91 protein-coding genes (2 of these 91 cut by a window edge) are annotated in these 115,343 nt (G+C 45.6%); 41 read left to right on the top strand and 50 right to left on the bottom strand.

Features of this window, described 5'->3' with window-relative positions; translation table 11 throughout:
• A protein-coding gene (locus tag B9N89_RS07115) for a c-type cytochrome (RefSeq protein WP_132316678.1) crosses the window boundary here: on the top strand, positions 1 to 279 show its 3' end. Its footprint begins 450 nt before the window's first position; only the last 279 of its 729 coding nucleotides appear in the window; its start codon lies beyond the left edge, outside the window; its stop codon occupies positions 277 to 279.
• Positions 280 to 586: 307 nt separating this feature from the next.
• Positions 587 to 1,588, top strand: a complete 1,002-nt coding sequence (locus B9N89_RS07110; RefSeq protein WP_132316680.1) for a poly(ethylene terephthalate) hydrolase family protein — start codon at positions 587 to 589, stop codon at positions 1,586 to 1,588.
• A 43-nt stretch (positions 1,589 to 1,631) separates the two neighbouring features.
• On the opposite strand, the gene B9N89_RS07105 is transcribed toward B9N89_RS07110, so the two are convergent.
• From B9N89_RS07105 to B9N89_RS07095, 3 genes are all read right to left on the bottom strand, one after another.
• On the bottom strand, positions 1,632 to 2,036 hold the full coding sequence (locus tag B9N89_RS07105; protein ID WP_132316682.1) for a hypothetical protein: 405 nt from the start codon (positions 2,034 to 2,036) through the stop codon (positions 1,632 to 1,634).
• A gap of 5 nt (positions 2,037 to 2,041) precedes the next feature.
• Positions 2,042 to 3,238: a hypothetical protein gene (locus B9N89_RS07100; protein WP_132316684.1), complete on the bottom strand. Its 1,197-nt coding sequence runs from the start codon at positions 3,236 to 3,238 to the stop codon at positions 2,042 to 2,044.
• 185 nt (positions 3,239 to 3,423) lie between these two features.
• The gene (locus B9N89_RS07095) at positions 3,424 to 4,092 is read right to left on the bottom strand and encodes a c-type cytochrome (protein ID WP_132316686.1); all 669 of its coding nucleotides are present in this window, start codon (positions 4,090 to 4,092) and stop codon (positions 3,424 to 3,426) included.
• A gap of 77 nt (positions 4,093 to 4,169) precedes the next feature.
• On the opposite strand from B9N89_RS07095, the gene B9N89_RS07090 reads away from it, so the two are divergent.
• On the top strand, positions 4,170 to 5,171 hold the full coding sequence (locus tag B9N89_RS07090) for a hypothetical protein (protein ID WP_132316688.1): 1,002 nt from the start codon (positions 4,170 to 4,172) through the stop codon (positions 5,169 to 5,171).
• 2 nt (positions 5,172 to 5,173) lie between these two features.
• Here the strand turns inward: B9N89_RS07090 and B9N89_RS07085 are convergent, their stop codons facing one another.
• From B9N89_RS07085 to B9N89_RS07050, 8 genes are all read right to left on the bottom strand, one after another.
• Positions 5,174 to 5,740 (bottom strand): hypothetical protein, encoded by a 567-nt coding sequence (locus B9N89_RS07085; protein ID WP_132316690.1) that lies wholly within the window; start codon positions 5,738 to 5,740, stop codon positions 5,174 to 5,176.
• Between the two features lie 310 nt (positions 5,741 to 6,050).
• A complete protein-coding gene (locus B9N89_RS07080) occupies positions 6,051 to 6,470 on the bottom strand; it encodes an Hsp20/alpha crystallin family protein (protein WP_132316692.1) in 420 nt (139 codons plus the stop codon).
• 175 nt (positions 6,471 to 6,645) lie between these two features.
• Positions 6,646 to 7,758: a tRNA dihydrouridine synthase gene (locus B9N89_RS07075; RefSeq protein ID WP_132316694.1), complete on the bottom strand. Its 1,113-nt coding sequence runs from the start codon at positions 7,756 to 7,758 to the stop codon at positions 6,646 to 6,648.
• Positions 7,759 to 7,810: 52 nt separating this feature from the next.
• Positions 7,811 to 8,302, bottom strand: a complete 492-nt coding sequence (gene rraA / locus B9N89_RS07070) for a ribonuclease E activity regulator RraA (RefSeq protein ID WP_132316696.1) — start codon at positions 8,300 to 8,302, stop codon at positions 7,811 to 7,813.
• Positions 8,303 to 8,387: 85 nt separating this feature from the next.
• Positions 8,388 to 9,083 (bottom strand): pseudouridine synthase, encoded by a 696-nt coding sequence (locus B9N89_RS07065; protein WP_132316698.1) that lies wholly within the window; start codon positions 9,081 to 9,083, stop codon positions 8,388 to 8,390.
• 69 nt (positions 9,084 to 9,152) lie between these two features.
• Positions 9,153 to 13,109 carry a zinc-dependent metalloprotease gene (locus tag B9N89_RS07060; RefSeq protein ID WP_159455210.1) on the bottom strand — a complete coding sequence of 1,319 codons (3,957 nt, stop codon included), beginning with the start codon at positions 13,107 to 13,109 and terminating at the stop codon, positions 9,153 to 9,155.
• 39 nt (positions 13,110 to 13,148) lie between these two features.
• Positions 13,149 to 13,985: a hypothetical protein gene (locus tag B9N89_RS07055; protein WP_132316702.1), complete on the bottom strand. Its 837-nt coding sequence runs from the start codon at positions 13,983 to 13,985 to the stop codon at positions 13,149 to 13,151.
• Positions 13,986 to 14,260: 275 nt separating this feature from the next.
• On the bottom strand, positions 14,261 to 16,582 hold the full coding sequence (locus B9N89_RS07050; protein WP_132316704.1) for a leucine-rich repeat domain-containing protein: 2,322 nt from the start codon (positions 16,580 to 16,582) through the stop codon (positions 14,261 to 14,263).
• Between the two features lie 399 nt (positions 16,583 to 16,981).
• Between B9N89_RS07050 and B9N89_RS07045 the strand changes: the two genes are divergently transcribed.
• The 3 genes from B9N89_RS07045 (at position 16,982) to thrS (ending at position 22,137) form a co-directional block, all read left to right on the top strand.
• Positions 16,982 to 19,078 (top strand): PAS domain-containing hybrid sensor histidine kinase/response regulator, encoded by a 2,097-nt coding sequence (locus B9N89_RS07045; RefSeq protein ID WP_159455209.1) that lies wholly within the window; start codon positions 16,982 to 16,984, stop codon positions 19,076 to 19,078.
• A 104-nt stretch (positions 19,079 to 19,182) separates the two neighbouring features.
• Positions 19,183 to 20,022: a sulfurtransferase gene (locus B9N89_RS07040; RefSeq protein WP_132316708.1), complete on the top strand. Its 840-nt coding sequence runs from the start codon at positions 19,183 to 19,185 to the stop codon at positions 20,020 to 20,022.
• A 201-nt stretch (positions 20,023 to 20,223) separates the two neighbouring features.
• Positions 20,224 to 22,137: a threonine--tRNA ligase gene (gene thrS / locus B9N89_RS07035; RefSeq protein ID WP_132316710.1), complete on the top strand. Its 1,914-nt coding sequence runs from the start codon at positions 20,224 to 20,226 to the stop codon at positions 22,135 to 22,137.
• Positions 22,138 to 22,210: 73 nt separating this feature from the next.
• Here thrS and B9N89_RS07030 read toward each other — a convergent pair whose 3' ends face one another.
• From B9N89_RS07030 to B9N89_RS07020, 3 genes are all read right to left on the bottom strand, one after another.
• Complete coding sequence (locus tag B9N89_RS07030) at positions 22,211 to 24,088, bottom strand: DUF6345 domain-containing protein (protein WP_143478137.1); 1,878 nt, start codon at positions 24,086 to 24,088, stop codon at positions 22,211 to 22,213.
• Positions 24,089 to 24,351: 263 nt separating this feature from the next.
• Positions 24,352 to 25,386, bottom strand: a complete 1,035-nt coding sequence (locus B9N89_RS07025; RefSeq protein ID WP_132316714.1) for a hypothetical protein — start codon at positions 25,384 to 25,386, stop codon at positions 24,352 to 24,354.
• A gap of 238 nt (positions 25,387 to 25,624) precedes the next feature.
• On the bottom strand, positions 25,625 to 27,322 hold the full coding sequence (locus B9N89_RS07020) for an ATP-binding protein (RefSeq protein WP_132316716.1): 1,698 nt from the start codon (positions 27,320 to 27,322) through the stop codon (positions 25,625 to 25,627).
• A 350-nt stretch (positions 27,323 to 27,672) separates the two neighbouring features.
• Between B9N89_RS07020 and B9N89_RS07015 the strand changes: the two genes are divergently transcribed.
• Positions 27,673 to 28,782: an MBL fold metallo-hydrolase gene (locus B9N89_RS07015; protein WP_132316727.1), complete on the top strand. Its 1,110-nt coding sequence runs from the start codon at positions 27,673 to 27,675 to the stop codon at positions 28,780 to 28,782.
• Between the two features lie 6 nt (positions 28,783 to 28,788).
• Here B9N89_RS07015 and B9N89_RS07010 read toward each other — a convergent pair whose 3' ends face one another.
• On the bottom strand, positions 28,789 to 30,288 hold the full coding sequence (locus B9N89_RS07010; protein WP_132316729.1) for a FecR domain-containing protein: 1,500 nt from the start codon (positions 30,286 to 30,288) through the stop codon (positions 28,789 to 28,791).
• A 127-nt stretch (positions 30,289 to 30,415) separates the two neighbouring features.
• On the opposite strand from B9N89_RS07010, the gene B9N89_RS07005 reads away from it, so the two are divergent.
• The 4 genes from B9N89_RS07005 (at position 30,416) to B9N89_RS06990 (ending at position 35,376) form a co-directional block, all read left to right on the top strand.
• Positions 30,416 to 31,135 carry a response regulator gene (locus B9N89_RS07005; RefSeq protein ID WP_159455208.1) on the top strand — a complete coding sequence of 240 codons (720 nt, stop codon included), beginning with the start codon at positions 30,416 to 30,418 and terminating at the stop codon, positions 31,133 to 31,135.
• Positions 31,136 to 31,142: 7 nt separating this feature from the next.
• The gene (locus tag B9N89_RS07000; protein ID WP_132316733.1) at positions 31,143 to 32,552 is read left to right on the top strand and encodes a hypothetical protein; all 1,410 of its coding nucleotides are present in this window, start codon (positions 31,143 to 31,145) and stop codon (positions 32,550 to 32,552) included.
• Between the two features lie 942 nt (positions 32,553 to 33,494).
• Positions 33,495 to 34,148 (top strand): Rossmann-fold NAD(P)-binding domain-containing protein, encoded by a 654-nt coding sequence (locus B9N89_RS06995; RefSeq protein WP_132316735.1) that lies wholly within the window; start codon positions 33,495 to 33,497, stop codon positions 34,146 to 34,148.
• A gap of 46 nt (positions 34,149 to 34,194) precedes the next feature.
• The gene (locus B9N89_RS06990; protein ID WP_132316737.1) at positions 34,195 to 35,376 is read left to right on the top strand and encodes a hypothetical protein; all 1,182 of its coding nucleotides are present in this window, start codon (positions 34,195 to 34,197) and stop codon (positions 35,374 to 35,376) included.
• Positions 35,377 to 35,406: 30 nt separating this feature from the next.
• Here the strand turns inward: B9N89_RS06990 and B9N89_RS06985 are convergent, their stop codons facing one another.
• Both B9N89_RS06985 and B9N89_RS06980 read right to left on the bottom strand, forming a co-directional pair.
• On the bottom strand, positions 35,407 to 35,718 hold the full coding sequence (locus B9N89_RS06985) for a hypothetical protein (protein ID WP_132316739.1): 312 nt from the start codon (positions 35,716 to 35,718) through the stop codon (positions 35,407 to 35,409).
• Complete coding sequence (locus B9N89_RS06980; RefSeq protein WP_132316741.1) at positions 35,708 to 36,508, bottom strand: OmpA/MotB family protein; 801 nt, start codon at positions 36,506 to 36,508, stop codon at positions 35,708 to 35,710. The genes B9N89_RS06985 and B9N89_RS06980 overlap by 11 nt, the downstream gene beginning before the upstream one ends.
• 147 nt (positions 36,509 to 36,655) lie before the next feature.
• Between B9N89_RS06980 and B9N89_RS06975 the strand changes: the two genes are divergently transcribed.
• On the top strand, positions 36,656 to 37,414 hold the full coding sequence (locus B9N89_RS06975) for a motility protein A (RefSeq protein WP_132316743.1): 759 nt from the start codon (positions 36,656 to 36,658) through the stop codon (positions 37,412 to 37,414).
• Positions 37,415 to 37,513: 99 nt separating this feature from the next.
• On the opposite strand, the gene B9N89_RS06970 is transcribed toward B9N89_RS06975, so the two are convergent.
• The 3 genes from B9N89_RS06970 to B9N89_RS06960 form a co-directional block, all read right to left on the bottom strand.
• Entirely contained in the window at positions 37,514 to 37,756 is a 243-nt protein-coding gene (locus tag B9N89_RS06970) for a type B 50S ribosomal protein L31 (protein ID WP_132316745.1), read from the bottom strand.
• Between the two features lie 295 nt (positions 37,757 to 38,051).
• A complete protein-coding gene (locus B9N89_RS06965; RefSeq protein ID WP_132316747.1) occupies positions 38,052 to 38,366 on the bottom strand; it encodes a Rieske (2Fe-2S) protein in 315 nt (104 codons plus the stop codon).
• 9 nt (positions 38,367 to 38,375) lie between these two features.
• Complete coding sequence (locus B9N89_RS06960; protein WP_132316749.1) at positions 38,376 to 39,596, bottom strand: aminotransferase class V-fold PLP-dependent enzyme; 1,221 nt, start codon at positions 39,594 to 39,596, stop codon at positions 38,376 to 38,378.
• 414 nt (positions 39,597 to 40,010) lie between these two features.
• On the opposite strand from B9N89_RS06960, the gene B9N89_RS06955 reads away from it, so the two are divergent.
• On the top strand, positions 40,011 to 41,102 hold the full coding sequence (locus tag B9N89_RS06955) for a hybrid sensor histidine kinase/response regulator (RefSeq protein WP_159455207.1): 1,092 nt from the start codon (positions 40,011 to 40,013) through the stop codon (positions 41,100 to 41,102).
• Here B9N89_RS06955 and B9N89_RS06950 read toward each other — a convergent pair.
• Both B9N89_RS06950 and B9N89_RS06945 read right to left on the bottom strand, forming a co-directional pair.
• Positions 41,099 to 41,533 carry a response regulator gene (locus tag B9N89_RS06950; RefSeq protein WP_159455206.1) on the bottom strand — a complete coding sequence of 145 codons (435 nt, stop codon included), beginning with the start codon at positions 41,531 to 41,533 and terminating at the stop codon, positions 41,099 to 41,101. The genes B9N89_RS06955 and B9N89_RS06950 overlap by 4 nt on opposite strands.
• Complete coding sequence (locus tag B9N89_RS06945) at positions 41,514 to 43,751, bottom strand: PAS domain-containing protein (protein ID WP_132316755.1); 2,238 nt, start codon at positions 43,749 to 43,751, stop codon at positions 41,514 to 41,516. The genes B9N89_RS06950 and B9N89_RS06945 overlap by 20 nt, the downstream gene beginning before the upstream one ends.
• Before the next feature lie 156 nt (positions 43,752 to 43,907).
• Here B9N89_RS06945 and B9N89_RS06940 point away from each other — a divergent pair, with 156 nt between their 5' ends.
• A complete protein-coding gene (locus B9N89_RS06940) occupies positions 43,908 to 45,857 on the top strand; it encodes a PAS domain-containing protein (RefSeq protein ID WP_132316757.1) in 1,950 nt (649 codons plus the stop codon).
• Positions 45,858 to 45,886: 29 nt separating this feature from the next.
• On the opposite strand, the gene B9N89_RS06935 is transcribed toward B9N89_RS06940, so the two are convergent.
• From B9N89_RS06935 to B9N89_RS06925, 3 genes are all read right to left on the bottom strand, one after another.
• On the bottom strand, positions 45,887 to 46,900 hold the full coding sequence (locus tag B9N89_RS06935; RefSeq protein WP_143478136.1) for a J domain-containing protein: 1,014 nt from the start codon (positions 46,898 to 46,900) through the stop codon (positions 45,887 to 45,889).
• Positions 46,815 to 47,285, bottom strand: a complete 471-nt coding sequence (locus B9N89_RS06930; protein WP_132316761.1) for a hypothetical protein — start codon at positions 47,283 to 47,285, stop codon at positions 46,815 to 46,817. The genes B9N89_RS06935 and B9N89_RS06930 overlap by 86 nt, the downstream gene beginning before the upstream one ends.
• Before the next feature lie 99 nt (positions 47,286 to 47,384).
• Positions 47,385 to 48,125 (bottom strand): class I SAM-dependent methyltransferase, encoded by a 741-nt coding sequence (locus tag B9N89_RS06925; RefSeq protein WP_159455205.1) that lies wholly within the window; start codon positions 48,123 to 48,125, stop codon positions 47,385 to 47,387.
• 187 nt (positions 48,126 to 48,312) lie between these two features.
• Between B9N89_RS06925 and B9N89_RS06920 the strand changes: the two genes are divergently transcribed.
• The gene (locus tag B9N89_RS06920; RefSeq protein ID WP_132316765.1) at positions 48,313 to 49,665 is read left to right on the top strand and encodes a phospholipase D-like domain-containing protein; all 1,353 of its coding nucleotides are present in this window, start codon (positions 48,313 to 48,315) and stop codon (positions 49,663 to 49,665) included.
• 43 nt (positions 49,666 to 49,708) lie between these two features.
• Here the strand turns inward: B9N89_RS06920 and B9N89_RS06915 are convergent, their stop codons facing one another.
• Positions 49,709 to 52,633, bottom strand: coding sequence for a S8 family serine peptidase (locus tag B9N89_RS06915; protein WP_132316767.1), 2,925 nt, complete (start codon positions 52,631 to 52,633; stop codon positions 49,709 to 49,711).
• A 184-nt stretch (positions 52,634 to 52,817) separates the two neighbouring features.
• Between B9N89_RS06915 and B9N89_RS06910 the strand changes: the two genes are divergently transcribed.
• Positions 52,818 to 53,282: a GNAT family N-acetyltransferase gene (locus B9N89_RS06910; RefSeq protein WP_159455204.1), complete on the top strand. Its 465-nt coding sequence runs from the start codon at positions 52,818 to 52,820 to the stop codon at positions 53,280 to 53,282.
• A gap of 30 nt (positions 53,283 to 53,312) precedes the next feature.
• Here B9N89_RS06910 and ppk2 read toward each other — a convergent pair whose 3' ends face one another.
• From ppk2 to B9N89_RS06875, 7 genes are all read right to left on the bottom strand, one after another.
• Positions 53,313 to 54,095 (bottom strand): polyphosphate kinase 2, encoded by a 783-nt coding sequence (gene ppk2, locus B9N89_RS06905; protein ID WP_132316771.1) that lies wholly within the window; start codon positions 54,093 to 54,095, stop codon positions 53,313 to 53,315.
• Between the two features lie 173 nt (positions 54,096 to 54,268).
• Positions 54,269 to 56,521, bottom strand: a complete 2,253-nt coding sequence (locus tag B9N89_RS06900; protein WP_132316773.1) for a fibronectin type III domain-containing protein — start codon at positions 56,519 to 56,521, stop codon at positions 54,269 to 54,271.
• Positions 56,522 to 56,775: 254 nt separating this feature from the next.
• Positions 56,776 to 58,029 carry a zinc metalloprotease gene (locus tag B9N89_RS06895; RefSeq protein ID WP_132316775.1) on the bottom strand — a complete coding sequence of 418 codons (1,254 nt, stop codon included), beginning with the start codon at positions 58,027 to 58,029 and terminating at the stop codon, positions 56,776 to 56,778.
• Positions 58,030 to 58,277: 248 nt separating this feature from the next.
• A complete protein-coding gene (locus B9N89_RS06890) occupies positions 58,278 to 59,393 on the bottom strand; it encodes a peptidase C39 family protein (RefSeq protein WP_412535405.1) in 1,116 nt (371 codons plus the stop codon).
• A gap of 4 nt (positions 59,394 to 59,397) precedes the next feature.
• Entirely contained in the window at positions 59,398 to 60,507 is a 1,110-nt protein-coding gene (locus B9N89_RS06885) for a DUF2817 domain-containing protein (protein WP_132316779.1), read from the bottom strand.
• A 2-nt stretch (positions 60,508 to 60,509) separates the two neighbouring features.
• Positions 60,510 to 61,958, bottom strand: coding sequence for a RimK family protein (locus B9N89_RS06880; RefSeq protein WP_132316781.1), 1,449 nt, complete (start codon positions 61,956 to 61,958; stop codon positions 60,510 to 60,512).
• 304 nt (positions 61,959 to 62,262) lie between these two features.
• Positions 62,263 to 65,085 carry a 7TM diverse intracellular signaling domain-containing protein gene (locus tag B9N89_RS06875; protein WP_132316783.1) on the bottom strand — a complete coding sequence of 941 codons (2,823 nt, stop codon included), beginning with the start codon at positions 65,083 to 65,085 and terminating at the stop codon, positions 62,263 to 62,265.
• A 684-nt stretch (positions 65,086 to 65,769) separates the two neighbouring features.
• On the opposite strand from B9N89_RS06875, the gene B9N89_RS06870 reads away from it, so the two are divergent.
• Complete coding sequence (locus tag B9N89_RS06870) at positions 65,770 to 66,192, top strand: hypothetical protein (protein ID WP_132316785.1); 423 nt, start codon at positions 65,770 to 65,772, stop codon at positions 66,190 to 66,192.
• A 99-nt stretch (positions 66,193 to 66,291) separates the two neighbouring features.
• Here the strand turns inward: B9N89_RS06870 and B9N89_RS06865 are convergent, their stop codons facing one another.
• The 3 genes from B9N89_RS06865 to B9N89_RS06855 all read right to left on the bottom strand — a co-directional run bounded on the left by B9N89_RS06865 (position 66,292) and on the right by B9N89_RS06855 (position 69,309).
• Positions 66,292 to 67,065, bottom strand: a complete 774-nt coding sequence (locus B9N89_RS06865; protein ID WP_132316787.1) for a TrmH family RNA methyltransferase — start codon at positions 67,063 to 67,065, stop codon at positions 66,292 to 66,294.
• A gap of 41 nt (positions 67,066 to 67,106) precedes the next feature.
• Positions 67,107 to 67,865, bottom strand: a complete 759-nt coding sequence (locus B9N89_RS06860) for an MBL fold metallo-hydrolase (protein WP_159455202.1) — start codon at positions 67,863 to 67,865, stop codon at positions 67,107 to 67,109.
• 85 nt (positions 67,866 to 67,950) lie between these two features.
• On the bottom strand, positions 67,951 to 69,309 hold the full coding sequence (locus tag B9N89_RS06855) for a C1 family peptidase (RefSeq protein WP_132316791.1): 1,359 nt from the start codon (positions 69,307 to 69,309) through the stop codon (positions 67,951 to 67,953).
• Between the two features lie 274 nt (positions 69,310 to 69,583).
• On the opposite strand from B9N89_RS06855, the gene B9N89_RS06850 reads away from it, so the two are divergent.
• The gene (locus B9N89_RS06850; protein ID WP_159455201.1) at positions 69,584 to 70,696 is read left to right on the top strand and encodes a DM9 repeat-containing protein; all 1,113 of its coding nucleotides are present in this window, start codon (positions 69,584 to 69,586) and stop codon (positions 70,694 to 70,696) included.
• Positions 70,697 to 70,705: 9 nt separating this feature from the next.
• On the opposite strand, the gene B9N89_RS06845 is transcribed toward B9N89_RS06850, so the two are convergent.
• On the bottom strand, positions 70,706 to 72,025 hold the full coding sequence (locus tag B9N89_RS06845; RefSeq protein ID WP_132316795.1) for a hypothetical protein: 1,320 nt from the start codon (positions 72,023 to 72,025) through the stop codon (positions 70,706 to 70,708).
• Positions 72,026 to 72,309: 284 nt separating this feature from the next.
• Here B9N89_RS06845 and B9N89_RS06840 point away from each other — a divergent pair, with 284 nt between their 5' ends.
• From B9N89_RS06840 to B9N89_RS06815, 6 genes are all read left to right on the top strand, one after another.
• On the top strand, positions 72,310 to 74,319 hold the full coding sequence (locus B9N89_RS06840; protein WP_132316797.1) for a 7TM diverse intracellular signaling domain-containing protein: 2,010 nt from the start codon (positions 72,310 to 72,312) through the stop codon (positions 74,317 to 74,319).
• Positions 74,320 to 74,770: 451 nt separating this feature from the next.
• On the top strand, positions 74,771 to 76,105 hold the full coding sequence (locus B9N89_RS06835) for a phytase (RefSeq protein WP_132316799.1): 1,335 nt from the start codon (positions 74,771 to 74,773) through the stop codon (positions 76,103 to 76,105).
• A 458-nt stretch (positions 76,106 to 76,563) separates the two neighbouring features.
• On the top strand, positions 76,564 to 77,199 hold the full coding sequence (locus tag B9N89_RS06830; protein ID WP_132316801.1) for a YqiJ family protein: 636 nt from the start codon (positions 76,564 to 76,566) through the stop codon (positions 77,197 to 77,199).
• A 13-nt stretch (positions 77,200 to 77,212) separates the two neighbouring features.
• A complete protein-coding gene (locus B9N89_RS06825; protein ID WP_132316803.1) occupies positions 77,213 to 79,021 on the top strand; it encodes a flotillin family protein in 1,809 nt (602 codons plus the stop codon).
• Between the two features lie 231 nt (positions 79,022 to 79,252).
• Positions 79,253 to 80,284 (top strand): bifunctional nicotinamide-nucleotide adenylyltransferase/Nudix hydroxylase, encoded by a 1,032-nt coding sequence (locus B9N89_RS06820; protein WP_132316805.1) that lies wholly within the window; start codon positions 79,253 to 79,255, stop codon positions 80,282 to 80,284.
• Between the two features lie 135 nt (positions 80,285 to 80,419).
• Positions 80,420 to 81,814 (top strand): nicotinate phosphoribosyltransferase, encoded by a 1,395-nt coding sequence (locus tag B9N89_RS06815; protein ID WP_132316807.1) that lies wholly within the window; start codon positions 80,420 to 80,422, stop codon positions 81,812 to 81,814.
• Positions 81,815 to 81,986: 172 nt separating this feature from the next.
• Here B9N89_RS06815 and B9N89_RS06810 read toward each other — a convergent pair whose 3' ends face one another.
• The 4 genes from B9N89_RS06810 to B9N89_RS06795 are packed head-to-tail and all read right to left on the bottom strand — an operon-like array spanning position 81,987 to position 88,816.
• Entirely contained in the window at positions 81,987 to 86,285 is a 4,299-nt protein-coding gene (locus tag B9N89_RS06810; RefSeq protein ID WP_132316809.1) for an AAA domain-containing protein, read from the bottom strand.
• An 11-nt stretch (positions 86,286 to 86,296) separates the two neighbouring features.
• Positions 86,297 to 86,953 carry an OmpA/MotB family protein gene (locus tag B9N89_RS06805; protein WP_132316811.1) on the bottom strand — a complete coding sequence of 219 codons (657 nt, stop codon included), beginning with the start codon at positions 86,951 to 86,953 and terminating at the stop codon, positions 86,297 to 86,299.
• Positions 86,950 to 87,729: a motility protein A gene (locus tag B9N89_RS06800; protein ID WP_132316813.1), complete on the bottom strand. Its 780-nt coding sequence runs from the start codon at positions 87,727 to 87,729 to the stop codon at positions 86,950 to 86,952. The genes B9N89_RS06805 and B9N89_RS06800 overlap by 4 nt, the downstream gene beginning before the upstream one ends.
• Position 87,730: 1 nt before the next feature.
• Positions 87,731 to 88,816, bottom strand: a complete 1,086-nt coding sequence (locus B9N89_RS06795; RefSeq protein ID WP_132316815.1) for a hypothetical protein — start codon at positions 88,814 to 88,816, stop codon at positions 87,731 to 87,733.
• Between the two features lie 293 nt (positions 88,817 to 89,109).
• Between B9N89_RS06795 and B9N89_RS06790 the strand changes: the two genes are divergently transcribed.
• On the top strand, positions 89,110 to 91,053 hold the full coding sequence (locus B9N89_RS06790; protein ID WP_132316817.1) for a SpoIIE family protein phosphatase: 1,944 nt from the start codon (positions 89,110 to 89,112) through the stop codon (positions 91,051 to 91,053).
• Positions 91,054 to 91,142: 89 nt separating this feature from the next.
• Positions 91,143 to 91,814, top strand: coding sequence for a type 2 periplasmic-binding domain-containing protein (locus B9N89_RS06785; RefSeq protein WP_132316819.1), 672 nt, complete (start codon positions 91,143 to 91,145; stop codon positions 91,812 to 91,814).
• Here the strand turns inward: B9N89_RS06785 and B9N89_RS06780 are convergent.
• Positions 91,783 to 92,859, bottom strand: a complete 1,077-nt coding sequence (locus B9N89_RS06780; RefSeq protein WP_132316821.1) for a hypothetical protein — start codon at positions 92,857 to 92,859, stop codon at positions 91,783 to 91,785. The two genes, B9N89_RS06785 and B9N89_RS06780, sit on opposite strands and share 32 nt — an antisense overlap.
• 354 nt (positions 92,860 to 93,213) lie before the next feature.
• On the opposite strand from B9N89_RS06780, the gene B9N89_RS06775 reads away from it, so the two are divergent.
• Together B9N89_RS06775 and B9N89_RS06770 are read left to right on the top strand one after the other, a co-directional pair.
• Positions 93,214 to 93,948 carry a ParB/RepB/Spo0J family partition protein gene (locus B9N89_RS06775; RefSeq protein ID WP_132316823.1) on the top strand — a complete coding sequence of 245 codons (735 nt, stop codon included), beginning with the start codon at positions 93,214 to 93,216 and terminating at the stop codon, positions 93,946 to 93,948.
• Between the two features lie 18 nt (positions 93,949 to 93,966).
• Positions 93,967 to 94,839 (top strand): GIY-YIG nuclease family protein, encoded by an 873-nt coding sequence (locus tag B9N89_RS06770; protein WP_132316825.1) that lies wholly within the window; start codon positions 93,967 to 93,969, stop codon positions 94,837 to 94,839.
• Positions 94,840 to 94,906: 67 nt separating this feature from the next.
• Here the strand turns inward: B9N89_RS06770 and B9N89_RS06765 are convergent, their stop codons facing one another.
• Positions 94,907 to 95,125 (bottom strand): hypothetical protein, encoded by a 219-nt coding sequence (locus tag B9N89_RS06765; protein WP_132316827.1) that lies wholly within the window; start codon positions 95,123 to 95,125, stop codon positions 94,907 to 94,909.
• A 521-nt stretch (positions 95,126 to 95,646) separates the two neighbouring features.
• Positions 95,647 to 96,036, bottom strand: a complete 390-nt coding sequence (locus tag B9N89_RS06760; RefSeq protein WP_132316829.1) for an MAPEG family protein — start codon at positions 96,034 to 96,036, stop codon at positions 95,647 to 95,649.
• A gap of 207 nt (positions 96,037 to 96,243) precedes the next feature.
• Between B9N89_RS06760 and B9N89_RS06755 the strand changes: the two genes are divergently transcribed.
• From B9N89_RS06755 to B9N89_RS06740, 4 genes are all read left to right on the top strand, one after another.
• Entirely contained in the window at positions 96,244 to 96,840 is a 597-nt protein-coding gene (locus B9N89_RS06755) for a DUF4360 domain-containing protein (RefSeq protein WP_132316831.1), read from the top strand.
• A gap of 45 nt (positions 96,841 to 96,885) precedes the next feature.
• A complete protein-coding gene (locus tag B9N89_RS06750; protein ID WP_132316833.1) occupies positions 96,886 to 97,533 on the top strand; it encodes a hypothetical protein in 648 nt (215 codons plus the stop codon).
• 5 nt (positions 97,534 to 97,538) lie between these two features.
• Positions 97,539 to 98,504, top strand: coding sequence for a DUF4360 domain-containing protein (locus tag B9N89_RS06745; protein WP_132316835.1), 966 nt, complete (start codon positions 97,539 to 97,541; stop codon positions 98,502 to 98,504).
• Between the two features lie 161 nt (positions 98,505 to 98,665).
• On the top strand, positions 98,666 to 99,058 hold the full coding sequence (locus tag B9N89_RS06740; RefSeq protein WP_132316837.1) for an MAPEG family protein: 393 nt from the start codon (positions 98,666 to 98,668) through the stop codon (positions 99,056 to 99,058).
• A gap of 11 nt (positions 99,059 to 99,069) precedes the next feature.
• Here the strand turns inward: B9N89_RS06740 and B9N89_RS06735 are convergent, their stop codons facing one another.
• Positions 99,070 to 100,110, bottom strand: a complete 1,041-nt coding sequence (locus B9N89_RS06735; protein ID WP_159455200.1) for a DM9 repeat-containing protein — start codon at positions 100,108 to 100,110, stop codon at positions 99,070 to 99,072.
• A gap of 406 nt (positions 100,111 to 100,516) precedes the next feature.
• On the opposite strand from B9N89_RS06735, the gene B9N89_RS06730 reads away from it, so the two are divergent.
• Positions 100,517 to 102,058, top strand: a complete 1,542-nt coding sequence (locus tag B9N89_RS06730) for a sensor histidine kinase (protein WP_132316841.1) — start codon at positions 100,517 to 100,519, stop codon at positions 102,056 to 102,058.
• 75 nt (positions 102,059 to 102,133) lie between these two features.
• On the opposite strand, the gene B9N89_RS31275 is transcribed toward B9N89_RS06730, so the two are convergent.
• Positions 102,134 to 102,295 carry a hypothetical protein gene (locus tag B9N89_RS31275; RefSeq protein WP_159455199.1) on the bottom strand — a complete coding sequence of 54 codons (162 nt, stop codon included), beginning with the start codon at positions 102,293 to 102,295 and terminating at the stop codon, positions 102,134 to 102,136.
• 198 nt (positions 102,296 to 102,493) lie between these two features.
• On the bottom strand, positions 102,494 to 103,912 hold the full coding sequence (locus tag B9N89_RS06725) for a two-component system sensor histidine kinase NtrB (RefSeq protein WP_132316843.1): 1,419 nt from the start codon (positions 103,910 to 103,912) through the stop codon (positions 102,494 to 102,496).
• 248 nt (positions 103,913 to 104,160) lie between these two features.
• Between B9N89_RS06725 and B9N89_RS06720 the strand changes: the two genes are divergently transcribed.
• The 3 genes from B9N89_RS06720 (at position 104,161) to B9N89_RS06710 (ending at position 106,694) form a co-directional block, all read left to right on the top strand.
• Positions 104,161 to 105,675 (top strand): sigma-54-dependent transcriptional regulator, encoded by a 1,515-nt coding sequence (locus tag B9N89_RS06720; protein WP_159455198.1) that lies wholly within the window; start codon positions 104,161 to 104,163, stop codon positions 105,673 to 105,675.
• Positions 105,676 to 105,686: 11 nt separating this feature from the next.
• On the top strand, positions 105,687 to 105,986 hold the full coding sequence (locus B9N89_RS06715; RefSeq protein ID WP_132316847.1) for a hypothetical protein: 300 nt from the start codon (positions 105,687 to 105,689) through the stop codon (positions 105,984 to 105,986).
• A 135-nt stretch (positions 105,987 to 106,121) separates the two neighbouring features.
• Entirely contained in the window at positions 106,122 to 106,694 is a 573-nt protein-coding gene (locus B9N89_RS06710) for an AAA family ATPase (RefSeq protein WP_159455197.1), read from the top strand.
• A 46-nt stretch (positions 106,695 to 106,740) separates the two neighbouring features.
• Here B9N89_RS06710 and B9N89_RS06705 read toward each other — a convergent pair whose 3' ends face one another.
• The 3 genes from B9N89_RS06705 to B9N89_RS06695 form a co-directional block, all read right to left on the bottom strand.
• Positions 106,741 to 108,237 (bottom strand): hypothetical protein, encoded by a 1,497-nt coding sequence (locus tag B9N89_RS06705; protein ID WP_132316851.1) that lies wholly within the window; start codon positions 108,235 to 108,237, stop codon positions 106,741 to 106,743.
• A gap of 218 nt (positions 108,238 to 108,455) precedes the next feature.
• Positions 108,456 to 109,388 (bottom strand): C-type lectin-like domain-containing protein, encoded by a 933-nt coding sequence (locus B9N89_RS06700; protein WP_132316853.1) that lies wholly within the window; start codon positions 109,386 to 109,388, stop codon positions 108,456 to 108,458.
• A gap of 252 nt (positions 109,389 to 109,640) precedes the next feature.
• On the bottom strand, positions 109,641 to 110,354 hold the full coding sequence (locus tag B9N89_RS06695; protein ID WP_132316855.1) for a sulfite exporter TauE/SafE family protein: 714 nt from the start codon (positions 110,352 to 110,354) through the stop codon (positions 109,641 to 109,643).
• Here B9N89_RS06695 and B9N89_RS06690 point away from each other — a divergent pair.
• The 5 genes in view from B9N89_RS06690 to B9N89_RS06670 are tightly spaced (at most 3 nt apart) and all read left to right on the top strand, a layout consistent with a single transcriptional unit that may run on beyond the window.
• Positions 110,334 to 112,706, top strand: a complete 2,373-nt coding sequence (locus B9N89_RS06690) for a heavy metal translocating P-type ATPase (protein WP_159455196.1) — start codon at positions 110,334 to 110,336, stop codon at positions 112,704 to 112,706. The genes B9N89_RS06695 and B9N89_RS06690 overlap by 21 nt on opposite strands.
• 1 nt (position 112,707) lies before the next feature.
• Positions 112,708 to 112,860 carry a cbb3-type cytochrome oxidase assembly protein CcoS gene (gene ccoS, locus B9N89_RS06685; RefSeq protein ID WP_132316859.1) on the top strand — a complete coding sequence of 51 codons (153 nt, stop codon included), beginning with the start codon at positions 112,708 to 112,710 and terminating at the stop codon, positions 112,858 to 112,860.
• Positions 112,861 to 112,863: 3 nt separating this feature from the next.
• Positions 112,864 to 115,005, top strand: coding sequence for a cytochrome-c oxidase, cbb3-type subunit I (gene ccoN, locus B9N89_RS06680; protein ID WP_132316861.1), 2,142 nt, complete (start codon positions 112,864 to 112,866; stop codon positions 115,003 to 115,005).
• The gene (locus tag B9N89_RS06675; RefSeq protein WP_132316864.1) at positions 114,968 to 115,144 is read left to right on the top strand and encodes a cbb3-type cytochrome oxidase subunit 3; all 177 of its coding nucleotides are present in this window, start codon (positions 114,968 to 114,970) and stop codon (positions 115,142 to 115,144) included. Before ccoN ends, B9N89_RS06675 begins: the two co-directional genes overlap by 38 nt.
• Positions 115,141 to 115,343: the start of a cbb3-type cytochrome c oxidase N-terminal domain-containing protein gene (locus tag B9N89_RS06670; protein WP_132316866.1), read on the top strand. Its footprint extends 364 nt past the window's final position; the window shows 203 of its 567 coding nt (coding positions 1-203); it begins with the start codon at positions 115,141 to 115,143; the stop codon falls past the right edge of the window. The genes B9N89_RS06675 and B9N89_RS06670 overlap by 4 nt, the downstream gene beginning before the upstream one ends.

The raw sequence follows: 115,343 nt of genomic DNA, 5'->3' as shown, positions 1-115,343 counted from the left end.
CCCCGACCGCGAACCGGAAAGAAGGTGTATGAAACCTTTTGCGCCAATTGTCACGGACTCGATGGTAGAGGAGGCATGTCCGGGGAATCGGTTCTTGGGGAGCTAGATGAAGTTTATGAATATGTACGGGAAGGGGAAGGCTATAATAACTATTGGTCTCGTACCGACTACATGCCTCGATGGAACTGGCAGGAACTTCCTAATGAAGAGATAAGAATGATGATTTACTACCTATACTCTTTGGGAGGGGGCTACGATGACGACGACGATGATGATTGACCGGACACTTGAAGGGAGTATCAACTGAAATCTCTGCTCGCCCTAGAGGCGGGCTTTTTCGTTTTTACTCAGATATGACGTTATGCAAAGAGCATACAGCAATCATTTCGGACTCTTAATTCCTAACAACAGTTCTTCATCCACATTTATGTGACACGATACCCTAAGATTCCTATCTACTGCAATAACTTAACTAACTGAAATTCTTAAATTTTATTGGCGCCGTTTGGCATTTGGTTCACTTTTTCTTGACAGCAACTAAGGACCGCTATTTGCAGAACTGAAAGCAGACAAGAGGAGAAAACTTATGAATACCAATTTAATCGTTATATCGATTTTGCTTTTAGCGATGGCTTGCAACCAACCAACAGAGCAAAATGAACAGCAGACCACCGCACCAGGGCAAACTGTAGATACCCTACCCGCACAACAACCTGATTCTAGTCCGTCACCTGAACCCACGGAGAACCCCGAATCCTTTCAGGATGGAACCCCTTTTCACGAAACAGATACTTGGGGTCCCTATCGTGAGTCTTGGAATAGTTATGACACAGGCCTTGAATCAGAAGCCTATGAATCAGCCAAGATCTTCTATCCCATCGGCGCTGAGGGAGACATATTTCCGGCGACGACGCTCAGTCCGGGATTGGGGACTCGCAAGGAAATGGTCGAGTGGCTCGCAAAGAGAATGGCAAGTCACGGTTTTATTGTAATCACGTTCACTCCTACGAACATCAATCTAATCGATGCTACCATATGGCAGCGAGGCCATGAGGGAGCGTTGGATATGCTCAAGCAAGAGACCGCCAACGAGAACTCGGCGATCTTTAGCAAGGTCAACTTAGATGCTCTTGGGATCGTAGGCCATTCCATGGGCGGCGCTGGCACCATATTAGCTGCCAATGCCAGAAGTGGCGAAGTGAAGGCTGCGATTCCCCTGATGGCATTTGCCCCAGCTCTGGTAACGACCGATGCAGCAGTTCTGTTGATTGCTGGAGTGGAGGATATTGTTTCCCAGTCGGGCGCTATTCGCAATCGGTATAACGAGATCCAAGGCAAATCAAAGGCGTTTATGGACCTCACGGGAGTTAATCATAACATCAATATCACAGGCCCCCAGCAAGGCCCGATTGCTGCGTTCGCCATCGCTTGGCACTACCTATTTTTAAAGAAAGATCTGCGTTACATGAGCTACTTTACCAATAGTGCTCCTGGCCACTTCAGCAAGAAAGATGAAGCTCTTTCCCTAGACGTTTTTAGCGCCGATAACTTTGACTCCAACATTATTCTCCCCCCACAGAGTAAGTAAATCGTAAAGCTCCATGATCTGCATGGAACTTTACTCCCCTTATTTATGTACGACAATAGTCCTGAATATTCTTAAAATTCAGCATATCTTGCTCACCCATAGCATCTAATGCAGGGCCTCCCAAATGATCAATACGGCCCGTAGCCTTGTCTAAGAACAAATTTTCTTGAGTGCGAAGCCAATCCAAAAGCAAAGTGCTGTCATCCTGGGTATCGCCTGTAAACTTTAGGGCAGCCTCACCGATTCCACCCAGTTCATGACATCCACTCGTACACGACATTGCAATAGCGTCTTTTACCAGGTAATCGTAGGCTGCAAATGATAGAGCACAAGTTGTATCTCCCGCTAGTTCCTGTGGCGAAGCTTGTGGATAAACTACTCGTTCGTAGTCTGAATAACCACATGCGAATGAGATCAGGCCCAAAAAAAAGTAAAGTCGAAGCATCATAATCCTTACAAGTAGAGGTGAATATGACTCAACAAGGTGCGTTCGTATATGACTGGCTGCGATTCTCCCTCGAAACGATCGTGAACGACTTTAAGGCTCCAGTCCACCCCTGGCAAGAGGAACGCTCTGAGTCCATGGCTAACTTGTGTGGTTTTTCCTGGTTGAAGGTCAGCTCCCCCATTGGCTTGAGAATAATCCAGTTCAAGATAAGACTCGCGCCACAGGCGCACACGGGCTTGATAATTTTGAAGACTGATTCGAATAAATTCAAAAGAGCTATCTTTTTCGATCACCAAACCCTCAAAAGATAGGTAAACTCGATTAAAACCTAGCTGCATTGCCAGATTAAGTGAATGCATAGCAAGATCTGATTCATCACCATTGGCATGCTCCAAATCAGATCGCCAAAACGAATAGTTGACAGTCCCACCCAAAGTAACGAATCTTAAGCCAATATTGAGAGCATATCCTTTATGTCGATAAATTTGATCGCCATCCTTCACCTGGGAAAAACCATGGACATTGGCAAATGGTACGTTTGGTGCTGTACCTAAGCTCAAAGCCTTAAAACTAATCCCATAGGCACCTTGAGGGCTGCCGGTTATAGCCGATGAAAACATCTGCTGTGGCAGGCTAGTATGATCAGATGTATAATTGCCAAACAGTGGCAGAAAATAACCGTACTGGAGAAAGGTATTGTAGGGTAAGTCATCAAACAATATATAGAGCGAACGTAGCGTTTGCCGATTCAATGATTCTTCTGGGCTTTGGTCGTCTGGGCTCCCTAAGAATCGGGATTCGTAGACTAAGTTCAGATGCCGATGATATGGTCGATATCGAACTCCAAAATCCATATTCATCAAAAACGATTTTTGAGCCCGTTCCCTTTTTAGGCTTAGATATCTTAGATCAATGCCACCATCAATTACAGAGTTGCCAAGATAGTAATAGGGATCATCCTTTGGAATATTCATTTCGAACTGCCGCCGATGGGCCGCGGTCACATGCTCGCGACGATCACGACGGTCGTAGATTTGCTCAGGATGTAGGTCATCTGTAGTGATGAGTTCCTGCAACACATCTGTATCTAAGTTGTAGGTCTGTTCAGGAAAACTTTTAGGTAGTGGCTTACTTCGTAGTGACTTCGACCTAAACATAGTCAACCAGCGATTCCCGTTCCAACGGCCATACTGGTTTCTCATGCCTCCTCCCGAGGGACTGATGTGACAACCTTGACAGGATAGTGTACATCGCCGATCAATAGGCGGCAGATTGATACGACCTGGAGCATGGCAACCAGCACAGTTCTGGGCATACCGGGTTCCTAGCCATGGTTCAGCTAAAATATTTGGGCAAATTAAGATCAATATGCAGGCAAAAAAGTGTCTCAAGAGTTTTCACCTTTGATGTATTGAATCATGAGCTGAATATCGTCATCTGAAATTTGCCTTGCATTCCAACGCGGCATATACAGATTTCGATTGAGGTAGTCTTGCCTCCCAGCGCCTTGACGGATGAACGTTTTAAATTGATCCAGTTTCGTTGACACAGGCCTTTTACTCATTCCTCCCTCACCCTCTAAGCCATGACAGTTACTACAGTACGTGAGGTAAAGGCTTTTTCCTGTTTTTGCGGATAGAGGTTTATAAATTGCCTCATACATTTGAGCCAACTGATAGTCTGAGATGGTTTCATCATCGTAGGCAGGCATAGGAATCTTAAATTCATCGTTACCCGAACGACCTTGTCGAATCACCTCAGTTGCGTAGGCCTTTGGCAATAGAATGATAGGATAACCACGGTCAGTTCCCTCGCCGTCCGTGCCATGACATAGAGCACATTGCTCTAAATATAGATCGTAACCATGAACCTCATCAGCCGGAGGGTTAGGATCTGGCGTCGGCGGCTCGGGCGTAGGGGGACTTGGTGGTTGCGGTACTGGCGGCAATGGTGTCGGCGGTGTAGGTAACTGACCAAAGCCTGTGCTAGGTAGAGAAACATCTACAAGCAGTACAAGGGCATGCAGTTTGGGAATAAAGAAATCACAAAGTCTCATGGGAGTCTCAAATACTTCTTGTCAAAGGGAGATGTGATCGTTATTTAGTGATAAACATTCTTTTGAAGGAGTGCCTCATGAAAGTCAAGCGCTATCGATTGATTTCATTTATTCCTATTTTTCTCGTCTCAAATATCATCTCTTGCCTACAATCAAAAACCATAGCGCCTAGCGAACACCGCTTACCACTAAAGTTTCAGGTTGCAAGCCATTCGCAATTAGATTTAACTGGCGAGGAAATTTTGGAAGTCAGGCTTCACAGTTTTGACCAGAGTGGTTCCATTATAGAATATCCTCAATGGGTTTCTTATCATGATTTAGAAAGTACAGAAATTAGCTTCACTCCACCTAGCATTGGATTAAAGCGCATAGTAATCACAGTCATCAGCAATGATGAGCGTGCTCTAGGAAAATATGAAACCGACATTAGGATCGAGCCCGGGGAAAGTTTAAATCTTCATACAGTGACTCTCCAAAATATAGAACCTGATCAAAGCCAGGCTCAAATTAGAGCAAGTCTCGCTCTTGTTTCTGAGCTAAGCACTGACGATCAACGGGAAGGGCTTCGGTTCCATCAAATCGAAGATGTGCTCGACACCTACAACTGCGTAGTGTGTCACCGCGTAAACTCTCCGATCAACCTGCAAACGTTTCCTTTTTCTCAAAGTCGGGAAACGAATATGGATATATTAAAGAAGCTAGCAACTGTGATCGAAGGCCAGCACATGCCTCCGAAAGAGCTGAAAAAACTTAGTTCCGAAGACTCCTCAAGGATCTTAGCTTGGATTGAAGAGGGAGCCCTACCCGATCTCAATCTCAATCAGCAGACCCCCATATCCAATGCCCAAGTAACTCTTCACTACCAACCTAGTTTTAGGTTAGCTGAGAAAGCCCAAGCTCTACCCCTTAAAGGACTTCTGTTTCAATCAGACCTATATCTGATTCCCGGACATTTCTACGATTTCAAGATAGCCATCAACTATCAAGATCAATCCCACACTATCGAACGAAAAGGGGTTCAAGCCTCTCACAACTTAAGCTTAAGCGAGATTTTTGTGATCAGTGACGATAATCTATGAAATCAGTCGCCTAGAAGATCAATGACAAACGAGACTTCGTCTGCGACTTTAATGGTATCATCAGAGGCATTTTCGTAGAACTGATAGCTGGATAGTTTGAGTGACGCCTCAGCATGAACCCAGGTTCGCCCCTGATAATCGGAGATGTATACGATTAGAGGCAGATCCTGCCACTCTCTTCTAATTTTAAACTCTCCGTCAACTTCACAAACCCAAAAACCTTCCGATAAATTACAGGTGGTTGCTTCTTTGGAGCGCCACTGCAAGTCTGGAATGGAGCCATCGCGATCTGTGAACACAATTTCTAGGATACTTTCATCGCGAACCTTCAGCCCCGAACTCAAGGCTTCTGGCTCTACAGTTCCCTCGATATGTTGCAGGACACCATCGGTATATTGGAATTTGCCTTGAAACTGTGAGCTTTGCCCCTCGATAGTGTAGCCATCTGCGTAGGATGTAACAGCCTTATAAGTAATTTGCCAGAGGTTTAGAGGAGCTTCTTCGATTTGATTGGCAATTAAAACAGAACTACAGCCTAAAATCGCAGTTATTGCTAGAGTTGAACGCATCAGAGATCCTTTACTTAAAATGGTATCAAATTCCCAAAAACAAAGCCTGAAAGATCTAAGCACCGGCAAGAACATGGTGCCGTCAACTCAGATGAGAAGCTTAGATCATGACCGAATCCAAAATATTAATTATGAGATTCATTATCATTAGAGATAAACCGGGGTCAATGGTGTTTTTTTAAAGATGTGTTCTCAAAACCGGAAAGTAACCATCTCGAAGTCAGGGACTGCGGGAATCTATGGATTTAAGCATTTTGGCGAGAAACTCATAGGACTATAGAATTAAAGGGAGCAGGACGCTCCCTTGTAGCTATGAGATTTTAATCGTTTTAGGCTGATGCTCCTCGCCTTTTGGTAAAACAATCGTGAGCAGACCCTCGTCAAGTTTCGCATCTATGGCATCCCGCTTGATCGTATCAGGTAGGGTAAAGACCCTGCGATACTGTCCTGCATGAATTTCCTTGCGAAACCAATTCTCAGAAGACTCTTCCTTAGAATCTTCTAACTTTGTTTCCAAGATCAGCTTATCCTTATCCAGTTTGATATCGATCTGATCTGACTTGATGCCAGGTAGAGATGCTTTGATTAAAAATGCATCTTCAGTTTCTCCAATATCAACTGCAGGTCTTAGAGCTGCCTGGTGACCTCCTTCAATAAGATCGTTTAAAAGCGAAGTCCCAAATAAAGAGGGAACTTTGTCTAAGTCTCGGTAAAAAACAGATGGTAACATTGCATTTCTCCTTTACATGTCTTGCATCTGTGTAAAAGGTAATTTCCATCTGCGGCTTGTCAAGGTTCAGCCAAAGGAAATTCTAAATGCTTAAAATTCTTATCCGCTTAGAGGGGTCTGCTGCGACTAGGTAAGATTCGCGCAACAATTTCTGGGCCAATGAGTATAAATGGAATCAAAGGAGATTAATCCGTTCACTCATTGGAAAGCTGCTAACAGTTTCTCGGTATCGGCGAACGGTATCCGCCAGGGCTTCGATAGACTTTGCCTTCATGCACCGCGAGTAAAAGGAGTGACCAAAGGTGAGCCAGCGATGAGAGTGGGTCACAAAGAATCTAATTTTCCGCACTTTCTTTGTTTCATTCTCGAAGTGCTTATCCACCAGGGCAATAAATCGCTCAACAGCCATCAGATAGGCCATCCCCTCATCTTCCCGGCTTCTAGGGGGAACTGGGGAACTAAAGCCCTCTGGTGCCTCCAACTCTAGCCCTAAATCGTGGGCGATTTGCCAAAGAATCCAAGGCCTAGCTGTAGCAGCGCGACCGATCATAGCTCCGTCAAGGCCATATTTCTCAATCATATCGATTGCATCGCTGCTAGTCTGGATATCCCCATTGCCGACCACGGGAATCTTACGAGCTTTTTTGACGCTAGTTAAGGCCGACCAGTTGGCGTCACCACGATGCTTTTCAGCTTGGAGGCGAGCATGGATGGTGATCCAATCTGCACCGGCAGCTTCCAATTTGGCAGTAAACGAATCGATGTAGGCAGGATCTTCTTTCTTGAGACCACAGCGCATCTTCACGCTAAGAGGCCCCTGATAATGGCGGCGAGTGGTTTCCACAACACGAGCAGCATAGTCTTCGTCGCCCATCAGACGAACTCCCCAGTTGTGGCGAAGGGTCCGCTTTACAGGGCAGCCCATATTAATATCAATACCCCAAGGTTCGAGGTGATCGAGCTTTCTTAAACTGCGCTCGATATACCACTCCTCATTGCCGAGAATCTGGGGAATCATACTGCCTCGATCTCGCTTGGTGATCTGCAACTCTTCGGAAAGATCAAGGCGCTCGCTGGGTAGCCTCAAAGTGGAAAGCATTTCGGAGAAAAGTTTGATATCCAGATTTGCTGGGGTAAAAGACCGGATTAGCTCACGAAATGCTACATGAGAAAGGCCGACCATTGGCCCGACCATAAATGGAAAAGAAGCTCCTAAACTCTCCAAACCGCGCATCTTTACGCACCCTCGCCTCTGGTTGCTGTCATTGGGACACCAGATATAGGGCATTTTAGGTTCAGCCGCAAGCTCCACTAGCTAGAGAAACAATGTATCAAACAGATCATGGCAAGCTTTCCCAATGGGACTTAGCTACGACCACCACACCATCCGCATCGGCAACAATATGGTCCCCTGGGGCGATTGCAACGCCTCCAATACGAATTGCTGCATCATGCTCACCTAATCCACGTTTGAGCGATTTTCTTGGGCAGGTCCCTAGGGCAAAGATTCCAATGGGAGTGCGAATCAGCTCGTCATGGTCTCGCACCGCGCCGGCCACCACAACACCAGCCCAACTATTAGTAGCTGCCAGCTCCGCAAGATTACCCCCAAGTAACGCGCAGCGCAGGCTTTCATCACCATCAACGACCAATACTCGGCCAAACCCAGGCTTTTCAAGGGCTTCACGGACTAAGGTATTATCTTCAGGAGCCTTGACCGTGGCCACTGGGCCCACGGCTCCTTTCAACTTACCAAAAGACTGCCACGAAAGTGGCAATACATGGGCCTTTTCTCCAAGAGCATCGCAGACATCAGCACTGGCTTTCATCATAATCTCCTTGTTTCTAGATTGGATTGTTCAGGAGGAACTCTAACAACTTGTCTTATAGATCACCAGCTAGAAACGGAAGCCTTTTTCAGAACTGCGATAGGGAGCGATGCCAAGACTCTTTTTGATCGTAAGAAGTAATCGTAAGCTCTTGCCCCTGCCAAGGAAACGATAGTTCAGAACAGTGAAGTAAAAGCCGCTGCCAACCCAATTGATCGCGGAAGAGACGATTATGATTTCCTTTGCCATACTTGGTATCTCCGATGATAGGATGCCCGAGGTGCTTCAAATGCCGACGGATCTGATGGCGACGACCATGTTTGGGCTCGATCTGCAAAAGGCTATAGCGAGCCTCGGGAAATCGATCGATGGGGAATGGCAAAGTATATTCTGCAACCGTTTCAAACCTAGTCTGACACTCTTGAATTGCACCAGTGTCTGGATGCTTTAAAGGGTAGTCTAATAGCAGTGGTTCAGCTAGCCAGCCTCTGACTAGGGCATGATAGATCTTTTTTACCTGATGGGATCGGAACAGTTCTCCCATTTCACTCGCTGCTTCGGAGCTCTTTGCCAGGACTAAGACTCCCGACGTGGGTTTATCGAGCCGATGGACTGGATAGAGGTGGTAGCCTAGTTTGCGTCTGAGGAGCTGGAGGATGAGGCGTTCTTTTTCCTGGTCGAGTGGTGAGCGGTGGACTAAGTAGCCTGATGGTTTCTGGATGGCTATTAGGTCTTTGGTTTCTTTTAAAATTGGGATGTCTTCGTTTGAACAGGGCACTATCATAAAAATCCATAAAAAAAGAGGGGGCTATCCCCCCTCTTATAACTCAATTTTTTTTGATGACTCAATCGATTAAGGTTCGACCAAGTTGTAAAGAAGGCCATATTGTGCAGAAAGATCCGAGCTGCCCAGAACACTCATAAAGCTATTCAATTCATCTTTCGTTAAGATATCTAACTTACTGATTTCGAAACGATTTTCCGTGAACTCTACAAGCTTGTTCTTTAGATTAGCGATAACCTCATCGAAGGCACCTTCTTCAGTCCTATCAAAATCGTCACCCATATCTAGCATAGTAAGAAGCGCATTATATTGCTCAGGCGTGAAATAAATTTCCTCCTCCGCAAAAGTATCTACAGCTTCTCGAAGCAACTGGCTCATAAAGTCTTCCAGACGCTTTCTATTAAAGTCTACTCTAAGGTCACCCGAGTTTTTCTCAATCTTCTCCATAACTATGTCTACGGTCTCAATGTCACCCTTAAACAGCTGATCAAGGAGATTAAGCCGTTTCATCATTTTGTATAGGTCAGGGTTTCTAGACTCTGTCGCAATATTCAGCATTCCGTTTGAATCTAGCCTATATAGCGTACCAGAATCTCCAGCATACCCTGATGCCTTTTCATTCAGCTTCACCGTCGCAGTAAAACTTCTACGAATCGGACGACTTGCCGAATTCGCCCTGTCAGCCCGATTGATAAATGTTGAAAGTGCAGTCAAGTATACTCCCTGCTCTTCTTTAAAGAATGGAAGGTGACCGCCAGTTAACCCCACAGTCTTCCCATCTAGTCCATTAATCACTCGATCAAGTAGCTTCTCTCTTATCAATTGGCTGTACTCTCGGCTGTCCATCATAGAAGGGTAGAAGCCTCTATTAAAGTTTGGCTGTAAGTTTGGCGACTTTCGGAAAAGCGTAACCATTGCCAAATTTTTAATCTCTTCAAACCCATAAGAATAGACAGGATTCAAAGCAGAGAAGTAGTCTGCATACGTATAAACTTCCTTAAGCTTCTCAGCGAGAACATCGGGGTCGAGATCAAGCTCAAGGCTTTGAACGCTTTGCCCATACTCGATTACACCTAAGTTTTCGCCTAGCAACTCTGAATAATCTTCGACCAAGTATTTCTCCGCCTCTTTACAATTTTGAACTGTAACACCGCGGGTCGCAAACAGATTCGATCGAAACTTTCTGAACTCCACAATGCTGGCTCGATCTTCCTCGTTGTATACTTGGCAAACTTTCAATGGCTGAAAGAGGACATCTGTCAAAAAGTTAAAAATCAATTTTGACGCCTCAAAATAGTTCTTATATTCAACGTTTCCATTTGCTGCTTCCGCATCAACAATTTTCTGCAGCTCTTCTAACGTACCCTTATCGCCTTCTAAATACCGGCCAACACCTGGGTAGTTGTAGATCAAGTATCTCCAGTACTCGTAAATTTGCCTGAACGCTAGGAAGTAGGTATCCACACCAACTCTGCCACTAAAAACCTTGTTATTGTACACGTAACCATTTTGGATGATTCCAGCATGTATCTGGCTAACAGCCCACGTAACGTACTCTTGAGGCTTAGATCCAACATCCCATTTTCGACACAAAGGATCGAAGAACGGATCGTTGCCATTATTCTCAGAGTCAGTACACATCCGGTATTTTTTCAACTCATCTTTTGAGCTACCTGCTTGAGCTGCAGCATCCGCGACACTAGTGTTGGCTGGGATCTCAACGGTAGTGCCATCCTTAAGATCTACTTTTCTACCATATAGGTACTTGATAGCGGCCACATCATACGGGCCTGCTTTAGAGAATAGGTCGAAGTCTCTGTCAGGGTAATCCATTACGGAAGAAGAAGGGTATGCGTAAGTTTTCTTGTCCTCTTTCTTGGCAAAGTTAGGCTCATCGCTACTTGCAGCAAAGTTGTGACCAAGCCCTAAGTTGTGGCCGATTTCATGAATCAATGTTGAAATTAAGGTATCCTTCATCAAGTTTTGAGCACAGGAGAGTATCGCCTCTTCCTCACCTTCTAGGTTCAAAACTTCAGAATTGTTCGAATGCGCTTCTTTCAACTTTTTAAGGTAAGAATCTAAACTCGAATTTCCCTTTAAGCACTCGTTCCTAATTTTCTTCCAGTTGTTGGAGCTTGAAGCAACTGCTGCAAAGCCACAACCAGAGTCTGAAAATGAGGTTCTAGCGAACGCTGGAATAGCAGCTTGCAATTCTGTTGAATCTTTAGGTTTAACTTTAGCTTTCGCAATTGGCGCAAACAGGTCTTCATCGTTCACATCAAACAGGGATTCTTTTGACTCTGCAAACCCAATCTTGCTATTAATTAACGCTCCCCCCTCCAGGATACCATCAGCGAGATCGATTAGTTGAATTCCCTTTACTGCTTTGTCATCATATAGCCCAAGTTCGTTTCGAACAAAGCTTCTAACACTCCTAATGATTCCCTCGCGATAAGCGCGAAGATAGATATGAGTAGAAGCTGAAAAGGTGACACCATTTCTAGTGTCCTGAACCGACGGCCCGAAACCAAGAAGCATCCCACCACCATTCATGGAAGAGTCAATTTCGTAGCCGTAGAATGAAATTTGGTTGTAGCGAACATCACCAAGGTCCACCCGTTTATCGTCAAGGCGAACCCTGATTCCGGTTCCTGCTTCTGTAAAAGCCTTGTCCCAAGCGTCAACTGAAGCTTGAATAGCTTCCAAGTAGATCGGGTCATTTGGAGTATTTTTGGTAATATTAAAGACGATTTCACCATCTTCAGGATAGATCCGGTTTGCAAAGTCTAGCTTTTCAAAATCGGCATCTTGCTGATAAAGGTTACCATTGATCACATTTCGCCTGTTGTAGAAAATATGAAACATTCGCTTGTCTGCTGCAAAGATTCTTTGCCCATCCAGCTTACGATTGTCTTTCTTAAGCGAGTACTTATATGTGTTTCCAGTGGTAGATTCATAGATAGTAAAAGAGAAATAGTCATTGCCAATCTCAAGTTTTTCAAGCTTGTTGTCTTGCGTTAAGCTTTGCCCAAGACGATCAGCATTGTTGAAGTCGACTAGGCCGTAAGCTCTTTCCTCCCAGAAGCGGGCACCTGACTCATCATCATCGAGCATAGTTTCTTCGAGTTGGGCGTTTGAACCAGACTTTGTAAGAGCAAAGTCGACCCACTTAACAGGAATCTCAAGAGCTACAATAGTCTTAGTCGGGTCGAGCACTTCTTGCTCTTTCGCGATATTTAGATCCACACCGAGGATACTGTTCTTAGTACGAGCAAATTTTATCTTTAGTGCAGAAGGTGTATCACCTAGAATCGACTTGCTGTTGATTGCACGACCAACAAGTGTCTTTGTATAAACCCACTCATCATCACCAGTAAAAAATGACGCAGGAAGCAAATCCAACTTCTTGGGAGCATCGAAATATTTGATACTATCTTTGCTGACCTTGAAGTGCGTTGACTCTGAGAGATAGTCTTTAGAAAAAGTAGCGTTCTGCTGAGTACTTTTGCCACGAGAGTCCTTAACTTTTTCAACTGTATAAAGAGATACAGGGAGGCCCATCATTGGTACAGAGTAACTACCGTTTGCTAGTTTAGTAGCGTAGGTAAGCTCCTGAGAAGGAATATCCTCTTTCGCTGCTACCTTTGAGAGGATCACATGGCTATCTGTCATGGAGTAGCTAAGCGTATAATCTGCGTTTTCTTTTCCATAGAAATAATAGTCACTAAGGTCAATATTAGCGAAAAGTCCCTCGCTCACAGAAAACTCAACGGCATCGAGGCTATTGATTCCATCAAAGCCATCGATAATCTCGATAACATCTGCTTTTGATGTTTGACCCTTGAACCTATTCGCCCCCGTGGTAATCGTAAAACTCTTACCCTGGTAATCTGAGATGGAGTATAGGTTTTCTCCATCGCCCTGAACGAAGTCAGGAGACCTTTTCTTCTGACATGAAGGAACTACTGCGATGGCAAGCATCACCAGCAATACCTTTTTGAGTGGGTTGTTGAACTGTTTCGTCATGTAAAAACTCCTTTGCGACTTTCGTTCCATAAATTACCGTTACAGCGAATACGTTACAGACGCAGTGACAAGACTCTGGTCCGCGTAAGTAAAGTTAAGGTTTGGGGTTAGGCCATCATAGCCATAAGTTCGATCTTCTTTGCTAAGGCTTAGCCCGTATGAAAGTTGATCGGTTTGTGAATACGTAATCGAAGCATGACCACTATAGATATCGTCCTTCTTGCTGCCGTCAGCCAAGAAAACAGTGGAATTTGAGCCACCAATATTAAAAGTAACGGGCTCTATCTCGTACCCTATTCCAAAACTCACTTCATAGAGCGACTCGGGGTTAAAAACACCACCCTTGTTAGTTTCAAACTCGTAGTAGCTGTATGATACGCCTAAACCAGCAGATAGGGTGAGACCTGGAATCGCCGTCGTGTATGCAAGCGCAGGAGCTATCTTTATGGATCCAACAAAGCCATAGTATTTCCGCGAATCATCATTAGTTGCAAGGTATGATGAGAATTCGGAACTTAGCTTTAAGTCATCTGTGAAATCGAATCCGACACCTGTGAAGCTCAACTTCGTGTTTTGAAAATTAGAATTATTATCCTCGTAGCCAATTTCATCAACATAGGAAAACTTCGCGCTTAGCAATGGGTCCTTTAGCCAACTTGTTGTCGGAAAACTCGGCCGAAAAGAGGTGACAAGGGCCAAACCATACTGTCGATAATGATCAACGCTGCTGGACTCAATTGGGGTCTCGCTCAATGAAGCTGTCAAGGAAAGTCCCCAAGTTTTTTCAGTGTGTTTAGTCTGTACTACTTCCTGGGCAAGAGCTTCTTTGGCGGATACGAGGGTTGCAGCTACAATTAAGAAATTTCCGAGTCCCATATGCTTCCTTTCACGGTTTACTTCCGACTGGCTGGGCAGTCAATAAGTCAAGTAGGCCAACATTAGCATACTAATTGGTAGGAAATAAATTACATTTTTATGGTTTCTTAATATTACATGAGAATGATGACAATTTCATGTGCTCATCATGAGCACATAAAGATTTTTTATGAAGTTATTTCAGGCAGATAGAGTTTATGAGAAAAATAAATGATTTAGCTAACTAATACAGTTAGACATCTATGGCTTATAATAAATTCTCCTAGGCCATATAATTAAATACTCAAACGAAACCAATCAAACCGACAAACCTTGCTATCACCCCAAGGGCACTGCTTAGGAGCAGGGTTCTTCACCCCCTCCAGATAAACCACATTCTCAAGCTCCTTCAAGACCCCAAAGTCAGCAACATTATTGTGACTCAGAATAATCACCCCTAAGTTCTGATTCTGAACTAAAGGGCGCACATCGCTCACTTGATTGTGGCTGGCATTCAATTCCTTTAATTCTCCTAGAGTTTCAAGGCCACTTAGATTTGTAAGGCTCTTGTATTTCTCATTACTAGCAATCAGCATCTCAAGGTTTGGAAAGAAACTTGCTCCTTCAAAACTGCCAATAGGATTATTACTGATGTTGAAGTGAGTTAAAGATTCCAATGGCTGTGTCAGTGTTAACTTCTCAACTTGATTACCTTCTAAGTCTAAACTTTTGAGACTTGCCATGCCTTCAAGCGGAGGCAGTTCAACGATCTGATTACCGCGAAAGCTGATATGCTCCAGTTTGGGTAGATCAGCAAGCACCGGAGCCTCTTCTAGGCTGCCATCTAAGACTTCCAAGATTCGAAGTGATTCTAAGTCAGTAATGGCGTCAATGGTCTTGAGTTTGCGATTTCTCATGAGAAATACTTCTTCCAATTGCTTGCAACTGCTCAGGCCTAGAAGGCTTTCTACGTTGCTATCCTGAATATAGAGCTGCTGAAGGGATGGAAAACGACCCAATGACAAATTCGCCTGGAGTTTTGGTTCGTATAAACGCAGGCTTTTCAGCTTGGGGTAGGAACCAGTAAGCCCAAGATCTTGAGAGCCCGACACTTCCAATGCTTCCAGGCTCTGCGGATCTAGTGCACTCAATCGTACTCCCTTCACATCAGTGAGAATCATCGTCTTGATTTTGAGGCCTGATATCTCGGTCCACCCTTGGGATTCCATATAGCCAAGCTTTAGAAAACTCAGGCTCGACTTGCCCGTCAAGCTTTGCGCATCGAGCGGAAACCCGGTGTTGAAAAGTGTCAGCTTTTTAAGCTGGGTCAGTGGCTCAATGTTCCAAGATTTTTTTAACTGCACCCGAGGGTGGTTGTCCATTATGGTAAGCTCTTCCAAACTTGTTAAGTGTAGGATCGGGCTTAAGTCAACGATGGTGTGGTTGACTAATACCAAGCGCTTGATATTAAATTTTTGTAGAGATTGAAGTGGTCTTAGATCTTCTAAGAAATAGTCAAAGTTGCCTCGACCAAACTCACTGATTGAGAAATTCAATGTTGGATCTTTGGCAAACATCATCGTCAACCATGCTTCCGCTAGATAGCAATCTTCGAAAAGCTCCCGACCTTCAATACTAGAATCTTGTTTGCGAGCGAAGTCCGCCGCTTGTCTGATAATACTTTGCGTCGTAAACCAGCTTGGTGACTTAATGTCATCATAAGCACACCATTCCACAAAACTACTCTGATCTAAGTCTGGCTTGCTTGGATAAACAGGAGGTGCAGGCCTTTGGTTGGCATCTCCGTCGAAGTTTAGTTGGATACCAGAGCTTTGCTCAATCCAGTGAACGTAGGCCCCAACAGAATTATAGATTGCCTCACCATTTTCGCAGAGCCTGTTATAATCCTCCTGAACAAGAATTTTATCCCAGCCCATGAAATTTCCTAAAAGATACCATTGCCCATTCCTCTGGACACCTAAAGGCCCTCCCGAATCACCAAAACATGGCCCCTCGTTCGGCGTTGGTCCCACAAGCAACAAATGAAAGATACGCCCTTGATTGACATACTCTTGCAACATGGTATCCACAAAAGCTAAGTCACCACCGTAGCAATCTGGGTCGCTTAGAGAACAGTGGGTTTTCTTCTGACCGAAACCTCCCATCGTCAACCCCTGACCGGGCTCAATCACATCGGGGTCGTTCCATATTTCAAGAGGTTTTGTATAGGCTGGTGCTGGTTCAGCAAGGCGAATCCAAGCGATATCGAAGTTGCTATCGTACTTATGAGACTTTTTGAATGCCTCATGGACCTCTCCCTGACGAACTTCTGGTGAGTCTCCTCCGTAAAAAGCCAGCTGATAGTCCCGTACGGTTTTTTTAAAAATGCAATGAGCTGCGGTGACAACTAGTTTGGGATGTACCAAAGTTCCAGTGCAGAACGATTTCTTACTCTGAGCATCTTCCAGAGCCACGATAGCATTCACCAAAGGGTGACCCTGAGGTAAGTCGTAGCCATGAACCATTTTCAACGTCATTTGTTCTGCTCGATTTTGATCACTTGAGCAAGATGACACCATTTGGACAATTAGTAATAGCGCTGCGATCCGCCACTTCACACTGAACCTCCTTTTGATTCTTCACAACAACTGCAAGCACTTATTATGCCAGCTAATTTCAATTGAAGATTGGCTTTTTCACTCACCTTTGACCAAGAAAGAAATCTTAACCGCTTCAAACCACGCAGCCCTTGCGTTTGGCTAGTAAAAGAACCCAGATTTGTTGGCACTGATATACACGTGAAAAGCGAAAGCCATGTCTCAATCCTCCGACTGTCATTTATACCGGGATGAATGAATTCAGCTACGAAGTAAAAGGCTACGCCTACCACCCAAAAACTAGCGCAAACGACTACACATATCCTTATTACAAATTCGAAAGAGGCGTTTATCCCCTTATTTGTAGTAAGAAAATAGCCGATGCAAAGCCATAGATCGGCTGGAGCAAAAGGTTTACCTATGAATTTTTGTACTGAAAGCCTTCAAAAAGAGATTGAAGCCACGTTAATCATTTACCTTTGCCGTTTCTTTTGCCCGGTCTGCTTGGTATTCGCAGCTTTCTTCACCATCGAGTTTTACCCCCCTTTACTCAGTGTCGCTCTTCTAGGCATTATAACTCTGGGTCCCGGTTGTAGCCGCACCCTGGTGGAACGGTTTCTTGGCCCACTTAAAATTTTTACACTAGCTGCCTATGGATGCCTGTTATCAGCCATCGCCTATTTCTCCGGTGGAACACAATCACCAGCGATACCTTGGGTCGTCATTGCGATCGCGGTGTCACCATTTCTGCTCAGCAAGCAACAGACGATACTTCACTTTAGTGTTCATTTAGTTGCCCAGGTGACTATTGAGATTGTTAAGCCGCGGGAACTAGACCCATTTTTTCAAGGCGCAACAATACTCCCTACAGTACACACTCTTTCAGTGGCAACCTGCATTGCCTTTGCCTTTGCCTTATTCTATCGCTTTTCGCAATTTGTGCTCCAACAGACACAACAAAATAGGCAACTTTCGAGTATCCAGCAAAACCTCTTAAAAGTTTTTGATCAGGCGGAGGACTTTATCGGAATGTCCGACAGCCATGGAAGAATCATTTATCACAACCGAGCTTTCAATAAGCTGGTAGGAGTTTCACAAGAGGATGCCCAAGATATGATCATTCCACAATTCCATCCCCAATGGGCCAGTGATCTCGTGGTAAGTGAAGGGATTCCAGAAGCTATTAAGAATGGTTCCTGGACAGGCGAAACAGCTATCTACAACAAAGACAAGAATGAGGTTCCTGTTCTCCAAACTATCATCGCCCATGTGAACCATCACGGTTATCCCGAGTATGTGTCTACGATTATGAAGGACATCACCGCTCTGAAAGCTCGGGAACAAGATATGGAGCGAGCAAAGCGTTTTGCTGAGCAAGCAATGGTGGCAAAATCTCAGTTTCTAGCTAACATGTCTCACGAGATTCGAACTCCGATGAATGGATTGTTAGGCAATATAGAGCTTTTATCCGATATGAATCTCCCAGAAGAAGCTAGCCAAAGGATCAAGACTATCGAGTCATCTGGACAGCACTTGATGCGTGTTCTCGATGACATCCTCGATGTTTCAAAAATTGAAACAGGAAACTTAAATCTAGAGAGGATAAGTTTCAACCTCCCATATCTGATGAACGACGTGGTAAGCATGTTTTTAGATAAGGCTTTCCAGAAGAATATAGATTTGAATGTGACCATCGCAGAACAAACTCCTGAATGGGTCTATGGCGACCCTACCAGACTGAGACAAGTTCTTCTCAACTTAATTAGCAACAGCATAAAGTTCACCAATGAGGGCGGTGTATCAGTGACTCTATCTCCGGGAAGCTCGGCAGACTACCTAGACTTCGTGGTGGAAGATACTGGCGCTGGTATTCCCATTGACCAGCAGGAGAACGTCTTTAAGTCTTTCCATCAGGGCGACAACTCCACTACCAGAAAATTTGGAGGCACTGGCTTGGGTCTCGCCATTGCCTATAAGCTTGTACAAGCCCAGGGCGGTGTTTTTGCTCTTGAAAGCCAGGTGGGTGTTGGCACTCGCTTTTCATTTACCTGCCACCTGCCTAAGTCTAGCGCTCCTGAAGTCGCTTCGAGCAAAGAATCATCGCAGCTCTTAGCTGATCGCAAACCCCTTCAAATCCTGGTGGCGGAAGACAATGAAATCAATACTGATTTGGTGCGGCGCTACTTAGATAGGCTTGGTTATCGCGCAGATTTTGCCAGCAATGGGGATGTCGCTCTAAAAATGTGCCAACAGAAGAATTACGACATCGTTTTTATGGATTGTCATATGCCGATCATGGATGGTTTTGAAGCCACCCGCAAGATCTTAGCTCTAGGGAACTCACCCGCTCCAACGATCGTCGCGCTCACAGCTAGTGTCATGAAAGAGGAGCAAGAGTTGGCAGCTTCCTGCGGAATGTCTGGATTCCTTGGCAAGCCTCTCAGCAAGAAGCGGCTCCAAGAGTTTCTGATCAAGTTTGAAAATTATGACCAACCCAAGCCTTCACAGGCTTCCTAAGTGGGCATCAAATTTTTTAAGAACTCTCAGCTTCCCTAGCAGAACACGCCCGTGATATACCTCCTGGCACTATTTAGATTAGATCATATCGGAGCCAGCACACCATGCCTTATAACTTGCTCATATCTGCCGAGGAACTGCATCAAATCCTACACCAAGGGTCCACCGTTGCCATCGACTGCCGCTATCGGCTAGAGTCGCCACGGTGGGGCCTGACACAATACCGACTCGGTCACATACCGGGCGCTATATTTATAGATATGGACCACGAACTATCGGGACCGCCGACTGCAGGACAAACAGGACGCCACCCCCTACCGCACCGCAGTACATTTCACCTTACCGCAAGACAGCTAGGATTGTCCCCCAAGCAGCAGCTTGTAGTCTATGACCAGGGGCCAGGGTGTTTCGCCAGCCGAGCTTGGTGGATGTTTCGCTGGCTAGGCTTCGAAAATGTCGCAGTCCTCGATGGAGGCTTCGCGAATTGGCAGAAGTCAAATCCCGTCACTCAGGAGATTCGCACCCTGCCCCTAGCTGACTGGGACCTGCCACCGGAACCGTTTCTTGTGGCAAGCGCCCAGGACATTATGAATCACCTAGGTAAAATCGACTTACTTGATGCTAGGAACCTCGATCGCTTCGAGGGTAAAAACGAAACCATTGACCCTGTCGCTGGTCATATCCAAACAGCCCGCAGTGCCCCGTTTGAAAAAAATCTCAATTCGGAAGGGCTTTTTAAGGAGCCATCCCAATTACGATCCCACTACCTTGGAATCCTTTCTGGCAAAGCTGACGAGGCTATCTGCTACTGTGGATCGGGGGTTACGGCCACTCACAATATCCTGGCCATGAAGTTGGCCGGACTTGGGGAAGCTCGCCTTTACCCAGGCTCCTGGAGCGAGTGGATCACAGATCCTAAGCGGCCCATCGAAACAGGGAGCTAGTATGTTTAAAGAGTCGACGACCTAGTCGGCTCCATTAAATGCCCGTCTTGAAGCAGTTTCAAGCCACTGACCTATAGACGCGACCTAAGGATTAAGCTATCAATGTAGGCCTGTGCAAAGGCTAAGGATTTCTATTGTTTAATAAGGTCCGATAAGCTAGTGTGATGTGTTAATGTTAATTTGACGTATAAAGAGGAAGACATGGTTAAGGTAACGTTCCCTGACGGCAACGCGAAGGAATTCGACGATGGTGTTACAGGGATGGAAATTGCAAAAGGCATCAGTCCCAAACTTGCAAAAAACTCAGTGGCTCTTAAGACCGGCGACACGATCACCGACTTAATGACCCCCTTAACCACGGACACCAGCATTCAGATTCTTAGCAAGACAGATGAAGACTCTCTCGAAGTGATTCGTCACTCGACAGCTCACCTTCTTGCTTTTGCAGTGCAAAACCTCTGGCCTGGAACTCAGGTAACCATCGGACCGGTTATCAAAGATGGTTTCTTCTACGACTTTAAGTTTCCCGAAGACGTCAAGCTAAGCGACAAAGACCTTCCGCAAATTGAAAAGGAAATGCGCCGTTTACTTAAGGCCAACCATCCGTTTGTGAGACGGGTGGTTCCCAGAGACGAAGCCGTTAAACTCTTTAAAGATATGGGAGAGCACTTCAAATGTGAAGTGATCGATGCGATTCCAGAAAATGAAGACGTCTCCATATATGACTTAGGTGATGGCTGGTTTGACGTTTGCCGTGGCCCTCATGTGCCTTCCAGCAAATTCCTAGGCATCTTTAAGTTAACTCACATTGCTGGTGCATACTGGAGAGGTGATGAGAACCGTGATCAACTTACGCGGATCTACGGCACCGCTTGGGCAAGTCAAGAGCAGCTAGATGAGCACCTCTACCGAATGGAAGAGGCTAAAAAACGTGATCACCGGGTTTTGGGTAAGAAACTCAACCTTTTCAGCTTCCATGATGAAGCTCCAGCTAATGCCTTTTTTCATCCGAGAGGAACGGTTCTTTATAATCAACTACAGAACTATATGCGCAAGAGCAATCGTGAGGCTGGCTTTGAAGAGGTTGGAACACCCCTTGTGATGAACGTAGACCTTTGGCACAAGAGTGGACACTACGATAACTATAAAGAAAACATGTATTTTACCAACGTCGATGATCGGGAAGCTGCGATTAAACCGATGAACTGCCCCGGTCACTGCCTCGTTTACAAGTCTACAAGACATAGTTATCGGGACCTTCCCCTCCGTTTCTCTGAGTTTGGCCGAGTCCACCGTCACGAGCCAAGCGGCGCCACCCATGGCCTCTTCCGAGTGCGAACGTTCGTCCAAGATGATGCCCATATCTTTTGTACAGTGGAGCAGATTCAAGAAGAGATCGAAGGTGTTCTGAGACAAATCGATAAAGTATACAAGTACATGGGCTTCGATAATGTCCGTCTTGAGCTTTCAACACGCCCTGAGAAATCCATCGGTAGCGATGAAGTATGGCAAACAGCGGAAGCTGCCTTGGAGAAGGTTCTTAAAAGCTCTGGAAAAACCTGGCAGCTAAACCCCGGTGATGGTGCGTTCTACGGCCCGAAAATTGACTGTCATTTGATCGACTCACTCGGGCGCTCTTGGCAGTGTGGAACTGTTCAGCTCGACTTTTCCATGCCAGAGCGGTTTGGGCTTGAGTACATGGGTTCCGATGATAATAAGCACACCCCTGTGATGATCCACCGCGCTGTATTGGGGAGCATCGAGCGTTTCTTAGGGATTATGATCGAACACTTTGCTGGTCGATTCCCCGTTTGGCTAGCTCCTGAGCAGGTGAAGATCATTCCAATTGGCGATCGCCACCTAGAGTATGCGGAAGAAGTGACAAATGCACTTCAGGCCAAAGGCTTGCGGGTGAAGATGGATGGTCGGAATGAGCGCTTGAATTTTAAAATTCGAGAAGCTCAAATGGAGCAGGTGCCTTATATGGTGGTGATTGGTGACAACGAAGCCGACCAGCGCACCTTGAGCCCAAGAAAAGTAAATGGTGATCAGCTTGATCCTATGAACCTGGAAGCCTTTGCCAAGACACTGATCGAAGAAGGTGCTTTAGACTAGTACTCCTCTAACATTCGTAGCCAAGCAATAAGCGCCTCACCCCTCGGGATTTGAGGCGCTTTAGTTTCAACAATTAGGGGCTTGAAATCGACCAATAGCCTGCGATATCAGAATCACGGATGTCTGGACCCACACTCCCCTTGCCCCAAAAATAGTCATTCATGTTACTCACACCATCATATCGGAAGACACCCATTGCAACTGCTACAACCCCGGATGGTTGGTTGGTATCTTTAGCACTGAACCAAGCGTCCTTAACCTTCATCGGCTTGTTCCACCAGAGGAACGGCTGCCTCACCATATTATCAGCGAATTTTCCAGAGAAGCTCGACCAGGCGTAGGCATTTGTGTGAAAGCCTAGTAACAGGTGCAGCCCGTCAAACTCTTGTTTCCAGCGTTCAAAGCGACTCATGCTGCTCCATGAATCTTTGAGCACCTGGCAGGAGAGTAATGCCAACCACTCTAGATCCTTGTCACCCCAGTCATCAGTGGCATCGGTGTGATATAGGGTCGAGTCATCTTGAGTGGTATTTTCGAAGGTGAATCCACCTCCATAACCGTGTCCCACGTAAAATGTGATATCAGTATTATCAACCCAACTGCTATCTTGGCTTGACTTAAAATCCTGTTCCCAAGCATTCATACCTGTCCAGCTAAAGTTTTTAGTCACTCCATCAGAGGACATCCGATTGATGAAACCTTGCTCTAGGGCTCCAAATTCATTGGTCACAGCATTTTCAGTACCAAAGTCTCTAACCCCACCGACATTGATATCAATCTCTCCACCAGCTCTGCGATGGAATGGACCCTCTACCGATATTCGTTTCGTTGTAGAAACTCCGTTTTGATCGACAACTTTTACGACAACAACTTCATATTCTTGCTTCTCTCTTGGTGTTGGCTGAAACCGTACAGCTGTTTGACCACTGGCATTAAACCCCGACGAGCTAGACCAAAATATTTTGAAGGGCGGCGTTCCTCCGGAAATGCTAACCTTCGCTACTACCGTTTCTCCCAATAATTCTCCCTTTAGCTCAATTTTTGAACTCCATCGCTCATCAAATGTTGCAGGAATGATGTGCCTTAGAGTTTCGATGTCACGGCCTTCGTCATAGAGTGTGACGTTACATTCATAGTGGGGTAGATATACCTTTGCCTGTTGATCCTGTGGTGGAGCATAGTACACCAACCTCGGAACAATCTTTTTAACTTCAGGCAAACTACTAATCCCTAAGTTTTGACAAGCTTTGACAGCCTCCTCGCGGGAAATTACATCAATCAATTCTCCTGGCTCAAGCTGGTCAAAAGCAACATAAGTTCGCGTACTAGCTCCTTCACCGTTGAGTACGACGTTCATATTAGATCCGGGTCCAACAATTTGGATTCCTTCGTAGTACATATCGATCGAAACTTCGGTATCAAGCTCTTGCCTAACAATTACATCTCCATCTCTAGTTTCCGCATGAAAAGTGCTATGGCTAGCCCTAATATCAGGCTTAAACAACCGAGACGGCCATATATTTGCACCCATTAAAGCTTCTTGCACTCTATTTTGAGCTTCATCAGCAGGCAGCACTTTGATTCGCTTGACCCCTTCAAAATCAATAGCCTGGTAAAGAACCGGAAACTGATCTTCTCCAGAATAACCTTCCCCTAAGCCTTTTACAGGAATAAACTGAAATTGCTTCTCATCCATATAATTCATCACACCAAATTCGGAAAGGAACCCTTCCCTAGCCTCGATGCCTAACTTTTCTGCAAGACCGTAAGCTTGGTTCTCATCGATCCCTCGCTTCTGAACTTTGAGGACAGGAAGCTGGGTTTGTTGAGCTAGATTGCTTCTACCCTCACCTTCGCTTGCTGAAGCAAGTGAACTCATTGCTATGAGTGAGATAGGAACAGAAATAGCTATTGCATTTGCCTGAAATCGTAAAAATCTACTGAATTTCATACGCTGAATCCTTATATTTTACCTTCTAAAGATGAGGAAAAGCCTAGGTTAGTTTAGTCGCGTTGGCAAGATCAATGGGCGAAACTATGGATTTGTGAAAAGGATAAACATAGGTAAGGCCTGCATCTTAAAAGATGAAGGCCTTAAGAATAGTAATCTTGATGAATCTTAGCTAGAAATTTTAATGTACCCCAAGAGTCGAACCCTTGATTCCCTACATGGATTCATGAGTTTAATAATGCGTGTACAGGTCTGGCAGGCGATTAGTCGTCTTCGCCATCATCATCATCATCGTCATCGTCATCACCGGCATCTTCACTAGGGGGTGTGGTGTTTCCAGTTCCACTTTGATAAAGGACTTTGAGACGATCTGCAATTTTTATCTGAAAGTCTGCTGCAATCGACAGTATGCTACCTTGAGCTTTGAAAGGACTGCCTTCATCGTTGAGTTTGTAGAAGGAGCCAGCATATTCAACATAAACAGGTTTGGCATTACCATCGATCATATCCAGCTGGATCTCGCGCTTTGCATCTTGCTTGATAAGCTTGACGATCTCCTCAACTAATTTATCCCACTCTCTCATGCACAAATTGTGATTCGAGCCATTGGTTTTCTCAGCGAGCTTGATATGTTGCTCTCCAGCTCGCTTGATATTGCAGTCAGCATTTTGTGGATCTTGCCCCGCAGCTTGACCAACCATGGCATGAACGCGAGCCCCTGCTACAGGAATCTCAAAGTCGTCAGCAAGGTTGCCATCACCCTTCCCATCATCGTCTGACGTGATCACGATATCCATGCGAGCGTCTTTGAGAGATGATGTATAGCCATCAAAAAATTGATTAAGAACAGAGATGGCGTTATTGCTGCCGATAGGCATGTTAGACTGCATCACCTTATCGTTCACAGCATCATCGATCACAAGGTTGATCCGGCTAAAATCATAGACGAAATGTAAGAGAAACGGCACTTCGGTAGCACTCAAATCATTGACAAACTTTGGTATACTTTGTTCAAGAAAACCAATCTCCTTCTTCATACTACCACTGCTATCGATACCAACGAAAACTTCAACTGGCTGGACGCTCTTTTCAACGACCACTTCAACACTAGATAGCAAGAGCGAGTCTTCAATGACTGTGTCGGGAGATAAAGGACGAGCATCACCACTGGATGGCGGCGGTGGATCTCCCACCTCGACCACTGAGCTACTAGTCTCCGACGCTGTATCCACTGCCTTAAACTCAGCCTGGCAGGACACAAGAAATATTACCGGCACTAAATGTTTTGCGTATTTCATCAATCACGACCCCCTATAGCCACTCTATCGGTATAGGTTAGAAAAGAATCAATGGTGGTGTAAAAATTTGTATATTTCTATATTATATTAGATAGTTAAAACTAGGGTCGATCACGATATTATTGGCTTGAATCGCTACCTTGAAATCATATTTTGTGGGCTCACGGACAGAATTAGTTCATTTGCACTAACTTTCTGGTGGAGGGCCTTCAGATTAGCGGCGAAACACCGGGCTGTTTTAAGCAGCCTCTTTTCTCTTCGCGCGCTCCAAAACACTCATCAGAAGTGCTCGATTCAGAGGCTTCAAAAGAACATCAACCATGCCCACCTCGCGGCATCTAGCTTGTTCCTCTGGCAATACCCCAGCTGTAAGCGCAACAATAAATTCGTTTCCATTGTTGCTCTCAAGAATCTTCTGTGTAGCTTCAAAGCCATCCAACACAGGCATATGGCAATCCATAAGGATCAGATCATAGACCTTAGTTTGGCATTGATCTACTGCTTCCTGGCCATTGCTTACTAAGTCTGCCTGGATCTTTAGCTTCTTAAGATGCAGATCGATGACCTGCTGATTTACTTCATTATCTTCGACAACCAAAACTCTGAGAGAACTATAATCGGTCATTAGAGTAGGATCTGAGCTCTGACCTTCAGCCGGAGCAGACGCTTTTTTATACGAGAACCTAAAAGTGAAGGTTGCACCTTCGCCAAGACGACTTTCTACTGTTAGATCCCCACCCATAAGCCGAGCCAAGGTTCGGCTAATACTCAATCCTAGTCCGGTTCCACCAAACTTTCTGGTTGTAGAAATATCCGATTGGGTGAATGAAGAAAAGATATGCTCTAACTTATCTTCTGGGATACCAATACCTTTGTCGATTACATTTACTTTGAGCAAGTTATCTGCTTCCCTAGCAACTTCGATTACAACATCATTGCCATCTGAGAATTTGATTCCATTGGAAAGCAAATTAATCATCACCTGGCGAATTCTTGTTGGATCACCAGAAATCCAATGTGGAACCCCAGATGCCAAATTGTATTGAATCGCGACTTTACTTTTCTTCGCCTCTTCTTCTAGGATTAGAACTGTTTCGTTAAAGAGACTGTCTAGGTTGAACGTTATTTCTTCAAGTGCTAACATCTTGTTTTCTAATTTCGAAAAATCTAGGATATCATCGATAACACGCAGGAGGTGGTTGCTCGACGATTCAATGATAGCAATCTTTTCTTCAAGGTAGGGATCTGACACCTCTTCTTTTAACAAGGCATTCATTCCCAAGATACCATTCATTGGAGTTCGAATTTCATGAGACATATTTGCTAGAAACTGTGATTTGTGTTTCGAGGCTTGTTCTGCAATGGCCTTCTCTTCCCGAAGGCGTTTATTCAACTCGTCGAGCCGCTTCAAGGTCCGGCTGCGATTCCACTCGAACACAGCACCCAAAGAGCCACCCATCACAACTGCTATCGCGCCGATGACACCAGCAAGTTGCGCTCTCGATTCGGCCGTGATTGCTCGGGATGGCCAGGAACCGCTAATATCTCCCCAAGCCAGTGCTAGTAAAAACAGCAGGCAGTAGACAGTATAAGCAACTCCATTAGAAAAACCGAGAAGGAAGAACGCTAGGACTGGAACCAGAGAAAGAAAGACGACTCCAGGAGCCTGAATACCTAGGTCATTGCCGACACTATACGTTAAAAACCCTACGCACAAAGCGAGAAATGTGTGAGCGGAGAAGGTCGTCGATTGAAATTTTCTGGCAATCATTCCATTAAGAAAAAGAGAAATTCCAACGAATAGCCCCACGTAAAAACCCATATCTTGATAGGGTCTGACAATCTCTCGAAAAATAACCGCCACAAGCTCCGCCAATCCAATTGAAATGGAAAGCCCAATGAGTACTTTACGCCGGAAATTGTATTCGGATTCCATATTTCTCCTCGCTACCCTCAATAATCGGTAAAACCTTAACTTGGATAAGTTATTATTTAACAATGAAGAAATAACAAAATATTCCGTCAAATCTTACCGTTGAGAATAATACTGAAACTCAAAGTATTTCCCGAGGCCTATATTCATCATTCACTAATTTAGATTCCTCTTTCAGGATGAAAAACTGCCGTTTAACCACAAAACTAAACATTTCTCAAAATAGACAGATGAGTTCAATAGAGCGAAGATCAAAGTTCCACTTCTTGAAATCATTCGATTTTGGTAATGCATTTAGTAAGTTTTCATGGACGTTCCCGCTGGGGATAGGTAACAAGAAGGAAAATCAAAAAATGAAGCAGATCTTAGCAATATTTGGATCGCTTTGGCTTACGGGATGTTCCAGCATGGGCAGCAACCCAAGCCACGTCGATCAGGAGCGATTTAAACAGTCACAGCAGTATAATTCTGAAAAGCAAGTCTTCGAAAACAGGCAGGCCGATCTATTCGAAAAAATGAATGCTAGATTCAGTTTATGGTCTAATCTGCGTAAATGGCTGGAGGATGCCCCGGACCGGGCTCCAGGTGGTAAGCTACCTGAAGTACGCCCCGACATGGAAGAATTCATGTCCACAGATGATGACGTCAAGATCATTTGGTTTGGTCACTCCACCTTTCTCATGAACCTCGGTGGCAAAACAGTGCTCGTCGATCCGATATTTTCCAACAATGCGGCACCGGTAAGCTTTCTTGTAGAGCGATTTCAGCCCCCCGTTCTGAGCATTCATGAGCTACCACCGATAGACTACATCGTAATCTCCCACGACCACTATGACCATCTCGACATGGAATCGATTCGGTTTTTCAGGGATAAAAGCCCTACGTTCTTAGTTCCTCTAGGTGTAGGAAGCCACCTTCGCGCTTGGGGAATCGACCAGAAAATGATCCTGGAGAAAGATTGGTGGGAGTCATTTGAGGCAGACGGTATTACATTCACAGCAACCCCGGCCCAACACTTCTCTGGTCGTGGCCTGAGCAATCGCAATAGCACGCTATGGGCATCATGGGTGATCCAAACCCCAAGCCATCGAATTTTCTTCAGTGGAGATTCGGGCTATGATACCCATTTTAAATCCATAGGAGAGAAACTGGGGCCGTTCGACCTTGCTCTCCTTGACAACGGTCAATACAATATCGATTGGCGAGAAGTTCATCTTCTTCCAGAAGAAGCGATTACCGCTATCAATGACTTGAATGCAAAGAAATTCTTCCCAGTTCATTGGGGGATGTTCGTTCTTAGTTACCATACTTGGTATGAACCAATTGAGAAGGCCTTTGCCCTTTCCCGCAAAAACAATATTGAGCTTGTGGCTCCAAAGATCGGTGAAGTGCTCTACGTTAACCGAACAAGCACGCTAGAAGCCTGGTGGCGAAGAGTTAAGTCTAGCCTACCAGGTACTTAGCCCACTTTAGTAGGCCCACCCCAACCCAATCCTGAAAAAGCCGGTCTCGAAATCAACCTTTCGGCTCCCATGTTGGCTATCCCCTCCTTGGGGGCTTTCTATGCTTTCTAAGCGAGCGGCTCGGTTGCTTCCCCCCATGGACAGGAAGACTTCCGCATCTTGCCAAAAGTTATAGGCGAGTTGGAGCCGCGTAAGGGTCGTAGAGTCGAAATCCACAAGGATCACTTTCTGTTGTGGATCTCTGAATATGAATTGATGGCCTCCTAGGTAGCTGAGTGCTAAGCCAACACTAAGTGAATCCCATATCACATAGCGAGCCCCGATAGAAAGCATGAGCTTGTCATAACTTTCTGTCAGGTACTCCATATTATTGTTGTCGTTAATGCTGACCTTATAATCCCCTGAAGTGAAGCTTAGGGAAGCAAAACCATATTTAAAAGGCCTATATTCAACACCCAAGGAGACTCCTCCGCTTTCGATCAAATACCCTTCCCCATCTGATGAAATATTTTCTAACCCGATTCGGAAACTAAAGGTTTTGAATTGCGCAAGGAAATCCTGGCTTGGCTCGTCCAAGCGCCTATCTTCAATTAATTTGTCTAGGGACTGATCGTTTTGATCAGCCTTAAGCTCTTGGATATCCTCTGTGATGTCTTTAACAGTTTCGAGATCTTGTGACTCAGCAGGGGCCACCGCGAAGGGCTCAAGTGCTTTCTCAGCTGGATCAGGACTGTCACCTCCTTCAGCTGGCTCACGAACCTCAACCTTTTGGCCCCTCTTAACGCTGACTGGCTCAGCAACCTGAGTGTCTTTAAGTTCCTCAATTTTCTGACTAATAACGTCTTGATTCTCTTTTTTCTCCACATAGGCCTCCGCAATCGACTCAAAGGTCTCAGCCTCTTTTTCAGACACAGGTCGCGCTGCCACATCACCTTCTATAGTTATGAGTTGACTTTTCTTATCTTTGACTGAGAAAACGAAGTCTGTTCCTCGCACACCCAAAACCATTGATCGTGAACGAAACCCGGTGCGAGTTTCCTTACGGTTCCCTAGTAGGTATGCCCTAACCTTACCACCCAAGAGATTTAACCAAGTGCTCCCACTTCCGGATTGATCTTCTACAAATCTTGGTGTGAGCCGAACGCGAGTATCTTTGGCCATAACAATTTTGAAGCCATCGATTAGCTCAAGGACCATTTTTGATGTCCGACCGGAGCTTAGGACGTCACCGTAATATATCTTTAATCCTGACTTCAGTGGAAACGCTTCCCAGTACTTTTTCTTATACAAGACAATGGCGAAGCCCTGATTTTTCGACCGTTGCTTAAGCTCAGTGGTAACGGCCGGTGTAGGGTCTCGTAAAACATCTGGAGCACCCTTCACCTCTTTTATGACACCGACGACGGGCCTAACTCCCTTGTCTTTAGCCAAGGCCGGGCCACCAACATACGTTACAAGCAAGCATATGAAACCGAGGAACCGGCTGAGTTCTAATGTTGGACCCATAACTGCCCTTAGTGCTGGTAATAATTACATTCCTTTTCCATTATACGCAATCTTTCATCAATGTAACACAGTTGTCGAACTCTGCTCCGATACTCCTAATGGATTGAGATTAATTAGAGGTTTGTTTATGTCGGATTCAAAGGAATTACCCCTGGTTTTTGTGGTGGACGATGAAACCGATGCTTTAGAGGTTTTCCAAGATGCTTTAAGCCTGAACTTTCGCGTTAAAACGTTCAATCGCCCTGAAGAGGCCTTGGAGGCGATCCAAGAATCTCCCCCTGACTGCTTGGTGTCAGATTTGGTGATGCCTAAGATGGATGGTGTAGAATTCGTCCGCAAGATTCGAAAGACCAACACCGCACTTCCCATTCTGGTCATCAGTGGCTATGGAGAAAAAGATCAGATCATCGACCTATTCCGTATGGGTTGCTTCGACTTTCTGAGTAAACCGTTTCGCTACCAAGAGCTATCTGAAAAGATTACGAGAGTTTTGAAGCACGGCAAAGAAATCCATTCTCGTACAAACTTAGACGAGGCTAGCAAGCTCATTAGAATTGAAGACCATCAGCTCGGGCTAAAAGTCTCTTTTGGCAAGGCGGCCTTGCTATCGAATAAGAACGCGCAGCTCGTAAGGCTACAGTTAATGAAGGCCCAGTCTGCAATCACTTCAGCACTGACCTTTGATTTTTCTGAAGTAAGTGAGGTAAGTACAGAAAACCTCATATTTCTGAAATCTTTTTTTGACAACCTAGAGCAAGATGGGCGTCGCTTTCATTGGCACAATATTAGCGCTGAGTTGGATACCTTACTTTCATCCCAACTCATTACATATAATTCTGCTGTTTGAGGAACTTATGACGACTTCCAAGGATGAATGGTACAACTTTTCCTTCTTTTGCGATCTAAATCAAGTCGAGCGAGACGAAGGTACTCAACCAACGAAACTTATGCGGGCCTTATTATCATTGGGATCACTCTACGAATTAGAGATCGATTTGGGGCAACAGGAAATTCATGATGGTGAAGTATTCGATCATCCCGTCTTGAGCTGTAAATTGAAAACAAAACATAACATCGTTGAGCTTCGCAAGCACTTTAGCGATGATTTTTACGTCATCGATCCCCTCGATAGCCCAATAGCCATCGCCAACACAAAGCAGCAGACAGACCCTCTCGATCCACGAACCATAAGCCATTTTCTACTGGGTGAACTAAGTCTCATCAATTTCCAACAGCAGAGAATTACCGATTGGAGCAATCTGCAGGCCAAAGCAAATGTGGAATATCTCGATCTCATCAGCAAACAGCTACAGCGTTTCCTTAAGCGTGACAAGATGATACCGTTTCAGATAGTTTTCGAGCTTATTGAAGAAAAAATTGACGTTCTTCAAGGCCGCGACAATAAGCGATTTAGAATTTGGACTCAGGGTGGTGATGTACTGGTAGAAAATACCATCATAGAGGAGCTTGTACCCGAAGTTCATGCGCTTACCGAGTTTATCGTGAATCATAGCATCGAACCTGAAGACAAGAGGCGCGAACTGGCAAAACCCGCTGAGAGCCAAATTTCCTTTCGCGTAGCCCAATACGAAGATCAAGTTGAGCTAATTGTATCTGATGATGGTTCAGGCACCGACGAAAAAGCGCTCGCTGAGATTATTAGCCAGATCAAACCAAGGCTGGAAAGCCTCAATAGCAAGATTGCGATCCAAACCTCTCCCGATAGTGGAGTTTCGTTCAAATTGCTACTCCATGAAACGATTGCCCAGATTCCCTGTGAAACTTTTACTTGGCAGAATCAGACTTTTGCAATCCCCCTCAATCAAGTGGACAGCAAGCGCACCATCTTAGAAGCCGACTGCAGTGACAATATTATCGCCGTTGGCCATCACTTCTATCTCAAACAAGGTGAGAGGAATGTACCTGCAGTATTCCTGGATGATGTTTTGAATCATAATTCGCGATTTACCGAAGAAACCTATAAGGATATATATAAAACCAAGTTCCCGCTCAAAGGCAAAGACTACCGTGCTTTTGAATTCAACCTAGGATTCAAGCACTTCGCTCTACTGGTTGAAGTAAAAACCAATGAAGCCTTAGTTACAATTAGCCAAAGGCCTTGCCCACCTCTGCTAGTATTCTCTGGGAAAGGGGTCACTCCCGATGGCAAACCAACATTCATCCTAGATGTCTTCAGTATTGGAGAGCATTCGATTGATCTTCTTATCGATCAAAACCGTAGTCAAAATCGAAAGGTAGCCTAGTCAGAAGTTCATTTGACTAGGCATAGTCCTTTGAATTGAAAGTCCTATGGCTTGTAGCTTAGAATTAGCCAAGGCGCTGTTGTTTCTTTTCTCTAATAACATCACGCAGGGTCAGCTCGTTGCTAGAGGCAAGAGCTAGTAATACTGAGAGAATTAAAAGCACAAGATACATCATGGTTTTGCTTCTCCTTTCTGCCTCAATTGGCCTTTAATATATCGGCCGATCAGAACATTATCTTGATATTGATTCTAATTATCAACTTTGATTTGTCCAGACTTATTTTGTAGCAGTCGAAGACAAACTCGGTTTATTTTTCTTAATACCTAATATCGTTAGATAAATACTGAAGGACAAGAATCAAAGTTTTACAAATTGCTTACAATCGTTCCTATCGATATAATCGATAGAAGCTATATAAAAATTTTTGTATATATAGCTATCCTGAAAGCAAACAAAATGGTGGAAAGTGGATGAATCCCTCGATTCTAGGTTCCCTGAACGATTTTCAGACTCTTAGATGCTAGATGCAGATATCACAACTCTATTTAAAATATTTTTTATTTTTACTGCTCTGCTGCTTTCCCACCCTTCTGTGACCTGTAAATATTTCTAATTAACTGGCTGGCCAGTTCTATGAAAGAATCGTGCAAGGGTGCTATAGGGTCTAACACATGGGTCGCGGCCCATTAGGAGAAAGTGAGCATCTGTCTACTTTCCCTGTTTCTGAACTCTTGACAAGGGCTCTGTCTGCAGACAGAGCCCTTCTTTTCTCAGACTCCTTGCCACCAAGTTCTTCCAGTTTGTTTTAAACTGCTTACACAAATGCCAATATTTGATACATAGTATATAGGATAAAGAACTCTTATATATTGGATCACTAGGCTGCTACGTGGTCGCCTAGAAACAACTGTAATCTGAATTTTGATGCTTGGGATAAACTTATGGCTCATGCTGTGATTATTGGTGCCACTGGCCTTGTTGGGAATTGCTTGACTCATCTATGTAATGAAAGCCCATTCTTTGATCGTGTTACAGCCTTTAGCAGACGCCCCATTACTGGAATCAGCTCCGAAGGCTTCAACAATGTCATCATTGAAGATTTTGAGTCTTTGGAATCATCTCATGTCCCAGATTTAAGCGAAGATACCTTCGGGTTTTGCTGCCTAGGGACCACACAAAAAAAAGCCGGCTCAAAGGAAAAATTTGAGATGGTAGACTACCAGTACGTGCTAAGATTTTCAAAGATATGCAAAAGCATCAGCGCTAAGCACCTCAGTATCGTAAGCTCTTTAGGTGCAAGTACTCATTCGCTATCTTATTACTGCCGAGTTAAAGGGCGGATGGAACGTGAAGTAGAAAAGCTAGATCTGAACTCTACCAGTATCGTGCGCCCCTCATTGCTATTGGGGGATCGAGAGGAATCTCGTCCAGCAGAGGATATAGGTAAATTACTAGCTCCTTTAATTATTGGTCCTTGGAAGCCAATTGAAGGTTTTTCGGTGGCTAAGGCGATGCTATCGATTGCCATAGAAGCCAAGCCCGGATTTCATGTTTATCCATCACGTGATCTGCATTTGATTGCCGATGGAACATAAATCTTAAACCAGATATCACAATTTATTTCAAAGATGAGGCTATATATTGAAAGTAATCATCTATCTTGCTTGGGGATTCTTGGTAGTTGTACTTCAATCGTGCTTTCACGATCCCACGGATCGAACGCCTCTACAAATAGTCAACAACCCTAACCAGAAAGCCCCCCTAGCTATCGAAGCCAAATCACCTTTACCGATTGGTGTTGATGCCCGACTAAAGTGCCCGGCAACACCATACTATCACTGGCTCGACCTCGATCAAGCACCCAAGTATCTAAACTTCAAAGTTGAACAAGCTCGGGTCAATCCTCAAATATCAACGTCTCGTATCTTCGAGGAAGATCTTGCTGATGTCGGCTACACATACCCTATTCGATGGCTTACCATTGTCCCTGAGTCTAAAGATCAGAGCCGGGTATTGATTAGGTTTCGACGCCAAGCGATCGACTCAAGAATGGCTATCCTATTAGGGTTTCTCCCATACTCTGCCAACCAGCCAACTTTGAAACTGCAAGCTGAAGAACTGTCCAACTTTAGCGAATCTTTTGATGTTTTGTATTCAGCATCAGCCATTGGTAACAGAGACTACGATGCAGAGATTCGCTGGCAGGAACAAAACCAAGCTGCGTTATTCACTCATGAAGGCCCTCAAGCCAGCGTTTCGGGTATTCTCATCCTTCGCCCAAAGGAAGGAGCCCAGTTCAATCAGCTCACCATCCGAGCCCTAGAGCCACTACGAGGCCAAAGCTTTGCTCTTGGTTTAGCAGTGGCGGGCTGTGCTCCTCAAATTTGCCAAGGTATCAATCAATTAGGGGAGATCAAAGTAGGAGACATCGTTGGCGTTTATAGTCCGTCTGACCCAAGCTTTCTGAGCACTCCTATGGAGCGTAAGCGCAAACAGCACTTTGCCTTAGGCCGAGGGGGAATGATAGAACTGGAGTGGGATGGCATGATTCTCAATAAAGAAGGCCCTGAATTTCGCGTCTTTGCTGAAGGTGGCTCCATTGGTACTTGCCAAGACAGCAACCGCTACCAAGTTTTTGTGAAAGAGCATCGGCAAGATGAGTGGACCCTAGTGTCCGGCCCCAGCCCTATATGCGGGGATCAATCCTTCGATATCAAAAGCCTGCATGCAGTCCGCTACCTGAAAATTCTCGACAAGAGCGGCCCTGATTCCCCACAAGGCTTTCGTTTGCGGGGAGTTTCATGTGATCCTGAAGATATATAGAACGGAACTACTATCTCCTAGCGCCACTCGCTAGTCTTGCGGCTTGCATGCTTTAATAGAGATCACTTTTCTAGGAAAGGTTTTTTCATCAAGCTTCAATGTTGTAAATCGAAATGGTGTGCCATAGACCTTTTCTGCATAACCCAGCTTTGCCTGTAAAAAGCACCTCTGCTTGTTATTCGTGTAGTTTCTAGCACACAGGCTTACCCACCCATCCTTCACTAGCTCTCTATGATCTGGCTCTGGAACAAGATACCATTCACATTTTTTATGGCGATCAGGGTCACATCCTAACAGTGGTACACAGCACAGAATTACTCCCAATAGGCTTCTATTCATCATACTCAACCCTTATTTCCACCCGACGATTGAGCTTCCGACCCTGGGGTGTTGAATTTGTTGCTATTGGCTTCGTATCAGCATAACCCGAAGCCTTTACTCGATCTGGCGCAAAACCTAGTTCATTAATCATATATTTCGCTATAAAAGATGCTCGCAAGGCCGAAAGCTCCCAATTACTATACTGCCCTTGTTGAGGCACCTTATCTGTATGCCCTTCAATTGAGATTCGGCGGCCATGCTGTTTCAGGGCTCTACCAAGCTCTTTCAACTTCCTAAGATCTTTTTGCTTTACGCGATATTCTCCTGGCTCGTAAAAGTATGATGACAGTAGCCTCACAACGTAGCCGTTGGTATCCTTATGAACCGAAACCCCTTGATTCTGGCTATCATCTTTTTTTCTCCTTTTGTTGAGAACCGTCTCGTCTTGCAGTTTCAAATCGATGACCCTTTTGATTTGCATCATCTCTTTGTTAATAATATTGAGTACATTTTCTGAGCGACGATAGCGTTTGATAATCGGTCTCACAAGGGTTTCGCCCTTAAAGTATTCAAAGGCTGCCTTTCCTTGAATAGTGGGTCCTGTGCGCCGATCTTCAGGAATCGTATCGGGGGTTTCGTTAAATGTTTCCCGAATAGAAGCCGTTACTGTCAATACTTTGATAGCATCACCGATCCCTTCAGGCTTCAAACCATAGAGAACCACAAACGCTGCGAAAAGCAGAGTCATAAGATCAGCAAAACTTACGATCCATCCTTCACCAGCGGATTCTTCATCATCTTGATCGGACACAAGCGTTTCCTACTTTGGAACAATTGACAGTTTCTCTTATAATAATACCCATGAACTGAGTCTCGCACAAAAAGCATTTTTCAAGAGATTCAAAAAAAACAGAGATTCCCATTTCTATCTGGCGAGTCTCAGACATCGGAGGTAGTCTTGGATATAGGAACCATAATAGGTTTTGTTGGTGCCACGGCCCTGGTCTTAGTGTCCATGGTGCTTGCAGGTACCCTAGGGATGTTCTGGGATTTCCTTTCTGTCATCATTGTTTTTGGGGGAGCAGCTTTCGCCACCTTGATAGCATTTCCCATAGACGTATTCATAGGCGCTATCAAAGCTGCTCTTAAGACCTTGTCACAGCCTACCACAAAACCTACTGAATTGATTGATGTAGCTGTTGAGTGTGCAGATACAGCCCGCAAAGGCTCCATTCTTGCCTTAGAGAAGGTCTCCATTGAGCATGAGTTTTTCGCCAAGACTGTGAGGCTCCTAGTGGACGGCTACGAGCCAGATATCATCAATGCTATGATCGATCTTGAGATTAATAATTTGAAGGCCAGGCATAAAAGCTTTCGCGATGTGGTGGAACAGATGGGTTCGGCAACACCTGCTTGGGGAATGATTGGAACAGTGATTGGACTGATTGTTATTATGGCGAACTTATCCGATCCGAACGCCATTGGCCCTGGTCTCGCGGTGGCACTGATTACAACACTTTACGGCGCGATCGTTGCGAATATGATCTTCATTCCATTAGCAGGCAAATTGAAATATAGAACCAATGAGGAAATTACCCACATGCGGATCATACGTGAGGGAGTGAACTCGATTTCCAAAGGTGAAAACCCTAGGGCGATCAGGCAGAAGCTTGAGTCGTTTATCGCTCCAAGTCAACGATCTGCTGGAGAAGAATAAGAGGCTGTCATAAGGAAGCTATTTACTTGCTCTGTAGGGGAATAATACGAAGAGGAGGAGGAAGTAAGAACCAGCCTTAAACGGCTGGTACTTGGAGGCTTACTTGTTGTACTTGCGACGGAACTTTTCGATACGTCCAGCAGTATCCACAAGCTTCTGCTTACCCGTGTAGAATGGGTGAGATGCAGACGAGATTTCAACGTTGATCACGGGATACTCGTTACCATCTTCCCACTTAACAGTTTCACTTGATTTCTTAGTAGAGCGGGTTAGGAACGAAAAATCGGAAGCGATATCTTTAAATACTACGAACCCGTACTCTGGATGAATGTCTTTTTTCATTTTACTCACAACTCCTAGTTTCAGACGACCTGAGATCGGATTACCTATCAGTACCGTCCTACAAAGTCAATAAATACCATCGGGAATTAATCACAAATCTTGAGTCATTGCAACAGCTTGAATTAAAATATTAGCGAACCAGATGCAGCCATTTTGACATAACTTGAAATCTGAGGCTAAATACCTGGAATAACTGAAGGTGCTAAGGGTCTCGGTCGGGTTTTATCATAACTAACAGAGAAAGCAAGCTGACCCTAATAGTGATTTAAGACTAGGGAAACCCGAATCTCTATTACTATGGACCCACTTCAACCATGACCACACCACTTTCCACTTTACAAGGAAATGCCTTCAACGGGGCAGTCGCCGGAGCACAAAGCACCTTGCCATCTGCTGCACAAAACTTAGCTCCATGGGCGAAGCAAATGATTTCACCATCTTGAATTTGGCCAAAGTCAGACAGCGGAATATCCTGATGGGAGCATCGGTCTTGAAAGGCACTAACCTTGTCGTCAGACTTAACCACGACTATGGCTTGGGCAGGCAGCTCGAATCGTTGGAGAACGTCGCTCTGCAGCTCATCAAACTTACATATATTGTACCAAGTCATAGGAGCCCTCTAGCAGAAAAGTTTTTCAGCCTTCCGGAAGGCCTTAATAAATGCATCAACATCATCGTCGTTGTTATATACATAAGGGGACATCCGCGAGGTTGCACTAACTCCGAGAGCTTCCATCAATGGCTGCGCACAGTGATGCCCCGCTCTGATGCAGACTTGTTCAGAATCGCAAATGGAAGCAAGGTCGTGGGGATGAATTTGTTCGTGATAGAAGGTCACCACTCCAACCCAGTCATCAGCAACCTTACTGAAGAGCCTCACCCCCTTGGCTTCAGATAAGACTTCAATAGCCCTTGCTCCAAGCCTACGATCGTGCTCCAAAGCAGCCTCTTTATCGATAGCCATCACAAACCTAAGCGCTTCTCCTAGCCCTACAAAACCGGCAATGTTCGGAGTTCCTGCCTCGAACTTGCTAGGGAGAGTGTTCCATGTTGATCCCTTAAGGCTCACTGTCTCAATCATATCTCCACCGCCCTGATATGGGGGCATATCGTTCAAAAGATTCTCACGACCGTAGAGAACTCCAGTGCCTGTAGGTGCCATCACCTTGTGACCACTAAATGCATAGAAATCGCAATCTAGGTCTTTCATATCTAGTGTCAGATGCGGTGCACCTTGGGCACCATCGATAAACGTCACAGCTCCGACTTTCTTAGCTAACGCAATGACAGATTTAACGGGATGAATGATACCAAGAACATTGGAAACATGGCCCATGGCTACCAGCTTAGTTTTACCTGAGATTAACGAGGCTGCAACATCAAGATCGAGTCTGTAATCACTTGTCAGGGGAATATATTTGATGGTGGCCCCTGCTTTCTCGGCTGCGATTTGCCAAGGAACCATGTTTGAATGGTGCTCAGCGACCGTTAGGACAATCTCATCACCTTCTTTAAGGTTCTTCCCGCACCAAGAACTTGCTACTAGATTCACGCTATCAGTCGTACCCTTAGTGAAAATAACTTCTTGCTCTTTGACACCACCTAGAAACTCAGCCACCGTCTTCCGGCTTGCTTCAAATGCAGCTGTCGCTGTTTCACTCAGCTTATAGATACCACGATGGACGTTAGCATTTTCTGATTCGTAGTAAGATTTGATTCTATCAATGACACACTTAGGTTTTTGACTACTTGCAGCTGAGTCTAGATACGCCAATGCTGGCTTGGACTGGGTAATAATAGGAAATTGTTCGCGGATGGATGCTATTGATGCCGATACCATGAGTTCCTCTTAAGGTGCAAATTGACGGGCAAGTAAATCCTGACCAAAATGATAAACTATTTTATGGTCGTATTAGACTTACGTTTTTTTTGCGGAAAAAACAAATGAAACCTATGCGATGCCTCACGCCACAAGACAGCGAGGAACCAGCATCGCTAGCTCTCCACAAGAGCTCCTGGGGAGAGCTAGCGATGTGCAGGTGAGCATGATTCCAATAACACATGGTTATGGTTAGTTAAAACTATCAGTCTGACTCCCGGTCAATTATAACAAAACCTCTCCCAGGCAAGCTGTCCTCAGCGAAGAGCAGAGAAGACAAACCTCACCGTGTTAACCACTTACAGCTAGATACTCAAGCTATCTGAAAAAAAGACGAGAGGGAAGCAGCCCATTAACATGGGGTACGAGGTAACTGTGAAGATCCTTATCATTGATGACGACCCAGAAGATCGACGCATCCTGCGGCACTGCTTGCAAGAAAGCGAAGCATCGGCTCGTGTTACCGAGGCAGCCAACCTCAAGGACGGGGTCAGCACAGCACTTCGAGAAAATCCAGACTGTATTTTCCTCGACCATCGCTTTCCTGGCGAAACCTCTGGCATCGAAATATTCCGAGAACTTCGAAAAGCAAACCTGTTCTGCCCTATCATCGCAACCTCAGGGGATAGTGGGATGTCATCGCGCCAGAGGTACATCCAGGAAGGGGCTATCGAGTTCGTCTTGAAAGATATGATCTCTCCTGAGTCATTGCCTATTATTCTACACAACGCCATCGATAAGGCTGAGATTGCTCGGAAGCTTAGAATTCAACAAGAAATCAATCAGAAGTTTACCAATCAATTAACTCACGACATCCGAAGCCCATTGATCAACATTCGATCCCTTGCAGAACTGATCTTAGAATCGGAAACTCCAAAGCGCGAGGATGTCGAGGCTATCCGTGATATGGCTCGTAACACGATCGTCATGTTTGAAAATATCCTAAAAATGGTTCGCGATAGCGGCAAGATCACACTCGATTTAAACACCGAACGGGACATCGCCAGTTTTCTTGAGTCAGAGGCAAATGCCTTCGCCAGTCAGGCCAATCGAAAGGGTATTCACTACAAGTTTGCCATCGAAAAGCCAGAAGGTCTGATCGCTTTTGATTCTGCTACCCTTGCCATCGTTATTCACAACCTGATTTCAAACGCCATGAAATTTACCCCAGTCGATGGTCAGATATCACTTGTAGGAAGGCCAGACGAGGGCCGCTATACCATTGAAGTTAGCGATACCGGCTGCGGTATTCCCAGCAACAAAATCAGTGAGCTATTTAACAAAGGCAGTAATATTAGCACTCAGGGGCTCCGAGGTGAAAAAGGCTATGGGCTTGGCCTACCTTTTGCCTTCGATATCATAAAGGCCCATGATTCCAACCTCCAGGTAACATCCTCCCCTGATGGCTCTCGGTTTTTCTTCAGCCTCAATTATTTAAAGAAAGCAAGAAATAGCCAAGCTGCTTAGGGATGACGGGCGCAGACTTCAAGCCAGTACCGGATCAAGACTTCAATCATGTTGCGCAGGTCCACCAGATCTTCGGGTTTCTGGATAAAGCTTGTCGCACCATTTTCAAAAGCACTTTCCAAATCCTTGTCCTGATCACTGCTAGAAATGACAATCATAGGCTTCTGCTTCAGGATGTCCACGCGACGAAGCTTGCTTAATATCTTGTCACCAGTAATATCGTGAAACTTCCAATCCATTAAGATAAGACTCGGAACATCTTCATTCCTGGCTGCTCCAACAGTTCTTTCAAACTCATTAAGATGCTCCCTAGAACTGAGAATGGAAAGCTTGTCGATCGCTTCAATACGATTGAATTCGGTAGTATAGAATCGGATATCATCGGGATCATCCTCAATGTAGACCACGTGACTAGGCAGATTTCTTTTCATCTTTTTTCCGCAATACAATAGTAAACTTTGTACCTTGTTGATCATGAGACGATATATCTATGGTACCATGGTGCATATCAACGATCTTCTTGCAAATGGATAAGCCGATACCCATCGATTCTGCCATGGACTCCATGCCTTTTTCAAATAGACCAAAGGCCTTTTCCCTGAAACCTTCTGGAATGCCGATTCCATTGTCTCGATAGTCGATGACAAATGAGCCACCCAAAAGATAGGCCTCCACCATGATTTCAGGTGCAATCCCCTGTCTTGCATACTTTATTGAATTATCTACCAGATTACTAAACAACCTTTCCATCAACCGAGGATCAGCATAAAAACTCGTTTCTCCTTTAACCTTGATGACTGCATGGGCAGCTTCTATTTTTGGCAGCAACGCATCCTCCACTTCTGCCATGACTTTCTCAACAGAAACAGACTGCCATTGAACTTGGTCACGTTCTAGCTTGGAAACCACCAATAGAGAGCGAATCATCTCTAGAGATTTTTTCGCATTTTTCTCAATCAACTGGATATGCTCGTTCAAATAGTCGACCTGAGGATTACTTGGATCGATATTTTGAAGTACAAACTGCGCGTACTGTTTAATGTGTCTCACAGGCGCTCTCAGATCATGAGATACGACATGGGCAAAATCCTCAAGCTCGCTATTCTTCGATTTAAGTTTGCCGTTTAGCTCTACAAGAAGATCCTGGTACTGGACCATCTTGGTTACGTTGGTATGAGAGCCCACCATCCGTGCAGGATGACCGTCTTGATCCCACTCGATAACTTTACCGTTGCAGATTACAGACACGTAGTAACCCTTTTGATGCAAGAATCGCAGAGTCAAGCGATAAGGAATGCGACCCTTAGAGTTGACATGGCGACGGAGAGCCGTAACAGACTTCTCTCTATCTTCAGGATGAATGATCGTATCCCATTCCCCAGGGGAGTGTTGCCGAGTCTTGAAGTCGTAGCCAAAAGTTGCCCAGAAGCGAGGGGACATATACATATAATTTTGACTCACACCATGATCCCACCAGCCATCATTGGTTTCTTCTTGAACAAAACGCAAGATTTCATTTTGTTCATGAACTTTAACTTCCAGGATCTTGTGTTTATGAATATCAGTGATAGTTCCAGAAAACTGATAGCCATCGGCATTACGATTCACTTGCCCCCTTATGAGAAACCATCTAAATGGTCCACTTCCTGTCTTGATCCGGCACTCAATATCCTTGAAGACCTGGGACTTAACCGCATCGCGCAATTGCTTGATGACGGACTCCCGATCCTGAGGATAGACGGTCTTTAGAAAACTTCTAAACGTTGCCGACAGTTCAGATCGCTGATAGCCAATGAGCTCATATAATTTATCCGACCACCAGGTGTTTTGCGATGAATTAGCACTCCAACTCCAGACACCATGATTCGCCCCTTCAATAGCTTCATTAAGCTTCTCATGAAGCTTTAGAATGGTTTGCTGCTGCTTCTTAATCGTTGTTCGATCTTCAATGCATAGGATGTGACGTAAGCCACGATTAGTCTGCGCCTGAGAAAGATTGACTAGCACAGGCAGGAGACTGCCGTCTGACTGGAGTAGGTGGAGTTCAAGCTGTTGCTCACCTTCCTCTTCTGAAATTTGTCCTAACTTTGTAATCAGTAGCTCTCGGCTTTTGAATTCAAATAAGGTATCTATATTCGCAAAATACAACTGCGCTTCTTCTAAACCCGTTAAATTCAACGCAGCAGCGTTAGCAAATTCAATCCTCAACTCTTCATCGAGAGCAAGAATTCCCATGGAAACATTGTTAACAATCCGATTCAATTCCTTGCGGGCTTCAGCTAAGGACTCAGGAATATTGGGCAATGCTTCGATATGCGGAACCGCACGAACACAAATAAATGCTGTTACTATCGATACTCCTGCAGTAACAGCCTTAAAAAAACCAGTAAGCCAGTAGTCAGGAACCCAAATCGAATAGACTTCGATGAGGTGGGTGACTCCACAGAAAAATATAAAAGCTATGAAGAGATAAAAAATGGAGCGTGTGGGAAGATCTTGGCGAGACCGTAGGAGATGCAGTAGACAAGCAGGAATCACCATGTAAGATAGGAAAATGAGACTATCGGAAATACCATGCAAACTCATCAAATCTGTCTGCCATAAGTAGCAGTGACCGTGAGGCATGTAGGGGCTAGACATCGAGGTCATAAGTAATTTTTCCCATAATTTTACATAGCTAAATTCTTGGCAGCCATAGTTTGCAAAATTCCTTTCCTACTATGATAACCATATTTTTCATAATTGTAAGAGAAGGTCGCTGGCTCCCCGTACGATACGACTTATGTGGGAATATAGGAGAATTAGATGACTCTTCTGGACATTGACGAATTCGAAAGTGCCTTTAAATATGCGGCGATTGGAATGGCCTTGGTAAGCCCTGAGGGACGCTTCATTCGAGTCAACCCTTCGATGTGCAAAATCATGGACTACACTCAGTCTGAGCTGCAGCAGATGGATTTTCAAACGATTTCGCACCCGGACGACCTCGAAGAGGACCTGTCCCTTGTGAAAGAGGTGCTTGCAGGGCTGCGAGACAGCTACTCGATTGAGAAACGATTCTTTCGTAAAGACGGAAGCCTAGTGTGGATTCTCCTTACGGTATCTCTAGTTCGACGCAAGGATGGAAGCCCTAAGTACTTTATTTCTCAGGCCCAAGATATCACTCAGCAAAAACGCGATCACCAAGACCTAGAAACTCAGCAGCGCGTCCACCAAAGCCTTATAGAAGCTACCTATGATGGCTATTGGGATTGGAAAATTCAAGAAAACTACGAATACATGTCGCCCCGATTCTGGGAGATCCTCGGGTTTCAGGCTCACGAAAAAAAACACGATCCCAAAGAGTGGCAGGAACTAATTTTTCCCGAAGATTTAAAACGGGCTCTCAAGAGTTTCGATCGTCATGTGGCCTCCCACGGAGCGGACCCTTACAGCCTTGAAGTACGTTATCGAGCGAAAGATGGCTCTACCATTTGGGTTCTTTGCCGCGGAAAAGTCGTTGAGTGGGACGATGCGGGTCAGCCACTTCGCATGATAGGAACTCACACCGACATCACTAAGGCTAAGCAGACTGAACATATCTTGAGGCTCGCTAAAGAGAGCGCTGAACAGGAAGCACGAGCCAAAGCGTCGTTTATGGAAACCATGTCTCACGAGATTCGCACGCCGCTGAATGGCGTGATGGGTGCATCAGAAATTCTTGCCGAAATCATCGAGGACCCCGAAGCTCTGAAATACCTTGATATCATCGAAAACTGTTCTCAGACACTAAAAGATATCGTCGAGGACGTTCTCAATCTTTCCAGTTTGCGCGACAGCAAAAACCAGCTTCGCGTCGCCGATGTCAATATTAAGAACATCATTCGGCAGGAAATCGAAAAGTATCGGGAAAGCTGTAGGAAGAAAGGCATCCATATTGAAGAGAACCTTCCTCTTATGCGCCCCTCCATTCCAACAGATCCGACCCTAGTCAAGCAAGTGGTGCGGCAGTTGATAAGCAATGCCGTGAAATTTACACACCGTGGCACTATCGAAGTGTATTGTGATGTTATGCATCCAAGCGACGAACGTCCTCAAATCGTGATCGAGGTTCGTGACTCTGGCATAGGAGTTCCTCAAGATAAAGCAGACCTAATTTTTGAAAGCTATCGTCAGGCTGATGAGTCGAGCACTCGAAATCACGGTGGCGCTGGTCTCGGCCTCGCAATTTGTCGACAGATTGCGCTTAACTTGGAGGGTAGCATCAGCTATCGACCCTCCCAATCTGGAGGATCGATATTTAGCTTCGTGATTCCCATTCGAGAAAAACGCCCACAAACGCCAAAGCTGGGTAACCCCAGGGAGGCCAATCAAGAACTATCTAGTTGGAATCGAGTTTTGGTGGTCGAAGATGATATCAACAATCAAAAGGTAATCACATCCCTGCTTGAAAGTCTTGGAATGAAAGTGGAGTGTGAACCATCGGGGACACATTGCTTGGATCGCCTCCAATCTCAAGAGTACAACTTGATCTTTATGGATTGTCAAATGCCTGGCCTCAGTGGCCTTGAGACTACGAAGATTATCCGCGACACTATCCCTAAGGAGCACCAACCCATCATCGTAGCGGTCACCGCAAATGCCCTGCCAGGTGACCGCGAGAATTGCTTAGAGAGCGGTATGGACGAATACCTTGCCAAACCCTTTCGCAAGCGTGATATCAAACAGATTCTGGAAATATTTGCCCCCAATATCGGATATCGCGCCAGCGCTTGAGCAAGCCGCTAGAACTTTTGTCCGATTCTTTAAGCTCGTGAGGGCAGGCGCTTCAATATCTGATGATAGTGATGGGTGAGCTTTTTAAAGCGATCATCATCGCCCCCTGCAACATCGGGGTGGCAACGTTTAGCAAGTTCAAGGTAGCGCTTGCGAAGATCCCGTGCATTGGGGGTTCGATCAAATTCAAAAAACCGCAAGCTTTCCTCTAGTTCTGATTTGATACCGCGATCTCGTCCCGCCCCTTGTCTCCCAGGTCCGCTTGACCGAGGCTTTTGATAGTAAGCATTAAGAAAAGTCTCGCTAGCTTTGAAGAGAACTTGAAAGCAATGATCTAAGTCTGTTCGCGCACCGTCAACAGCCCCCCGCACCTTAAGTAGAAAAGCATGTATGGAGCGGCAGGCTAGATCATCAGGTAGCCCTTCCGGTAATTCGTTTAAGCGCAAATCTTGATAAGGACTTGCTAGCTGGCAGATCGAATACCACTGATGGTTGAGATCCAGTAAGTAGCGCCAAAGGCAAGGCCCAGGAGGCAGACTTTCAAGCTCAGTCTCACCCTCTTGCCAAGCTCGAACGACTTCATTTCGAAGCTTTCGAGCTTTTTCAGGGGAGAAATAAACAAACACAGCGTCCTTTCTAACATTACCAGGAAAGGGCCCCCACTCCGTCGCATGAGATTGGCGAAACCAAGCTTGGTGACGCGCCTGTGATAGTATCCCGAGCCGAAGCTCAAAGGTGCGTCTAAGGCCCTCAACTTTTTTTCTAAGATGAGAGATCGAGTCACTTGAATCACCACGGTGGGTGCACAATGCTTGGCGGAGTGATTTTACTAGGAATAGTCTTGCCTCCTCTTGCTCCATGACAACACTCAAGCAGGTGGCAACATTTCCCTCGCTAAGTATCGCTGGTAGAAACCAGTCATCCCGAGCGATCATACCCAGACTTGGGGGATGCTTATCAATCGCCGTTACCTCGCCTCTGACTATTTGTTTCCAGTTGGGTTGCCAGTTGATTGAGGTCTTCAGCAACCTCTGCAAACGCATCTGCTTTCCGCAGAAGGACTCGGGATTTGTAGTTGCCCTTGCTCAGTTCCTGGATATGGCGCCTGAAAGCATAAGTCGGCCCGATGAGTCGGTGCGTGTAGAAGATAGACATGGCCACTGTCACAAAAAAGTAGATCCCCGTAGCCACAAGCGTCCAAACAACCATCTCATTGATGTAGGCATCAAGAATGGACGTCACTTCTTCTCTAAGGTCTGTGAGTTCCAGAACAAGGTCATAAAATCGATAGAAGTTGGCATAAAATAGCCAAACCATGACCAAGCAGAAAATCAAGGCTAACACGATCGCATAGAGTCCAAGCTTCACCTGGAGAAGGGGTTGCAGTAAGTAATTACTAAATTTTCTTTTGTAACGGCGTCGCGACAAGACTTGAACCTCCCTTGGAACCATCTCCTCAAGTTTATCATGAAGTCTCGATCATCGAAAAGCCCCAAGCTTAGGCAACTTTTGGCCCTGGTTGAGGCTTTATGACTTTTCAAAAAAAACTAAATGCTGTCTCGGTAATCGAGATTCCAATTCCTTGAAGGTAAGCCCGAATTCAGGCCGGGAAAACTCGTATTTGATCTGCTTCATAGTCATTTTATGCAGGATCTTAATCGGCACCTTGGGGTCCTCACCACGATACTCAACCAATGCTATCCGGCCACCTTTCTTGAGGCTCTTCACCATACTCAGAACCATCTCGTGCGGATGAGAAAACTCGTGGTAGACATCAACCATAAGAACCAGATCCAAAACACCTGCTTTCAAGCCTAGGGAGTTCACTGAGCTTTGGCGAGCCAAGACATTCCTAACTTTCAGTTTCTTAGCCTTGGTGCGAATGGTGTTAAGCATCTTCTCTTGGATTTCTAAAGCATAGACACGTCCCTTGGGTGCTAGCTCTTGTGCCATTAGGAATGATAATCGGCCACTGCCCGCGCCCACATCCGCTACAGTCATCCCTGGCTTGAGCTTCAATAGCTTAATCAAGTTCCGAATATCCTCTTCTTTCTGTCGTTCTGGGCGCTCCAGCCAAGGGATACCAGCGGGTCCCATAACTTCAGCAATCTGCCTGCCCATGTACCACTTGCCAGTACTCTGCGGATGATGCTTGGCAAGAACCTTATAGTATCTACTGTCAATCGAAGACGGAGGAAAAACTCTGTGATGCCCTTGGACGCCTGCGGTGACCCCAAACACGATCAAGACAAGGACTAGCTGCCGCAATCTCGGCTCCTTTTGAAAAAAATGCATGCCAACATTTAATCGGGACAGCAAGATCTTGTCAAGCTGGGCACTTACTGTAGCTCACGATGAACCCCAGAATTCTGATAGCTTCGATCCAATCATTATGATGTACCAATAAGGCTAAATCCCCTTAAGATAAGGGCCCTTCAATAAAGGAGATTTCTAAATGAAACTATTACGAGTACTATGTTTAACTGCATTCCTATCTACCCCTGCCTATAGTGAGGTTGAGGTTCTTTTTCACCCCTTTGACCCCACCTTAGAAAAAGCCGCTCTATGGATATCCGAAGCGCAAAGCTCTATTGATCTAGCTATGTATAACCTCGATGTCACTGACGCGAGTCCTGTCATCCGGATGCTGAAGTCAGATGCAATCCAATCGAAGATCTCTTCTGGCGAGCTTAAAGTCCGCATGATTTTCGAAGGTTACAAAGGGAAGAGCCATGCCACCAAGCTCGCTCTGGGTCTTGAGGAGCTAGGCATCGACCTTCGTTTCTTGAAGTCTGGGCGTAAGGTACATCACAAGTTTGCTGTTCTTGACTACAACACAGATCAACCGCGAGTTATCAGTGGTTCTGCCAACTGGTCTTTAGGATCTCGGTCGAACTACAATGAAAACATCCTTTTCATGGATGACGAGCAGTCTATGGCCAGCCGTTTTCAAAGTGAATTTAACTTACTTTGGTCTGCAAGCGAAGAAGTTGGTGAAGAGCTCGTTGGAAATGTTAACCTATTCGTACCGGAAGCTGGAGAAGATCCTTCTTTGCAAGTTACAATGAACTCAGACAACTTTCGTTTTTCTGGCTTACGGGTCACACGCAAGTCCTACGATGAAGGCTATGTTTTAACAAGAGAGCTTGTAAGAGCTATTGACTCTGCCAAAGAAAAGCTTGAAATTGCTACAACACGCTTTAAGTTACGCCCAGTATATGATGCAGTCCTTCGCGCTGCTGCCCGTGGAATTAAGGTTCAACTATTGGTAAATATGGACCAGTACGATCCATACCAAGATCGTAAGAAGTGGACTCTTCCTGAGTGCCAAGATCCGTACTTAGAGTCATGCTCAGCTTCTATGAACTTCTCACACTTCCTTGACAAGCTTGAATTCGATGGCCACGAAAACGTTGAAGTTCGTATCAAGTTTTTCAACCTTGACCCAACTGCTTACCTCAGCCGCCAGATGCACTCTAAGTATCTGATCGTTGACGACCAAACAGTTTGGACTGGCTCGTTCAACTGGTCATACTCTGGTGAGTACAGCCATATTGAGAACTTGGTCAAGATCCAAGGTGGAACTCACGTCGAAGCGGTTGCGGGCTTCAACAGAGACTTCGCCCAACTATGGGATCTTAACCGTAGTCAATACCAAGAGTTCAAAGGCCGCATGATCGATGCTCTTAAGAACGATAAGAAAACTGACTGTAAGTTCGAGCCAATGGCACTTACTTTTACAGAAATTGACATCCTACTTCGTATGGGGTGGTGGTACGATAAAGAACTTAAGGACGCTTGCGAATAATTTCGTTTCGTGTAGCCGAGAGCAGACGCTCTCGGCTTTCTTCTTAGTAGAAAAGATAGGGCAGTGTACCGATCTGTATTGATTCTGGCCGCCCCTGATGAGGGGTGATATAGATGCCAACTTCATCAAATATTTCTTCAGATTGGCCCTCCTCCCATAGAAGGCTCACCTGACTTCGCTCTAATTCGTCAACCTGGAAGTTTCCGCTGGCCAAAACCTTATCGGTGGCAGGAACTGTTTCGCGACGCAACCACCAAAGCAAGGAGTCCTGAGCTTCCTCCATTCCATCCGTATACTCAAAGCTAGAGCAATACACCTCAGCAACACCGCCCTGGCTCGTTTCGTCGACGTCTATAACTCTAGATGAAGAGAAGTACTTGAAGTCTAGGAATTGACCGAACTTATCGTAGATATAGGCATTGCAGTGCCTGCGCACATAGCTGCTTAAACTGGTTTCCAAAGTCGCAACCCTCAGCCTGAACTGGCCAGATTCGTCCAAAGGCAAATGAAAGTGTACCTTATCGTGAATCGGCGCTCTGTTATAGAAGCTCTCGACAACTTTTGGTAGTGGCCGGACTTCCAACCTGCCACGGAGGTCGTGACCTTGGTTTTTAAGCCAGATACTCTTATCCCCATTGGTAAGAGCCGGGTTTACCAGGACTAAATCTACCGTTTCTACTTCTATTTGAAGCTTATAGGGACGTATTGTGCCACCATATCTGCTAACAGCCAGCTGATACCAACCAGCTTGATCGACCGAAATAAAGCTGGTATCACCACCCATTGCCACACTACCAGCCCTAAGCCCTTCAGGATTATAAACAGTCAGCCCAAGGCGATCGCGATCACCTTCCAAAAGATCAGTTCGCACCACTAATCCTTGAACTCCACTGGGAATATAAAGGTGACGCCGCACTCCTTCCTCGGAACCGATGGTCATCACATCACTCTGATACGACTCCCTCAGATCGTGATCCCAGATATATGTGACTGGAACCTTAGTAACAACCCGCCCATCAGCGGCACGATAGATAACCTCTCCGAAGTACTCATGCCCCGGCTGCGGGCTTGGAATTTGGCTGGGATCAACCAAGATATATTGATAGGAGCTGCCAAGGCTGACTAGAGCTCTCCCTGGGCCCGTGATCCATGGTTCTGAGTATTCCACCGTGAGTGGCATGAGCATCTCGGCTTGCTGATCGTCACTTACCAAAGATGACGCCTCACCACGGAGGCGGATGCGAAACTCTTCCATTCCCGGTTGGCGACTCCGAAACGAAAGACTTCCCGTTTGAGCAATGGAGAGGGTCTCTGCCCCTGAAAGTCTTACTTGAATATTCTTGAACCGCCGGCCTTGAATCATGCCCTTATAGATTTCAACGGCCTCATCGATTTGCGGCAAGCCATAGCCTTGTTCCACAAAAGGTGAGTCAGCAATTGGTCTGGCACTTTGCCGAACGGCTGCCACGATACTCGATGCATCGAACTCTAAACCTAGTTTTTTTACATGAGAGATCAGGACAGCAGCAAATCCTGCTGCTGCGGGCGAGGCAGAGCTGGTGCCCGAGAAGCCACGAAAACCACTACCTTTGGTACTATGCGTGATGGAGCTAAGAGGGGCAATCACATGAGGCCCACTGCCGCCATCTACGGCTGGCCCACGGCTAGAATAACGAATCACGCGTCCTTGCTCCGGAAGACCTGTAATTCCATGAACATTTTCTGCTAGCTCTTTGCTAGAAAATGCACCTGTTGCCAACACCGAGCGAGGATAGATAAGAGCACGATTCATCGATCCAAGACCAGGCCCGTTGTTTCCTGCAGAGAAACTCACTACCATATTGTAGCGCGTTACAATACGGTCAATAGCTTCAGACATAAAAAGCTGACTTTCAGGTGAGAGGAAATAGAGACTGTAAGAGATGTTGGCAACATCAGCCCCATTCTTCCCCATCCATTCCAAGGCTTTTAAAAAAGTTCCGATGGAGTAAATGCCCTCCTCGGCTTTAAAAACTTGAGCGCTAATATCGTAGTCGAGAATTTGTGCTCCCGGTGCCACTCCAGAGAATTGGCTACCGATTCGATGGCCTGCCATCACGGAAGCCACCCCTTCCCCATGAGAGTCCCCCGCAGACTCACCTTGATGGAACTGAACGCGACCAGTACCTGGATCGTAGTCGACCATCAAGTTGATCTTCTTGTCTGTATCCCAGTATAGGAAATCTCCAGAGCTAGCAAAATCCCGTAGGCATTCGTTTGGTTCTTCGATGGCTCCGTTTAAGCTGATATCGATACAAACCATGTTCTCGCGATCCGCTAGGACCTCCACGACATACTCATCCCGTGCCCCATTCCCATTGACATCGATCCATCGGAGACCACTATCCGTGTCTTGCTCTTCCTTAAGCGTCGCCGGGCCTTTGACCTTAATGTCATCATCATCGTCATCATCTGACGGCTTCAGAGTGAGGGTAAAGGCAGAACTGCGACTGCCATGTTTGATGTACTTTCGTTTCCCATCACTAGTTTCCCGAAACCCACCATGAAATGGTGAGATGCCATCATCAATGACCCCAACAACAACCCCGCGACCATCAGAGTGTGGATGCTGCTGCCAAAATGGAAGGAGGCCAAAGTCTTTTTTAGCGATAAACATGGCCTGTTCATCAACAGTAAAGGCCTCACGCTCAACAGCCTCGACTGGCTCATCCTTGATGACAGAAGCTCCTGGCGGGAGATCGATTTGGCCGATGTCTTCGTTTGGTCCTTCGATAATCACAACTTCATCGCCATCGTGATCTAGCCCAAGGTCATCTGCCTGATCCTTGACATCCCCTTGATCACCGACAATGATAACGCGACTTGATTCCCCCGGACGCAAGTCTAGGGCTTGGGCCACCGGACGAGATGGCGAATCGTGACAGGAATAGAGGACGCTTGTCATAAAAGTTAGCAAGGCAAGACGCATAAAGACTCCTTATGAAGGGATGTAAGGGGTATAACCTGTGGCTGATAGCCTTAGGAATGGAGCAAAATGAATTTGCACCTTAGTCAGTTTCTCGAAAGCGACAATTAAGGGCGAGTGTTCCTTAATTTGACTCTTTTGGCAATACAGCAAATGGAATGATGTGTTTATACAAGGCAGGATGACAATGAGCCAATTTAAATGGGTTTTTTCACCATTCTCTGAACTTAGTCCAGAGCAGGTTTACCAGATCCTCAAGGTTCGCCAGGAGGTTTTTATTATTGAGCAAGAAATCTATTATGTGGACACTGATGATCGAGACCAAGACGCCTGGCACCTCTTTGCCTGGGATGAGGATAAGCGAGAGGTCTACGCCTACCTCAGGCTCCTCCCCCCCGGAAAGATGGCAACTCACTCCGTTGGCAGAGTATTGACGAGCCGGTCCCATCGAGGGCAGGGCCTGGGTAAGCAGCTGATGGCGGAATTTATGCAGCAGGTTCAGGAGCGTTGGGGAGCGATTCCATTATCGATGTCGGCGCAGTCTCATCTTGAAGAGTTTTATAGACCCTTCGGTTTTGAGACAGTCTCGGAGCCCTACTGGGAAGAGGGCATCTTACATATCCGAATGATCTTCAAGCCCTGCGCACCTTAGGCAGATGCTAGTTTGATAGCTTAAAGGAGGCTAATGAGGTGACACCAGGCAACTAATAGCCTTCGATGAAGGCTCCAAAGAAACGCCGGTAAACCCCTTGTTAGGATAGTCAAATTGAGAAAGCACGTAACGAATCGATTCAAGCCGTGCGACTTTCTTTTCATTGCCATCGATTCGCACCCAAGGACTATGAGAAGGTGATGTCTTGGCAAACATCTTCTCCTTATAGCTGGTAAACTCATCCCACTTCTCTCGTGCTGCTAGATCAACAGGGCTGAGCTTCCAAGTTTTTAAGGGGTTCAATTGCCGGTCTTGAAGCCGTGATCCTTGCTCCTCTTGGTCAATGGAAAACCACAATTTGATCAGCTTGATTCCGTCATCAACCCATAATTTCTCGACTATATTGACTTGCTCCATAAAGCGTTCGTGCTCTTCAGAGCTACAAAATCCCATCACAGGCTCCACCACAGCCCGGTTATACCAGCTCCGATCGAAGAGTACGATGGCGCCAGCCTTCGGCAGGTGCTGGATATAGCGCTGGAAATACCATTGACCACGCTCCTCATCAGTGGGCTTATGCAATGCTACAACCTTGCAATAACGGGGGATCAGATGCTGGCGAAAGCGTAAGATCGCCCCACCTTTACCGGCTGTGTCGCGCCCTTCAAAAACGATGGCCAGGCGGATACCTTGTTCGGTGACATACTTTTGTAACTGTAGCAGCTCGACTTGCAGGCAGCAAAGCTCGTACATATAATCGCGATCGAGCTCATCTAGATATTCAGCAATAGAGTCAGGTTCAAACTTTTTCATAGGGTTTACACTCAGTCATAATGTTTACGGTGTTGGCTTATGGCTAGGTAAAGCTGGATTGAGGAAAGCAAGACCTAACCTTACTTCCCTTACACTATGAATGGAGGCGCTGACGACCCTATATTTTGCAGAAACAATGGGTGATCACACCGTCGATGCTTTTACCTAAGAAATCAGGGGAGAATCATCCAAAGAGCTGCATTGTACTGCTCAGCAGGATCAAATAGACGGCCAGCGCTGAGTAGGCTCCCGCTTGGCGTTGTAATCACTGCTTCACTGGCACTGCCTTGACCAGAAAGCTCGTAAAGCATGTAGCCAGAATCAGAGAAATTGCTACAGATGCTACCATCAGCTTTATAACACCAAAGAACGTGATTCATTTGCCCGTCCTGGCTAGAGCCAGATATATAAATCCGGCCAGGACTCAAAGCAATACTACCTCCTAAGTCATCATCAGCTCCGCCCGCGGCGCTGTCATGGATCACATAACCTGTGCCATTAAACGACGTATCGAGGTTTCCGCCCGTATCAATCTTCCAGATAGCCATATCTTTGTTTGAACCGTTGCTTGAGAAGCCAGTTGCAATTGTGTTGTTTTGAGAGTCGATTCTAATATCAAGGATCTCATCGTCACCAGGGCCACCAGCAGTATCATCCAGCTCCAGACAGCCACTGACTGCAAAGCCTGTATCTAAACTACCATCCGTATTATATCGACAGACAGCAGCCTTACGATCTGTTCCTGTGAAAAAACCACCAACTAGAATTTGCCCGTTGCCATCAATAGCAATGCCATTAGCTCGATCTGCCGCGCCGCCATCCTTTGAGGAATATCCAAGGCTGCCAAAGCTGGTGTCAATAGCACCAGTGCTATCGACTTTGCCAAGAAATAGATCGTTGTCGATGCCATTACCAGCATAACCAGTGACGAGAATGTTACCATCGGCATCAATTGCGATATCCTGAATCCGCTCAGATTGCGACGTCGTGATGATATTATCTAGCAGAGCAACGCCCGTGCTATTGAACGTCGTATCGAAATTACCGTTACCATCGATCCTTAGAATGAAGCCATCATCATCGCTGCCATTGCTCCCATAGCCAGCAATCAGGATTTTGCCACTGGGATCAAGTGCAACCGCGTGAGCGATCTCTTGATCAGGACCATTGCCAGTAATGTCATCAACGATAAGCACACCAGAGCTGGCAAAATTGCTATCAAGACTTCCATTGGGTTTAAATTTCCAAATGCTAACATCATTATCGTTGCCATTGAAAATCGCCCCAACAGCGATGGAGGAACCGTCGGGGAGGCCCACAAGGTCATAGATCGAATCAAAGCCACTAGCAGCCCCGTTCTGCGTTACTAAACCTGAAGAGTTAAAATCCAAATCTAGGCTACCTGGTTCAGCAATAGTTACTGGATTCTGGGGGCGAGAAAACGGCGATAGATTGCCCGAGCTGTCCTCGGCTGCAACACAAGTATAATAGGAAGAACCAGCGCTCAGATTATTCACAGTGATCGACGTATCTGTTGTCATGGTACTCACCGAGCAATTACTACTACACGATGTATCGGTACAGACCTTAACGTGATACTTGACAACATCCTTGTCCCCAGGGGCCTGCCAAGATACAGTTTGACTTGGTGAGCTCGAATAAAGCTTCGTGTAGCTCGCAACCAAGGGAAGTCCCGGTGCAGTGATATCACCTGGATCTTTAGTTGTTTGGGCCGTCTCCTCGCTTCGTTTCGGCAGGCGTACTGGAGCTGCTGTTATGACTTCTTTCTCTTCAGTGTACGTTTGATTGAGCCAAACGGGTTGATACTGACCAAAACCCCGAAGGTAGAACTTTAGCTTTCCGGATGTGCGGGAGTAATTACGTGATGTAATGAAACCAACCTTATTTCCATCTATGGTCTCAATATGATAAAGAATCACAAGGCTTCGTTCACCTTGGAGCCATAGAGACGTCTGCGTGAGAGGAATAGAGACTTGGATCTGGCCAATCGAGGTCTGGTCCATATCGCTATCAGAGCCAAACGTAATCGACTCACCAGCGTTGTCGAAGCCGTCTAAATCTAACTCTTGCACCGCCTCATTGGTCTCGAATGAATCTCCAATTTCAACTTGAATCTGGCCCACAACTCCATCGGGAACCAGGGTTTCAACAGTGACGACCCCAGAATCGGAGTTTAAGACCACTTGGTTCCCTTGACTGAAGGTTACATCGTCTAGATTTGCAGTCTTATCGATAACAACCGAGGATTCGGGGCTGCAAGATGCGAGCATTGTACTCAAAATAAGTATTCTAGCGGCTATGCTAGAGAAGTAATTCATGGTGTAACCTTTTATGGTGTGGAATACGTTTAGGTAAGATCGTCTCCTGGCTGATTCGCCTTTATAGACCTCTTCTTTGCCAATCATTATAAAAGGCTCTGGGAACTAATTAATTTCTGGAAACTACTCATGTGGACTAAGAAAAGTGTCTGCAGGTAAGAAACAAGAGGTGTTATTAGGTGCCTGGATTGTTTTGAGGTGGTCCAGAACTTCCTATCGTCAGCTGCTATAAGACATCTAACAACGGAGACATAATATTAAAATTACTTGGTTTTACGGTTTTCTAAGCGAAGCAACGAGGGCTTAAGCCCTCATTGCCCGTCTTGATTTGAGTTCAGTACTTAGCGATCAGCTCCGGGATGCTTCCAGCTAGGATTTTTACCATCAAGTGTTTTCTTACAAGCTACTTCGAAGTTCTGAGCATAGCTGTCGTCATAGATACAAAACAGGGTATGCCGATCGCCTTGGCTAAACGAGTTGCTTCGATTGTGTCGACCCATGATCGATTCACTATCGTAGTCACCAATAGTAAAGGCGCCATGAGCAACTCGACTAGCTCCATTATTGTAGGGGCTCGTTAGATCTTCATCACCATCTTTGTAATGGTCCCAGGGAGCATCAGGTCTATCGTAGGTATGGCGCAAGCCCATGGTGTGACCGAATTCATGGAGCAAGGTTGTTTTCCAAGCTGTGTCATAATCTTTTGCACGCCATTTCCGAACAACATTTGGAGTCCAGATCGTCAAATCTTGCTGATCACCCCGCACTGTGTCGTATCCAACGGTGGAGCTAGCATTATTGATGTAAGAGAATGAGATCAAGATCCGAAGCTCACCTTTACGACGCTCACCACATTCTTGCCAGCCTTCGAATTTAATTGGCAGCTTTTGGTTGATCTCAGCTTCAACGATGCTCTTAATTTTCTGACGAACTTCTTGCTCCTCATCCCAGTTATATTGGAGGGAGATATCTTCCAAGATTCTATGCCCGCCACTTTTCAGTCGCTTGATATGATCAGCCGTTTCCCCTTTAGCAAATTCAGGCTTATCATCGATACCAACAAAACACGCGCTTCCCTTACCATCAGGCCAAGGCCCACGATTTGGTTCAAGGCCCTCACCTCGATCACCAAACACATAGCCGCCTACGGTTGCTAAGGCATTGCCATCAGTTGTTTCGCTACCATCCTTTAAAACAGGTTCGATCACAACATCAGCAGAAATAGGCTCTCCTGTAGCCTTGCAAATAATAACTTTGATCTCATTAGAACCTGGTTTCAAAGTATGCACTCTGGACTTCAGGTCACTTCCCTCGCAGAAATGACTAGCTGCGATCACATCCTCGGCCTTGAAATACTCCATCTCAAAATGGTAAGTTCCAACCTGGTAACTTTCTTCGATCCGATTCTTATCTTTCGAAAACTCTTGATCAGTAACAAGGTTTCCATCTTCGTGACTTACTTTTAACTTCATCTTATCGTAGTCGAGATCTTGCAGTGGTTTGATAGAAACAGAAGCTGCTTCACTATCCTCAGATCTCTTACCACAGGCCGTAAACAACAAAACAGATACAACAGATACAACTCGTAACTTCATAGTAACCTCAAATTCATTAAACCTTGCAGCTAAACGCTGCGTCGAGGCAACTCTTAGCGAATCCCATCGATTCCTTTCAAGCATATTTTCTGTAAAATTGAATAAAAATTCGTGCCATAGTTCTCAACTATGCGATTCAAATCATATTCTCTATTAATACTGTTGCTTCTCCGATGAAATTGATTCTTCTCGGAGACAGCTGAGGTGATGGCAAAAGCGGACAATGTTAAAAAAGCGAGGAACAGTTCTTAAGCAACAGATTTCTTTAAAGCTACAGCGGCTCGGAGACGACTTGATCCAAAAGCAGACATCTTATCGAAGTCGTTTCTTGCGATTGGAATATGCTGGCAATCAATCGCAACTTGCTCTTCAGGCTCTACATAAGGATCATGAACATAGAAACACTGCTGATCAACGCCGGTTACTACCACCCAATGGGGAGCTTTCTTACCGTCAAGACGATAAGTACTGATTAAGATTAAAACCGAGTATCCTGATCTGAGCCAGGATTCTACCTGATGCTGGGTAACATCCTGATAAGCTATGCTCACTCCAGCCCTGTGACATGATGAGAGAAACTGATTATGAACCAGAGCGAGAACCTCTTTTTTGGTTTCTGAGCGAACTCCATCGAGAAATAGGACCTGCTCGGAGTTAACCATGGCTAATGCCTCAAAACCACGACGTTTCGCAGCGAGTGCTAAACCGAACGGATGACAGCCCCCATGACCTGAAGTCATAAAAACTGTTGTAGCCTCCCGCCAAAGATCGATTTCTGTACCTTGACACATTTCAATAGTATCGTCATGACTCGACATGGCCATCATCAAGGACGACGGCCCACAGGTAAACAAAGTTGTTTGCTGATACCATGGGGTAAGTCGGCTAAACCCATCCATGTCTTGCTGACGAATCCTTTTCTGCATCCTCAAAGCATCACTATGATCCTCATAGTAATCCGAGTACTCGCCGAAAACTCGATAGCCCGATTTTTCGTATAGTTGTATCGCCTTAGGGTTGTTCTTTGCAACTTCTAGGCGCATATACAACCAACCAGCTGCGGCGGCTAGGTTTTCAAGGTGATCAAGAAGATCAGTTGCTAAACCTAGGCCCCTTGCTTGGGGATGTACAGCAATCGAGTATAGCCTAGCGAGGCGCGTACCTCGGTGACGAAAGGTTAAACCATAGGCTAAAACCTTCGGCATCTCTTCTTTTGATACATTTTCTACAAGTACAAGATCACTATGCTCAGATCGAATGTGATGACGAAAACTACGACGACTCATTCTATCACCAATAAATGCCGTTTCTTCAATCTCAAGAAGGCCAGCAAGATCCTTTTCTTCAGCGATCCTAATAACCATAGAATTACGATTCACGATGATACTCCAGAACTTGGGATACCACCTGCCATCCCTTGAAGAGGACGGCCTGCTGCCAAAGTAAATCATCAGGGCAAAAATGATGAAGCATGGCTGAGCGGCGCTTTAGGTAAGATGAATCATTGGCATCCACCTCCTTAAAATCTTTCCAGAAGCCGTGCTCGTCACAAAGAACTTGAAAGAGTCGTTCTTTGCTATAAGTGCCAAATTCCAGGGTGACAAAGCACCCCGAGTCATTCATTAACTGATGCCAACGATAATCGAGAAGCCCCTCCTTGGGTACAGAAAATGATTCGCCACGAGCGGTTTCTGCTAGGGCTTGGCCAAACAAACGGCTCGCGAATTCACTTCCTGAGCTTTCAATGGGGTGATCTGATATCACTTCTCCATAAGCCCAAGGCCCCAGCCCCGAATGAAGATCAACCACAACCGTCTGCCGCCCCTCTAAACCCCAATCTTGGATGATCTCATCCATCACCGGATTAGCGAATGCTGGTCCCTGGCCACCGTAGAAAGGGGCCCAATCGATCAAATACTGACCGCCGCTCACCATAATATCGAATTCTGTTTGTCCCATAGTTGCAAGCAAGGCATGGAGTCGTTGATCACGTTCAGTCTTATTCTCACAAGCCAATGCTGCCGCGAATTCTTGAAACAAGGGATGACTTTCCGGCTTCTTGCCAAAGTCGATAAAATTTCGGTTCAGGTCGATGCCTTCCTGATCACATCGCCTCGCCCACTTCATACCCCATGGATTTAGAGCATGGATCATAAGAACTGCCTGCTGTAGCTCCAGTTTGATACGATCCTGACTAAATTCTTCCAAAATACAGCTTTGTACTGCACTACCGCAGTAGCCTTCCACTCCGTGGGTCCCGCTGATAAGCACCAAAACCCGCACCGCATCCCGGCGCCCAATCCAGGCAGTGTGAGTGACCAGCTCTGGAGTTTCTAGAATTGGCCAATCCTTGGTTTCTACCGGCTGGCAATTCAATCTATCTATACCCGCTAGATACTGCGAAACACTGCCTTCGTAGGTATTCTTGAACCAGTGAGAGGCTACTTGCCCACCAAATATGTGTTTAAGAATATCCATTCCTATCGCCCCCTTGCTTCAAGACGGCGCAAAAATTCTGACATAATCTGCATATATAACTCTTCACCAAGATAGTGATCTTCGACCCCATGCTCAATGCTAGGGTTGTCATTGACCTCCAGAACAAACGCCTTGCCATCACGCTCTTTGATATCGATTCCATAAAGGCCGTCACCGACAACCGCAGCTGCTTTTAAAGCAGCATCGAGAACCAGGCGAGGCACTTCAAAGGTCGGTAGAGCATCAAAACCACCTGAAAAGTCGCTCTTCGTCCCATGATTATAGATCTGCCAATGGTTGCGAGCCATATAGTAGCGACAAGCGTAGAGAGCCCGACCACCGAGCACTCCGATTCGCCAATCAAAATCGGTAAACATATACTCTTGAGCTAGCACAAGGGCTGATTCCTTGAGAAGCTTCTGAATGGTTTCTTGAAGCTCCTTTCGATCCTCAACTTTAAAGACACCTCTGGAACATGATCCCTCAGGCATCTTTAAAACGATCGGATAGGAGAAGCTTTTTTCAAGCTGAGCTAGAGTCTCCTCTTTCACATCCATAATAAACTGAGTCTTCAGGCTGGGGATTTTCTTATAGTTAAAGGCATCATGAAGAAACACCTTGTTCCAGCAGCGAAGAATAGAATTAGGGTCATCAATAACCACAAGGCCCTGAGACTCAGCCTTTTGGGCCAACTGATAGGTGTGGTGATCAATGGCCGTTGTTTCGCGAATAAAGAGACCATCAAATTGCTCAAGCAACTGTAGATCTGCGACAGTTACTGTTCGAACACGGATGCCTAGCTTCTCACCAGCTTTCGTAAATCTAGAAATCGCCCCTCGATTACTCGGAGGCACCTCTTCATCAGGGTTCACCAGCATGGCAATATCCCAGCGGAATTTTTTTTCGCTTTCCGGCTTGCGCCAGGTGCGATGCTGGTAGCTTTCCAGTGTTTTAAGACAAAAAGCTAGATCGTCCTCGGAAAGCTTGCCAAGAGCGGTGCCACGAACCACAACCCTTAGTCCAGCATCTTCTTTGATCACACTGATCTGAAGCAGGGGTGCAGAAAATTGCTGAAAGACCTTGCTAGCGATGCGACTAAACCTATCGTCCGCTACCTCACCCATGCAAACCAGCTGCTCTTCTTGCCGCTGCTTCGCCGCAAAGCTTCTTGCGATCGGTGAGTGACCGAGCCAAATGCTAGCTGTCTCCTGATTGCGAAGCGCGTTTATCACCTTCACGTTAGGGAGGGCCTCGTGATGACGCGCCTCAGCCAATAGGGAGCAATAGTATCCCTGGCTCAGGTGGCGGTCAATATGACAAAGGTTAATCACCCGAGTTTTCGGTTCGTTTAGCTTAGGATAGTCTTGCAGATAGTTGGTGAAGCTGATGGCTTTCAGCGAGGGAAAGCGGGTTACAAACTCATCATCGACAACAAAAAGAGACTTTATCATGATTCTTCCAGTAAAAGGGTTTTTGCGAAAAGCCTTGAATTCGCGTGCTACACTATTCAAGTTCCGGACCACAAGACTTAATTTTATGTAAACTTACGTTTTAGGCTGGATTGTAACCCTTAGACTCTGATGGGAATTGATTTTGCAATCGATTTGGCTTGGATGATCTCTGGATCGGTACTGTTTGGAACAAGTTCGAGTGCATCCCACCGTTGGCAACAAGAAAAAAGATTGGTTTCCCGTCACTGCCTGTCGCAAGATGCTACAGGCCAGCTTCCTTTTTTTGAGCAGTGTGTTCCAATCCCTAAGCAGCCCCGACCTGACTTATCCCCTCACTGGCGAGCCGGTGATAGCACTCGGATTGAAAAGACATCACAAAATCTAAGCCAAAGCGATCTGGGTAATGGGGAAGGCTCCTCAGTTCCACCCCAATCGCGGATGAAATATCATTTAGAAAACTGCGTACTGCATCCAACCCAACCCCGCGGCCCGCTACATTGTTAGCTTCCTTCTGAGTTGAGAAACCGGATGTAAAGAGCAGCTCCACCACTTCTTGATGGCTAGCGTGACTGGGGAGAGCAACCCCTAATTTCTGAGCTCGCTCTTGAATCTCTTTAAGACTAATGCCGCGACCATCATCACAGTAGTGAATGGTTAAGACCTTCGACGTCTCCGAAAGGGAAATCGTGATTTCACCCCGCTCGGCCTTGCCCCGAGATATGCGTTCATTGCCAGTTTCCAGACCATGTGCCAGGGAGTTTCTAATTAGGTGGACGAGGACCTTCTCAAAAATCTCCGCCGCCTGGGGGGATAGACCAAAATTATGATTAACGTAATGGATCTTGGGTAAGGGCTTCCCAAGCTGCTCGGCGATATCTCGAATCGAGTCAAGCTGTTCATAGACAATATCTTCAGGGGTTTTGTAGTAGTATTTCTTAAGGCTTAACATGTCATCATCTAAAACGTCTGGAAGCCTACCAAGAGCTTCCACACCTTCAATGACCCTCAGCACTAACTCCCTGGAGACCTGGATGAACCGATGATCGACCACCCTTCCAAGGCGATGGTCGTTGATTTCGATATACTCTTGGAACATGTCATGAATTCTTTGATGGGCGAGTCGTAGCTCCTCAGGGTCTTGAGCTTTGCCTTCATCTCTCCATCTTACCAAGAGAGTTTCTGCGTCATGGATCACAGTACTCAGTTGCCTTAGATCCAAGCTTCGAGAGACACCTTTAAGAGTGTGGTAGCTAATAAATGTCGAGCGAATATCATCATGTGTGATAATCTGGTGCTCCACAATAGGATCAATGGCTGACATCATATCACTAAAGACCTTTCGAAATTGAGAGAATCTTTCTGGCTTGACATCGATTAGTTGGCGAATTAATTCAATCTCTCGCCCCTTCTGATCAATTTGCTTTTGCATCTCGTGCTTTTCAGTCATATCACGAATGGCAACCAAAATCCTATCCACAACATCATCCTTGATCAGAGGGTTCCAATCTAGCTCCATCATAAGCTGCCGCCCTTCTGGGTTTTTAAAGTCCAGCTTATCAGGAAGAAGGTGATTATTGATATCAAAGGCCAGCGACTCTTCGCCCAAAGCCATCGACAAGGCCGTTTTCAATTGATCAACTTGATCACTAGAAAGGTTGCTATCATTGAGCAAAACGTCCGTAAGAGCTCTGCCGCCTAAGGCTTTACAGCCTAGAAGAGTTTCGAGATACGCAGAGTATTTCTGATCAATGGTGAGGCCATCGCTGGTCGTGAATATACCTTGGTGAATGTGAGTCAGGATATCTTGAACCTCTTGGGTTCGAACCTGCACCTTTTCCTCTAGGCCACGATTGATTTGATTAAGCTCCTCATTTAATGCTGCGATCTTGCTGGCATTCTTCTTTTTGGTGTAGCTAAAACGTATACCCAGCGCGATCGAGAAGAGGCTGACCTCGGCAGCGCCACCAACGAATTGTCCCCAATAGAAGAAAGCATTGCTTTCTACTACACCAAGACTGACAAACAAGTATCCCGCACTGCCCAGCAAGTAAGTTCCCCAAGCGCAAAGAAACACAAGAGCTGGCTGATAGCCTTCCTTAAAATAACGTAGCAATCCGAGAGAGACTACAAGGGGAATCAGTGCCGCTGACGAGAGCATAACCATGATCGAAGTTAGCGGCACGGACCATAGGTTGTTCACAAAAATATTGATGAGACTGACCGTACAGATCATCTTGGCCAGCAGAGTGAACGAGCGGAACTTTGAGTGCTTCATATCGAGAAAAAGCCAAGAAAAGATGATGGAACTTATGATGATAAGATCGATCAAAACCAATTGGATATGGTTACTATAGGTTTCAAATCCAAATAGGTGAAAACCCAGGAACTGACCAAAGTTGATCGCACTAATATGAAGTAGAAGGTTCAATGAAACACAAACCACATAGGACCAATAGACGGCATCTCTCATACTGATTGCTAGGATTGCATTGTAGACAATCATCACAATATGTGCGCCAATCAACAATCCAATCAGCAAGAAGTCCCAACGCATTGCTTCTTCATAGGGTGCCTCGTCCCAGACTTTAAGAGACAGATAGTTAGTGCTCTCTCCCTGACTGCGAAACAAGACCGTTGATTTACCTGGGGGCAAGATCACCTGAGCATTCATAGTTCGGATCTTAAGGTAGCGATTGCTAAATGCCTGTTGGTCTCCGGCTTCGAGGATTGACCGAATCCCGCTTGCATCGATCAGATACACATCATAGTAGTCTATAATACCGTGATCATTCTCGATAATAATAGATCTTTGTTCATCGCCATTTACAAGTTCAATCGCTGCCCAATACTCATCAGTACTCGCACCGAAATTTGGTCGATCACTATGATTGCGGGTAAAGCCTCCCTGTCTATAAATCTCAAAGGCTTTTGTAGAGCTTAAGGGATCCTCGCTGTTCTGATAGATTGAAAGATAGCGCCCAAGGAGATCTCCTTGCTGCATTTGTGCTAGGTCGTATTCAGACGAGAAAGCTTTGCTCGTCATGATTAGTAGGGTGAGCATCAGCTTGTATGACATCACTTTCCTCAGGCTTAATTCATAGGATTGGGCCTCAAGATATTCTAACATTACTCACCAAAATTCTCCCTCTAGAACCTGTGCAGCCGGAAGGAGTTCGAGGGCCCTGAATTCACCAATGTTGGCCACCAATCGAATTGCTCTTTTAAGAAGAATACAGACCTAGGTGTGTAGGGTAGCTTTGAGCCTTTTGGCATCAGCTAAGCAAGCTCCCGTTTGGGAGTAAGATGATCAATAAAGCCGTCGGTGATAATGAGAACGGGACCATTCTTGGGAAAGCCATCCACCAGGAAGGGCATCGCAGTAAATCAGTCGGATTCGTTTGACACTTCTGGTGTCAGCATAGGGCGAGATTGTTCCCAGAGCCTTATCTCTCAATAGCCTTCCATAAACCTTTTGAGGATCTGGAGCACTTAGAAGGAAGGACGCGGGAGCTTATGCTATCAATAGATGTCAATATTATTAATAATTTATGTCCTGAACTCTGGCCCGAGGCATGTGAAGTACTGACCAATAGTGCCAGAATCTGGCCAAGCTAAGCTCACGAGAGATCGCAATAAAAGATCCACGGTCTCGCTAAGCGCGACAGATGTTATATTGACTTATCTATGGCTTTAAGGTAGATTACGCTTGCGAAATTCAGTGACGGAAACTTTCTGTCAATTACCCGGCCCAAAAGGGCTCACTTCTCCCTATAAGTCAACCCTAAAGAGACCGAGCTTCCTGGAGATTTTGATGAAAAAAGTTAAATATTTAATTTTGATCCTGCTTATATCATGTGGGAGTGAGACCCAAGAAGAGACCAAACTGCTGGGAGCGAGGCAATGTGCTGAATCGAGCGAGAATGGACACTACGACATCAAGCTATATCGGTTCACATCCGGGCCAGATTTCATGCACTGTCAGTCAAAATACAAAGAAAAGTCAGTGGATGGCTATACGACTCAGGGCTGCTTCAGCACAGATATCAACGACTCTAGCTTGAAAGTACATTTCAAATTTGACTCAGTGAAGGTTACCAGGAATCAGGACGTGATTGCTCAACCTAAGCTTCTCGAAATCCCAACCTGCGTAGAGATGGAGCTATCTCCGAGTGAAGCCGAGGACGTTATTATGAGACGCAGCAAATACATCTGCGACCGGATTCAGTGTACGTAGTGGAACCAGGTCGGTCGAAGTAGAGCGACCTTGGATTTGGCACCTCATCACAAAACTTTGGCATCTATTTCAGTGAATGGCGATAGGCTAACTAGACCCTCAGATCGCCCCCAAACGCTGCAATAGGATTCCCGCTGCAACAGACGCATTCAAGCTGTCTACATGGTCTCTCATCGGGATCTTGATCACAGCATCGCAAAGACCGACGAGAGCTGAGTCCATCCCGAAGCCTTCGCTACCGATGATCAAGGCGCATTTCTTGGCAAAGTCGATCTTATCAAACCTGTGGGTATCAGGAGCAATTCCAGTGCCTAAGACCTGATATCCACTAGTCCGAAGTGTTTGAAGATCAGAAAAGAGATCTGCGCTCGTTCTTACTTTGATGCGGAATATGGACCCCATAGACACTCGAATCGCTCTCCTGATGAAGGGAGAAAGTGTTCTTTCATCCACCAGGAGAGAGTCTACTCCCAAAGCATCGCAGGTGCGAACGATGGTACCTACATTTTCTGCCTTGTTAACTCCATTTAACACTAAGAGGCGGTGCCCTAGCGCAGAAAGCTTAAGAGACTCGGGTCGCTCAGCCAGGGCGATCACCCCATGATGAAGACGATGACCAACAATTTTCTCCAGTAATGGAACGTCAGCCCAATATACTTGGCAATCCATGCCTTCAAATCGCTGGCCATGGTCATCTAAAAACTTTTGATTGGCTAGAATCGCTTTTGGCGTTCTGCCAGCATCCATCATCCTTAATACCACCTTGGGGCTGTCGACAATAATCTCTTGATCGCGAGCTAGTTCTTTGTCTTTTTGCAGGGTGAATTTGTAGACGCGGGGATCGTCTAAACTGGAAATCTTTTCGGCCGGCATAAATCCTCAAGCTCTAGGGTGAAAGCAATCATTAGACCCCATCAACGACTGGTAAGAGTCTTCTTAATAAAACTCTTCATGATATCTATTAAGACTTCATACTCTTGTGGTGTCTCCTCTACGTTATGTCCCAGCTTTAAGAAGTCTTCTCCCCGAACCGCACAACGGCCTCCATGTGCCATCAATACTTCGCCATAAGATAATTGGGAAAGGCGCTTTACAGTTTTTCGATAGCGATCTGGAAATTTAATCGGAACTGGGGTTATAAACTTGCCCTTTACCTTGAGCATGATGTCGGCCACGTAAACCAGTCGACTCTCCGGATGAAGCAGTGACAAGTCCCGATCCGTATGCCCTGGCGTAGACCAAACCTGCCAGTCATCAAACCCTGGCAAAGTCTGCTGATCTTCTAAGACCACATCAGGGTGCAGATTTTTTGAGTACCAAAGCCAGCGAAAACTCTTTTTCTTGCGGTGAGCCACCCAGTATGCCAGAAGTGTATCAACGTTGTGCTGAACGCTGCCTTTTACCCCTGCATACCACTGGCTGTCAAGCTTGGCCGAAGCCACTGGGATCCTGTAGCGCTTTTGGTAAAGCCGTGCACCGCCAGCGTGATCTGGATGCATGTGGGTTACGACAACGAGTTTCAAATCCGCCATGGTCCGTTGCAAGTCTTTTTCAATATAAGAGCGAACGACAGCTACATCACAGCGGCAGCCACCATCGAGGAGCAGGAGTTTGTCGGGATATTCAACTAGATAAATGGTTTGAATGTGACCTTCAAGTTCGTGAATCTTCATGAGTCCCCCTGTGTCGTGCAAGGGACAGAGTCTCATTAGACACAGGGAGATTCAACTAGATTCCAACTATGCTAGAGCCGGTCAACTAATTAGCAATAGGTAGATAATCACGGTAAAGCACGCCATATGATTCTATATCAGTCATACTATAAACAGACGGTCGCAAGAAGATGCTTGGATCGTTAAGGTCGATACCAGCCTTTGACAGTTCGTCATATGAGATGAATAGGGATAGAGGCTTGTCGTTGCTAAAACTCAGGTCATCTGCTGTGAACGCGATGCGGTATTCCCGATCTGATAGGTATGAAGACGCTCCATCCTCTCCGATAATCTCAATCGCTTGGTAGGAATCAGCCTCACCCTTGCGTTGAGCGAATACGCTTGCATAATAGAACGTTCCTACAGGCGCTAAAAAGCGGAAGCTAAAATCAACGCGAATACCAGCTTGCCCCTTGTTCAAAACATTCTGCACTAAAGACGCCTCAGCATTTTCCAAGCTAATGGGTGTCAGCTGATTTCTTAGGTCGGAGTTGAGCCTTTGGAAACGGGCGTAGAAAAAGCTTCCATAGGACCAGTTCTGAACAAACTCAAAGGGCATGATGCCATAGCCTTGCTCACCCCATTCTTGCCCCCAAGAGTTCTTAAAATAGAACTCACGCTTATCTAAGTTATAGCCCGTGAGAAGCACTGTATGACCACCACAAAGATCAGGCTTGTCTTGGCATTCATCCTCTAAAGCTTGATTGTGTTCAACTCTAGCTGACCGCCAACCGTTCTGGTTCACAGGAACTGAAATTGTTACCCCTTGGCCTTCACTCAAGCGTTCAATCACTTCATCCATGGATCGTACTTGAGAAATATTTAGATTAAAGTCCTGACTGGCAACCCGGTTATCCAACGCGACCTGAGACGGGGCGTAGTGACTGCGGCAGAACTGAGGTGCTTGGCCGTTATCCTCATAGTCTTCACAAGGCATCCCTGGAGAAAACCACGAGTGCGTATAGGGCATGGACTCTTCAAGCATAAACCCATGACGCTTCAAACTATTCAGGTTGTAATATAAGAACGAGCCATCGCCGTTGCTTGAGATACCATCAAGCTTTTTATTGGCGTAGATCAGATACTCTTCTGATAGATTAACATCGCGGTTGTCTGGATAGTACACCTTCAACGCATGCTCAACCAATGCGATACTTGTGAAATAAGCGCAAGAACCGCGATTGGCCTGATCCTTCACTGGGGTTTGCCACTGGCTTAAGTCAACTTCTGGTAAGGCGTCTGTCATCCAAAGAAACGAACTTGGCTCATCCAGGTTCAGGTAGCCATCTTCTGGCTTGTCTTGCAACTTGATCGTCTTGTTGCCAATCTCAATCTCCTGCTCCGCGATAGCCTGTCCACTAAAGGCAAAAACGGTGGCCCATAATCCCATCGATAATCGATTCATCGACTCCTCCAATTTTAGGGAAATTTTGTAAGGCGCAGACACTAACAGATCACGTCCTAGTCCACAAGGATTAAGTATGACGAACGTTCACAAAAAAACGAGCTGTACGCCAAGAAAGAATCCAGTCGTTTCGATCTATTAGCCGTCGTAGGTGAGTCCAATTGGCAAGAACTTGATGCAGGATATCAGCGGTTTAGAAATCAGGTTTAAGACTTCAAGTGTGCAAGCCGAATCGATCATAGGGGCGTCTATTCCGAATAAGAGTGGGGACATTATGAGGACATTACAAGTATTCTGCTTGGCTACCTTGGCCATGGGACTCAGCCTGGCCTGCGAACGAAAAGGGCCTAGCCCAATACAAGAAAGTCAAGACTATACCGGCAACATGGTTATCCAAGAAGACCTTGGCCCTGATCGGCAAGGGGAAGACGCAATTGCGGCACCAGAGCGGCTACTGCCGGAACTACCACTTACTTATAGCACTAGTTTCCTGTACTGCGATGATTTTGAAAGCCCTTCGGCCCAAAGTGGCTTGAGCCAATACGAGTTTCACTGTGCCTTGCTTCACCAGGGCACGAAGCTGCCCATCTCACCTTACCAAGAGGGTATCGAGGTGGCTTGGTCGTTAAACAACCTTGCTGCCGACCTGGCGAATCGGGTGACTATCACATCTCTAAAGCAACACAAATCCTGGCATGCTGGGTTTAAGGTTTTGGCTCCTAGCTTAGAAGACATGGAGACGATTCGCAGCGACGGAGTCATAGGCATTCGATTTTTCGCCGAAACTGTAGAATTAGGTTCAGCAAAGACAAGAATCAGCTCCTCTAGGGTCCTTTGGCAGTCTCTCAATGGCAACCTTCCACCGGCCAATGCCTACATTGCTGGCAGTCAGATTATGGCTACGAGTCTACTCTATATCTGTCGGGCATACGTGAATGGTGCCGTCATTCCAGGAAAGGCAGTGGATACCACCGGTTTGGATAATCAAGGGGGAGTCTGCTACAGCCTCCTGGATGGTCAGATTCTGACTGCTTCCACCCAAACAGGGATTCCTTTCGATATCCTAGGCTATCAGAACATCACAGATGCCGAGCAACTAAGCTGGCAAGCCCAGGAGGCTGGGGCGATCCCGGAGGGAGCCGTAAGCACTGGCTACCTTGTGGATGGCACACCTTTGTATAGCTGTCGCGCTTTGCAGGCGGGTCCAGCACCCGACAATATCCAAGACCCCAATAGCAATGATGGTGAGCCAACTCCAGGTTACATTAAAGCTGGAGACACTGGCTGCACCTACGAATACTTTGGAGAGCGAACCGCGGAAAGCTACGAGGTTTTAGTTAGAAACCGCAGTTCTAATCCTACGGTTTCTAGCTTCACGGAAAGGTAGAATCGATTTTCATTCATCTTCAGTGTCTTCGGGGGCCTCTTGGCCACCTGACACTGTAATCGTCGCCGACACGGTCATGGACGCGTATTCATCAACATCAAAGCCAACAACCTGATCTTGCCCCTTCTTGTGAAACAGCCAGTCATGGCGAGCATAGGCTACCTTCAGAACCTCTTCAATGGACGCTGCTTCCACATCACTGGCTCGTAAGCCATCGAAGTAGATCATATCCTCACTGTTGAAGTCGAAGCTCATATCTAGACCCGTTCCCGCGCTAGTGTTGCCAGCAGCATCTTCGTAGTAGTAGTAAAGAAAGGGCTCTTGGAAATTATCCTGTTCATCCTGAGAGTTGTCCGCAGCGTCTTCAAACGCTACGGCAGAATCCTTCCATTGAACGCTGTCCACACCGTTGGAAAAGTCAGCATAGAGCTTAAACTGCTCGTTTAAGGTAGCGCCAATGCGAATCGCACTCATGTTAAAGCTCGGTCGCCCATTATCATCGGTACAGGTGGCTTCATCGAACACCAAGAAGGCGTGGGTTCGCGGATTACTTGGTCGGGTCGATACCAGGGTATCGCTATCGAGATCGTACCACTGAAAATCTGTGGCTGCGCACTCAGCGTCTGCTGTGTCTTTGACACAGAATAGATAGTCACCTCGTTGAAAGGTCATCCCTTCCAACACATCGGCCTCCGTAATATTACTATAGGTCTTTTCTTCTTCGCTCAAACCACAATCATCTAGAATGTCCCATTCGCTGAATGGCTGCTGATAGTTAGCGAGAAACATAGTCACAAATTTGCTATTCACTTCAAATTGAATCTTCTCATAGGCAAGCTCCATGGTTAAGTGGGTATAGCTCGCTTGCACATCATACTCAGCCCACAGCTCGTTGTAAGCCTTGAAGCTGGATGTATCGCTAAACGAGAACTCCTTGCCTTCGATGATCTTCCCGTCCTGCTCATCAGAATGGAAGTTCACAGTTGCCGCTAATCGGGCCTCTGCAGAATTGCTTCCCGAAGAATCCACACTGGCACCCACCACAAGAGTTGACATGCCAATAACTGAAGTTGGCGTCATGCAGGCTCCCTCACCTCGATAAATATCAAGGGAAAAGGAGCAGTCATCTAAGTCCGTTTCATCTGACTGTAGTGAAGAGATCGCTAGGGTACTTGACTGGATCGAAGCTTGACCAAAAGTAAGGTCTGATGAGCTACCGCCATCACTTCCTCCCTGCCCTTCTCCGTCTTCGCCAGGATCGTCACAGGAAATACTTAATCCCCAAGCGAGAAAAGTAACGATAAGTAAACTAAATCTATTCTTAGTCATGCCATTCATCCTTACACAAGTCTTGTGGTCGCCTACCTTAGCGTATTACGAATCAGTACAAGTTCATGAGCCCAAGCCCCTTCCGAACCCACGTCTCCAGCGGTATCGCCCAGGTAAGAATGAACGTTTAGCTGAAATCAAATCCATCCCTTTAAACTACTAAAGTCCTTGTTGTCTCGATCGTAGATAGCCCCATAAAAACTACTTTCCTAGAGAAATTTTCCGGCAAGAAATGCCTATCCACAAGGATATTACAAAGCCGAAAGGTATTCTGGAGGATACTTTTGAAGACAACCACTAGAAAAAACACTCACTCAATAATAGGTCAAGTGATTCCATTTGTCCTGGTCTTCATGCTTACTCTCCTAAGCAATCTATGCTTAGGGAGTGAAGCTGATCGACTTTTCGTGATCCATAGCGACGCTCAAGGCCCACAAATCAATCAACATCTTAAAATGATGAGTCAGGATTCCTTGATTACTCCTAAATCTGCGTTTCAGTTGAGGCACTTATTCAAAGATCTTAAGGTTAGCGCTGTAGGGGTGCAGCAGAAACAAATTTGGCTATATGTCACTATTTTGAATCCCAACGGCCACGAATTCATAATCGAATATCCGTTTCCATTGGTTGATAAACTCGACTTCTATCAGCTCAACGACCAGGGGAAGGTGGTTAAAAAAAGTGCCGTCGGTGATTTAAGACCCTTCTCAAACCGTGAAATCAAACATCATCTTTTCACTTTCCAGCCTGATCCAAGCCTCGTGACAAGCCACTTACTCCTTCGATTTGAGACTAACAGCCCCATCATCACCCATCTTGATATGTGGTACCCAGAGCCATTCCTTAGTCGGGTTCGTATGCTCACATTGAGTCTAGGACTATGTTTTGGAGGAATGGTAACCATGGCAGTCTTTAACTTTTTCATCTTCCTCAGTGCCAGAGATCGCTATTTCTTCTACTACTTTCTGTATTATATTTCAGCTACATGGAGTTTGGTAGGGTTCTCAGGTTTGCTGGTGTTTATCGACCCGACCCGAGAGTCAATCAATTGGTTCACAAACTACGGTGTGGTGATCGGTGGTCAAGTGACCGTAGTTTTTGCCAGCATCTTTGCAATTTCCTTCTTAAACATGGCAGAGTCTATGCGGTTCTGGATGCGAGCTATGCAATTTTGTTCCGCACTGGCTATCCTTGCAATTATCGCTTGTCTTGCCACTGACCTTTCCCCAGAGGCCGTCGAGTTTACGATTGTCAGTGGTTCCTTAGCAAGCATCACCATCATCGTGGCGAGCATTTCCGCCTCCATTCGCAAATATCGGTTGGCTCAGTACTTCACAGCGGCTTGGCTATTGCTCGTCATTGGCAATCTATCATTTATGGGCACCACACAAGGACTTATACCTATCAATGATCTGACAATGAACCTTCAAAACATAGGGGTGGCACTCGAAGGCTTGATCCTATCTATCGCTCTTGGATACCGCTTGAATTTAGAAAGAAAAAAAACCAGAACAGAGATGAATCAAAAGTATCACTATCATAAGCAGCTCGATAAAGTGTTCTACCCTCATCAACTCAGTCAGATGGAAGGTGGCCTTCAATTGGAAGAAACTATGCCTGTAAACTCATCATCTGCTTGCGTCATATTTTTTGACATCCAAGATAGCAGCCGACTCGGCTATAATATCAATTATGAGTTTTTCGAAGCGGTAATGAAGCGGTGTCACCGACTTATGATATCCTATTACGATCCCCATGAGCTGGTAGCAAATGCATTTATGATCAAGGAAGTGGGCGATGGTTTTCTTTGCTCCATTGGGTTTCCCTTTAAGTCTCCAGGATCTATCTATGATAATGCCGTACTGCTTGCAGACCAATTCAATCAAATTCTATATCAGCTAGCTCGAACCCACTTTCAAGATCGTGAGATTCTTAGCTCTATTGGAATCGCTGCGGGTGAAATCAAGGGTTCTTTTCCTAAAATTGGGATGAAGCAATACGATGTTTTCGGTGATGCCATCATCAAGGCCAATCGCTATGAAAGCATGCGCCGGGTTCTGATTCAAAAGCAGAGGCTAAAAAAAGGCAGCATTACAATTATTTCTGATGAAGTGTATAAAAACCTATCTGCCGATCTGCAAGACGACTATACCAAGCTTGATCTTCATGGCTTAAGAATTCGAGATGATGAGGAAGCTCGGTGGCTCTACTACAAATACTTCAATATCAGGCAGGTGCGAATTGGAGTTGACCACAGTAAAGAGAAGAATCAAATTGAACTTAAAGGAGCGTAGTAGCCAATAAGCTAAACACGCATAAGCCTCTTATGATCCAGATAATAATTCCTTGAACATGGGAGGGCGTCATCGAAAGTAGGCATAGAGAGATGAGAATGCTACTTTTCCCTCTTACATGCCTCCTGAATTATCCTTTTTGATTTGAATGACCGAAAAAACTTCTTATCCTTAAGACAGGTTCTAGTACTTTTCTATTGCCCTCACAGTTATTTTGAGTAGAACAAACCGCACTACACTGGCCAACGCATCGCTATTTACCCCTGGAACACGCGTGAAAATTGTGAAGGTCCGAGAGGTGTCAAGTGCTGCCATGAGGTTGAGTAGCTCAAGACCCAATAGAGACTGGTGAAGTGGCATGGTTAAAATCTTTGCTGAAAATTATCCTTGAATTTATTGCTAGGCAAATCAAATCTGCTAGCTACAGAAAAATTTTAGAAAAGGATTATTTATGACAGCATTTTCCATGTCAAAAGTAGGTATTTTAGGACTTTGCTTAGGCTCTTTAGCATCGCTAGGCTATGGCTCCCATTTCAAAGACACCGTCGTGGTTAGCCCCGTAGCAGAGACAACCCCGATTCCGCAGGGGCTTGATTCAACAGACGATGCCGAGATCTGGCTTCATCCCACTGATGCTAAGCGCTCGCTCGTTCTTGGCGTTAGCAAAAACAAAGATAATGATGATGGCAGTTCGGGCGATGGGGGCCTCTACGTTTATGATTTGAATGGCAAGGAAATAGAATCATTCAAAGTCGGGCGACTAAACAATGTGGATATTGCCTATGATGTCGGACTTGATAAGCAAAGCATAGACCTCGCCGTGGCAAGTAACCGGAAAAATGATTCTATCTCGCTTTTCAGCATTTCTGATCGCCGAGGTATCACCAGAATTAAAAGCCTCCCGGAGATACCATTGACCGATGAGCCTTACGGAATTTGTACCAGTAAGCATCCAGAGAACAAACGAGATGCCCTTGTCTTCTTGCCTCTAAAAAGCGGAAAGGTACTCATTTACCACCTCAAAGGCTATCGAAACAAGTTTGTTTCTAAGGCTCTACCATCGATAGATCTGACGAAGTACACATCTGCTACGGAACAAGCATTTATTAAAGAACTCATCCTGAAAGATGTCACACATGACTACAATTCAGACCCTGACGAACGTGAAGAGATTGATCAAGAAGGTGGAATTGAAGCCGTAGTCGCTGCGGAATTCGAGGAAAGTGGCCATCAACTTGAGGGATGTGTTGTAGATCAGGAAAACGAGGTCGTATATATCGGTATGGAGAGGCTCGGCATCTGGCGTGTCGACCTAGACGAACTCGACAACGAGCCTAGTCTTGCTGTGAGAGTCACGGGCAGTAAAGTTGATGGAGTCCCGGCTGGTGAGTTTCCATTTACTGATGATGTCGAGGGCTTATCCCTCTACCATAGGGGTAAGGGCAAGGGTTACCTCATAGCCTCCATGCAAGGCATTAGTCAATTTGCTTTCTTTGATCTAGAGAAGATGTCTGAATCTGATGGCAATGAGGACAGTGGCTACCTTGGTAGCTTAAAAATCGATGATAGTCGACTCTTTGATAAAGTCACAGATTCAGATGGCTTGGCAATTATGAGTGCGCCTCTTCCCCATTTTCCAAATGGGATGATGGTCGTGCACGATGATCAGAACACCTCATCGGATGGCAGTACCGTGAATGCGAACTATAAATACATAGATATGAGAGACGTGATTCAGTCTTTTGACGGAGCACTGAAAGCTAATCGGTACTGGAACCCGCGCTAGCCGCTTTTCAAAAAAACATTAATTTGCGCATGGGGTTCGCTAAAGCATAGCGGACTCTACCTGAAACAATCCCAAATGACATACTCGAAAGCCACTCTCCTGCGGCTTGCTTCCCAATGACCCTGATGCCATGGGTAGAACTCGTCAGGCTAGGGCGTTCGATGATCTATTTTCACCCAGATTTTTATCGCAATATTTCTAGGAAGTAAGAGTCTATCAATAGGTGTAGAGATGTCTGAGATTAAGTCGAATGGATAAATACGTGAATATATTCGCTCATATTTACTCCAAAAAAGAATTGTAAATCTCAAGTCGGAACGAATAAAAGCATTGGAGTCTTGGCTCTTTAAAACAATTTTTTCGGCTCAAGTACAGTCTTGCAACGGCGAAGCCGAATAAACTGCCAGTTCATCCACTCGATCTGCCCACTTACCAATGGCTGGAGCCAATCGATCATCATGGAATTTTTACTGCACGATAGTAATGTCCTTTTTACCGCAAGCCTGACAGTTGTTTGCCTCATATTTACCCTAGAACTCTTGGGTCTTATTTTAGGAACGGGGTTTCTCTCTAGTTTCGAAGCAATGATCGAAATTGATCTTGGCAGCACTCCAGTCATAGAGAATGGTCTGTCTCTTTTCCATATAAGAAAAATTCCCTCTTCTTTTTTGATTGTCCTGTTTTTCCTATGTTTCGGGTTATCAGGTTATCTCCTTCACGGAATCACTATAGGCTTGTTTGGGTTCGACCTTCCTGTTTGGGTTAGCTGGCTACCGGCTCTCATTCTTGCTGTGCCTATGATGACAATTGGTTCAGCCTTAATTGCTAAAATCATGCCTCAAGATGAATCCTCTGCCGTAGAAAGATCAAGCTTTGTGGGGAAGATTGCAACCATAACTTTAGGAACGGCTAAAGCCAATAACCCAGCTCAAGCAAAACTAAAGGACGAACACGGGCAAACCCACTACATTATGATAGAGCCCGAACAGCAAGACGAATGCTGGAGTCAAGGAGAACATGTTATCGTTTTGAGTCAAAAGGGCTCTTCATATATTGGTTTTAAAGACAATAGTATCGACTGGAAAATTCACTAATTAGGAATTGTTTATGGAAGCATCTACTTCAATCTTGACTATCGCTGGGATAATTTTTGGTGGATTGATTACTTTTGGTATCATCTTTGCTCGACTGTACAAGCGGGCTTCGAAGGAGATCTCCTACGTTCGTACTGGATTTGGAGGTCAAAAGGTAGTCATGAATGGGGGTGCTTTAGTATTTCCTGTACTCCACGAAGTCATTCCTGTAAATATGAATACACTCAGACTAGAGGTACGCCGGGATAAAAACCAGGCTCTTATTACCCGCGATCGCATGCGAGTGGATGTAGTAGCTGAGTTCTACGTCCGGGTTCAGCCAACAGTAGACTCCATAGCCAATGCTGCTCAAACACTCGGTCAAAGAACTATGCAACGAGAAGAGCTAAAGGACTTGGTAGAAGGCAAGTTTGTCGATGCTCTAAGAGCTGTTGCAGCAGAAATGAGTATGACAGAGCTTCACGAAAAACGGATCGATTTTGTCCAGAAAGTCCAGCAAGCTGTCATGGAAGACCTTTTAAAGAACGGCTTAGAGCTAGAGTCTGTGTCTCTCACAGGCCTAGACCAAACTTCAAAAGAGTTTTTCAACCCTAATAATGCGTTCGATGCTGAAGGTTTGACTCGACTTACAGAAGAAATTGAACGACGTAGAAAGATTCGAAACGACATCGAGCAGGATACTGAAATTCAGATATCTAATAAAAACCTGGAGAGTCAGAGGCTTAAATTGGAGATCGATAGGGAATCAGAGTATGCCAAATTAAAACAGGAACAAGAAGTGTCCTTAGAACGAGCAAGTCAGGAATCTACAATTGCGAAAGAGCAGTTTGCAAAGCAAAAGGAAGCTCAACAAGCAGAAATCGCCGCCAAGCAGGAAATTGACCAAAGCCAAATCCTCGCGGAGCGAGCCATTGAAGAAGAGCGAATCAAAAAGCAAAAAGAAGTTGAAACCCAGCAGATTGAAAAACAGAAGATGATAGAAATCGCCAATCAGGAGCGAGAGATCGCAATCGCAGAAAAGTCTAAGGCTCAGTCTGAGGCAAAAGCAGTTGCCGATAAAGCTCGCGCTTTGGCAGTTCAAGCCGAGGAATCAGTGAAATCTGCAAGAGAGACTGAGATTGCCGAGCGAGCTAAGCAGATCGAATTGATTGAAGCAACTAAAGAAGCCGAACGAGCCGCTATTGCTATCAAGGTTTCAGCTGAAGCGGAAAAACAGGCTGCTGACGATAAGGCTGAAGCAATGAAAATTGAAGCTGAGGCTGAAGCCTTAAAGACTAGAATCGTTGCAGAAGGTGAAGCTCAAGCTGAAACAGCGCGAGCGGAGGCGGCAAAAGTTCGATATACAGTTGAGGCTGAAGGCCAAAAAGCATTGAATGAAGCAGCCAATCTACTCTCTAGCGATCAAGTCGACATGAAAGTTAAACTAGACTTGATTAAGAACCTTGAAAGTATTATTCGGGAAAGCGTTAAACCAATGGAAAGCATCGAAGGTATTAAAATCTTCCAGCTCGATGGTCTAAGTAACGCGAGTGGCTCTCAGCACAGCACAGGCCCTTCTTCTAGCAGCAATCTTGCTGATCAAGTTGTAAACAGCGCGCTCAAATATCGGGCGCAAGCTCCTCTTCTAGACTCCTTACTAGGAGAACTTGGGCTAAAAGGCAGCGATATCAACGGTCTAACCAATGCATTTAAGGCTAAAAATATAGATCCGAGTGCTTCGGAGCTGAAGAGTATTGAGAATGATTCAGTACAGCTGAAGCAAGAGGAGACTCGAAATGAGCTTCCTCCACTACCGAATGAAGACGACGGCCAAATTGCTTAGGCTATCGAAAGACCTTAAATTGAAATATAGCTAAGAGTTATAGAAAACAGGCGGCCGGGGGAATCTGTAAGTTTACCACAAGGTGTCCCATGGCCCAAAATACTCTAATTCTTTGCTTTACTTTTGGTAATAAATGGCCGATAGTTAGCATGCTAGCCAGTGTTTGGCTAGCAAAAGGATCACTTAAGGTTAGTGATCAGAACATGGTGAAGAGCGCAAGGAGCTTGCCCGATGACTTATAAAGTCGCTGTATTTATTGGAAGATTCCAACCACTACACAACTCCCATCTATCAGAAATCAAACGATCCCTCGAAATTGCAGAGACACTCATACTCGTTATTGGTTCCGATAGGACATCAAGGACACCTAAAAACCCCTTTTCGGGCGACCAACGTCGAGAGATGATTGAAAGATCTCTCAACGATGACGACTTGCAGCGTGTGCACTTAGTATTTGCTCGTGACTACCTCTACAATGACACTCAATGGTTTTCTGAGATTGCAAGGTTGGTTGAGCAGAAAATGTCTGAGCTTAATATTTCTGGAAAAGTCTGCCTTACAGGCTGCAATAAAGACGAAAGTAGCTACTACATAGCTTCCCTTCCAGATAGCTGGAAGCGAGAGATCATACACGTGCCTAATAAGAACCTTTCTGCAACCGATATCAGGAGAAAGCTATTTGAAGGGAAAAACCCTAAGAACATCAAAGATGTCCCAAGGGGGGTGAAGGCGTTTCTCATAGAATGGGTTATGGAAGATGACTTTGTTGCGCTTCAGAAAGAGTATCAATTTTATGAAGGCTACAAGGAGCAATTCCAAAGCCTGCCCTATCCACCTGTTTTCATCACAACCGATGCTGTGGTTATAAAAAATGGCTGCGTGCTCGTGGTAGAGCGCGGACAGAATCCGGGGGTGGGCATGCTAGCTCTTCCGGGGGGCCACCTTAACGTCAGAAAAGGTCTCCTCGATAATGCTATCAAGGAGCTCAAAGAAGAAACCTCGATCAACATTAATGCTGACTATCTAAAAAATCTGAATCCGGAATCAAAAGTGTTTGACCACCCAGATAGAAGTCTCCGTGGCAGGACAGTAACACACGGATTCTGTTTTAAGCTTTCCGATGGGGGAAGGCTTCCCGAGGTGAAAGGCGGAGACGATGCAGCAAAGGCTTGGTGGATGCCCATTGAAGAGGCCTATGAGCGGTCTGCAGAGTTTTTTGAAGATCATATTCACATCATTCGCTATTTCACGCGAAGATATTAGCAAGAGTGTCCGTTGAGATAAGCTGAGGAGGTGATTTCTCAGCAGTGCCCTAGAAGCTCCGGTGATGGAGCCTCAGAGTAAAAGGTTTTAGCCATGGTGGCTAAAGCAGATCAAATTTAAAAAGGGAATAAATATATGAACCTACTAGACAACCTCATCCTAAAATCCGATAGCTACAAATTTTCTCACTTCAAGCAATACCCAAAAGGAACCCAATATGTTTATAGCTACTTCGAGTCTCGCGGAGGAGCGTTTAATCACACGATGTTTGCTGGACTTCAGTATATTTTAAAGCGTTACCTCTTAGGAAAAGTTGTAACAAAAGAAAAAATCGACCAAGCTGAAAAAGTTATTGCTGCTCACATGGGTGAGGAAAACTTCAATAGGAAGGGTTGGGAGTACATCCTAGAGACCTATGATGGACGACTTCCCCTAGAAATCAAAGCCGTTCCAGAAGGTCTTATTATCGATGGAAAAAACGTTTTGATGACTGTCGTCAATACCGATCCAGAAGTGCCTTGGCTCACGAATTTTGTAGAAACAATCCTAACCCATGTTTGGGCGCCAACAACTGTTGCGACTCAGTCTCTAGCGTTCAAAAGGGTTATCGCCTACTACCTCCAAGAAACCAGCGATCCTCTAGCAGTTGCGGGCCTAGAATTTAAACTCCATGATTTTGGCTATCGGGGCGTATCTTCTGATGAATCTGCTGCAATCCTCGGTGCTGCTCACCTTTTTAATTTTCTAGGTAGCGACACCATGGCGGCAATTAGCTTGCTTTCAGACTACTACGGCGCGGATGAAATGCCTGCCTTTTCAATACCTGCTAGTGAGCATTCAACAATCACTAGTTGGGGTCGCAAAGGTGAGCTAAAGGCAATGGAGAACATGTTGGACCAATATCCAACAGGACTTGTAGCCTGTGTTTCAGATAGTTTCGATATTTTTAAAGCATGCTCTGAATATTGGGGGGATGCACTTAAAGAAAAAGTTCTATCACGAGATGGAACCCTTGTCATTAGGCCTGACTCAGGCGACCCGGTAGATGTGGTCATTAAGTGCCTTGATATCTTGACTAATAAGTTTGGCTACCAGACAACTGCCAAAGGATACAAGCTGCTTCCACCTCAGCTTAGGCTAATCCAAGGTGATGGTGTTGATCTTGAGACTTGCAAGCAGATTCTGAAGCGAATGACTGAGTGTGGATATGCAGCCGATAATATTGCCTTTGGAAGCGGTGGAGCCTTACTTCAGAAGCTCAATCGGGACACCCTAAAGTTTGCATTTAAATGCTCTTCTGTAACCATTGATGGTTCTGAGATCGATGTATATAAGGAACCTGTAACTGCTACATTCAAAAAGTCCAAGCGAGGGCGATTCAAACTAGTTTATGGAGTTGATGGCAATTTGGAGACCGTGGACTCTAATGATCAGAGAGATGATGTACTTCGAACGGTGTTTAAAGATGGCGAACTTCTAGTCGACGATTGCATTGCTAAGATAAGAAGACGGAGTATGGATGCTCTTTGAGAACTAAATAATGTCTGGAGGAAAAAGTATCCTCCAGTCTCTATTGAAGCAAAAATTGTAAGCATTGGTCACCAGCAATAAAGTCCTCCGCAGCCATATGACGCAACACTAGAGGTGAGAATTTTTTGGAAAACAGGGAATATGATATGTGTAATGGGTAAACCCACTTCCCCTAGGAGATTAAGGAGCGAACCAAATTCTCAAGATCACGATAAGTCTCTGATCGCTCATCAGCAATCTCGTGTAAAAATGCAAACACTGGCTCCATAGCAGGCTTCACCCTTTGAAGCTGAAAATAATAGTTAATTAGCTCCTCGCAAGGATTCTGAGCATCTTCAAAAGCGCTCAAATCGACCACCCCTACACATTTCTGTTTCCCACCGGGAGGTGCAAGAACCATCAGATCAACCTTGCGTCGAGGATCCCCGACCACGACACTACAGTGGGTTTGTTCACCTGGATCGTGGAATTCCAGGCCTCTTGTTTTCCAGATAAACGATAAAATAGCGAGTATCGTTTGACCACTGGAGCGTTGCCAGGGGCTAAAGTCTCGCGCAGGACGCTTGGTCCTTTTGTTTTTAAAGCCCTGTTCTGCTTCTGATAGATCCTGACTTTGGAGTGTCTTCCACAGGTAGTCGGTGATGCTTGCAGTTTCATGCTTTAAGCTATCAAAACTATGGTGAAGATAGTGATAGGCCCGTACCTTAGGTCGACTCATCAAGACGTTTAATTCACCTTTTCGCTTGTCGGGATCATCACCTTGCCTAAAGAAAGTCAGATTACTACGATTGATATCCCATAAGTAGAAGATATATTTTCTTTCCTTACCCTGTAGCGCTGCTCCAGCTCCATCAAGCACATCATTACCACGCCTTAGCTTCTGTAAGAACTTCGACTTTTGTTCTTTTACATATGGTTCGTTTTTTAGGAGAAAATAACAGAGCGCAACATCGGTTTCCATATTGATGCGTTCGCCAGTTTCGCTTTCGAGGGCCTTAACGGTTTCAGCAACAAAATCAAAGAAGCGATCAATCATATCCACTTCTATTCCTTTGAAACGACCAGATGTGGGTTTCTTGCTTGGCTCTTGATTCTTCTCGCGATAATCAACCACTACCGAAGATGATGCTGTTGGGTGCTGCCACTGCATGATCTTCAATTCGGAGTTGTAAACATAGCGATTCGAGTAAGCGATTATATCTGGTGGGCAGCGATAGTGCTCATCCAGCATCACTCCACCTTGCTTGATCGATTTAACTAGAGCGAAGAGATTGGAGCCGCCTCCTTTAACACCACGGGCTTGGCTTGTGCGAAGTTGCTCTTCTAACTCAAACTCGCTAAAAAGGTAGTCATCAACCACAGAGTTCTTATCGAGCACAGTTTGCTTCTCGTCTCCTACTACCATCAGTTTTTTCGCGCGGTATAGCAAAGGAATCGCATCATCTACCCGGCATTGACCAGCCTCATCAACGATGACCAAATCAAACTGATCGGCCTGGCTAGGAAATAGGAAGGACGCGCTTTGCTTACGGCAGAGCCAAACTGGAAAAGCCTCCACAAGTCTTTCTTGGAGCTCCTTCAACACCGGAACACCACTACCATGATCAATGGTTTTGCTATCCTTCAGAGATTCTAGCAAGTTGTTGATAGACGTAACGAGATTCGTTCCATTTTTTCTTGGCTTAATCACCTCTAAGCAAATATCTCCCAGCCGAGTTAGGAACTGCTGGTAAATCAGCCTATCTCGGTCAGCTTGAAGGTCAGCCATCTGACGCAAGATGCGATGAACTGATTCTTTGGCCACGGCTGAGTCATCCTGAGTCAATCGACAGATTTCAAGAGCTGCAGATGTTTTTTCAGATTGTTGATCGGGATCGAGAGACTTATGGATCTCTTGAAGTTGGCTCATGATGCCATAAGACCTCTCCATCTTGCTCACTTCTTCAAGGAGAGTCTTCTGATCTTGAAGAAATCCAGCCAATTGCTTCCACAGGGGCAAACATGGGTGGCTAATAAGGGAAGATATTTTTTTAATCAGTCCAGTGTTCTCATCAGTGAAAGCCTTTTGCCAATGTTCTAAGAGAAAGTTGCTAAATTCAGATCGATCATCATCGGGAAATGCTTCTCGGAAATCTGCTAAGGTTCTAGGCTTAGTGGCAACTAGTTTGTCTAGAATCACCCCATGTTTCATTGTAAAATCGACGCACACTCCGAGATCATCGACATCAATCGCAAAGCAAGCATAACATGGTGCTAGCACGCCGTCTGACATTTGCTCGCGATTCACAATGAATCGCTTAGCAAGCTCCTGATTGTTGACATAGTCTTCTGTCTGCCTAATTTTGCTATGTTCACCCGCCCCGATAAAGTGCAAGAAATCCACAAGATTCCGAATATCACCCTCTGTCGTAGGATGAAAGGATTTCGGCGCAACCTTTGTTTCTCCTTTTCGACCTCCGAACCTCCGTTCGAGTATGTCTGATAACTGCTTCCTCAAGACTTCTTGGCTCTGATCAAGTTTGTTCAGCTTATCTACCAAACGATCGTCTCGATCAGGCCAGTCTTGCTCCCGGCAGTAATCTAGTTCAAGCATCTTGATCAGCTTAGCAGTCCAAGTTTTGAGATCATCGGTTTCATCGGCGACCTCGTCCACAACTCGAATGGCACTTTTCCAAAGGGAGAGCGTTTTCTTGCCAAATGGAGTATTATAGTCTGCACCTACAAGGTACTCTTCCATCTTCTCGGTGAGCGCATGCAAGGCGGCCTTTTGATCACTGACGATCAATAAGCGCTTACCGTGATTCACACAATGAATAAATAGATTCATAATAGTGAATGTTTTTCCCGTTCCTGGTGGGCCTTCCAATAAAATCAAGTCGTGTTCGTTTAAATGACTCATAAGTTGCTGGGTTGAGCGTGGACGATAGCCCGGATTCATAGCCAGGATTCCAAGATCGCTTCGTTCCCGATCCACACGGCGCTCAGGAACCAAAAATCGACCAAGCAAAGATTGATAGAATCGTTCTGGCTGCTCATGAGCCAGCTGCTGAATCTGACTTAAATCTTTGTTCAAAGCAGTCGAAGTAGGAGTTGCAACCCGACCGACTTTGTATACAATCACAGACTCTAGATCACACTCAATACCAATGACTTTTAGGTTTTCTAGGATTCCACCCTTACCCTGATCTCCGGGCTGACCAATAAGAATATCGCGAGCTTGTTGAAATACCTCATCAGAAAAAGGCAATTGCCGAACTATCTTCATGGGATAGAGATCTTTACTAACCTCGATCTTTTGAGCCAAGAGGTGATCTAAGAATCTTTGTAGTGGTTCATCACCCTTCTTGCCACTATGGGTCTCTACCAGGGTGATAAGCGCAATATGGTTCAGATAGATATCCTGCTCTTTAGGTGGAGTCATATGAAGAAAGCGCCCCGACTCTTCAACCTTCACTTTCATATAGTACAAAGGAAACCGATAAGTCTTAAGCTTACCATTCACCTTATGAATGGTATCCATAATTTCAAATCCTAGAAAGAGATCGCAGCTGCGATCCGTCAGGAAATCATCCCGAAACGCCGCTGCATCCTCCATAGACAGCTCAACTTTGAACACCTTCGACTTCGCAGCTTTTATATCACTAGCTAGCAGCGGCAGAGGAAAGGTATTGCCGCTTCGTTTAAAGCTTGCTGGTTTTGGCTTTGGGTCCGGTGTTCCACTAGTCTCTGAAGCCGCTTTCTGGCTAAACAGCGAGTCATAGTCCACGCTATAATTCTTATCACTCTGATTCCTATGTCCGAGCTTTGATTTAAAACTCCCTTCTTTCGGGCTGCCAGAACTCGCAATAGGGGCAATACCTTTAAGCTCACCTTCTTGAAATTGCTCCCCTGGATAGAAGACCTTGTTTTCTTGAGCCTGTGGTTCCAACGAAGGGGTATAGTTGTCATTTTCCGACAGTACGTTCTTCCTTAGAATCAAGCCACTGGTGATACTTTCGCTGCCTTCCACAAAGCTGAACTGAAAAAGTCGATGATAATCAATAATTGCATCAAAAGTATCACTGGGATGCTCCAACCCTTCATGAAACATCAATTTGATTAGAACTGGTATTGCATCCTTGGGAGCCTTGAGTGAACTATTGTGGATCAGACTGTTAATAACAAGATGATCGATGGTTTGGGTGGAATAACGAAACCGGTAGCACTCGCGATCTTTGAAGTACATCTTATGATCGATTTCTTTGCTAGGTAGGCGCTCCTCGTCAAGTTGATCAGCCATCAACTGCATGGTAGCTCGAAATCGATCGAAAAGGTACCTTGGTATGGTGAGCTTCTCTTGAGACATACTATTTTCTAGGATATACTCAAATAGCCCGACAGGGGTGCGGCGACGACGCAAAACATATCGATTCTGGCGATCAAACTTCGCTGTAAAGCCGACTTCAGGAGATTGTTTCGATAAAAAGCTCATTCCAATCCAAACTACTTTATTAGAAGAGAAACCCGTCGATTTTCTGCACGAATCGCCTGTAGTTCATCTCCACGCTTATCCTTGATTGACTTCAATGGCCTGGTACTTGCGTATCCAACTAGTCTCAAACGATCTTGTTTGAAACCTGATTGCAGTAAAAAATGAACCACACTTGCGGCCCGCCTACCACTCAAAGACCAATTGGTCTCAAGAACCTTTTCATCGTCGACCTTATAGAAACGATAAAGAGGAAGATCATCGGTATGACCCTCAACATCAATGGTATAACTAGTGCCTTTGACCGTTTCGAGAAGTGGTGTCAGAGGCTCTAAGGCTCCTTCTTTTACGCTGGCCGATCCGGTATCAAAGAGTGCTCCGGTATCCAAATCCAGTCGCACCCCATCTTCTGCCATATGGACACTCACTCCTGGGACTCCAGGCACCCCTTCCACCACCTCTCGAAGTTGAGAGGCAAGCTCAATCAGAGTTCCTTTGGTGCTGCCGCTAAAACTAGTCTTTACCTTTTCAAAGGACCCAATATCAACTTTACTCATCGATAGAAGCATCACAAAAAACACTCCTAGCAAAACCATTAGATCGCTAAAGCTGATATAGAACGATGTAAGGCTATCATCTTCTGCCTGAGACGCAAGATCCTGAAGCTTCATGAAACCCCCTCAGGTTTAAATTCTGACTTGGGGTTCCTTTCATCCCGCTTGAGAAGGATAGCAATTTTCGAGAGAATCTGCTGATGGACTTCCAAGTAGATTGTATTATGATGCTCAAGTCGCCCCGCTAAGGGAGTAAAAATTAGAGAACCAATACCTGCGCCATAGGCCGTTGTCATCAAAGCTAGGGACATGGATGGGCCTATTTGGCTAGGGTCGCTCAATGACTTCAGGACACCGATCAATCCGATAACGGTTCCAAACAAGCCGAGTGCTGGGGCAATGATAGCCGCTCGACGGAGAAGATCGACCGCAACTTTGCGCCCCAGAAACTCATCAGAAACCCGGGAAGTTACAAATTCGTCGATCTCTTCGAACAAAAGCCCTTGTTTGAACATATAGACAATATCGTTGAGTAACTCACCATTGATGTTATCGCCCTCCCGCAGGTCCTGGAGCTTCATATCTTCAAGGATAGCCTCATCAATCTGATGGATAGTGTCGATAATCTTTTTCTCTGGTGTACCCAGAAACGACATTATAACTAGTCTAAGGCTATAAATTGATGTCCCAAAGTCAAATTGGAATAGGAGGCTCGCAAAAGTACCTACTACTACAACGAGAATTGATCGCAGATCGAAATAACTTTGCAGACTCTCTTTTGCTGCAATTGAAAACACTACGGCAACCAATCCAATGATACTAATCACAAGTGCGATTGGGTCGAAACGCTTGCGGCTGGTCATCAAATACTTTTTAAGATTCAGACCGTCCAAGTTAAGACTCTCCCTGTTTACGGGTCACAGGATCACGGCGATTAAGTTGTTGCTTGGTGACTGCATCCATCACTTTGCTGATGTAGTATAAACTTTGCGCCTGCTTCATGGTTTGAATACGAACCACCTTGCCTTCAAGCATATAGAGCAGAACCTCGTCGCCTCGCTTCATTTGACTAAACATCTCTCGTTCAGCATCATGCTTCGCATTGATCAGCCAGATACGCCGTTCAGGATCTCGTATCTTACAGGTGTCACCATCAACCCAAAGGATTTCTCCCAGCCCAGGATCGATATCCTTCCCCTTCGATTCATAGAAGAAACCGCCAAGCACTTGTCCCTGTTCGATATGGACAAGGCACTTATCGTCAAGTTCTGGGACTACAGGACTGAGGACCATCGGAAAATTGATATTGGTACGTCCTGCTCGGAGGCCGATCACCCTTTCTGCCAGGTCAACATCACGAACTTTCGCGAGCCGAATATTGGGTGGCATTAAATTTTGGTTTACCAAGGCACGATTAGCACTGGCTTCAGCCTTCACGATTCTACCCAGCTGGGATTTCAGCTCGTTGACCTCGTCGCGGAGATCCTTATTTTCTTTTTCCAGTTTTTTTAGCTGAGTATCTAGCTCTTTGGGGTCTTTTAGCTTCGGACCTTTTTTATTCGGATGCCCCTGAAGCTCCGCCAAGCGCGATTCATATGCTTCGATTTCTCCGTAGAACCGTTGTAGGATCGGCCCAATCTTCGATTTCTTGGGAAGCCGAAACTGTAAACAAGGTATAAAACTCTTCGCAACGGGATACTGAGCACCAGACTTCTTCAGCTGAGCCCGAACTCCAAAGCTTAGGTCGTCAACGCAAGCAATTATATTCTCTAGATTCACTAGGTAGCCATTTGCGTCGAGCACTGTGGCGATGATTTCCATAGGAGACTTGAATAATATCCTATCATAGGTGACATGAAAGGCCTCTGTTTCCTGATTAAAATCAGTTGAGGATAAGCCTTCTGCATAACTTGCCTTCGAAAGGTCAAGTTCATCTTTTACGAAGATTTCGCCACTATCATCTGATCGGCCTAGGACCACGATTGCCTCGCTAACATATCACAACATAGATTTATCTGATGGATTCATCGGGATCTTCCGGCAAGCCTTTACAATCATGCTCCGATTCAAACTTGGTAAATTTCAAAATACTTAGCAAAAACGATCTGTGAATGATGACTAAAGGCTATATAAGCAAGACTACTAAAAGGAATTATTTACCTCTGCGATTGCTCAGATAGCATCAGAGGCAGCCGAGAAGTTAGGTGCCAAACTGTGGCAAAAAACTGTTCGCCCAGATCGACACTGACAGGACCAATATATTCGAGGAATTTTTGTCAGCAAAATATTACATAGTAGTCTTCCTCTTTTACATGCTATCCAGCAATGGCTGGGGAGCAATCGCTATCGATGATAGCTTTGGTGGAGGGTTGATAGGTAATAAGCTCGAAGTTTTAGAAGATCCAAGCGCAAACCTCACTCTTGCCGAAGTCGTAGAACGTGATTTTTCTGCAGTAAGCTTCGCTGCTCCAGTCTATGGATATAGCGAGTCTGCTTTTTGGTTCAAGGGATTGTTAATAAACGATAGTTCAGAACCCAAAAACCTTGTTTTAAATATAGGCACTGCATGGATTGATCATATTACCCTTTACTCACGCAGTGGTGAGCAAGCATGGCATTCTCAAACTACAGGCATCTACTACCCAATTGCGAAGCGCCCCATTCCAGAGAGCCAGCCAGCTCTAGCCCTGACCCTTCCAGCGACAAGTCAAACAGATATCTACCTTCGAATTGCAAGCAGTGATGCCTTGATTCTACCGATTTACCTTAGGACAGAGGCGCAGTTTCAGTCATATCTTAGATTCAAAGAGCACCTGTACGGAGCATTTTCGGGGCTAATGATCCTAGCAGCAGTCTATGGCTTAATATTTTTCAGCTTCACCTTGAATAAGGCATATCTTGCCTATGCGATCAATGTTTTTGTCTGGTTTTTTATGTTTTTTCACCTAGATGGTTATGCGACTGAGATTTTCTGGAAGGATAACCTGTGGCTGAATAAGTACTTGAATGTTTTGGTTGTCTGTTTTGCTATGTTTTTTGGAACTCAGTTTGCAATTTTAATATTAGAAACCCAACAACGCTCGCGGCTTGTCTACCGGATTTCTATTGGGTGGATGGTGATGGTTGCGATCACGGGATTTACGTGTACCTTAGCACCCTATGCCCCTCTTATGGAGTTTACAGCCGCTCTCGGTTTAGCTTTTCCTGTTGTCATACTAATCAACGGTATCGTTGCCGTTAAGGCAGGCTCTATGGTGGGGAAATTTTTCTTAGTTTCCTGGGGTAGCCCGGCCATCAGCATAGTGCTATTCAACTCAAGTCTTTTGGGCTTGATTCCATCCAATGAGCTGACACAATTCTACCTCCACATCGGAGTCTTTGGTGAGGTCATCCTACTTTCACTGACACTAGCCTATCACTTGAGGACTGCAACCAAGGAAGCCTCAAATGCAAAGGTCATCATGGAAACGACAGCCATCGTCCACACCTCGTTGATGAAAGAAGCCATCCCACAAGATCAAATCGAACTCCATTTTCGCCATAAACCCTGCGAGATCAGCGGTGGCGACCTATATAATTGCCTGATCGATCCCAGAGGTAAGTTCATTTATATCGTGATCGCAGATGTCAGCGGTCATGGGATTCCAGCCTCTATCATAGCGTCCGCCTTTCTTGGCGCTTTAGACAGCGCCATCGATCAACTACGAAGCTCGGATCTTAGTCTTGAGGATTCTTGTCAATCTGTAACTAAAACGGTTAATCGGGTCATGAGTCGATACTACCAACAAACCAACCACTTTGCATCAATGGCAATGGTCGGTATTGATTCGTTGAGTGGTAGTACTTGCTATATCAATGCAGGCCATCGAGCCTTGATTCATAAGAGTCATTCGAAATGTCAGCCATTACTCGGTCGAGGTAGCGTGATGGGAATGTTCGAGGATAGCCAATGGCAAAGCCGCACCCTCCAGTTGCAGGCCGGGGATATGCTCCTGCTGTTTACTGATGGGCTCCTTGAGAATCAAATAGGTGACAAAGCATTTCTGAAGGAGCGAGATCTCTTCAGAGCCATAAAGAATGCTCATACCGTAGAGTCACTACTGAATGAAGTCTGGGATCAACACCGGCTTGATAAACTTCCTATGGAAGACGATATGACTCTCATTGCAGTAGAGGTCGTGAAGCCATTTGATCGCCAGCTGACACAGATCGGCTGACTTGAGCACTAGATGATCACTCTCCTGTGGACCATCGAGAGCAGAGACATTACAATGACTATGATTGACATTACCGATGCGAGCAAGCCATGAGATATTCACTTATTTTTATCCTATTGAGCCTAGCCAATCTCGGATTGTCTCAAACACTTCAAATTGGTTACCTCAACCAAAAAGGCCTAGAGCCGATTGTCAGTCATATGGCAGACGTTTTTGACGAAGCCCAGGTAAAAGTGGAATTTTTTGAAATTCCACCGGCCCGATCCGTTATTGAAGCCAACTCAGGAAAGACAGACGGGATTTTACTCCTAGTCCCTGAAGCACTGCCCTCTTATCCAAGCCAAGAAAACTTAGTACAGCTTGATTACCCTACAGCATTGGGTTCGGTCTCGGTTTACTCTATCAGTAAATCAGAAAGAAAAGCATCCCTTGAACTTCTGTCTCAAAAGGAAGTAGGAATACTCCGTGAACTCAATGCTATTAGAACATTTTTATCAAAGTCTCCCATGACCCTCACAGAGGGTAGTAAGATTGATCACCTGTTTAGAATGCTCATGAAAAAGCGCATCGATTATGTTGTCTTGCCGACAGCTTTCGCTGAGAAAATTTTAGAGTCCCATGAAAGATATGCTTCGGTCAGGAGACTTGAACCGCCGATCACTCACCTAAAAGGCTATACATTCCTTCACAAGCGGCATAAGCTCATCATGCCTCGGCTCAATGCCGTTCTCAAGAAGAGAGGTCCGGCTCAGGTGAAGTAAGTTGATTCTTGCTGTTGTCCAACTCGACTCGAATCCCTGACATTTGCGGGGGTTTTTGGTGGGGATTGATGAACAACCACTTTAAAAGCTCCACATAAAACCCAAACAGAGGCAACTTTTGAGCAACCTCATTACGAATTCGCTCCCTTCGCTCTTTGAACCCAGCATGGCTCTCACCAGTTAAATACTCTTGCTCTCGCAGATAGACTTCGAGAGGCTGGATTTGGATTTCGAAGACCTTCCCCTGCCACGCAACCACAACTTTCAAGGCTTGCCACCCCGATTTCTTTTGTTTTTGTAATCCAAGGTGGTTTTTCACTTCGATGATACGAATTTCATCATTGCGGTTATCTCCTCGAAAGTTTTCAAGAGCCGAGAGAAGCCGTGGGACATGATGACTTTTTGAGACAACAAACTTAACTCCAAATATATCTTTAATATAGAAGGACAGCTTGCGTAGTTTCTTATCACGCGATACGATTTGATCAAGCTGAAAGATCTCATCCACAGCCTTAGCCCAGATTTCCTCTTCAGCTTTGATCCGACTTACCATTTTATGAATTTGAAATTCATTGGTAGATGCTGATTGGTACTCGACAAAATTGGCCACGAGTGATGGCAGAACCCAGGTATCACCTTTTTGAAACTTCATCCTTCCAAGAAGCCGACGTCCCAAGTCGAGGTCTGTGGTTTTATAGATTTCATCTTCGGTGATGCCCTGACTCAAATAGAACGACTCTTCCTCAGCATTACGCCCAATCACCACCGATTTTAGAAAGTAGTCGCTTGCCATAAAGTGATCAGCAAAAAGCCCACAAAGTCGATGCAGCCGCTCCTCGCCTTTTAGGATCATACGGGAAAACTCTTTGCGTACCCGTTGCACGTGGTCTTCATTGAAGAAGAATACATGGTCTGCGTTCGGCTTTTCGAGAAGCTCATCCTTTTTCCGCGAAAGATAACCCAGGAATTCATTCAATTCCGGCTCTTGTGTCGCCATCCAAAGCGTGGATTGGTAGGGTCCACCACCCGATTCCGACCTAATCATGACCACCCTTTATTGTTTAAAAGAGAAGACTAGCAACCTTCTCTTCGGAGTTGAAGGCTCTAACTCAAAGTTTTCATTACATTTATGTAGGAGCCTTGAGGGAACACCCTTTAGCACGCTATTTTTACGTATGAAAATGGGTCCTGTAGTTCGCCAAGCTCGGCTCTTCCGTTGTCACTTGTCAAAAACCTGGAAACTCTTCTCGGTCAAGAGCTGTAGGATGCTATCTCACGGGATGCCTCATATTCCTCCTCCTAAACAAATTGCATTTTTGTGGTTAAATCTGGATAATTACCTAGAGTCCTCCGAGACGTGTCGCCAACCGGCACCTTGTCATTGAAAAAGGAGACCCCGATGCTCAAAAATCTTTACGATCTTGATACTATCAAATCAGACAACTACCGGAGCTTAGACGAAGATACGGTGGATAAGCTGGTTCGGTCTATCTTAGCGATCGGCTTGCAGGAGCCCATCCACCTTTTTCATGTGAACGAAACTGGGGAGCTGTTTGTAATCTCAGGCCATCATCGCTTAGAAGCGATCCGCCGCATCAAATCAGATCCACGCCATGCACATCTGGTGTTTCAGGCTGAGGTAGTCCGCGGATCCATAGAAGAATATCAGTCCCAATGCACCGCCATTAAATCAGTTATGGCCAACGCCATGCGCAAGGATATGGCCCTTTTGGACAGGGCTACAGCTTATGCTAAGCTCCTTGATTCAGGCCTAGATTTAGAAACGATCGGACTCATGGTTGATGAAAGCCCTGCCTCTGTTAAGAAAACCTTAGGGATAAATGAACTGCCCAGGGAAGTGATTGAATTTATCCGCGAGAACCCCAAACTGCGAGATTCCGTTGTTTTTAAGTTCGCAGCCCGCTTTCAAAAAGATCCTTCTTTTGATATGGTCGCGGCCTTGCAGGATGTCTTAAATCAGAAAAATGTCCGGCGAGGTGCACAGAAGCGAAGTGGTCCCCGTGTGAATAAGAATCGCATCGGTGAGCGACTGGCCGCTACTGGGCAGTTTTCCCATGATCAGATAAAAACTGTTCTAACGTGTTTATCCCGTGAGCTCGATTTAAAAAGCTAACGGCAGAGGAAGGTATTTTTGCAGACTCGAAAATCTGACTCGATTGTGATCCAAATTGAGAGCGAACAGATCACATGCAATCGAAAGGACTGGTTGCAACATATTCCCCAAGTCACGGGAGTCTACTGCTTTCATGATCAAGATGACAAGCTGATGTATGTTGGCAAAGCCGTAAACCTTAGGCAAAGGCTCAATCAGTACCAGTCTGCAGGCAGGCGTAAGAAACATCGCAAAATGAGGCTTATCAGGCGCAAGTTCTTTAAAATATGCCTAAGCTTGTGCCCCAATGAAGCGGCTGCACTCTTGCTAGAAAACCAGCTTATTCGTTACCACCAACCACCTTATAACGTAGCCGGTGCCTTTTACTTTATGTACCCTTACCTGGCATTCCACTACAACGAACCTGCCAGAGAGTTTAGCCTTATCTACACCAGCCAACCCCATGAGGAATTCTCTGAGGAGACGAAATTTTTTGGCTGCTTTCGCTCAAGACACTTAAGTAAGGAAGCATTTCAGGCATTGAGCCACCTGATGGGCTTTTTAGGACACCTCGACCCCAAGTTGAGTCAAGCTCATCGCCAGGGCACTTATACAATGGCGGCCAGCTTTCGCCAAATCGATCCATATTGGCAGCAATCAGTAAATAATTTTCTAGCAGGGGAATCAATAGGTTTGCTGGGTCAATTGGCTGAGGCGCTCCTTGAAAAGCCCCAAGCCCGTCACCAAGCAACAGAGATTCAAGCTAGCCTAAAAATTTTGAAGCGCTTTTTTCACTTGGAGGCGGAACGCTTAAAGCTGGTTTTATCCCGACAAGGCATCGCAGGCACATTCGTTTCCCAAGAAGACCGAGACAGCCTTTTTATTCAAGACAAGCACCAGCAGCTCGGATAATGAGTATTCAGTTTGGCGTTTATCAATGATTCATGTGGAACTGAAATCAGCTTTACCCATTTGATTTTTACTTCTGGTTCACGCAGATTTCAGAGATCAATAGCGTATTGGTAGCAATATCTACATTTTCTAATTGATTTGCTGATTGATCTGTCTTCAAAGTAGTACTTCCATCATCTTTAACCGACTCGCAATCAACACTACTAATTTTTTGGTTGTAACCCTCAGGACCACATCCAAGCATTAGCAACGCAATCATTGAGAGTGATAACTTAGAAAAGTTCATATCTGCCTCCAACTCCACAGCTTCCGATCTTCCAGCTTCATCGCAGTGTTAATGATTATAAAAAGCATTTCCTAGGTGGACTTGTGCAAGGTCCAGGCCTAGCTTAAATGTCGGAATCTATTTAGCTAAAATTCAGAAAGATGTGGTAGGGAGCGACATCTGATCAGAAGTTTTACTAAGGGCTGTTGACGTTCCCAAGACACTTAGCTGGTCTGACTGGATGAAGACGAGCCTAGAAGCGAGACAATGCCATATCGGGAATATGGTGACGACGAGCGACAACACATTGTATTTATCACGTTATCTCAGATACTTATATTCGAAACGTCACCAGCCTAGTGCCTACTCAAGTTGAATTATCGGCTAGGCAACGAGGAGACAGCACGTGCTGGGTACGGTGACGAACGAGTGACAAAGTCAACAACGCCAAGGCTTCAAATCGACTAGGCACTAGTTCAATCGAGTTACCCATGAGGGCTTGAACACCCGGAATTGAAGCTCCTACCAGCCAAACTTAAGCTCTAAAGCAGTCTCAACCAAAGAACGACAAGCACAACGTTACTTGCCAAGAACGCAGATAACCTGTGAATCACATTGTTGTAGCTGAGATGAATGATACTGTGGACTATCCGTAAGGCTACATATAGCCAGGCTAATATTATCATGGTGTCATCATAGGTTTGAATCATAGCAACTACGCAAGCCACATAAAACAAGATAGGTGCTTGGGAAAGATTCTCGATGTGGTTTTTGTGCTGAACAATTTTTTCGGGGATCGCCGCTCGTGCTTCAAAAGTCTTAAAGTAATGCCCATGCACCGTTCCCTGCTTGACCGCTTTAATACGAATTACAAGCCCATATAATAAAACTACAAAGAATAAAGATACCATTGCAAATATTGGGTAAACCATTATTAACCTCTCAAATTCTATCAATAACTGTAAAAAAGCTAACTAGAGATAAGACTTTATACACAATATTACCAGTGTTATCAATACGTTCCATGTCCCCTCATGTCCCTTGGTAAACCTTTTTTTCCACCTTTGAATTGAGTAGCTTTTTCACATCGCAGAAGACATCTGCAATAAAACAAAGATTATAAACTGAAAGGCACTATCATGAAATCTATCGCATCATTTGTTCTTGGTTTATCTATGGCTAGCTCTGCATTCGCAGGCCAAGTCCCTGAAGTCGTAATAGATCGTGGCGGGGTTGAGTTCTCTGGTCGAGGCTGCATGGAAGATAATTTGCCCCTGATTTCCGTTCCCCAGCTAACGAACAACGAGTCTGGTGGTAATCTAGACTTTATCTTCGACGGCTTCGAAGTGGATAATTTTGAGGCTAAAACCCTATCTCGTTCATGTACGATATTCACACCTATCAAAGTTCCCCCCGGTTACAGGGTAAAAGTAAAAAGTGTGGCATTTGAAGGAGAGACTGATCTTATGGCTGAAGGCAACGCTAATATTAGCGTTCGTCATCGCTTGGCAGGGACTGTCGGAGCCGCCTATAGTGAATCATTCGATCTTTCTGAGACCTTTGAAGTCGAGCAATCATTCAATGTCGCGGAAGGCTGGGACTATCGTGGCTGTGGTGAAGACTTCTCACTGAAAACAACTATAAAGATCCGCAGCCGGAACGGCTATATTTCTATCGATGGCGGTGCTCTGAAGCAACCTGCTCTAAGCTACAAATTTGAGTACGATCACTGCTAAAAAACATGAGGCCTCCCTCGGGAGGCTCACAAAAGAGGTTTTCTTATGAGATTATTACATAAAGCTCTGTTGTTCACTAGCTTCATCGCAAGTGCTACCATGGCCAACGGAGAGATGGTTGAATCTGATGAAGCTATCACCGACCAAGCCGAACTTGAAAATATAAGTTTAAATGGCAAGAGCTGCCCCAAATTGTTTAAGGTTCAAAAACAAGGAAGCCAGCGATTCAAAATAGACTTCTTTGATTTTAGACTTGAACGGAGTTTAGAGGCCTCAGCTAGACGCAGCTGTGAGTTGTTCTGGGACCTGGAAATTGGTGACAATCAGCGATTGATCAAAATCGATATATCTCTATCTGGTAGCGGGGCCATTCAGGCTAATGACGAAGCCAGCATATCTATCCGGCAAAGAGATCGTGGCGAGATACGTCCAGCAGTAGTAAGCAATTTTGCTGGTGAGCAAGAGTTCCTTTTTTCTATGTCTGCAAAATCAGGTTCACAAGCCTGTGGCCAGGATGGTCTATATAAAACTCTCATCAAGACAAATCTAAAAAACACCGGGGACCTTGATCAAGAACCAGACTCTGAACCACTCTTGGGAACCCTTGCGATAAACTCTATGATCATTGACGCTGTCCTTGCTGATTGCCTCAGCAACGATGGAAGCCCTAAAACTGATACTACTAAGGAGTAAGAATTATGAAAGCATTATTGCCATTGATCGCACTAGGAATATCATGGACTGCTGATGCCATTACCCCAAACATCGACTACGATAATTTTTACACAACTGATGTAAATAATAGCGATGTACCAAGTGGTGAGCAGTCCCAAGATATCGGGTCCTTTTGCTTTGAAGATAACGTAAATATTCGTCCCAATAACGATGGCACCTTTGATATCTCATTCGATGAATTCAATATCGAAACGAGTCCCGATTACCGACAGGTCCATGCATCCTGTGGCGTCGTGATTCCCATTAAGGTTCCAGAAGGAAAAAAAGTTCGCTTCAGTCAATTGGGTTTGGAAGGTGAAACTGAGGTTAGTTTAAACGGGCAGTCATTTCTCATTGTAAGACCAGGCTATGAAAACAGTGAACGACGACTAACTGTCAATCGATACTTCCATCAGCCCAAGGTCCAAGATATCGTTGAAACCACCAACATCGGCGAAGGATACAGCGAATGTGGCGATAGCGAGGGCAATATTCAAATTTTAATGCAAGCCGATATCATAATTGCTGCTCATAGAGCCAATGCTGAGACCAAAGAAACCTACATGGCAATTGATGGTGGAGCGTTTCGCTACTTTCTAGACTACCAAGATTGTGGCGGCGAACCAGGACATGGAGACAATCCATGGATGGAAGGGGCATACCAGTTTAGCTATGTTGCAGCCGATGGTAATATCCAATATGGGTCTATGAGTTTTGACAAGTTCGGTGGCCGCTACGAAACATTTTCCGGTGGTAAGGGAACTCTACAAGACGTTCGATATAGCAATGCCAACAAAAAAGTCGTTGGGCGCTGGCGCTTCGATAATGGTCAAGAAGGTTGGTTTCGTTTTAGAACGAGCGATCGTTCTGCTCAAGTCTTTCAAGGTGAATGGGGCGTTGGTCGCACTGTAGGCAGTAACCGCCGTGGCACTTGGAATGGCAAGCGCTGACTCAGACGATGATGAGGAACTGCTGCCAATTCCAGCAGTTCGTTTTGAAATCCTTGACTTTCCATAAACTGGCCTATACGCTCCGACAAGCTATGGCATATCCACTTCGCAATTGGTTTGGGTGATCGAGGGCGTGTCCTTTAGGCATAAGGAGGTCAATCATGACAGTTTTTGCTTATATATTTCTAGCAGCGTTGCTTAACGTTTTTTCCAAAGCTCCAGCCGTCGTCAAAGTCATCCAGCATAAAAAGCGATACAATAACTACAATCCTAGAAAACAGTACGAAGAAACTGAGGATATCCAACGAGCTTACAACGCTCACTTGAACACGATGGAAGCGTTTCCCGTTTTCGCCACTTCCATGATCGTAGGGCATGTCACTAATCAGCCTGAATCTCTTCTACACAGCTGTGGACTTGCCTTCATTATCGCAAGGCTTGCCTACGTCGCCGCCTACAATTTGAACCTATCGTGGCAGCGTAGCGTCATTTGGGGTCTCGCTTGGCTTGCTAGCCTAGTTCCCCTCGCCATGGCGGGCTTTGGCCTGCTATAGTATAAAGCGCCTTATTGCTTGACGAGCACCTCATAACTGGTCGAGCGCTTTTCACCATAGTACTCATGAACACAGTCTGTAGCGCCATCAGCAAGGTAGCCGGGGGTTTGCTCCCCTGCTGGATCATTCGTTCGATCCTCTGCTACGGGTGGGGGGCCGGCTTCAAGGTTTCGGCAAGAGTACAGAGCTGTTCCATCTGCAAGCCGTCCCGTTATCACTGCTTTCTCGGGCACGTTGCCATCACTTGAGGAGATCCATTGATACTCATCCTCGGGTTTTTCGACTAAAACATCGTAATGATAGAGCAGTTCGAACTGGGAATTTACAGATAGAAAGGTAGCACCATCCAAAGCTGTCCGGCAAATGGATCGTGAAGAATCAAGATGATGAGGGGCCAGTTTCCCTGGAATCACGCCTCCACTATGGTAGTTGCGACAAACCGTAAAAGGCACTAAACCACGATGCTCTGAGCCGCCGGGAACAGCATTAGTGGGAACAGCTTCACCAGTTAAAGCTTGCCATTCTAAAACTTGATCGACCATTGTCGCGGCTTCTTCGACAAACTCCACCGCTTCCTGGGGGCCAGCCTGATTGGATTCTAAGGGAATTCTTCCAGGGACAGCTGCCTTAAACCAAATCTTTGCCATCGCCTCATTGACTTGGTCTGCACTTTCACCTTGAATCAGGTGCAGGGCATGCCACGCAGAACTCTGTTTCTGAGTCTGCGTTTCAATGCGAATCTGAGAGTCGTTTACCTGAGGTTGCCAGACGATATCGTCATTCCATTCGCCAAGATCGAGTTTTTCATTGCTTTCGATATCTTGAATCGCACACCCTATGATTCCTGGGTCGTCGGCTATTGCTGGCTGGTTCACTTGGCAATATAGATAGGCACCACTAACATTGACCGGAGTCGAGACAGCCTCATCCTCTCGCTCGCGAACGTCATCGTCCTGAGCTTCGCTAGTCTTTCCTGTCTGCACTGCATCGACAAGGCTACTATTGTTGCATCCCAAAATACCCAAGACTGAAACTGAAAATAACCGTATCAACCATCCCGCCAATGTCCACATCACGTCCCTCAAATAACTAATATCAATTTATTGTGAATCTGGCGAAGAAATGCATGAGCTGTACCAGCAAAAGTATATTTATTTACAGTATGTTAGTATTCGACGCTTCGTTCACAGATCTGATAGCCAGACCTTGACCTTGGGATTTGTCTTTTCGTTTATGATGTTTAGCTAGCTCACAGCCAAAGTTCTGCCGAAAAAAGGTCGATTCTCGCCGTATCGAATCAGCTCAAAAGGCTCGATATGTTCCATTATATCTGTACCTTAACAATAACTCCCAGCATTCTCGCAAACACCCGGTGGCTTTGGTTAAAGAGGCTGATTTTTTTCAAGCCTAGACTTAACATCCCTCAGGAAGCTCCGATAGTCGGTCCAGGAGGTTAGAATGACGAATTCGTTCAAGATTCAAGTCATTGATGACAGTAAGGTTTCGCGATCGTTTTTGCACGCGGAACTTTCCCAAGCTGGTTATGACGTGATTGAATGCGAAAGCGGTCGAGTCGCAGCCGAGAACTTTAGTCTTGATCTAGATCTCATTGTCTTGGATGTAACCATGCCTCACTTTGATGGCTTCGAAACCTGTCGAGCCATCCGAATCATCGAAGAAACCCTTCATAAGGGCGACGAATTCACTTTGGTTCCGATTATTTTGGTTTCAGCGAAAGATAATATGGAAAGCCGCAATAAGGGATTCCTGGCTGGGGCAACAGATTACATCGTTAAGGCAGACCTTAGAGATCACCTAGTCCCCACAGTGAATCGCATCCTCCAGCCTCAAGTTGTTTTTTCAGGGATGACTGCTCTTATAGCAGAGGATTCCAAGACTGCGAGAGATCTCTTAATTCACCATATCTCTTCCGTTGGGATTGCTTCCAAAGCATTTCCTAATGGCAGCGAAGCATTTGAAGAGTTGCAAAGAAATCCCGAACCCTACGACATCCTCCTGACAGATCTAGTCATGCCAGAGATGGATGGTATCGAGCTTTGCCAAAACGTGAGAGTGAAACTCGGTAAGAAAGATATGCCGATCATCGTTCTCACATCTGAAGATTGTCGAACCACATTGAAACAAGCTTTCGAGGCTGGAGCTTCTGACTATCTGAATAAGCCCTACCTGAAAGAAGAGCTACTCGCTCGCATCAGCTCTCATATAAACTTTTTGAATCAGCGTAAGAAGTTGAAGAAGGCAGTAGGCGAACTGGAAGCCATTCATGAGAGTAAAAATCAGCTCTTGGCTGCCTGCTCCCATGATCTGAAGGCTCCTCTCGCAGCGATTACTGGCTATACCCAGCTCATTATGGAGGACAATGACGATCTGCCTCCGTCTTTGGTAAAGGATCTCGGATCGATTCTCAAATGTGTTGATGTTCAAACTCACTTGATTCAAGACATAGCAGCACTTACGAAGCTAGAGCACACCAAAAATGATATGGATACCAAGGTACTACAACTAGACAAGCTTTTTAATAGCGTCCTTGAGCCAATGACCAAGCTCGCAACGATTAAGAATATCAAACTTACTGCTACTTTCCATCCGAATGCTCGGGTCAACGGCAATGAGTCAGCTCTGATCCGCTTATTCCATAATCTAAGCAGTAACGCCATCAAGTTTACCCCTCAGGACGGCAACATCTCCATTTCATTAGTTGAAGCTGATGGGGGGTTCCTACAACTAAGTGTCGAAGACTCAGGGATTGGAATCCCTGAAGATAAAATCGAAACGATCTTCCAGCCATTTTCTGAGGCCTCTCGCCCCGGAACTCAAGGGGAAACATCAACTGGGCTTGGACTCTCTATTTGCAAGCAAATCACAGATGTCCACGGTGGCTCCATATCGGTTGAGTCCGAAATCGGCAAGGGTTCTATATTTACAGTTTTTCTTCCGAAAGCTAAGGATGTTGCTAAGAAAGATGATCTGGCGGCTTAGAAGAATGGAAAAGCGAAAAATCTTCGCTTGCGTAGCTAAGTTGCCACAAGCGAAGTATTTTTCAAAAACCAAAAGTTAAGCTTCAGGAGCTTGCTTCTTGTCGTCTAATTTCTTTTCAACCTTTTTAGCGCCAGGCTGCTTGACGAAGTCGTCCCAAGATTTTTCTTGATTGTGACTACAAGCAACACCAGCGAGAGATAGAACAACAACAGCTAAGAACAATTTTGTGTTTTTCACGATTACAACTCCGTCCAAAAATTCGTGTAAAAACCTAACGGTCACTAGTAAGAATTCAAGGACCGGGCCAAAGTCGATCTGGTGCGGGCTTATCTTAAGTTGCTATTTTTATTAAAATCCGTTCCGCCAAGCTTAAAAGGTAACCGAATCGATATACGAATAAGCTCAACGGATGTTTAAGTCTTAAACAAGGGAATCCTACTTTTGTTTCTTCGGCAGTCGGATTATAAAGCAAGTGTGAGCTTGACCTGAGTCTAGCCTAAGGCTCCCCTGATGCCCTTCCACAATGGATGTCACGATACTGAGCCCCAACCCTGTGCCTTGTCCCACAGGTTTCGTTGTGTAGAACGGATTAAAAATTTTATCTGCCACCTCCGCTTCAATCCCGAAGCCGCTGTCGATCACATGAATTTCAAGTTGGTCATCAAGCTCTGCAACCTTGATTCGAATCCACCGCTCATCCAAATCCTTGATCGCATCGCAGGCATTGATGATAAGGTTTACAAAGACTTGTGTCATTTCAGAAAGTCGACACTCCAGCTCCAGATAGGGGTTCTCCATCTCGAAAGTGAAATCTATTTGCATCTTCTTAAACTTAAACGAGCAATAGTCCTGTACCAATTTCACTAACTTAGCCAAACTTTCGGACATATACGGGTCTTTCGAGCCGTCGCGAGCATAGGTTAGCATACCGCGGATGATATCCTTGATTCTTACTGCATCTGCACGAACCTTAGGCAGGGTTTTTAAAAAACGATCGAGATCAACTTCACCCCGAAGCAGATGAGATTCCATCACATCGAGCCAAGCTTGAATAGACGCAGCTGGGTTACCAAGTTCATGAGCGATTCCCGCTGCCATCTCGCCCAAAGAAACCATTTTTTCAGCATGCATGTTATTGGTTCTCTGGCGCTCGATCGCCTCCTTGAAAGCAACCTGTTCGGTGATATCCTGACGAATGGCGATATATTGATAAGGTCGCCCCTTCTGATCCAGAAAAGGCACGATAGTAGTGTTGACCCAATACTCCCTACCGGACTTCGCTCGATTTTTAACTTCGCCTTTCCATACCTGACCCGTAGCAATGGTTTTCCATAGATCTTTAAAAAACTCTGGAGAATGGTATCCGGAATTCACAACAGCATGGGTTTTACCAATCAGCTCCGATCGATCGTATTCGGAGATTCGGCAGAAGGTATCATTCACATAGGAGATGACCCCACGGGCATCCGTGATTGCCACAATAGAGCTTAAGTCTAGTGCTCGCTTATGATCTCGAATCGTTCGCGCGGAAATATTCAGTTGCTCTTGCCAGTATCCATTATCAATGCCACCAACATAGATGGTTTGGCCATCATCTTGTGGGATCATGCGCCAAAGATCGCCTTGAAACGTAGCACCACCAACAGCAGCAACGACCATGTTCTGTAGCTCCTCAAATGAGCTTCCCTTGCCGCTCAAGGTGGAAAAGCTTTTGCCTTCAAGTTTACCCTTCAAACCCAGCTTGTCTCGCGCGGAATCACTCATCATGACGATAGTTTGGTTTTGGCTCAACACCACCACAGGCAAATGGATAAAACTAACCAATTTTTTTAAAGCTGCGACCTCAATAGTCATGGAATCTCCTGTTTTGGAGTTTGGCACGGCAATCGTCTTGGGAGCGCATCATACTAATTTAACAGCTTTTAATCTGCTCCTTTTCACAGGACCATATGACTCTGTATTCTGTGTTATATTAAACATTGTCGTGGCATTTGACTCTATTCATCCTACATTTACAAAGTAAGCTACTATAATTACTAGATCTTAGCCCATGGTATGGAACTTGATTAACAGATTTAGAAGGTAAACCGCAGGAGCAAATGATGCCTAAAAATCCAGAGCAAGAAATCTTTCAAGATAGCAAGGTTTTGATTGTTGACGATGAAGAGATTCTCGCGTGGTCCATTGAAACAGAGTTAAAGGCTCATGGCGCTGATGTTCATGCCGCAAACTCACTTCGAACGGCTATCGAAGCCTTCAATCGTGTCAATCCTGATGTTGCCATCTGCGACCTGCGCCTACCTGATGGTAACGGCATGGAGCTACTCAAAAAGTGGCGTCATGAGAAGCCTGATATGCCAGTGATCCTTATTACCGCACATGGCGCTGTGGAGTCAGCCATCGATGCCTTGCGTCTCGGTGCCTTCGACTATCTGCAAAAACCTTTTGATATGAAGAGCCTGATTGCATCAGTGAAACGAGCGTCGGAACTTTCCATGTTACGCCAAAAGGTGAATCGCCTCACGGGATTTGAGCGTCCCCGAGACCCATTTAAGATCATTGGTAAATCGCCAGCTATGATGAAAGTAAAAGAGCAGCTGAGGCGTATTGCAAACTCAAAAGCGAATACCGTTTTGATCACTGGAGAAAGCGGTAGTGGTAAGGAGCTAGCTGCTCGCGCTGTGCACGATTGGTCTGATCGCGCCGCCGCACCCTTCGTTGAAATAAACTGCGCAAGTATTCCAGAGAATCTCTTAGAAAGTGAGTTATTTGGCTACGAAAAAGGTGCCTTTACCGATGCCCGCGACCGCAAGCTAGGGCTTTTCGAAATGGCTCAAAACGGAACTATCTTCCTTGATGAGATTGGGGAGATGCCTATGAAGCTGCAAACTAAATTGCTCAGAGCCTTGGAATACCGTCGCTTCAAACGTCTCGGCGGCACCAAAGACATTGTGTTCAATGCAAGAATCGTTTGTGCTACCAACCGAGACCTCCTCGACGAAATTCACGAAAAGCAGTTTCGCGCCGATTTATATTATCGACTCAGTGCGCTACCTGTAGAAATACCCCCTCTTCGGGATCGACTGGAAGATGTCGATGATCTTGTCGACTTCTTTGTTGATAAAATCTCCAAAGACCTGGAGATAAAGTCTCCCGAAGTCGGTCATGCAGTAAAATCAATGCTAAAAAATCATAGCTGGCCTGGCAATATTCGGGAGCTAAAAAATGTTCTGGAAAGAGCTTTGGTGTTTCATAGCCCCGATCATCTTGAGGTGGATCACATCACACTCGACACTCCAAGATCTCAGAAGCCGAAACCAGAACCACAAGTCAGCCAGGTGCCTCCCACCTCTCACAATGGACATGGTTTACACAGTACCCATAGCAATGGTGGATCTTACTATGGTGATAGCAATCAAAGCGTCGCTATGAGCCTTAGCGATGAAACCTTCCATTTACCAGAGTCTGGACTCAACCTGGAAGGATTAGAGAAAAGTTTGCTCATCCAAGCTTTAGATAAAGCTCGAAATAATCAGACCAAGGCGGCAGCGCTGCTAGGTATCTCAAGGCATACCTTTCGCTATCGCCTAGAAAAATACGGGATTCTCAATCACTAGGAGGATGGGCCATGACCGACAAGACCAAGGATAAGAAATCAATCATCCACGATTGCTCACTTTGTCACGATTCTCTCCATTGTGGAAACATCATGGCAGCGCGGAAGTTGATTGAAAGCAAGTTTAAGGAACAGGGAAAGACATTAGAGAACGAAGATTTTGAAATCCTCCAAACCATTCTCACAGACCTGGGCTTTGGCTATCCCCATGGTGACTTTGGTCAGTGCCACATCAATAAGGTACCTGGTTTGAGTCAAGAACTCGTTCAAGAGAGTATTCGTATTCTCAACCAATTTAAGAAAAGTTCTTAGTGCTCTAGCCTGAGAGACTTTAAGCTCACTATATCCCCAACCACTCCCGTCTCAATCATCGAGACGGTAGCCCTGTTTGTTCATTGCTGCCACATCTGCGATAATATCAAAGAACCCCTTCAAGGAGACTTCAACGTGCCGACATTCGATTCGGTTCTCTGCCGCATAGTGGGTCAGTTAGAAAGCATTGAAAAAGCCAGACCAAAGCTAATAAGTATTGATGGTTGCCCGGGTTCCGGCAAAACGGCATTAGCCCAGGCACTGGCCCGTGCTTGTGGAGCTCAAGTCGTCAAAGCCAGCCATTTCCTTGGTACGATCGCTGAGGATTCCAGTCCTGAGGAACAATTCGCCAAGCTATATCACTGGGACGAGATTGAGGAAAAGATCCTACGTCCCACAACCAGTGGCCGACCCATAGCCTACACCCCACGGGACAGCAATACAGAAAATAGCGAAAAATTACTCCAACTATGCCTTCCAAGTAAGGATATCATTCTGGAAGGCAGCTTTATTTCGAAGCAAGAATTCAGCCAGTACTTTGATTTCAAGATCTACATGAATACTCCGGCTGAGGAACGTTTGAAAAACCTAAAGCGTGAAGGTAAAGATCAACTAGATCGCTATCAAAGCCTACTAAGCCTTGAGAATTGGTATCTTGAAACCATCAACCCAGCGAAAGTCTGCGACTTCTGTTGCGCTCACCTTTAATAAAACTCTAGTCTTTCGCAAGCTAGCCATTTGGCTAAGCACGAGCCTATTGAGGAAGTTCAACTGTTGGAATACTCGGGCCAGTCCAACTACTTTGATAACTTGAAACATCGGACAGGTTATTCGTTAAAGGCCCATTCACCGTCTTACTTTCTCCATCGTTGCTACCTGTATAGGAGTCCCCATCGGCTGCATTGCAATCTGTCGTTGGCGCAAAGCTCGTATTTGCCACATCTAGATTCCATTTGCCAGTATTAAGGTCGAGACTAAGGGTTTGCTTCTGAACTTTGCTGCTATAGGTAATTCCTGGATTTACCGGCAGGCAAGCCATACCCTGGATCGTATAGAAATCACTGCTTCCAATCTCTGCATTGGTTTCATCACGGTGACCAAAGAAGGCTGTTCCACTACCATCTGATTCAGTTATCGCGTTAAACACAAGTATAGTTGTAGTTTTCCAAATAAAGGCCAATGAACCAAAGCCATTGCTGTCCACATTCGCAACAACTTCAGCCCAACCATTGCCGTTGTCATAAACGGTGCTAGAAACCTCTCCTGATGTGCTATCGAATACAGTTTCTACACTACTGGCAAGCTGTACCTGCCGGTATCGATAAGACAAAGCACTGCTGCTATAGGAGTAAACGAGAGAAATAGCAGCATCTCGATCATCTTCGAATTCCGCAATCTTATACTGAATCACTCCGTTGTAATCGGTAAAAGAATCATCCTGGAGGATTTGCTGGACATTCAAGGTAAATTCTTTTTCTAGACCTCGTGCTACATCACTTAGACTGCCTTCGACAGAGGTTGAGAATACAGGATATCCCGATGCATTTTCTCCCTCAAAAGTTATCGAGGCAGCTGTAATTGAAAAGTTCTTGTCGCTAGTATCAAGCCCTGCTAGGGTTCCTACAACATCGACACTTTCCCCTTCTGTAGTAGGTAATTCGGTACCAGCTATCCTAGCCGAACATGTCACAAGAGCAACAAAACCTATTGCCGATTGGCTATAATTTCCAACATTTGTCATCAGATTATCACCAACAGAAGAACTACAGGCTTCGCCGCTACTAGCAGTCACATCACTATAGTCCCACCAGATTCCTGCATCGCCATTGCCAATATCAACGCCCCCACTTCCCATAATCGCTGGTCCAAAGCATGTTGAATGGCCGAGGTTTCCTTGAGCAAGACTAAATTCTTCTGGTATCGCTGCCAGGCAATCAGTAAGCTCGTCCGCTTCTATAGTGGATTTTATATCTGCCACGAGGCTTAAAAAATCGCCATCATTGGATTGCAGCTTAAGGCCGGGAACATTCAATTGCCCTTGGACAACATCAATGGCTAGATCGCTTTGAGGAGCAGTTACAGAAGCCAAGGCAACATCTTGAGGTAGTACAGCTTCAGTTTCAGAAGGAGAAAAATTGAGCTGACCAAATACAACTGTATCGCTTGTTGTTTCGTCTTCGTCTTCATCATCTTCAGATGAGCAAGCCCATGTGACTAATAATATGCACGATACAAGCAACAAACTTTTCATACAAACCTCCCATTGTCTGTATGGTTCTTCGGTTACTGCGATAGGATCTTCAATGACGCCAAACTTGGCTGGGCGACTTCGTTCATCTGTTTGGAATAAATTCCTGATATGCTCTAGACTTAAGGCACATTTACAAAATCGAATTTTGTATCGGTAAACCTGCCCATCTGCGGGGGATTCTATTAGCTTGGGGGGCGACGTTTGGAATAGTAGCGAGGTTACTGTTCGGCGGATTGATTCATGATAACCTGAAACGAGTTCTCTTCAACTTGATCGTTGAGATTCACCCAAATTCGGTCTACTCCTTCTTGGTTATCGAGTAGATTGATCACTTGCAGCGTTTCATCTTCCCCATGAGGCAAACCAAAGAAATAGGAATCCGGGCAAGCTGAAGCATAACTATTAAATTCACCAGTGAAGTCGCTTATCAGAAACAAAGGCCCTTGGGTAGCAGCGTTTACTTTGCGACATAGAAATGGGCTATTAAGAAAGTTAACGCAGGGGACATCGTTCAGCGCCGCTAGGGGACCATTATCAATTCCTGATGACGCAATATGAGCGTCTCGCAAAGGCTTCGCTCTCATTTCAACGCAATCCTCGTTACCAGGTACTCCAGGAGTTTCAAAGTCATTAGGCTCACCAGCAAGCCAATAAGCTAGATTAACAGCTAGTTCAAGGCTCTCTGGTGCCTTCGCTTCAAAGTTGAACTCTTCACTGCCATTAATCGATAGTCTTAGTTGGAAGCTCGGGAATTGCAATGTGGCAGGCGTTTCTTGAACTATCCAACGCAAACTCCTCCCGTCGTTCTCTAAAATCTCCAAAGGATAGGAGGCGCCCTCTATATCGAGTTTAAAAAACTTAGCTTCAAACGTCTCTACTTTCGATTCTTCAATCCCAGCTAGTTGACATTCAGCAGTCTTATTAACTTGCTCTTGAGCTTGGTCAGGTTGATAGGTGCAAGTTAAGAACGCACCTCCAACTGAGATAGGCTCATTGATAGTAAACAGCTCATCCTCAACAGTGCTGTCTGTTGACTGCTTCGTTTCAGAACTTTTATCTGATTCAGTCTCATTAAAGGAACTGTCCGAACATGCTATATAAGTAAAGGAGATTAGAAAGCAGATCGTAGTATTCCTCAAAGCACGAGCCATATTTGTTCCTTGGGATAGATGGATATGAGAGCGATATCGGAATTCGTAACTGGAGAATAAAGGTACCTGCAAATAGGTACGTTATATTGGATGCTTAGCTACTCATGAAACATCAGATTAAGCTGAAAAAGTCGTCCACAAGCTCGATCTTGGCTGATTATAAGCACTTATCGACGGTCTCCAGCATAATGTGCCATATCACTCAAAAATACACTCTTACCCCAGCAAAAAACCACCCAAGAAATCGACCGCCTAATGGCGAATAATCGTGATAATTCCAGCAAGTAATAGAAAAATCACCACAAGCCATCGCGCCATTTTTTCGGGAATTTTGCGGTATATGACCAATGGCACATAAGTTGCTCCAAGCATGACAGGGACGGTCCCTAGCGCAAATGCAGCCATATAAAGCAGGCCTTTTACTGAGCTACCTGTACCGGCAGCAGCAGCAAGCGCAGGGGTTAATGTCATACAAGGAAGGAAGACCGTGATGAGTCCAAGCATCAAATCGCGAATCGATGGCGGAAGCATCGCGACTGTGCTCATGCGGTTCCCCAGCCAAGCTGTTGCTCCTTTGGTATTGAGTCGCCACAGTGATTTTTTAAACACGATCTCCCAAGCCTTGGTGAGGGCAATGATAATGATGATTGTACCAAGTATTTTCGATAGCCAAATGCCCCATTGGGGTCGAAAGCCCCCGAGCCATTGTCCACCTGCACCAAGGATTAATCCAGCACCAGAATAGGATAGAATACGACCGAGGTTATAGAGCCAGATCCCGGATCGATTGAGCTTGGCTCGATCTTTCATTGCAGCGCACACTAAGGGAGAGCACATGAAGGCACAATGTAGCGAGGCTGCAAAACTAAATGAGAAGATTGCTCCAAAGCCCAGTAGATCAAGTGGATCTAGATTTGTTAAAATGTCAGCGGAATGATGGTGGTGATGATGCATGTGTTGGTCCAAGAACAGTCTCCTTCAAATCAGCAAGTCAAGTGTCAGCACTGTGATACCTTGCTGAGCTTTGGTTCAACAAGTGATTTCTGTTGCCACGGCTGTGAAACGGCATATAACTTCATCCGAAAGCTTCATCTCGACGATTATTATCGCCTTCTCAAAGAAAAAAATGCAACGCCCCTCCTTGGCAAAGAAGCGAGGCAGTATGACTTTCTCGATCACCGAGATTTTCAGGAAAGCTTTTCTGAGCCAACAAGTGACGATCGGCGCATCGCTCACCTATATCTCAAAAATTTAGAGTGTTATGCCTGTATCTGGGTCTGCGAGAAAGCTCTAAAAAAGACCCACCCAGAAGTCAGTATTAGTCTCAATATGGCCGAACGAAAAGCTCAGATCAGCTTCGACCCCAAGACAGACACCCTAAGCAGTATCGCTGGTGTCCTTGATCAATTAGGCTATCCGGTAGCACCAGACCAAAACTTTCATGAGGATGACAAGACCCCACTCATTCGCATGGGACTAGCTTTTTTCTGTCTCATGAATATCATGCTTCTCAGCACAATAGAATATTTAGGTAGCGACCTTGAGGGTAGCATCTTTTTTCATCTTTTCCGCTATATTTCCATGGGTCTTGCAACATTAGCCATCGCGGTCCCTGGTCGTAGCTTCTATCAAAATACGATCCAAGCCTTTAAGAGAAAGACGCTTCATCTGGACTTTCCGATTTCACTAGCATTGCTTACAAGCTTCCTATACTCAAGCTACAACACTATGCAGGGCTCGGGTCCGGTCTTCTTTGATTCGATGGTTGCGATTATCTTCCTTCTCCTTCTGGGACGATATATTCAATCCCAAGTGTTGAAAAAGCATCATCGCCAGATGGCGACAGAAACCTTTCAAAGCAAGCTAGTGCGCATCCTCGATTCAAGTGATAGCAACAAGTTCAAAGACACTCATCGCCTTATAAAAGGTGATCGCATCCGCGTCATGCCTGGTGATATTGTTCCAGTGAAGGGGAAACTTTTGAGCTCAGAGGCACACATTAACCTAGAGTTCATGACCGGTGAACAGAACTTTCTAGCCAAGCGTAAAGGCGAGACACTGGCTTCTGGCTCTACCAATCTCGACCACCCGATCGACCTAGAGTGTCTTGAAGATGGCACTCAATCCGACCTCTACCAGATTGAATCTGGTTCGGAGCGGTTGCTTCAACAAAAGGGGCAAACCCTGGTCACTTCTGAAAAGATTGCTCGTTTTCTAATTCTGTTTATCCTTATTGTCGCCAGCATGGTGTTTATATACCATCTTCCTAACTGGGATATAGCAATCAGCAGGACGGTTACAACCCTGCTCATAGCGTGCCCCTGTGCCTTTGGTTTGGGAGCCCCTTTGATTATTGCTAGAGCCCTACAGCTTGGCCTCCAGCAACAACTGCTATTCCGCAATCAAAAAGGGATCGAGCTGTTGCCCCGTATCGACACCTTTTTCTTTGATAAGACAGGCACACTCACCCAAACGGCCTGTCGTGCCGAACTCAAGCATCACGATCCTGCGGTGGCCAGTATCACAAGCCTAGCCGCTGTCCTTCAGGAGCTAAAAAACTACTCTTCTCACCATATGATTCAGAGTATGAGCCTATGGGCAAGTCAGCGAAGCCCTAGTGGAGCTGTGATTTCAGATTTCAAAGAAACGATTGGTCAAGGGGTTTCTTTCACATTTGAAGGTAGTGAAGTAAGAATCGGCCGTGCTGAATTTTGCAAGGCTCCCTCCGATCTAGATTGCGACTTCACGTTTGTGTCGAGAGATCATGAGATCTGGGCGCAATTTGATCTTGAAGAGGCGCTTCAGCTTGGTGCTCATGAGCTTATTGAAGGCCTCCAAAAACATAAGAAGCAGGTGCATGTCTTAAGCGGTGATCGAGAAGATCGCGTATCAGCGATCAACAAAAGCCTTGCCATCGAGTCGAGAGCGGGACAGGCCAGACTAAAACCACAGGACAAAATGGATACCATCGACCAAAATAGTTCCTTAAGCGCTATGGTAGGCAATGGTATCAACGACTCCTTAGCCATGGCTCGATCGACCCTTAGTATCGCAGTTCAGGACTCAAGCGATCAAGCCAAGGCCTGTAGCGATATCCTTCTTTTAAGCCCCAACTTGAGGGCCATTTATGAAGGATTTAAAATTGCGAAGGCTTGTCAGAAGGCTTTTTATCGCGGCTTTTCATTTGCTATCACATTCAACATCCTGGGTATTAGCCTTGGTGCAACAGGTTATCTCAGCCCTGTGGTTGCTGCCATCCTAATGCCCATCAGCTCATTGACTGTAATTTACCTTTCCACGTCTTGGGAGGCCAAGTAAGATGGAAGTACTTTTTATTCTTATCGCCATAAGTTTCGGACTCGCATTTGTTGGTCTGGGATATTTTATATGGGCGGTTAAAACCGGCCAGTATGAAGATCTCCAAACACCAGCAGAAGAAATACTTTTTGATGATTTTAAGAGGGAGGATTAAACATTGTCTCAGACCACGCTTAACCATGAACAGATCTACGATGATCGCGCCGCCCGGCTTTTCCTCTGGGCAACCCTAATCTGGGGGATCATCGGCATGACTGTGGGAGCGCTTGCCGCACTCCAATTGGCCTTCTGGCCCGCCAACGGTGGCATTAGTTACATCACCTTTGGTCGTATTCGCCCGATTCACACCGATGCAATGATCTTTGCTTTCGCCGGCAACTCGATCTTTGCCGGGATGTATTACTCATTGCAACGACTCTGCAAGCGTCGTCTTTTTTCGGACATGTTAACCAGCATCCACTTTTGGGGCTGGCAAGCCATCATCTTGGCAACAGCAGTAACTCTCGCCTTAGGTATCACCCAGGGCAAAGAGTATGCTGAAATGGAATGGCCTATCGACCTCGCTATCGCGGTCGTTTGGGTGATCATGGCAGTCAACGTGTTCGGTACCATTGCTCTACGCAAAGTCGAACACCTGTACGTTGCCATCTGGTTCTATCTAGCATCGATCATCACGATTGCTATGCTCCACATTGTCAATAACCTTGCTATTCCTGTCGGGATGTTCAAGAGCTACTCATTGTTCGCCGGTGTCCAGGATGCCTTGGTTCAGTGGTGGTATGGTCACAATGCAGTGGGTTTTCTTCTAACAACCCCATTCCTTGGCATCATGTACTACTTCATTCCTAAAGCTGTAGATCGTCCCGTTTATTCCTATCGACTATCTATCCTTCACTTCTGGGCCTTAATTTTCGTTTATATCTGGGCTGGTCCTCACCACTTGCTCTATACATCGTTACCAGAATGGGCGCAGTCTGTAGGAATGGTATTTAGTCTTGTGCTTATCGCACCATCATGGGGCGGTATGATCAATGGTCTCCTCACCATGCGAAGTTCTTGGGATAAGATTCGTGAGGAACCCGTTCTCAAGTTTTATGTCATGGCCCTCACATTCTACGGCATGGCAACCTTGGAAGGACCACTGTTATCAATCAAATCTCTAAACCTCCTTTCTCACTATACGGATTGGACCATCGCTCACGTTCATGGGGGAGCACTCGGATGGGTTGGCGGCATGGTTTTCGGTATGGTTTATTGGTTGGCGCCCAAACTTTGGGGCACCGAACTCTACAGCAAGAAACTCGCCAACACTCATTTTTGGGTAGCCACTATCGGCTTGCTTCTATATGTCACCTCCATGTGGACCGCAGGGATCACCCAGGGGTTGATGTGGATGTCAACCACTGAGGAAGGCCTTCTCAAATACCCCAACTTCCTTGAAACCGTCCTAGCTCTCATACCTCTTTATTGGATCCGTCTGATCGGTGGCAGCATGTATTTGGCTGGTGCTGTACTATGCCTCTACAATGTGTTTAAAACGGCTCAGCAAGGGCAGGCTGTTGATGGTAAGGTGGAAGATACTGGCGATCGACATGTGAAACCTCGCACCCTTCATGAGCGCTTGGAAGGCAAAGCCTTCCATCTTACAGCAGCTGCTTTTATTGCCGTCATCATCGGTGGTGTGGTGGAGTTCATCCCCGCATTCATGATGGAAACCAAAGCTCCTGTTTCTACTGTTGTGACTCCATACACTCCTTTGGAACTTCACGGTCGTGATATCTACATTCGCGAAGGCTGCTACAACTGCCATTCTCAGATGGTCAGAACCTTCCAGAAGGAAGAGCTGCGCTACGGTCCGCACTCTGAAGACTATGAATTTGTTTATGATCACAACTTTCAGTGGGGATCAAAGCGAACTGGCCCCGACCTTCATCGGGTCGGTGGTAAATATCCCGACTTATGGCACTATCGTCACATGCTCGATCCAAGATCAACCTCGCCGGGCTCTATCATGCCAGCCTACCCTTGGTTGATTGAAGATGACGCTGACCTTGAGCTTCTTTCAGTGAAACTCGATGCCTTACGAAAGTTGGGTGTTCCCTATGAAAAGGCCGTCATAGCAAATCCTATGTCGAGCTATGAAGCCCAGGCCAAAGAGATCGTCGATCGCTTGGCTGCCGATGGGGTCACTGTCGACGAGCGCAAAGAGATTGTCGCCATGATCGCTTACTTACAAAAACTAGGAACAGAAAGAGGTAAAGATGAAAGACCTGATCAAAACAACACTGCAGAACGGTGATTTTGGGGCCTTCCAGACTTTGGCCCTAGTCCTGTTCTTTCTAGTCATGGTGGGTGTGATCGTTTGGATTCACCGCCCCGGAAGCAAGGACTATTATGCCGAGATTTCTAAAGACGCCTTGAAGGGAGAAGACGCATGACCAAGAACGAAAAAGATGTAGAGCGACCCTATGTGGTCGATGGAATCAAAGAATATGATAACCCTTTACCTTCGTGGTGGGTCGCCCTTTTCTGGGGAACCATTGCCTTCGCCGTTGTATATTTAGCATATATTCATGGCATGGGCGGCCCCACTTTGGAAGATGAGCTATATGCTGATCGCGACGCCTACGAGGCGAC

It is taken from the genome of Pseudobacteriovorax antillogorgiicola (assembly GCF_900177345.1).
Taxonomy (GTDB): Bacteria; Bdellovibrionota_B; Oligoflexia; order Oligoflexales; family Oligoflexaceae; genus Pseudobacteriovorax; species Pseudobacteriovorax antillogorgiicola.
The sequence above is the reverse complement of the archived record's forward strand: the minus strand, read 5'-3'. Positions and strand labels throughout refer to the sequence as shown.

Bases quoted from the DNA above. Each gene is read 5' to 3' on its own strand.
- B9N89_RS07110 (WP_132316680.1), top strand. From the start codon at position 587: ATGAATACCAATTTAATCGTTATATCGATTTTGCTTTTAGCGATGGCT.
- B9N89_RS07105 (WP_132316682.1), bottom strand. From the start codon at position 2,036: ATGATGCTTCGACTTTACTTTTTTTTGGGCCTGATCTCATTCGCATGT.
- B9N89_RS07100 (WP_132316684.1), bottom strand. From the start codon at position 3,238: ATGAGAAACCAGTATGGCCGTTGGAACGGGAATCGCTGGTTGACTATG.
- B9N89_RS07095 (WP_132316686.1), bottom strand. From the start codon at position 4,092: ATGAGACTTTGTGATTTCTTTATTCCCAAACTGCATGCCCTTGTACTG.
- B9N89_RS07090 (WP_132316688.1), top strand. From the start codon at position 4,170: ATGAAAGTCAAGCGCTATCGATTGATTTCATTTATTCCTATTTTTCTC.
- B9N89_RS07085 (WP_132316690.1), bottom strand. From the start codon at position 5,740: ATGCGTTCAACTCTAGCAATAACTGCGATTTTAGGCTGTAGTTCTGTT.
- B9N89_RS07080 (WP_132316692.1), bottom strand. From the start codon at position 6,470: ATGTTACCATCTGTTTTTTACCGAGACTTAGACAAAGTTCCCTCTTTA.
- B9N89_RS07075 (WP_132316694.1), bottom strand. From the start codon at position 7,758: ATGCCCTATATCTGGTGTCCCAATGACAGCAACCAGAGGCGAGGGTGC.
- rraA (WP_132316696.1), bottom strand. From the start codon at position 8,302: ATGATGAAAGCCAGTGCTGATGTCTGCGATGCTCTTGGAGAAAAGGCC.
- B9N89_RS07065 (WP_132316698.1), bottom strand. From the start codon at position 9,083: ATGATAGTGCCCTGTTCAAACGAAGACATCCCAATTTTAAAAGAAACC.
- B9N89_RS07060 (WP_159455210.1), bottom strand. From the start codon at position 13,109: ATGACGAAACAGTTCAACAACCCACTCAAAAAGGTATTGCTGGTGATG.
- B9N89_RS07055 (WP_132316702.1), bottom strand. From the start codon at position 13,985: ATGGGACTCGGAAATTTCTTAATTGTAGCTGCAACCCTCGTATCCGCC.
- B9N89_RS07045 (WP_159455209.1), top strand. From the start codon at position 16,982: ATGAATTTTTGTACTGAAAGCCTTCAAAAAGAGATTGAAGCCACGTTA.
- B9N89_RS07040 (WP_132316708.1), top strand. From the start codon at position 19,183: ATGCCTTATAACTTGCTCATATCTGCCGAGGAACTGCATCAAATCCTA.
- thrS (WP_132316710.1), top strand. From the start codon at position 20,224: ATGGTTAAGGTAACGTTCCCTGACGGCAACGCGAAGGAATTCGACGAT.
- B9N89_RS07030 (WP_143478137.1), bottom strand. From the start codon at position 24,088: ATGAAATTCAGTAGATTTTTACGATTTCAGGCAAATGCAATAGCTATT.
- B9N89_RS07025 (WP_132316714.1), bottom strand. From the start codon at position 25,386: ATGAAATACGCAAAACATTTAGTGCCGGTAATATTTCTTGTGTCCTGC.
- B9N89_RS07020 (WP_132316716.1), bottom strand. From the start codon at position 27,322: ATGGAATCCGAATACAATTTCCGGCGTAAAGTACTCATTGGGCTTTCC.
- B9N89_RS07015 (WP_132316727.1), top strand. From the start codon at position 27,673: ATGAAGCAGATCTTAGCAATATTTGGATCGCTTTGGCTTACGGGATGT.
- B9N89_RS07010 (WP_132316729.1), bottom strand. From the start codon at position 30,288: ATGGGTCCAACATTAGAACTCAGCCGGTTCCTCGGTTTCATATGCTTG.
- B9N89_RS07005 (WP_159455208.1), top strand. From the start codon at position 30,416: ATGTCGGATTCAAAGGAATTACCCCTGGTTTTTGTGGTGGACGATGAA.
- B9N89_RS07000 (WP_132316733.1), top strand. From the start codon at position 31,143: ATGACGACTTCCAAGGATGAATGGTACAACTTTTCCTTCTTTTGCGAT.
- B9N89_RS06995 (WP_132316735.1), top strand. From the start codon at position 33,495: ATGGCTCATGCTGTGATTATTGGTGCCACTGGCCTTGTTGGGAATTGC.
- B9N89_RS06985 (WP_132316739.1), bottom strand. From the start codon at position 35,718: ATGATGAATAGAAGCCTATTGGGAGTAATTCTGTGCTGTGTACCACTG.
- B9N89_RS06970 (WP_132316745.1), bottom strand. From the start codon at position 37,756: ATGAAAAAAGACATTCATCCAGAGTACGGGTTCGTAGTATTTAAAGAT.
- B9N89_RS06965 (WP_132316747.1), bottom strand. From the start codon at position 38,366: ATGACTTGGTACAATATATGTAAGTTTGATGAGCTGCAGAGCGACGTT.
- B9N89_RS06960 (WP_132316749.1), bottom strand. From the start codon at position 39,596: ATGGTATCGGCATCAATAGCATCCATCCGCGAACAATTTCCTATTATT.
- B9N89_RS06950 (WP_159455206.1), bottom strand. From the start codon at position 41,533: ATGAAAAGAAATCTGCCTAGTCACGTGGTCTACATTGAGGATGATCCC.
- B9N89_RS06945 (WP_132316755.1), bottom strand. From the start codon at position 43,751: ATGACCTCGATGTCTAGCCCCTACATGCCTCACGGTCACTGCTACTTA.
- B9N89_RS06940 (WP_132316757.1), top strand. From the start codon at position 43,908: ATGACTCTTCTGGACATTGACGAATTCGAAAGTGCCTTTAAATATGCG.
- B9N89_RS06935 (WP_143478136.1), bottom strand. From the start codon at position 46,900: ATGCGTTTGCAGAGGTTGCTGAAGACCTCAATCAACTGGCAACCCAAC.
- B9N89_RS06920 (WP_132316765.1), top strand. From the start codon at position 48,313: ATGAAACTATTACGAGTACTATGTTTAACTGCATTCCTATCTACCCCT.
- B9N89_RS06915 (WP_132316767.1), bottom strand. From the start codon at position 52,633: ATGCGTCTTGCCTTGCTAACTTTTATGACAAGCGTCCTCTATTCCTGT.
- B9N89_RS06910 (WP_159455204.1), top strand. From the start codon at position 52,818: ATGAGCCAATTTAAATGGGTTTTTTCACCATTCTCTGAACTTAGTCCA.
- ppk2 (WP_132316771.1), bottom strand. From the start codon at position 54,095: ATGAAAAAGTTTGAACCTGACTCTATTGCTGAATATCTAGATGAGCTC.
- B9N89_RS06900 (WP_132316773.1), bottom strand. From the start codon at position 56,521: ATGATTGGCAAAGAAGAGGTCTATAAAGGCGAATCAGCCAGGAGACGA.
- B9N89_RS06895 (WP_132316775.1), bottom strand. From the start codon at position 58,029: ATGAAGTTACGAGTTGTATCTGTTGTATCTGTTTTGTTGTTTACGGCC.
- B9N89_RS06890 (WP_412535405.1), bottom strand. From the start codon at position 59,393: ATGGTTATTAGGATCGCTGAAGAAAAGGATCTTGCTGGCCTTCTTGAG.
- B9N89_RS06885 (WP_132316779.1), bottom strand. From the start codon at position 60,507: ATGGATATTCTTAAACACATATTTGGTGGGCAAGTAGCCTCTCACTGG.
- B9N89_RS06880 (WP_132316781.1), bottom strand. From the start codon at position 61,958: ATGATAAAGTCTCTTTTTGTTGTCGATGATGAGTTTGTAACCCGCTTT.
- B9N89_RS06875 (WP_132316783.1), bottom strand. From the start codon at position 65,085: ATGTTAGAATATCTTGAGGCCCAATCCTATGAATTAAGCCTGAGGAAA.
- B9N89_RS06870 (WP_132316785.1), top strand. From the start codon at position 65,770: ATGAAAAAAGTTAAATATTTAATTTTGATCCTGCTTATATCATGTGGG.
- B9N89_RS06865 (WP_132316787.1), bottom strand. From the start codon at position 67,065: ATGCCGGCCGAAAAGATTTCCAGTTTAGACGATCCCCGCGTCTACAAA.
- B9N89_RS06860 (WP_159455202.1), bottom strand. From the start codon at position 67,865: ATGAAGATTCACGAACTTGAAGGTCACATTCAAACCATTTATCTAGTT.
- B9N89_RS06855 (WP_132316791.1), bottom strand. From the start codon at position 69,309: ATGAATCGATTATCGATGGGATTATGGGCCACCGTTTTTGCCTTTAGT.
- B9N89_RS06850 (WP_159455201.1), top strand. From the start codon at position 69,584: ATGAGGACATTACAAGTATTCTGCTTGGCTACCTTGGCCATGGGACTC.
- B9N89_RS06845 (WP_132316795.1), bottom strand. From the start codon at position 72,025: ATGACTAAGAATAGATTTAGTTTACTTATCGTTACTTTTCTCGCTTGG.
- B9N89_RS06835 (WP_132316799.1), top strand. From the start codon at position 74,771: ATGACAGCATTTTCCATGTCAAAAGTAGGTATTTTAGGACTTTGCTTA.
- B9N89_RS06830 (WP_132316801.1), top strand. From the start codon at position 76,564: ATGGAATTTTTACTGCACGATAGTAATGTCCTTTTTACCGCAAGCCTG.
- B9N89_RS06825 (WP_132316803.1), top strand. From the start codon at position 77,213: ATGGAAGCATCTACTTCAATCTTGACTATCGCTGGGATAATTTTTGGT.
- B9N89_RS06820 (WP_132316805.1), top strand. From the start codon at position 79,253: ATGACTTATAAAGTCGCTGTATTTATTGGAAGATTCCAACCACTACAC.
- B9N89_RS06815 (WP_132316807.1), top strand. From the start codon at position 80,420: ATGAACCTACTAGACAACCTCATCCTAAAATCCGATAGCTACAAATTT.
- B9N89_RS06810 (WP_132316809.1), bottom strand. From the start codon at position 86,285: ATGAGCTTTTTATCGAAACAATCTCCTGAAGTCGGCTTTACAGCGAAG.
- B9N89_RS06805 (WP_132316811.1), bottom strand. From the start codon at position 86,953: ATGAAGCTTCAGGATCTTGCGTCTCAGGCAGAAGATGATAGCCTTACA.
- B9N89_RS06785 (WP_132316819.1), top strand. From the start codon at position 91,143: ATGAGATATTCACTTATTTTTATCCTATTGAGCCTAGCCAATCTCGGA.
- B9N89_RS06780 (WP_132316821.1), bottom strand. From the start codon at position 92,859: ATGATTAGGTCGGAATCGGGTGGTGGACCCTACCAATCCACGCTTTGG.
- B9N89_RS06775 (WP_132316823.1), top strand. From the start codon at position 93,214: ATGCTCAAAAATCTTTACGATCTTGATACTATCAAATCAGACAACTAC.
- B9N89_RS06765 (WP_132316827.1), bottom strand. From the start codon at position 95,125: ATGAACTTTTCTAAGTTATCACTCTCAATGATTGCGTTGCTAATGCTT.
- B9N89_RS06760 (WP_132316829.1), bottom strand. From the start codon at position 96,036: ATGGTTTACCCAATATTTGCAATGGTATCTTTATTCTTTGTAGTTTTA.
- B9N89_RS06755 (WP_132316831.1), top strand. From the start codon at position 96,244: ATGAAATCTATCGCATCATTTGTTCTTGGTTTATCTATGGCTAGCTCT.
- B9N89_RS06750 (WP_132316833.1), top strand. From the start codon at position 96,886: ATGAGATTATTACATAAAGCTCTGTTGTTCACTAGCTTCATCGCAAGT.
- B9N89_RS06745 (WP_132316835.1), top strand. From the start codon at position 97,539: ATGAAAGCATTATTGCCATTGATCGCACTAGGAATATCATGGACTGCT.
- B9N89_RS06740 (WP_132316837.1), top strand. From the start codon at position 98,666: ATGACAGTTTTTGCTTATATATTTCTAGCAGCGTTGCTTAACGTTTTT.
- B9N89_RS06730 (WP_132316841.1), top strand. From the start codon at position 100,517: ATGACGAATTCGTTCAAGATTCAAGTCATTGATGACAGTAAGGTTTCG.
- B9N89_RS06725 (WP_132316843.1), bottom strand. From the start codon at position 103,912: ATGACTATTGAGGTCGCAGCTTTAAAAAAATTGGTTAGTTTTATCCAT.
- B9N89_RS06720 (WP_159455198.1), top strand. From the start codon at position 104,161: ATGCCTAAAAATCCAGAGCAAGAAATCTTTCAAGATAGCAAGGTTTTG.
- B9N89_RS06715 (WP_132316847.1), top strand. From the start codon at position 105,687: ATGACCGACAAGACCAAGGATAAGAAATCAATCATCCACGATTGCTCA.
- B9N89_RS06705 (WP_132316851.1), bottom strand. From the start codon at position 108,237: ATGAAAAGTTTGTTGCTTGTATCGTGCATATTATTAGTCACATGGGCT.
- B9N89_RS06700 (WP_132316853.1), bottom strand. From the start codon at position 109,388: ATGGCTCGTGCTTTGAGGAATACTACGATCTGCTTTCTAATCTCCTTT.
- B9N89_RS06690 (WP_159455196.1), top strand. From the start codon at position 110,334: ATGATGCATGTGTTGGTCCAAGAACAGTCTCCTTCAAATCAGCAAGTC.
- ccoS (WP_132316859.1), top strand. From the start codon at position 112,708: ATGGAAGTACTTTTTATTCTTATCGCCATAAGTTTCGGACTCGCATTT.
- B9N89_RS06675 (WP_132316864.1), top strand. From the start codon at position 114,968: ATGAAAGACCTGATCAAAACAACACTGCAGAACGGTGATTTTGGGGCC.